The following is a 109,841-nucleotide window of genomic DNA, read 5'->3' as shown; positions in this document are numbered from 1 at the left end:
TGCGAGTTCTTGCCGGTGAGACCGGACGTGCCGCCGCGCAGGACGTGGACGCCGCCCGCGTCGGACTGGGAGCTGACGGTCTCCTGCCAGACGCCGACCGCCAGGTCGGGGTAGCCGTCGCCGTTCGTGTCACCCGCGGACAGGGTGCCGCCGAAGGCGTCGCCCTTGGTCGCGGCCGTCGCCACGCCCGCCGTCGACTGCGAGATGCGGTACTTCGTCGTCGGAGCCGTGCTGCCGCCGCGCCAGACAACCACCGAACCGGCTGAGTTGTTGGAGCGGGTGTCGCTGACCGCCAGGTCGCCGTAGCCGTCCTTGTCGAAGTCGGCCACGACACCGGTCGGGCTGTAGTCGGGCTTCGAACTGTTGACGACCGTCCGCTTGCCCGGCTTGACCGTGGAGCCGCCGCGCAGGAACCAGACGTCCTGGGTCATCTTGTCGTCGTGGTACCCCTGGCCGAGGACGAAGAGGTCCGTGGCCTTGTCCTTGGTGACCTTGCCGGCGACGAGACCGGTGGGTTCGAGCAGCTGGCCGGAGACGTGCTTGGTCACCGCGCCGGTGGTGCCGGACTTGGAGAACCCGCCGCGGTAGATGTAGACGGTGTCGATCCCGTTGGTGACCGCCAGGTCCGTCTTGCCGTCGCCGTTGAAGTCCCCGGCCTCCACCTGGCCGCCGAAGCCGTAGTCGGCGTGGGCGGTGACCTTGAGGCGGACGGCGCCGGTGCCGGACAGGCCGGACTTCGCGCCCCACAGGATGGTGACCGCGCCCGCGCCGACCTTGGAGCCGACCTTCTCCGAGGAGTCGGCGACGGCCAGGTCGGCGTATCCGTCACGGTTGAAGTCGGCGGCGGCCAGGTCGTCGCCGAACGAGTCGCCGTAACCGCCCGCGTCCCCGGCCGTCCCCGGAACCCCCGCGGTGGCCTGCGTGAACGTCTTGCTGACCGTGCCGGGACCGGTGGCCGTCCCGTACGTGACGGTGAACTCGCCGCCGAGGCTCGCCGAGGCGTAGTCGCGGTAGCCGTCGCCGTTGAAGTCGTCGGCGTACTTCGCCGGGGCCGCGCTCGCGGCACTCGCGGCGCTCGCGGCGCTCACGGAGACCGTGAGCAGTCCGCCGGCCGCCAGGGACACGGCCATGGCCGTGGCGAGCGCCGGGCGGAGGGGGGTGCGGGTGAACATGCGTCTCCTGCATGGATCTAGGTCTGGTGGCTGGGAGACTCACGACGAGGGCCGATGGTTGTGGCGGGAGTGGCTCTTGGTGACTCCGGTTCCTTGAGGAGGATTTCGGCCCACACGGTCTTGCCGACACTCCCTTCGCTGACGCCCCACGCCTGTGCGAGCAGCGATACGAGGATGAGGCCGCGGCCGTTGTCGGCGTCCGGGTCGGTGACGTAACGGAGTCGGCGGTCGTGGCGAGCGTCGCTCACCTCGATACGGACCGTGTCCTCGGCCGTGAGACTCAGGCGGAGTTCGAAGTCGCGGCCGGGGACTCTGCCGTGGGTGACGGCGTTGGCGGCGAGCTCGGCGACGACCTGCTGGGCGGTGCGGTTGACCTCGCCGTCGTAGGGGTGGCCCCAGGTGTCCAGCTGATGTGCGGTGAGGCGGCGGGCCAGGCGGGCACCGCGGGGCGTCGCACTGAGGCGGGTGGAGATTTCGGTGTTCACGTGACTGAGCGTGGTGGGTTGTCCTTACGCTGACCAGGTGCGACCCGGCGACGCTGGGTAGTTGTACGGGTGCGGTGGGTTGTGTGTACGGGTTGTCGGGTGGGAGGGGTGAGGTGGGTGAGCGAGAGGCGACCTGAGACGCCCGCGGAGGCGGAGGGGACGGCTGGGCTCTTCGTCGCGCTGGGCAAGATGCTGAAGTTCCTGCGGGAGCGGAAGGGGCTGACACAGAAGGAGTTCGGGGAGGTCGTGGGATACGGCCCGGACGCGATCTCGGCGATGGAGCGGGGGGTGCGGACGCTGCGGCCCGAGGTGCTCGTCAAGGCGGATGAGGTGCTGGATGCCGGGGGGTTGTTGCTGGAGGTGGTTCCGGAGGTCGAGGCTGCGATGACGAAGGCTAGGACGAGGCATCCGGAGTGGTATCGGAACTACGCCGGGTTGGAGGCGGAGGCGGTTGAGCTGCATTTCTACGCCAACCATGGCGTGCCGGGCCTGCTGCAGACCGACGACTACGCACGGGCGGTGTTCACGAGGCGGCGACCGTTCCTGGACGAGGAGACGATCGAGAGGCGTGTTGCGGACCGGCTCTCTCGGCAGCAGGTCTTCGAGCGTCGGCCCGCGCCGATCGTGAGTTACGTCCTCGAAGAGATCGTGCTGGACCGGCCGATCGGTGGGCGGCGTGTGCACGCGGATCAGCTTCGGCGTCTGCTGAGCGTGGGGCGGATGCAGAACCTCGAAATCCAGGTGATGCCGACCCAGGCAGAGGAACACCCCAACATGGACGGCGCGTTCAACCTACTGACACCCCGGGGGTACGGGCAGGTGGCGTACACGGAGGTCCAGGGGTATCCCCGGTTGATCACCGACCCGGAAGAAGTCCGCAGGATCGTGGACCGCTATGGGATCATGCGGGCCATGGCACTCTCCCCCGCAGAGTCCCGGAAGTTGATCGAGCAGAAGCTGGAGGAGCTATGAACAACGAGCAGCTCACTTGGTTCAAGTCCAGCTACAGCGGCGGCGAGGGCGGCGAATGCCTGGAGGTCGCCGTCAGCCCCGGCACCGTCCACCTCCGTGACTCCAAGAACAGCACCGGACCCCGGCTCACCCTCACCCCTGCCGCTTGGTCCGCCTTCCTCTCAGGGGAGCTGATCGGCGAGCGTCGCTAGCGCCTCCGCCGTGGCCGGGTGGGCGGGCCAGCCGAAGGCCAGGGGCTGAAGGGCGGCGATGCGCGGCGGTAAACGCCTAAACGGTCAAAACGCGGACAGATCTCGACGGCCACTGGGCAGCGTCGCTACCCTGCATCCTCATGTCCCTCCCCAGCCTTCTCGGCGTCTTCGCCCACCCCGACGACGAGTCCCTGTCGGCCGGTGGCCTCCTCGCCCAGCATGCCGCCGCCGGCGCACGCACCGCCGTGGTCACCGCGACGTGGGCCGAAGGCACGCCCCGGGAAGGGGAGTTGGCGGAGGCGCTCCGTGTCCTCGGCGCCGGGAAACCGCGCCTGCTGGGGTACGCCGACGCCCACGTACCGGCGTCCGCGCCCGACCGGCCTCGTCTCTGCGACGCGCCTCTCGACGACGTCGTACGGGAACTCGTCGGGCACATACGGGAGTTCCGGCCCGAGGTCGTCGTCACGCACGACGCCCACGGCGGGCTCACCGGGCACCCCGACCACGTCTACACCCACCGCGTGACCGTCCTCGCGGTCCAGGCGGCCAACTGGAAGCACCTCTATCCCGAGGCGGGCGACCCCTGGCAGCCCCGGGATCTCTACCTCGCCACCTACCCCGACTCCGCCGCCCGCGACCTGGGCAGGCAGCTGATGCGGCCGGGGCTGGCCTCCTACAGCGTCCCCGACGAGTGGATCGCCGCCGCCATCGACGTAAGCCCTTTTCTCGAGACGAAGTTGCGCGCCATCGCCGCCCACCACACCGAGGTCGCACGCGGTGCCCTGCCCGGGCGGCTCGCCGCGTACCCGTTCGCCGAGCAGGCCCGGCTGCTGTCCACCGAGTGGTTCATCCGCCACGGCGACACCAGCTCCGCGCCACCCCGATCGGCGTTGTGAACCTCGTCGTCAGCGCTCGTACAACGCCTCGATCTCCCGCGCGAACTCCTGCATCACCGTCTCCCTGCGCAGTTTCATCGACGGCGTCAGGTGACCGTCCGCCTCCGTGAAGTCCCTCGGCAGCACCTCGAAGCGGCGGATGGATTCGGGGCGGGAGACGAGCTTGTTCGCCTCGTCCACCGCGCGTTGGATGATGGCCTGCAACTCGGCGTCGCCCGCGAGGAGTTCGGCGGGTACCGGGTGCTTGCCGTTCATCTGGCGCCAGTGGTTGATGCCGTCCATGTCCAGGGTGATCAGGGCGGCGACGTAGGGGCGGCGGTCGCCCACCACCATGCACTGGGAGATCAGGGGGTGTTGGCGCAGCCAGTTCTCCAGGGGGGCGGGGGCCACCGTCTTGCCGCCCGCCGTGATCAGGAGTTCCTTCTTCCTGCCCGTGATCGTCAGGTAGCCCTCGTCGTCCAGGCTGCCGATGTCCCCCGTCGCGAACCAGCCGTCGACCGACGCCGGGGTCACTCCGCCCGCGTTCGGGTCCCAGTAGCCGCGGAACACCGGGCCGCCGGCCAGCAGGATCTCGCCGTCCGCCGCTATCCGCACCCTCATGCCGGGCAGGGGCCAACCGACCGTGCCCAGGCGGGGCTTGAGCGGCGGGGTCACCGTCGCCGCGCCCGTCGTCTCCGTGAGGCCGTAGCCCTCGTAGATCTCCATGCCCGCCCCGGCGAAGAACGCCGCGATGTTGCGGCCGAGCGGGGAGCCGCCGGAGATGATGTGGCGGACGCGGCCGCCCATGGCGTTGCGGATGCGGCGGTAGACCAGGGGGTCGTAGAAGGTGCGGGCCGCCTTCAGCGCCGTACTCGGGCCGCCGCCCGTGCCCGCCGCCTTCTCCTCCATCGCCTCGCCGTAGCGGATCGCCACGTTCGCCGCGCGGTCGAAGGCCGAGACCCGGCCGCCGGCCTCCGCCTTGGCGCGCGCGTTGTTGAAGACCTTCTCCAGCATGTAGGGGATGGCGAGGAGGAACGTCGGGCGGAAACTCGACAGGTCCGCCAGCAGGTCGTCCGACTTCAGGCTCGGCGCGTGCCCCAGGCGGACCCTTGCGCGGACGCACGCCACCGCCACCATGCGGCCGAAGACATGGGACATGGGCAGGAAGAGGAGGGTCGCCAGCTCCTCGTCCGAGCGGGACTTGAAGACGGGGTGGAGGATCTCGATCGCGTTGTCGACCTCGGCGAGGAAGTTGCCGTGCGAGATCGCGCAGCCCTTGGGGCGGCCGGTGGTGCCGGAGGTGTAGACGACCGTCGCGAGGGTGTCGGGGACCAGCATGCCCCGGCGTACGTCGACTTCGGCGTCGGGGACGTGGCTGCCCAGTTCCGCCAGGCGCTCCACGTGGCCCTTCTCGATGACCCACAGGTGGCGCAGGTCGGGCAGGCGGTTCAACTCCGGGCCCAGGGCGGAGGCTTGGGGGACGGTCTCCGTCACCAGCGCCACCGCGCCCGAGTCCTGGAGGATCCAGCGGGTCTGGAAGACCGAGGACGTGGGGTAGATGGGGACCGTGACCAGACCGGCCGCCCAGGCGGCGAAGTCGAGGAGGGTCCACTCGTAGATCGTGCGGGCCATGACGGCGATGCGGTCGCCGGGGACCAGGCCCTCCGATATCAGGCCCTTCGCCAGCGCCAGCACCTGCGCGGCGAAGTCGGCCGAGGTCACGTCCGACCAACCGCCGTCCGGCGTACGGCGGCTGAGCACCCGGTCCCCCGGGCCCGCCTCCGCGTTCTCGAACGGCAGGTCGGCGAGGGAGCCGTGCGTCACCGGCGACACGACCGGCGGGACGGACACCTCGCGGACCTCGCCGTCCAGCCGACGTATCTCCGGTGCCACCAGCACGGGCGCGCCGTCGTAGTCGGTGGCAGCGGCGTAGGGCAGGGACGACGACATGGGCAGCTCCTGGGGCACGCAGCTCAATACCGCTCTGCTGCATAGGTACGCACCGGGCGTACCCGGACGTTCACCGGCGAGTGCGACTTGTGGGGTTACCGGCAGTCAGGTCTTGGGGACCCGGCGATCTTAGGAGGCCTACGTGGCGAGCTTGTGAGGGTTCGGGGAGGCTCCCGGGCCGGGTCTGTGCAACATCTGGCGCAAAGTGAGCCTTTGTCAGTTACGTGTGAACCAATGTCACGCCGGTGCGGCTGGGACGGCATCTCCGGCACCGCCGTCACCGCCCGCTACGGCCGTTCCAGCACCGCCGTCACCCCCTGCCCACCCGCCGCGCACACCGAGATCAGTCCCCGCCCCGGGCCGCCCTGCTCGGCGAGCAGCTTGGCCAGCGTCGCCACGATCCGGGCGCCGGTCGCCGCGAAGGGGTGGCCGGTGGCGAGGGACGAGCCGGTCACGTTCAGCCGGGCGCGGTCCACCGGGGTCAGCCCCGCCTTCTCCCAGGCGGCCAGCGTCGCCAGCACCTGCGACGCGAACGCCTCGTGGACCTCGATCAGGTCGAAGTCGTCGATGACCAGACCCGCCCGCTCCAGCATGCGCGGCACCGCGTGCGCCGGGGCCATCAGCAGGCCGTCCCCGGCCGGGTCCCCGGCGACGAAGTCCACGGCCGCCGTCTCGTACGCCGTCAGATACGCCAGCGGTTCCAGTCCGCGCTCCGCCGCCCACTCCTCCGAGGCGAGCAGGACGACCGCGGCGCCGTCGGTGAGCGGGGTCGAATTCCCGGCCGTCATGGTCGGGTTGGGGGCGTCGAGACCGAACACCGGTTTCAGGGCCGCGAGTTTCTCGGCCGTCGACCCCGGGCGCAGGTTCTGGTCGCGGTCCAGGCCGCGGAACGGCACCACCAGGTCCGCGAAGAAACCTCGCTCGTACGCCGCCGCCAGCCGCTGGTGACTCGTCGCCGCCAGCTCGTCCTGGGCCTCGCGCGTCACGCCCCACGCGCGTGCGGTGACGGCCGCGTGCTCGCCCATCGACAGGCCGGTGCGGGGCTCGGCGTTGCGCGGGATGTCGGGGATCAGATGCTTCGGGCGGAGCCTCGCCAGCTCCTTCAGCCGGCCGCCCGCCGACTTCGCCCTGCGGGCCGCCAGCAGGATGCGCCGCAGGTCGTCGTTGACGCCGAGCGGGGCGTCGCTCGCGGTGTCCGCGCCGCCCGCGATCGCGGACTCGGTCTGGCCGAGGGCGATCTTGTTGGCGGCGGCGACGACGGCCTGGAGGCCGGTGCCGCAGGCCTGCTGGATGTCGTACGCCGGGGTCGTCGGCGCCAGCTTCGAGCCGAGGACCGTCTCGCGGGCCAGGTTGAAGTCGCGGGCGTGCTTGAGGACGGCCCCGGCGACGAACTCGCCCACCGCGCCCGGTTGTTCGAGCCCGAAACGGTCCACCAGGCCGTCGACCACCGCCGTCAGCATCTCCTGGTTGGAGGCGGTGGCGTAGGGGCCGTCGGAGCGGGCGAAGGGGACGCGGCTGCCGCCGATGATCGCGACCCGGCGCGTCACCGGTGCCTGAAGAAGGCTCATCTCGACCTGCTCCTCCTGCGTGACATAGGCCTGTGTGACATAGGCTTACCTCCGGTAACCTTACTCCAGAGTCAGCAAGAGAGCACCGAGTGGGGGGACGGCCATGGCCGACCGTTATCTGCGCTTCACCGGCACCGCGCCGGGCCGTTTCCTGACCCGGCGTCTCGGGCTCCCGCAGCCCGCGGAACTGCACCGCTGGTCAGCCGAGCGGCCCGCGCTGGACGGCGAGGTCCTCCACCTCACCGCCGGCAAGCCGGCCCCCGACCCCGCCGCGCCCCCGGCCGCCGTCGTCCTCGACGCCACCCACGTCCGGGACGTCGAAGGCCTCGCCGACGTGCACGCGGCCCTGCACCCCGTCGTCCGGTCCGTCGCGGCAAGCGGCCGGATCGTCGTCCTCGGTGCGCCCCTCGACCCGGCCGACCACCACCAGGCGGCCGCCCAGCAGGCCCTGGAAGGCTTCACGCGCTCGCTCGGCAAGGAGATCGGCCGGGGCAGGACGGTCAATCTCGTACGGCTCACCGACCGGGCCGCCGCCGAGTCCACCCTGCGCTTCCTGCTCTCCCCCAAGTCCGCCTATGTCAGCGGGCAGGTGATCGAGGTGGCCGAGGGGACCGGCCCCGCCGACCTCGACTGGGAGCGGCCCCTCGCCGGGCGCACCGCCCTCGTCACCGGTGCCGCGCGCGGGATCGGCGCGGCCGTCGCCGAGACGCTCGCCAGGGACGGCGCGCGGGTCGTCGTCCTCGACGTACCGCAGGCCGAGGCGGACGCCCGGCGGCTCGCCGAGCGCCTCGGCGGCGAGGCCCTCGCCCTCGACATCACGGCCGCCGACGCGGGAGAGCGGATCGCGGCGGCGCTGCCCGACGGCCTTGACGTCCTGGTCCACAACGCGGGAATCACCCGTGACCGGCGCCTGGTCAACATGCCCGCGGAGCGCTGGAGTCCGGTGCTGGAGGTGAACCTGGCGAGCGTGCTGCGCACGACGGACGCGCTGCTGTCGACGGGCACGCTCAGGCCGGGCGGCCGGATCGTCGCCACGGCCTCCATCGCGGGGCTCGCGGGCAACGCCGGGCAGACCAACTACGGGGCGAGCAAGGCGGGCGTGGTCGGCCTGGTGCGCTCCCTCGCGCCGCGCGCGCTCGCCGAGCACGGGGTGACGGTCAACGCCGTGGCCCCCGGGTTCATCGAGACGAGGATGACGGCCGCGGTGCCCCTCTTCATCCGGGAGGCCGGTCGCCGGATGAACTCCCTCGCGCAGGGCGGCCTTCCGGTCGACGTGGCCGAGACGACGGCATGGCTCGCGCATCCGGCGTCGGGTGCGGTGAACGGGCAGGTCGTACGGGTCTGCGGCCAGAGCCTGCTGGGGGCGTGATGACGGACGTCGTCCTGCGCCGCTCCCCCGCCCTCGCGCCCGTCCTGGCCCGGGGCGCGCTGCTGTCCCCCTTCAAGCGGCCCCGCCCCGACGCCGGCTTCCCCCGCACCCGTCTGGTCCTGCCCGACCTGCGCGTCGACCTGGCCCGGCTCGCGGCCTACGAGCGGGTGTGCGGGTTCGCGACCGGCGACGACGCGCTGCCGGTGACGTATCCGCATGTGCTCGGCTTCCCGCTGGCGATGCGGCTGATGAGCGGCCGGGACTTCCCGCTGCCGCTGCTCGGTCTGGTCCACACGTCGATCGGGATCACCCAGCACCGGCCGCTGCCCGCCACCGGTGTGTACGAACTGAGCGTGTACGTCGCCGAGTTGGCTCCGCACCGGCGCGGCACGGAGGCGACGGTCGTCACCGAGGCGCGGGTCGGCCCGGACGTCGTATGGGAGTCGAGCAGCACGTACCTCGCACGGCACCGCACCACGACGGCGCCCGAGCCGGCAGCCGAGCGCCGAGAGCAGGCGCCCCTCCCCCCGCTCGCCGAATGGCGACTGGCCGGGGACATCGGCCGCCGGTACGCCGCCGCGTCCGGCGACCGCAACCCCATCCACCTGCACCCGCTCACCGCCCGCCTCTTCGGATTCCCGCGGGCCATCGCGCACGGCATGTGGACGGTGGCCCGCTGCCTCGCCGCCCACGGCGCCCCTCAAGCAGGCGTGGTGCGGGCGGAGTTCAGGGCGCCGGTGCTGCTGCCGGGCACGGTGACGTACGGCGCGGAGGGCGACCGCTTCGAACTGCGGGGCGGGGAGCGCCTGCATGTGAGCGGCGTGGTGAACAGCCGCGTCAGCGACGGACGTTGACGCCGCCGATGAGTCCCCAGGCGTCGATCCGCACGGTCGGCCCACCGGGAACGCTCGGGCCCTCGTCCCGTACCCCGCCCAGCCGGATTCCCCTGACCTCCACCCGCACCTCCGGCCGCACCCGCAGGCTCACACCGCCGATCAGGCTCAGCTTGGTGATGCGCAGTTCGGCGCCGTCCGGGATGTCGACGTCCGTGAGGTCGATGTCGGCGCCGCCGATGAGGGAGGCGGTGAGGGTGCGCTCGTGGAGCGTGGCACCGTCGAGGCGGTGACCGCCGATGAGGCTCACCTTGATGTCGGTCCTGCCCGGCCGCTGTTCCCCGCTTGTCTTCGTCATGGGACGACCGTACGGCCGGCGGATCCGCCTCCCCCAGTGTCCGTCGTCCGCCTTACCGCATGACAGGTGTCATGTCACCGGCGGCGCCCACGGCCGCCCCTCCATCAGGTCCCCCAGCCCGGCCCAGGCGAAGTTCATGAGCGTGGCCGCCGCCTGCCGTGCCGTGACACCCGGGGTGGCGTTGGCCCACGCGGCGAGCGACTCGGCGGCCCCCACCAGCGCCTCAGCGAGCCCGGCGACCTCCCGCTCGGCCAGATCGGGGTCCCGGTGCGCCTCCCGCGCCGCGACGACGATCAGCTGCGTCACGAACGCGACGATCTCCTCCCGCATCGCCGCGACCTCGGCGGCGAACGCCTCGCCGTGGATCCGTGCCTGGAGATGCAGCACGGACCAGCCGTCGGGATTCTGGGCGGTGTGCGTGAAGAACGCCAGCAGCCCGTCCCAGAGTTGCCGGTCGGCGGGCTGGTCGGTGCGGACGCCGGAGCGCACGGCCTCGGTGAGCGCGTGCGCCTCACGGCGGATGCAGGCCGTGAAGAGGTCGTCCTTCGAGTTCAGGTACAGATACACCAACGGCTTGGAGACACCGGCGAGTTCGGCGATCTCGTCCATGGAGGCGGCCATGTACCCCCGGCGGCCGAAGGTCCGCACGGCGGCGTCCAGCATCTGCTGCTCACGGACCGCGCGCGGCATCCGCTTGGTCTTCACGGCACCCATGGGCCAAGACTAAGACGTCCGCCGGGGTGAGAGGACTTTGTGCGCGACCAGGACGTCAGCTAGGACGTCTGACCCTGCGCCCGGGCCGCGTCGTCCGCGATGTCCTCCTGGTTGCGGTTGGCCTCCAGGTTGGACTTCATCCGGTCGACGCGCTCGGCGACCTGGATGGAGGCGCGGTCGCGCTCCTTGCGCAGGACGACGAAGCTGATCGGGGCCGAGATCACCAGGGAGAGCAGGACGACCCACATGCCGTTGGAGTCGCCGAGGCCGCGCGGGGCGACACCGGCGTAGACGAGGCCCCAGACGACCACGAGGCAGCCCACGAAGATCCCGAGGCGCATCAGTGTGTAGCGGAGCATCTCAATCCACTCTTCCGTTCCGGCTGAAAGTTCCCCTGAAAGTTCCCAAAGGGTGCCTTCCAGTGAAGCACGCCCGCTCCCCGATCTTGCAGGGGGTCCGAGGACGGCGGCGGCCTCAGCTCAGCGGGAGCCACATCATGATGTCGTCGCGGTAGTCGTCCGCCGCCAACCGCAGCCCGTCCGGCACCCGGCCGACCTCCTTGTACCCGGCGGCCGCGTAGAACCGCTCCAGTCCCAGCCCGCCCCGGCAGGTCAGCTTCAGCGCCTCCAGGCCGAGGGCACGTGCGTACTTCTCGGCCTCCGCGAGCAGCGTCCGCCCGTGCCCGCCGCCGTGCAGCTCCGGGTCGATCATGACGGTGCAGAGCCAGGCGTAGTGGCTCTGCGGGCGGTGCGCGTTGAACCCGAAGAAGGCCGTAGCCCGCAGCCGGCCCTCCGGGTCCAGCCCGGCGAGCAGCCGATGCCGCCCCGCCGCGATCGACTCGGCGTAGCCGTCCACGCCCGGCCGTACGTCCTCGTACGACGTCGTCCCGACGAACCCGACCGCCCCACCCGCGTTGTTCACGTCCACCCACAGCCGGGTCAGCCGGTCGAGGAGGCCGGGAGTGAGCTCGGGGTCGAGGCGGTACGTCAGGTCCATGACCCCCGAGTCCAGGCAGGCCCCCCGCTCATCCCAGGGCCCGGGCCGCCACCTTCAGGTCGGAGACGAGGCCCTGGTACGCGGCCTCCCGGTCGTCCGACCTCAGCACGGAGGACGGGTGCACGGTGGGCACCAGCCGCTCCGCCCGGCCGTGGATCTCCTCCTCCAGCACGGTCCCGCGCACCTGCGTCACCCGGAACGACGACCCGAGCAACGCCTTCCCGGCGGTGGCCCCGAGCACCACGATCAACTCCGGCTCGACGACCGCCAGTTCCGCCGCCAGCCAGGGCCCGCACGCGGTCATCTCCCGCAGGCTGGGCGCCTTGTGAATACGCCGCTTGCGGGGCTCGGCCTGCGTGAACTTGAAGTGCTTCACGGCGTTGGTGACGTACGCGTCCGCGGGGTCGATACCGGCTTCGGCGAGCGCCCGGTCGAGCAGCTTCCCGGCGGGACCGACGAAGGGTCTCCCCTGCCGGTCCTCCTGATCCCCGGGTTGCTCGCCGACGAGCATCAGCCGGGCGTGGGCGTCGCCGGCGCCGAAGACGGTCTGAGTGGCGTCCCGATGGAGCGGACAGCCACGACAGTCGGCAGCGGCCCGGCGCAGGGCGGGAAGCCCACCCCGGTCGGGCACAAAGGGCTCTGCGGTGTAGGCATCCTCGGGCGCCTTGCCAGACATGCGGCCCGAGTACCCACCTGAGGGGCGCGGGGAACTGCGCGACCAGCCCCCACGCACCCGCAGACACAAAAAACTGCGAACTCAGACCCTCATCGGCTGCGGCGACTCCCGACGCCCCGCATCAGGCCCCTCGTACTCCCGAATGACCTCGTACCGGGTGTTCCGCTCCACCGGCCGGAATCCCGCATCCCGGATCAGATCCAGCAGATCGTCCCGTGTCAGCTTGTTCGGCGTGCCGAAGTTGTCCGCGTCGTGGGTGATCTTGTACTCGACGACCGACCCGTCCATGTCATCGGCGCCATGCAGCAACGCGAGCTGCGCGGTCTGGACACCGTGCATGACCCAGAAGACCTTGACGTGCGGAACGTTGTCGAAGAGCAGCCGCGACACCGCGAACGTCTTCAGCGCCTCCGCACCCGTCGCCATCTGGGTACGCGCCTGGAGCCGGTTCCGTACCTTCCCGTCCTTCATGTCGACGAAGTCGTGCTGGTAGCGCAGCGGGATGAAGACCTGGAAGCCGCCGGTCTCGTCCTGGAGCTCACGCAGCCGCAGCACGTGGTCCACCCGGTGCCTCGGCTCCTCGATGTGGCCGTACAGCATGGTGCACGGGGTCTTCAGCCCCTTCTCGTGCGCCAGCCGGTGGATGCGGGACCAGTCCTCCCAGTGGGTCCTGTGGTCCACGATGTGCTGCCGGACCTCCCAGTCGAAGATCTCCGCGCCGCCACCGGTGAGGGACTCCAGACCCGCGTCGATCAGCTCGTCGAGGATCTCGCTCGCGCTCAGCCCGCTGATCGTCTCGAAGTGGTGGATCTCCGTCGCCGTGAAGGCCTTCAGGGACACGTCCGGCAGCGCGGCCTTCAGTTCGCGCAGCGAGCGCGGGTAGTAGCGCCACGGCAGGTTCGGGTGCAGGCCGTTGACGATGTGCAGCTCGGTGAGGTTCTCGCCCTCCATCGCCTTCGCGAGCTTCACCGCCTCCTCGATGCGCATCGTGTACGCGTCCTTCTCCCCCGGCTTGCGCTGGAAGGAGCAGTAGGCGCAGGAGGCGGTGCACACGTTGGTCATGTTGAGGTGCCGGTTGACGTTGAAGTGGACCACGTCACCGTTCTTGCGCGTCCGCACCTCGTGCGCGAGACCACCGAGCCAGGCCAGGTCGTCCGACTCGTAGAGCGCGATGCCGTCCTCACGGGTCAGCCGCTCACCGGCCCTGACCTTCTGCTCCAGCTCGCGCTTGAGCCCGACGTCCATGGGGGTCACACCTTTCTCCGACGACTTCGACAACCGTACGTCTACGCCTCTTCGGGCAGCTCTCCGACCCGGTTCTCCCACTTCGTGGAGAGCACGATGGTCGTCCGGGTGCGGGAGACACCCTTCGTCCCGCTGAGCCGCCGGATGATCTTCTCCAGGCCGTCCACGTCGCTGGCCCGCACCTTGAGCATGAACGAGTCGTCGCCCGCGATGAACCAGCAGTCCTCGATCTCCGGCAGATCCTTCATCCGGCGGGCCACGTCCTCGTGGTCGGCGGCGTCGGAGAGGGAGATGCCGATCAGGGCGGTGACACCGAGGCCGAGGGAGGCGGCGTCGACGGTGGCGCGGTAGCCGGTGATGACACCGGCCGCCTCCAGCCGGTTGATGCGGTCCGTGACGCTGGGTCCCGACAGACCGACGAGGCGGCCCAGCTCCGCGTAGGAGGCCCGGCCGTTCTCCCTCAGGGCCTGGATGAGCTGCCTGTCCACCGCGTCCATGCGATCGAAGCCTTCCGCTGAAGAGGATCCCGAGAGTTCCCGAAGTGATGAGAGGTACTGCGACTTGCTCAGATGGCGCCTACGTCGTGCGGGTTCCGGACCCGCCCCCGAGTTCGCCCTTCCACCGCCGGTACAGCCGGTGCTCGACCCCCGCCGCGTCGAGGACCCGTCCGGCGACGAAGTCGACGAGGTCCTGGATGTGGGTGGCGCCGGCGTAGAAGGCGGGCGAGGCGGGCACGACGGTGGCGCCGAGGTCGTCGAGGGTGACGAGGTGCCGCAGCGTCTGGCCGTTCAAGGGGGTCTCCCGTACGGCGACGACGAGCTTGCGGCGCTCCTTGAGGGTCACGCTCGCGGCGCGCTGGAGCAGGTCCTTGGAGAGCCCGAGGGCGACTCCGGCGACGCAGGCGGTGGAGGCGGGCACGATCAGCATGCCCTTGACGGGATACGACCCCGAGGACGGCCCCGCGGCGAGGTCACCGGCGTTCCAGTACCGCACGCGCGCGATGTCGACGTCGAAGCTCTCCGGCTTTCCGTCGGCTCCCCTGGCCAGCCATTCCCGCAGGTCGTCCTGCCAGTGCGCGTCCCGGAAGGCGATCTGGGTCTCGTCGAGCAGCGTCAGCCGCGAGGCCCTGCTGACGACCAGGTCGACGTCCTCCCCCGCCTCCAGCAGCGCCCGCAGCACCGCCGCCGCGTACGGCGTCCCGGATGCTCCGGACACCCCCACGATCCAAGGCACGCGCTGCGTTTCTCCTGCGTTCACCCTCCCGAGCCTACCGGCGGGGCAGGGAGACTTCCGGACCGGTGGGGCGCTTTCGGGGCGGCGGGGAGGCTGGTGCGAGGCCCGGTCCCGGTGCTGACCGGGGTCAGACCGTCAGTCCCCGCACCAGCAGGTCCAGCAGCGCACACACGAACAGGGCGATGCCGATGAACCCGTTGACGCTGAAGAACGCCCTGTTCAGGCGGGACAGGTCGTGCGGGCGGACGATGTTGTGCTCGTACACGAAGGCCGCCGCGACGATCATCAGGCCCACCCAGAAGAACCCGCCGGCGTCGGTGGCGACGGCGTACCAGACCAGCAACCCCATGGTCAGGGCGTGGCAGATCCGCGCCCCCCAGATCGCCGCCGGGATGCCGAAGCGGGCCGGCACCGACATGACGCCGATCTCGCGGTCGGTCTCGACGTCCTGGCAGGCGTAGATCAGGTCGAAGCCGCCGATCCAGATGCCGACCGCGAGACCGAGGAGCACCGCGTCCCAGGACCACTCGCCGGTGATCGCCAGCCAGCCGCCGACCGGGCCCATCGCCTGGGCGAGACCGAGGATGGCCTGCGGGAAGTTCGTGAACCGCTTGCCGTAGGGGTAGACCACCATCGGGATCACGGCGACCGGGGCGAGGGCCAGGCAGAGCGGGTTGAGGAGCGCCGCCGAGCCCAGGAAGATCACGACCGCGACCAGCGCGCCCGTCCACGCGTGCTTGACCGACATCGCGCCGGTCACCAGCTCGCGGTGGGCCGTGCGCGGGTTCCGGGCGTCGATCTCCCGGTCGATGATCCGGTTGACCGCCATGGCGAAGGTGCGCAGGCCGACCATGCAGACGGTGACGAGCAGCAGCCGCCCCCAGTGGATGTTCTTGTCCCACTCGAACATCGCGGTGAGCGCCGCGATGTAGGCGAAGGGCAGCGCGAACACCGAGTGCTCGATCATGACGAGGCGCAGGAACGCCTTCGTCCGTCCCGGCTGGGGGATCGCGGCAGACGCGGAACTCACAGGCCGTACTCCTTCCAGCGGCGGTCGACCTTCGCCGCCGTCTCCGGGTCGGACACCACCATGTCCGGCCAGCCGCCGTCGCGGGTGTAGCCCTCCTCGGGCCACTTCTTCGTCGCGTCGATCCCCGCCTTGCCGCCCCAGAACTGCTGGTAGGAGGCGTGGTCGAGGTGGTCGACCGGTCCTTCGACGACCGACAGGTCACGCGCGTAGTCCGTGTTGCCGAGCGCCCGCCACGCGACCTCGTGGAGGTCGTGGACATCGCAGTCCGAGTCGACGACCACGATCAGCTTGGTCAGGGACATCATGTGGGCGCCCCACACAGCGTGCATCACCTTTTGGGCGTGCTTGGGGTACTTCTTGTCGATCGAGATGATCGCGCAGTTGTGGAACCCGCCCGCTTCGGGCAGGTGGTAGTCCACGATGTCCGGCACGATGATCTTCAGCAGGGGGAGGAAGAAGCGCTCGGTCGCACGACCCAGCGGACCGTCCTCCGTCGGGGGGCGGCCTACGACGATCGACTGAAGCAGCGGCCGCTTGCGCATGGTCACGCAGTCGATCTTCAGCGCCGGGAACGGCTCCTGCGGGGTGTAGAACCCGGTGTGGTCGCCGAAGGGCCCTTCGGGCAGCATCTCGCCCGGCTCCAGCCACCCCTCGATGACGACCTCGGCCTGCGCCGGAACCTGCAACGGCACGGTCTTGCAGTCGACCATCTCGATCCGCTTGCCGGCGATGAACCCGGCGAACAGGTACTCGTCGATGTCCCCGGGGAGCGGCGCGGTGGACGCGTAGGTCACGGCCGGCGGGCAGCCGAAGGCGATCGCGACCGGGAGGCGTTCCCCCCGGCGGGCCGCCACCTGGTAGTGGTTCCGGCTGTCCTTGTGGATCTGCCAGTGCATGCCGATCGTGCGCTTGTCGTGGCGCTGGAGGCGGTACAGACCGAGGTTGCGGATGCCGGTTTCCGGGTCCTTGGTGTGGGTCAGGCCCAGGTTGAAGAAGGAGCCGCCGTCCTGCGGCCAGGTGAACAGCGCCGGAAGCTGGTCGAGGTCGACGTCGTCGCCGGTGAGGACGACCTCCTGGACCGGGGCCTCTTTCACCTTCTTCGGCGGGACGTGCGTCATCGCGCCGAGCTTGCCGAAGGCCTCCCGCACGCCCACGAACCCGTGCGGCAGTTCGGGGCGCAGCAGCCCGCCGATCTTGTCGGAGATGTCCTCGTACGACTTCAGGCCCAGCGACTTCAGCAGCCGCCGGTCGGTTCCGAAGACGTTCATCGCGAGGGGCATCGAGGAGCCCTTCACGTTCTCGAAGAGGAGCGCGGGGCCGCCTGCCTTGTTGACCCGGTCGACGATCTCCCCGACCTCCAGATACGGGTCGACCTCGGCCTTGACGCGCTTGAGGTCGCCCTCGCGTTCCAGGGCCCTGAGCAGCGAGCGAAGATCGTCGTAAGCCATGCGTCCCAGTATCCGGTACGGGCTACCCTGGCCCTGTACCTGGGGGCTGTGATCGCGGCCCCGACGACCGTCCCGTGGGAGGGCCCCATGCTCCGGGTGCTGATGTTCCTCGTGCCGCTGGCGCTGAGCATCTACGCGTTCATCGACTGCATCAGCACGCAGGACGAGGACGTCCGCCACATGCCCAAGCCGCTGTGGGCGATCCTCGTGCTGCTGTTCCCGATCGTGGGCTCGATCTCCTGGATGATCGCGGGCAAGAAGCGCAGCCTGGCCGCCGAGGGCTGGTCCGGCGTCCGGTCCGGCCAGTCGCAGCGCTGGGTCGCGCCCGACGACAACCCCGAGTTCCTGAAGTCCCTCGACCAGGACGACGACCGCGACCGGAAGAAGCGGGACGAGCCCTGACGTGGAGCTGCGGCTGCTGGTCACCTTCGAGAAGGTCGCCGGGGTGCTCAGCTTCACCCGGGCCGCGGCCGAGCTGAACTACGCCCAGTCCAGCGTCACCAGCCAGATCCGCGCCCTGGAGGACTCGCTCGGCGTGGAGCTGTTCGACCGGCTCGGCAGCCGTATCCGGCTCACGGAGGCCGGGGAGCGGCTGCTGCCGTACGCCCGCCAGATCATCGAGCTGAGCGCGGAGGCGCGGGCGGCCGTGACGGATGCCGAGGAGCCCTCCGGCACGCTCGCCGTCGGCACCATGGAGTCGCTGACCTCGTACCGGCTGCCGCCGCTCCTCGAACTCTTCCACCACCGCTATCCGAAGGTACGGCTGTCGCTGCGCACGACCCTCGGTGACGAGACCCGGCAGGCACTGCGGCAGGGCACCTACGACGTGGGCTTCCTGATGGAGGCGGAGACCGTGCACCCGGGCCTGGAGAGCGAGGTGCTGGCGGTGGAGCCGCTGGCGCTGGTGGCGGCGCCGGAACACGCGCTCAAGGGCCGGGAGTTGGCGACCGCCGATCTTCTGGGCCAACCTCTCCTCGCCACCGAACCGGGCTGCGCCTACCGGGACTTGTTCGAGCGGGAGCTCAACTCCCTCGGCGGGCCGGCCGCCTTCATGGAGTTCGGCACGATCGAGGCCACCAAACGCGCGGCGGCGGCCGGTCTCGGCATCGCGCTGCTGCCGGAGATCACGGTCGCCGCCGAACTCGCGGGGGGCTCTCTCGTACGACTGGACTGGGAGCCGCCGTTCACGCTCCGGACGCAGCTCGCGTGGCGGTCGGGGAAGCGGCTGCCGGCGCATGTGCGGCTGTTCGCGGAGCAGGCGCGGAAGCTGGTGTCCGAGCAAGGGTGACCTTGAGGCTCGCGAGGACGATCAGCGGGACGCCGAGCGCCTGGACGAGGCCGATGTGGTGGCCGTACACCGCCCAGTCCATGCCCATCGCGACGGCCGGGTAGACGAAGGCCAGGACGGCGATCTTCGACAGCGGCAGCCGGGCGTAGGCGGCGTACATCAGGACGTACATCAGGCCGGTGTGGATGAAGCCGAGCCCGACCAGCCAGCCCCAGTCGCCCGCGCTCGTGCCGCTCATCGCGCCGAAGTCGGCGAAGGGCAGCAGCAGCGGGATGCCGACGAGGACCTGGACGAGGGCGATGAGGTGCGGGCGGACGCCGGTGATCCGCTTGGTGACGAGGGTGGACAGGCCGTAGAGGAGGGCCGCGAGCAACGCCTGTCCGACGCCCAGGAGATAGGTGCCGCCGCTGGTGAAGTCCCCCGGTGTGACGCCCGAGACCAGGACCAGCCCCGCGAAGGCCAGCCCGATCCAGCCCGCCTTCGCGGCCGTCAGACGCTCACGGAACAGGAGGGCGCCCAGCAGCACGACGTAGAACGGCTGGGTGTGGTAGACGACCGTCGCCACGGAGATCGAGGTGTTCTCGTACGACTCGAAGAGGAACACCCAGTTGAAGACGATGAACACCCCGCCCAGGACGGCGAGTCCGAGGGTGCGCGGGGTGAAGCCGTGGTCGCGGAGCCAGCCGCGGGACAGGACGTAGGTCCCGAGCGCGAGGGCGCCGAAGACCACGCGGAAGAAGACCACGTCGAAGGGGGAGGCACCCGACTCGACGACGAAGACGCCGAGGGTGCCGGAGAGGATCATGGCGGTCGTGAGCTGGGCGATGCCCTTGCGGTCGGAGGTCATGTCCTTGACGGTAGGAGCGGGCATCGGTGCAGGTCCACGCGCCAGTGGGGGGTCCTGCCGATGGGGTCATCGGCGGCGTCGATGCGTGCAGGTTGTACGCCGCCGGGCCCCCCGAAGCGGACAATGCGCCCCTGTGCCCGGACCGGCCGGAACCGGACACTTACCTCGCATGACGACTGCTCCCGCCGACTCCTCCGGCACCCTCGCCCCCGCATACGGTGACAAGGTCATCGCCGTCGAGACGGCGGGCTCGGAGCCCATCCCGGACGCCGAACGGCACGGTTCGCCGCTCCAGCTGCTGTGGACCTGGGCCTCCCCGAACATCGAGTTCGCCACCGTCTTCATCGGTGTGATCTCGGTGCTCTTCTTCGGCCTGAGCTTCTGGGAGGCGACCGCGGCCATCGTCCTCGGCACCGCCGTCGGTGCGATCACCCAGGGCTTCCTCTCCCTGGACGGTCCGCGCTTCGGCGTCCCGCAGATGGTGATCGGCCGGTTCTCCTTCGGCTACTTCGGCAACATCCTGCCGTCCGCGGCCAACGGCCTGATCGCGGGCGTGGGCTGGTTCGCGGTGAACAGCGTGAGCGCGGCCTTCGCCCTGAACACGCTGACCGACCTGCGCCCCCTGCCCTCCCTCCTCCTCGTGGTCGTGGCCGAGATCGTGATCGGCTTCATCGGCCACAACTTCGTGCACACCTTCGAGAAGTACGCGTTCCCCGCGCTCGCCGTGATCTTCCTTCTGGCCGGTGTGTGGACCTTCAAGGACGCGGACCTCGGCGGCGGCGGCACGGGCGGCGGCATCGGCGGGTTCCTGCTCGCGTTCAGCGCGGCCTGGGGCTACGCGGCCGGCTGGAACCCCTACGCCTCGGACTACGCGCGCTATCTGCCGCGCACCGCGAACAAGCTGAAGACCATCGTCTACCCGGCGGTCGGCCTGTTCGTGTCCGTCGCCCTCGTGGCGGTCATCGGCGCGGCCTCGGCGACGATCGTGGCGCCGAAGGACGCCACCCCGACGGCGGCCTTCACCGGCCATCTCCCGGGCTGGCTGGGTGACCTGGTGCTCCTCGCCATCATCCTCGGGGCCATCTCGGCGAACGCCCTCAACATCTACTCGGGCGCGATCTCCATCACCTCCTTCGGCCTGAAGCTCCCGACGTGGCTGAGCCGCAGCGTGCTGGTCGTGGTGTCCGGTGTGGCCGGGACGGCGGCGGCGTGGGCCTCGCTCGACGACGCGGGGTCGGCGTACGAGGCGTTCCTGCTGGTGATCGCGTACTGGGTGGCCCCTTGGCTGGGCGTCGTCCTGGTGGAGCGGTGGTTCCAGTCCCGCACGGCCACGGACGAGGAGCTGTCGGCCCGGCTGACCGACCGTTCCTTCACCAACTGGCCCGGTGTCGCGGCCCTGTTGATCGGCGTCGCGGTGTCCGTGCCGCTCTTCTCCAACCAGGAGGACTTCGTCGGCTACGTCCCGAAGCACTGGCCGTCCTTCGGCGACATCACGCCGGTCGTCGGGTTCGTGGTGAGCGCGGGGCTGTACGCGGTGCTGCGGCGGGCGAAGGCGCCTCAGCCCACGTCCGCGTAGGCCTGGTCGACGTACTCCACCTTGATGTACCGGGGGCCGAACTCCTTCTTGACGAGGGGTTCGGCCTTCTTCGGGTCGTCGACGCCGACATGGACGAACCCCCGCTCGTCGACCCCGACCTCACGCATCTGGAAGGTGCCGTCCCAGCGGGTCATGTCCTCGCTGATCCGCTCGGCGAGGGCGTCGAGGGTCTTGCGGTCGACGTCGGCGGGGTGCAGCCGCAGCTTCACGCCCTTCTCGGCGGCGTCACAGGCGGCCTTGTCGAAAAGGTCGGAGGGGATGCGCCAGACGTCGGCGGCAGCGGCTTCCTCGTCGACGCCCATGCCGGTGTAGACGTCGGCGTACCTGCCCGCGGCGAGCTCGTCGATGCGGGCGAGGGTGCGGTTGAGGGGGGTGTCGTCGGGGGCGTCACCGTCCGCGCGGCCCGACCGGGTGCCGACGCACCAGTCCTCCGCCGGGGGCGACGGGGAGGTTGTCGCGGCGACGTCCACGTCCGCGTGCCCGGTCTCCGACGCGTCCACGTACAGGGCCGCCCCCACCACCACACCGGCGGTGGCCACGGCCGCCAGGATCCAGCTCCGGTTCCTCATGCGACTGTGACGCGGGAGAGGGCGCGGAGGTTCGCTCTCAGTCGCCCCGGAGCACCAGTTCCAGCAGCCCCGGGAAGCGGGCGTCGAACTCCTCCCGCCGCAGCCGGTTGACCCGCCGGGGCCCCTCGTCCCGCTGTTCCACGAGCCCGGCCGCGCGCAGCACCGCGAAGTGGTGGCTCTTGGCCGCCTTGCCGACCGGCACGTCGAAGGTGCCGCAGCTGCGCGACCAGTCCTCGGAGGCGGCCAGCTCCCGCACCAGCTGGGCCCGTACGGGGTCGGCGAGGGCGGCGAGCGCGGTGAGCACCGGGACGTCGTCGGGGTGGGTGTGCTCGGGGGCGGCACGGTGACTCGCCATGGTGTCCTCCCGCTCATGACCACTTGCAGAGTGTTCGATGAAAACCATACAGTGGCGAGTGTTCGCTTCTCATTGAACAGTCTGAACAGTCTGAACGGCCTGAACGGCCTGAACGGTCCCAGCGGTCCAGAACGGGGTGTGCGGCATGCGCGCGATCGAGTTCCAGGAGTACGGCGGTCCCGAGGTCCTCAAGGTTGTCGAGACGGAGGCCCCCGAGCCCGGCCCCGGGCAGGTGAGCGTCGACGTGGCGTACGCCGGGATCAACTTCGCCGACCTCAAGGCGCGGGAGACGGGGTACCGGGTGCCGCGGCTGCCGTTCGTGCCCGGCCTGGAGGTCTCCGGGCGGGTCCGGGCGCTGGGCGAGGGGGTCACCGGCCTGACCGTCGGCCAGGAGGTCACCGCGCTGACCGAGGGCGGCGCCTACGCGGACGTGGCCGTCGCGGACGCGACGACCGTCTTCCCGGTCCCGTCCGGCGTCGGTCTGCGCACGGCGGCGACCTTGCCGACGGTGCTGCCGACGGCATACGCGCTGGTCCACTCCGTGGGCCGGCTCCAGCCCGGCGAGACCGTGCTGGTGCAGGGCGCGGCGGGCGGTGTCGGCACGGTGCTCGGGCAGTTGGCGAAGGCCGCGGGCGGCACGGTGTACGGCGTGGTGTCGAGCGCCGCCAAGGCGGAGTACGCGCGGGAGTACGGGTACGACGAGGTCTTCGTCGGCGACTTCGAGAAGCCGGTGCGGGCGGCGACGGGCGGTCGCGGGGTCGACCTGGTCCTGGACCCGGTGGGCGGCGACACCCTGCGCGCCGGCCTCGCCTCGCTCGCCGTCTTCGGACGCCTGGTCTCCTTCGGCAACGCGAGCGGGGCCCCGGCGTGGAGCGTGGGGCAGCCCGAGCTGTACCCGCGCGGCATCACGGTCGGCGGCTTCTCCATCCTCACCCTGGCCCAGACCGCCCCGGACGAACTCCGGGCACTGGCCGAGCGGGCGTTCACGAAGGCCGTCGACGGGACGGTCACCCTGCCGGTCACCGCCGAGTTCGCCCTGGAGGAGGCGGCGGAGGCCCACCGGCTGATGGGGGCGCGGACGAGCACGGGCAAGCTGCTGCTGAGGGTCGGCGGCTGAGGGGGCGGGAGCACCGGCCGGTCGCGGGGGAGTGACGGGGACCACTCGAGCACGGGGTTTGCATGACCATGCATTGCCATGCATAATCTTCCTATGTCCAAGGTCCTCACCTCCCTCCCCGTCGGCGAGCGCGTCGGCATCGCCTTCTCGGGCGGCCTCGACACCTCCGTCGCGGTCGCGTGGATGCGCGACAAGGGCAGCGTCCCCTGCACCTACACCGCCGACATCGGCCAGTACGACGAGCCCGACATCGCCTCGGTGCCCGGCCGTGCCAAGACCTACGGCGCCGAGATCGCGCGCCTGGTCGACTGCCGCGCGGCGCTGGTCGAGGAGGGCCTGGCCGCGCTGACGTGCGGCGCGTTCCACATCCGATCCGGCGGGCGCGCGTACTTCAACACCACGCCGCTGGGCCGTGCCGTCACCGGCACGCTGCTGGTGCGGGCGATGCTCGAGGACGACGTCCAGATCTGGGGCGACGGCTCGACCTTCAAGGGCAACGACATCGAACGGTTCTACCGCTACGGCCTGCTCGCCAACCCGCACCTGCGCATCTACAAGCCCTGGCTGGACGCGGACTTCGTCACCGAACTCGGCGGCCGCAAGGAGATGTCGGAGTGGCTGGTCGCCCACGGCCTGCCCTACCGGGACTCGACCGAGAAGGCGTACTCCACCGACGCCAACATCTGGGGCGCCACGCACGAGGCGAAGACCCTCGAGCACCTGAACACCGGCCTGGAGACCGTCGACCCGATCATGGGCGTCAAGTTCTGGGACCCGTCGGTCGAGATCGCCACCGAGGACGTGACGATCGGCTTCGAGCAGGGCCGCCCGGTCACCATCAACGGCAAGGAGTTCGCCTCCGCCGTGGACCTGGTCATGGAGGCCAACGCCATCGGCGGCCGGCACGGCCTGGGCATGTCCGACCAGATCGAGAACCGGATCATCGAGGCCAAGAGCCGCGGCATCTACGAGGCCCCGGGCATGGCCCTCCTGCACGCCGCGTACGAGCGTCTCGTCAACGCCGTCCACAACGAGGACACCCTCGCCCAGTACCACATCGAGGGCCGCCGCCTCGGCCGCCTGATGTACGAGGGCCGCTGGCTGGACCCGCAGGCGCTGATGATCCGCGAGTCGCTCCAGCGCTGGGTCGGCGCCGCCATCACCGGCGAGGTCACCCTCCGGCTGCGGCGCGGCGAGGACTACTCGATCCTCGACACGACCGGCCCGGCGTTCTCGTACCACCCGGACAAGCTCTCCATGGAGCGCACCGAGGACTCCGCCTTCGGCCCCGTCGACCGCATCGGCCAGCTGACCATGCGCAACCTCGACATCGCCGACTCCCGCGCCAAGCTGGAGCAGTACGTCGGCCTCGGCCTGATCGGCACCGGCAGCCCCACCATCGGCGCCTCCCAGGCCGCCGCGACCGGCCTCATCGGCACCATGCCGGAGCTCCCCGAGGGCGGCGCCGAGGCCATCGCCTCCCGCGGCGAGGTCTCCGAGGACGAGGCCCTGCTGGACCGCGCGGCGATGGAGTCCGGCACGGACTGACGCAATCGCTTGATGGCCTTGAAGGCCGGTCTCCGAAAGGGGGGCCGGCCTTTTCGGCCTCTGGACATTTCGTGACGAATTTTGACATCGTCCCGTGCCATGCCTGAGACCCAGGAGGCACTCGCCTTCTACGCCACGCAGAGCACGTTCTCCGACCCGGGCGAACTGGGCGCCCTCTACGCGGACTTACCGGCCGACCCCGCCCGACTCGCCCGTACCTCCCGCGACCTGCTGATCCACCGCGGCGAGGACGCCCTGTTCGGCCACCGCCATCCGACCGACCGGCTCCACAACGACGCCGAGACCCGCTATGCCGACGGCATCCTGCGGATCCTCGCCGACCGCGACCCGGCCCCGCTCACCGAACGCCGCGCCCCCGCCGACCGTTTCGTCGGCACCTGCCGGGACTTCGCCCTCCTCCACACCTCCTTCCTGCGCCACCACGGCATCCCGGCCCGCACCCGCTCCGGCTTCGCCGACTACTTCCGCACCGACGGCTTCCGCGTCGACCACGTCGTCACCGAGTACTGGGACGCGGACCGCGGCGCCTGGCTTCTCGCCGACCCCCAACTCGCCGACCCGGCCCACCACCACGTCGACTTCGACCCGGTGGACATCCCGCGCGACCGCTTCCTCGTCGCGGGCGAAGCCTGGCGGGCGATTCGTGAACGGGGCGCCGACGAGCGGCGGTTCGGGCTCCACCCGCCCGCTGAGGGCCCCTTCCACGGCGAGCGTTTCGTCGCCGGGAACATCCGTCTCGACCTCGCCGCCCTCAACAAGGTCGAGACCCTGCTGTGGGACGTGTGGGGAGAGGACGAGGGCGAGCCCGGTACCGCGCTGCCCGAGAAGTCACGGGTGTTCTACGACCGTGTCGCCCCCGTCGTCAGCGGCACCGTCTCCTTCGCCGCCGCCCGTGAGCTGTTCGCCGCGGACGACGTCCTGCGCACCCCGCCGACGGTGACCTGCTACGCGCCCTTCAACGGCCCGAGCGCCGTCACCCTGCGCTGAACCACGGCCATCGGCCGCTCCCCCGCCCTGCCCCGGACCACCCGGTGCGCACAGGCCGCCGCCAGCAACTCCCCCAGCAGATCCGGGTCGCCGACCTCAAGGCCCAGCAACGACTCGATCCGCTCGAGGCGTTGGTAGAGGGACTGCCGGCCGATGTGCAGCAGGGCCGCGGTGCGGGTCGGGGAGCAGCCGTTGCGGAGGTGGACCTCCAGCGTCCGCACCAGGTCGCTGGCATGGACCGCCTCCCACTCCAGGAGCGGGCCCAGGGCGGCCTGGACCATCCCCGCGAGGCGTTCCCGGTTGGCGTCCACCCCGCCCCGGGTCAGCTCCCGCTCCAGGGCCAGGGCCCGCGACGAGGTCACCGACGGGCCCTCGGGGGCGGCCGGTTCGGCGGGCGGCACGGTCAGGGCCAGCTCCAGCGTCGTACGGGCCGCCCGCAGCGTGTCGCTCCAGCGCAGCCAGCCGCCGGCCGCGGCGACCGCGTGCCCCACGGCGACCGTGCACCCGGGGTCGGCGACGGCCCGGAAGGCGTCCTGGACGGCCCGCACCGGGTCGCCGGACCGGGTGCCGGGCAGCGCGAGCAGCGCCAGGACGTCCGCCGGGAACACCGCGCGCAGCACCCCGGCCCCGCCGAGCTGCCGTACCGCCCGGTCCACCACGGCCGTGTCCCGGGCCCCGTGCACGGACACCCCGAGCAGCCGGGCCCCGGGGCCGGGGTGGAAGCCCGCGAGGGCCGCCCGCGCCTCGACCTCGGGCTGGTTCAGCGCCGCCCGGTCGGCGAGGTCGGCGAGCAGGGCGGCCGTGTGGTCGTCGCCCCAGGGCCGGACGACCGTGCGCCCGGACAGTCCCCGGGCCACGATCGCCCGGTTGGCGGCCTCCGTGATCCGTACGAAGGGCACGACCCGGCGCAGGGCGAGCAGCGGCAGGCCGAGGCGGCGGGCCTCGTCGGTGACCTCGGCGGGCATGGCGGGCAGCGACCGTCCGACCTCCACCGCGAGCCCGGCCGCGCCCCGCGCCGCGACCTCGCGGACGTACCGGCGGCGGACCTCCTCGTCGGCGTCCGTGAGCCCGAAGCCGTTGGTGAGCAGCAGCTCGCCGCCGTCGAGGAAGTTGGCGCCCTCGTAGACCTCGCTGGAGTGCACCCAGCGCACGGGCCGGTCGAGCCCTGCGGCGCCCGCGAGCAGCTCCGGCTCGCTGGCGCGGACGGGGTCGAGGGCCAGGATCTCGCGGAGCGTGAGTGCGGGCATACGCGCCTCCCGACAGTGGTCCGGCTGTGGGCCGCCCCGACAGTTCGTCCGGCCGCGGGCTGCCCGGAGAGTACTTTCCGCACGTTGCCCTCGTGTTTCGGCCCCAGCAGAGTGGACGTATGGATCAGGTTCAGGCACACACCTGGCTGGCGACGGCCGTCGCCGAGGCCCGCGCCGGTCTCGCCGAGGGCGGCATCCCGATCGGCGCCGCGCTCTACGGCGCCGACGGCACCCTCCTCGGCCGGGGCCACAACCGGCGCGTCCAGGACGACGACCCGTCGATGCACGCGGAGACGGCGGCGTTCCGGGCGGCGGGCAGACAGCGCACGTACCGGGGCACGACGATGGTCACGACCCTCTCTCCCTGCTGGTACTGCTCCGGCCTGGTCCGGCAGTTCGGCATCTCGCGGGTGGTGGTCGGCGAGGCGGCCACCTTCCACGGCGGACACGACTGGCTGGCCGGGCACGGCGTGGAGATCGTGCTCCTGGACGACCCCGAGTGCATCGCGATGATGCGCGACTTCATCGACAAGAACCCGGCTCTCTGGAACGAGGACATCGGTGTCTGACCCCCGTATCCCCACGATCGACCTCAGGCCCTGGCTCGACGGCGACCCCGAGACCCGCGCCGCGATCGCCCGCACCGTGGACGAGGCCCTCCAGACGGCCGGGTTCCTCCTGGTCACCGGCCACGGCGTCGACCCGGCCCTGCGGACCCGCATCCGTGAGGCCGCGCGCACCTTCTTCCGGCTTCCCGCCGACGTCAAGCAGGCGTACGAGGTGAAGGTCGGCGGCCGCGGCTGGCTCGGCCCCGGAGCGGAGGCCAACGGCTACTCCGAGGGCACCGAGACCCCGCCGGACCTGAAGGAGTCCCTCACCTTCGCGACCCACGAGCCCTTCGAGGACCCGGTGGTCAACGCGGAGTGGTACGCGCCGAACGTCTGGCCCGAGGAGGTGCCGGAGCTGCGGACGCTGTGCGAGGAGTACCTGGGGAAGATGGCCGACCTGGAGAAGGAGCTGCTGTCGCTGCTCGGCGAGGCCCTCGGTCTGGAACCGGACTTCTTCTCCCGGCACATGGACCACCCGACCTACGGCTTCAACATCAACTGGTACCCGGGGACCGACGTCGTCGGCGAGCCGGAACCCGGCCAGTTCCGCATCGGCCCGCACACCGACTTCGGCACGGTGACGATCCTCGACCGGCAGGCGGGCAAGGGCGGGCTTCAGGTCTGGACGGACGCCGGAGGCTGGGAGGACGCGCCCTTCGACCCGGCCGCCTTCACCATCAACATCGGTGACCTGATGGCCCGCTGGACGGGCGACCGCTGGCGCTCCGGCCGGCACCGCGTCCTGCCGCCGCCCGCGGACGCGCCCGCCGAGGAGCTGATGTCCCTGGTCTACTTCGGCGAGTGCACCCCGGGCACCCGGGTGGAGTCGGTCCCGGCGCCGATCGGACGGGTGGCGTACGAGCCGGTGGACTCGCATGTGTACCTGCGGGCGCAGCTGGACTCGATCACGGTCGACTGAGCTCGCGTCACAACGCCCGAGGGCCGGTTCCCATGACCTGAGGTCATGGGAACCGGCCCTCGGCGCGAGCGGGTCAGACGCCGGCGTACGAGTGCTTGCCGGAGACGAAGATGTTCACTCCGTAGTAGTTGAACAGCCAGCAGCCGAAGGCGATCAGGGCCAGGTAGGCGGCCTTGCGGCCCTTCCAGCCGGCCGTGGCGCGGGCGTGCAGGTAGCAGGCGTAGGCGACCCAGGTGATGAAGGCCCAGGTCTCCTTGGGGTCCCAGCCCCAGTAGCGGCCCCACGCGTCGCCGGCCCAGATGGCGCCCGCGATGATCGTGAACGTCCACAGCGGGAAGACGGCCGCGTTGACGCGGTAGGAGAACTTGTCGAGCGAGGCCGAGGCGGGCAGCCGCTCCAGGAAGGACGTGGCGAACTTGCCGGGCTTGCCGCCGCCCGCGAGCTTGCTCTCGTAGGAGTCCTTGAACAGGTACAGGATCGTGGTGACCGCGCCCACGTAGAAGACCGCGCCGCACAGGATCGCGGTGGAGACGTGGATGTACAGCCAGTACGAGTGGAGGGCGGGAACCAACTGGTCGCTGGCGGTGTACAAGACGGTGACGGCGATACCGAGATCGAGGAGGACCGAGGTGATGAGGAACAGGCCCATCCAGCGCACGTTCTTCTTCAGCGCCAGCAGCGTGAGGTACACACCGACGGCCACCGTGGAGAAGGTGATGTTGAACTCGTACATGTTGCCCCAGGGCGCCCGCTCCACCGAGGCCGCGCGGGCGATGACCCCGGCGAGCTCGATGAGGAACGCGAGCACCGTGAGGGACACGGCGATACGCCCGTAGAGGTCACCCTGCTCGTCCCCACCGTGCGCCCCGGGCCCGTCCGGCACGTCCCGCTGCCCGGCGGCCGCCCGGACGACGACCTTCGGCCGTTCCAGTACGGCGGTGGAGCCGCCCTTCTTCACCGTGACCGCCGGCGCCTTGCGCTCCGCCGGGTCGGCCGTCAGCGCGGCGGCCGTGCGGCCGATCTTGCTGCGGCTGCCGAAGATCCATTCGGTGATGTAGGCGAAGAAGGCCAGCGTGTAGACGGCCATCGCGGAGTAGATCAGCGTGTTGCTGAGGTTCGCGAGATGTTCGTTGGTGGCGGCGGCCAGATCCGTCGCGGCGGCGAGAGTCACTTCCCGGGCCTTTCGGCAGGTACGGCTTGGGGGTTGGGGGTTTCGGTGGAGTCTTCGTCCGGTTCGGGGGCGCCGGGGGCCTGGTCGTAGAGGGCGTCGGCGAGCGCCCCGAGTTCCTCGGGCACCTTCGCGGACTCGCTGCGGCCGAGGCCGGCCATCTCCACGACCGTGATGCCGTCGTCGCCCCTGACCGCCCGCACCCACACGCGGCGGCGCTGGATGAACAGCGAGCCGGCGAGGCCGAAGATCGCGGCGATCGCGCCGGCCAGCGCCCAGCCGCTGCCGGGCTGGCGGGTGACCTGGAAGTTGGCCCACTCCTCGGTGGACTCGTAGGTGATCGAGCCGGCGCCGTTGGGGAGCGTCATGGTCTCGCCGGGCCGCAGGTTCTCCCGCTGCTGGCCCTTGCCGTTCTTGAACGGCTTCAGGTGGGTCTTGTCGAGCTGGTAGACGCTCTGCGGGACACCCGCGTCGACGCCGAGGTCGCCGTAGTAGCCGGCCAGGTTCAGCACCGGGTTGCCCAGCGCAGGGAAGGTGGAGGACACCTCGTTGCCCGGGGTGTAGGTGGGCAGGAAGAAGGCCTCGAAGCCCAGCTGCTCCCGCTTGCCCTGGGGGTCGCGGTAGCCGTCCATGACCTTGACGACACCGGAGGAGGTGATGTTGCTGTCGAGAGGCAGCAGCGGGACGGCGTCGTGGTAGACGACATTGCCCTTGCCGTCGCGGACCGTGATGACGGGCGCGTAGCCGTGGGCGGTCAGATAGACCTTCGAGTCGCCGATCTCCAGCGGCTCGTTGACCTTGATGATCGTCTTCTTGCTCTTGCCGTACGCGCCCAGGCTGTAGGTGACGTCGGCCTGGAAGGTGCGCGCGGTGCCGCGGTTGGGGCCGGACTTCTCGTAGGTGCCCTGGAAGTCCTTCAGGTTGAAGCTGAACGGGTCCAGGTCGTCCGCGGTGAAGAGGCTGCCGGACTTGAAGTCGTCGTACTGGGTGAGCGTGTTGGAGAACCCGCCGCCCTCGACGATCAGCTTGTTGCCCTCCATCTTGAACAGCTGGCCCCAGGCGAAGGCGATCAGCATCACGATGAGGGCGATGTGGAAGGCGAGGTTGCCGACCTCGCGCAGATAGCCCTTCTCGGCGGCGACGGCGTCCCCGGCGAGGTGGGCGCGGAAGCGGCGCTTCTTCAGGAGGGCGAGGGCGGCCTCGCGGACCTGCTCGGGCTCGGTCTCGGTGCGCCAGGTGGTGTAGGCGGGCAGCCGCGTCAGGCGCTTGGGCGCGCCCGGCGGGCGGCCGCGGAGCTGGCCGACGAACTGCCAGGTGCGCGGGATGATGCAGCCGATGAGGGAGACGAACAACAGGATGTAGATCGCGGAGAACCACACCGAGCTGTAGACGTGGAAGAGGCCGAGCTTGTCGTAGAGGTCGCCGAGGGTGGGGTTGTTCTTGCGGAAGTCGGCGACCTTCGTCTCGTCGGTCCCGGACTGCGGGATCAGCGAGCCGGGGATCGCGCCGAGCGACAGCAGCAGGAGCAGCAGCAGCGCGACCCGCATGGAGGTCAGCTGCCGCCAGAACCAGCGGACCCAGCCGATGACACCCAGGGAGGGCATGTTCAGGGTGTCCTCGGGCGCGGTGGACAGCTGGGAGCCGGCGGCGCCGAGGTCCTCGTCACCGGCGGGCGGGGTCCCGGTCGCGTCGGGTGTCGTCTTGCTCATCGATCAGATCCCCACAGTGAATCCGTTGGACCAGGCCTGCATCTCCTGCACGATGCTGTCCCACGCGCCGGTCAGCAGCAGGACACCGGTCAGGATCATCATCGTGCCGCCGATGCGCATCACCCAGACGTAGTGCTGCTTGACCCAGGCGAAGGCGCCGAGCGCCTTGCGGAAGGCTACGGCAGCGAGCACGAAGGGGACACCGAGGCCGAGGCAGTAGGCGACGGTCAGTATGGCGCCGCGCAGGGCACTGCCGTCCTGCATGGCGAGCGTCTGCACCGAGGACAGGGTCGGTCCGATGCAGGGCGTCCAGCCGATGCCGAACAGGGCGCCAAGGAGGGGGGCGCCGGCGAGTCCGGTGGCGGGCCTGGTGTGGAAGCGGAACTCGCGCTGGGTGAGCCAGGGCATCATGCCCATGAAGAACACACCCATGAGGATCATGAGGACGCCCAGCACCTTGGACAGGACGTCCCGCTCCTCCTGGAGGGTCTGTCCGAAGTAGCCGAACAGCGCTCCGCCGGAGACGAACACGACGGTGAAGCCGAGGACGAACAGGGAGGCGCCGGCGGCCATCCGCCCGCGCCGGGCCTCGGCGAGATCGGTGCCGCTGACGCCGGTGACGTAGGACAGATAGCCGGGGACGAGCGGCAGGACGCAGGGCGAGAAGAAGGAGACGAGTCCGCCGAGCACGGCGATCGGCAGCGCGAGCAGCAGGGCGCCGCTCATCACGGTGCCGTTCTGCCCCACCCCGGCGGCGAGCGTGGTCACTCCGGTGACGCTGACGGCTGCGCTCACGTCACTTCTCCGCGAGGACGGGCTTGATCATGCCGAGCAGGGTGTCCTCGCTGAGCGCCTGGAGCGCGCGGGCGGCGATCTTGCCGTCGCGGTCGATGACGAGCGTGGAGGGGATCAGCTGCGGGTTGAGCGTGCCCTTCTTGAACCGGAGCATCTGCTTGCCCGTCGGGTCGAAGAGGCTCGGGTAGGTGATCCCGAACTCCTTCTCGAAGGACTTCGCGAGGGTGGTGCTGGCGTCGCGGGTGTTGAGGCCGACGAACTCGACGCCCTGGCCCTTGACCTTCTCGTAGACGCTCTGGAGGTTCTTCGCCTCGGCCCGGCAGGGCGAGCACCAGGAGCCCCACACGTTGACGACGAGGACCTTGCCCTTGTAGTCGGCGGTGGAGAGCGTCTTGCCGTCGATCGTCTTGCCGGACAGCTCGGGTGCCGCGCTCCGCTTGCCCTCGGCGACGGTGTCGACGCCGTTGTTGCCGGTCACGAAGTTGGTGTCGCCGCCACCTCCCGACACTCCGCCGGAGCTGCACGCGGTGACGGTCAGCGCGGCGGCCGCGGCTGTCGCGGTCAGCAGGACGGCGCGACGGCGGGTGCGCTCGGTGCGGTTCGGGCGCTGGAAAGCGCTGCTGGCGGCACTCATGTGAAAAGTTTCGCATGCCCGTTCTGGGGATCTTGCGCACCCCCCTTGCGGGCGGAAACCCGCATATCAGGCGGGGTTTACAGAGCTCTTCTTCATGTAGGACGCCCACCCCCCGGCCGGCGCCTGACCGACGTCGAGGCCGCGCAGCTTCTCCAGCAGCTCGGGCTTCTGCACGTCCATCCAGTCGACGAACTGCCGGAAGGAGACGAGGCGGACGTCCTCGCCCTTCTCCTTCTCCGCGGCGATGTGCTTCAGCGCCTGCTCGACGGCGTCCATGTAGATGCCGCCGTTCCAGTGCTCGAAGTGGTTGCCGATGAAGAACGGGGCGCGGTTCGTCTCGTATGCCCGCCTGAAGCCGGATATGTACGCGTCGGCGGACTGCTTGCGCCAGCGCGGGTAGTTGTAGCTGGGCGCGTTGGTGGAGTTGATCGACTGGTTGGCGAGCATGTTGTAGTCCATCGAGAGGACCTCGAAGCTGCGCCCGGGGAACGGGATCTGCTGGAGCGGCAGATCCCACAGCCCGCCCTTCTTCCGCGGCCACACCTGCCGCCCGCCGGGCGAGGAGGCGTCGTAGCGCCAGCCGAGTTCCTTCGCGGTGGGCAGCAGGTTGTCCTGCCCGAGGAGGCAGGGCGTACGGCCTCCGACCAGCTCCTTCTCGTAATCGAAGGGAAGAGACGGCAGATCGGTCCACCCGGTGTTCGTCCGCCACTCCTTCACGAAGGCCTTGGCCTGGTCGATCTCGCTGCGCCACTGCTTCGGCGTCCAGTTGCCGACGCTGCCGTAGCCGCCGCAGAAGTGGCCGTTGAAGTGGGTGCCGATCTCGTGGCCCTCGAGCCAGGCGCGGCGGACGTTGGTGAGGGTGGCCTTGACGTGCTCGTCGGTGAGGTAGCCGATGTCGGAGGCGCCGACGGGGTTGTTGGGCGGGTCGTAGAGCCGCTTCTTCGACTCGGGCAGGAGGTACAGCCCCGAGAGGAAGAAGGTCATGTGCGCGCCGTGCTCCTTGGCGAGGTCCAGGAAGCGCGGGAAGAGACCGTTGCCGACCTCGCCGGCTCCGTCCCAGGAGAAGACGACGAACTGCGGCGGCGTCTGCCCCGGCTCCAGCGGCTCGGGCCTGGCGGGCTGGCCGGGCTGCCTGCCGGTGTAGGAGGTGGAGCCGTCGCCGATGGGACGGGCTCGGTGGGCCGGCTTGCTGGGTTTGCCGCTCGGGGTGGAACCCGACGCCGGGCTCGGCCCGTCAGACGACGTGAGAGTGCCGCACCCCGCAAGCCCGACAGCGGCGGCACCTCCGACGCCGAGTCCGATGGCTCCCCTGCGGGTGCGAGTGCGCATGCCAGCTCCGTTCGTCACGTCCTGCGAATGGGTCACCCATTCAGAGGACGTGACGAGCGAAGGCGTTCCGTCTGTACTTCCCGATTACGTAACAGAACCCCCCAAGGAGAACTTAAGCCCCGAAAGCCTTGTCCTTGCCCTTCACGGGCTTGGCGCCGGCGCGCAGATGGGCCGGGACGAGATCGATCGCGGGCTCGGAGTACCCCACGGACACGATCTTGTCGCCCTGGTACGTGAAGGTCGTCAGCGAGGCGAGCGTGCACTGCCGCTTGCGCGGGTCGTGCCACAGCCGGCGCCGCTCGACGTACGACCGCACGATCCAGATCGGCAGCTGATGGCTGACCAGCACCGCCTCATGCCCTCGCGCCGCGTCCTTGGCGGCGTCCAGCGCCCCCATCATCCGGACGACCTGGTCGACGTACGGCTCACCCCAGGACGGCTTGAAGGGGTTGACGAGGTGCTTCCAGTTGTCGGGGTTCTTCAGCGCGCCGTCGCCGACGCCGAAGGTCTTGCCCTGGAAGACGTTCTCGGCCTCGATGAGCCGCTCGTCGGTCGCGAGGTCGAGGCCGTGCGCCTTGGCGATCGGCGTCGCGGTCTCCTGCGCCCGCTCCAGCGGGGACGCGCAGACGTACGTCACGTCCCGCGAGGACAGGTGCTCGGCGACCCGGTCGGCCATCTGCCGGCCCAGCTCGGAGAGGTGGTACCCGGCGAGACGGCCGTAGAGGACCCCATCCGGGTTGGCGACCTCGCCGTGCCGCATGAGGTGGACGACGGTGATGTCAGTGCTGCTCGTCATGCTGCCGTGGCCTCCGCTGCCGCACGGGCCGCCGCCGGAAGGGCGTCGGCGATCCTCTGAACCGCCCGCTCGTCGTGAGCGGTCGACACGAACCACGACTCGAAGGAGGAGGGCGGCAGATAGACGCCCTGCGCCAGCATCGCGTGGAAGAACGCGGTGAAGCGGAACGACTCCTGCTTCTTGGCGTCCTCGTAGTCGCGCACCTCACGGTCGGTGAAGAAGACGGAGAACATGTTGGAGGCGGTCTGCAGCCGGTGCGCGACGCCTTCCTTGGCGAGCGCCTCGGTGACGAGCGACTGGATCTGCGTGGACACCGCGTCGACCTTGTCGTACGCCGCCTCGTCGAGCAGCCGCAGCTGGGCGAGACCGGCGGCGGTGGCGACCGGGTTCCCGGAGAGCGTGCCGGCCTGGTAGACGGGCCCGGCGGGGGCGAGGTGGGCCATGACGTCGGCGCGGCCTCCGAAGGCGGCGGCGGGGAAGCCACCGCCCATGACCTTGCCGAAGGTCATGAGGTCGGGGCGGACGCCGTCGATGCCGTACCAGCCGGCGCGGCTGGTACGGAAGCCGGTCATGACCTCGTCGGAGATGTAGAGGGCGCCGTTCTTGGCGCAGGCGTCCTTGAGGCCCTGGTTGAAGCCGGGCCGCGGCGGGACGACGCCCATGTTGCCGGGCGAGGCCTCCGTGATGACGCAGGCGATCTCGCCGGGGTGCCGGTGGAAGGCCTCCTGGACGGCTTCGAGGTCGTTGTACGGCAGCACGATGGTGTCGCCGGCCTGGGCACCGGTGACGCCGGGGGTGTCGGGCAGCGCGAAGGTGGCCACTCCGCTGCCCGCGGCGGCGAGGAGCGAGTCGACGTGGCCGTGGTAGCACCCGGCGAACTTGATGACCTTGGTGCGCCGGGTGAAGCCGCGGGCGAGCCGGATGGCGGACATCGTGGCCTCGGTGCCGCTGGAGACGAGCCGCACCTGCTCCAGGGGCTCGATGCGGTCGATCATCTCCTCGGCGAGCGCGACCTCGCCCTCACCGGGCGTGCCGAACGACGTACCGCGCGACACGGCGTCCTGCACGGCGGCGATCACGTCCGGGTGCGAGTGCCCGAGGATCATCGGCCCCCAGGAGCAGACCAGGTCGACGTACTCGCGTCCGTCTGCGTCGGTCAGCCAGGCGCCCTTGCCGGACACCATGAACCGGGGCGTGCCGCCGACGGCGCGGAAGGCGCGCACCGGGGAGTTCACGCCGCCTGGCGTGACGGCGGCCGCACGGTCGAACAGGGCCTGTGAGGCAGGCGCATCGTATGAATAGGGCGTTTCACTCATGACCTGCGACTTCTCCGACCTCTCGGACTCCGGTTTGCCGACTTTCCTCCTCAGGGTAGGCCAGCGCCGCCCGCCGACCGCGGGCTGAGGTGCGGTGGCATCTGCGAAACTGGGACCTGATACACACAGCTCGTACGGCCCGTGGTGTTCGACAGGCCGCGAAGATCCTTGTGAGGATCCTGCGGACAGGTGTTTCAACGCACGTTTCGGCGGGCGGCCGTGGGGGAGGTCACTGACACGATGATCGGGTTGCGCGGCGGGGGCCACGCGTCCTAGAAAAGCAGTCGGGTGGAGATATGCATCGCGGTGGCGGACTGGGCGAGGGGACTGATGACCTGGGTCCTCGACGTGCCCGGCGGGGAAGGCACCGACGCGACGCGGAGGAAGCCGCGGAAGCGGCACGCGTACCGAGTGAGTCAGAGCAGGACGAGCGACGTATCGAACGTCGGATCGACCGGCTGAGGGCGGGGAGCAGGAATGGTGGTCGGGTGGGGGTGACGTACAAGTACTTCGGTGCGCCCGACGGCGCGACCGCGGCCCGCGTCCCGATCTCGATGCGCCCCGAGGAACTCGGCGGCGACGAGCTCGGGATGAACGGCATGTTCACCAAGATCAAGCCGGAGACGATGGCCGCGATGGTCCTCACCGGCATAGAGGGCGTCCCGCTGCACAAGGTGCCCCCACTGGAACTGGTCGTCCTGCACCCGGACTACGCCGTGGTCAAGCTCCCCATGACGGTCGTCGACCCGCTGCGCGGCATCGGCGAGGAAGCGGTGGGCGCGGCCGCGTTCATCTGGTCGACGGTGCCGGACCGGGGCGGTCCGCGGGACGCGTTCAACGTGTACCAGCTGCTGCACGAGTGGCAGGACTTCAGCCATCGCTTGCATGAGGCGGGGCATCAGCCTTATTGCCTTGTGTGGCCCTGATCGGTCTGAGCTGGGGTTTCTTGCGGGTTGGGCGGGGTCTTCGGGCCTCGCCCTTTTTGGTGCCGGAGAGGCGCCGTCAGCCGGCCAGGGCACATTGAGGGCACATTGGTTTCGCTGGGGGCACTGATGTGCCCTCGGCTTCGCCGGTTTCCTGGGTCTCCGGTTCGGTGAAGGCGTCGTCGATCGCCTTGCGGGTGCGGGTCTCGCTCGGCCAGGCTCCTGGCCGAAGCGGCTGGACGGCGGGAGCTTGCGACCGCGGACTCGGTCACCGACGTGCTGGTGTGGCGGCTGCGCCGCATGGCCAACCTGCCCGCCGACGCCACCGCGATGCCCGAACGCGCCACCACCGCGGTCCCGGGCAACGGCCGCACTGCCCGGCCTTCGACGGGCCGAGGCGATCAACCTCGCAGGGCGCGATGATTCCGCACACACGCCGAGTCCCTCTGCCAAGGCCAAGGCAGGGGGGCAAGCGTTCGGTGGGCGATCACCGGAACCACTGGGCACGAGCGCGTAGCCCGTTCCGAAGGTGAGCTTCTCGTTGGGCAGCCACTTGGTTCGCGAGCTCATCGGGACCAATCGCGCTCAGAGCCCAAAGACTGCTGACACTACGGGCCCACTCCCAGAGCAGGTCATCCACAGGCATGTGGAAGGGCAGCACGGGAATGCCGTGCGCATCGAAGGGATCGGCATCGAGGTACCGCAGACCGCCGGTGCCGCACAGATAGTGGGTGCTGCCAGTGGCTGCCGCGAGATCCGCCAGGCGCTCGGAGCGACCCGGGCGGGTCGGGATCTCACTGCTGTCCCGCACGTCCCCTGACCATCCAAGGACCGTGAGCAGGGCAATCGTCGATGTTCTCGCGAGGTCGGCCACGCGGTCCGAGGTGTCGAGCGTGTCCAAGACCGCGTCGAGAACGTCGAACACGGCCCTCCGGTGGGGGCTTCGGCCGTAGTACTGGCGCACGAGCAGCTGGACCGTCCGGCGCGAGCGCTGGGGGTCGACGAGCCGCGCCTGACTGATCAACGTCGAGCGCCCCTGGGGAAGATGCGTGGGGAGCGTGAGCCACTGCCAGCGTGCGGGCTCGTCCAGGGCGGCGAGGCGGGCGCGGTGCTGGTAGTCGCGCCGGGTGAACTGGACGTCGTCCAGGACGATCCACCGGTCGGCGGCGTAAAGCTTGGCCAGCGTGGACAACCTCGGGAAGAGGTTCGGCTGGTGGATCGCGCACACCCCGCCTTGTGGCGGGTCAGGTGCTGATGAGGCGGCTGTCGAAGCCGGCCCGCAGAAGGCGCTCGTAGGCGTCATGCACATCCCCCGGTACGTCCTGCTCGACGGCGAAGCCGAGCTTGGGGTACTCGATCACCCTCTGCAGGTCGCCGACGAGCATGTCGACGACGAGCCTCTCGTCGCCGATCGACTTGATGTAGTCGTCCAACTCCAGTGGCTCGGAAGCGCAGACGACGTCGGCCTCGGGCCACAGCTTGCGGCAGGTCGCGTAACTGCGGCGCTCCATGTACGGCTTGGAGATCAGCAACAGCGAGTCGACTGCGACGCCGGCCTCGGCCAGCAGCTCCCGCGAGAGCGTGATGTTCTGGCCGGTGTTGGCGGCCTTCGGCTCGACCAGGATCGCCTCGTCCGGCACGCCCAGGCCCAGGGCGTGCTCGCGGTAGTGAACGGCCTCGCCGCGCGGGAAGCGGGCCCGAGTAGTGGGGCTGTTGCCGCCACTGAACACAACGACTGGGAACAGCCCGGCGCGGTAGAGGTCGGCGGCTGCGGTCGCCACGCCCAGGTCGTGGCTGCCCAGGCCGATCGCCGCCGAACAGGGCCGCAGCTCGTGGCCCATCTGGTGGTAGTTCCAGATCAGCGTCGCGTCGTGGAACTGCTCGTCGGTGATCTGGCGCTGCTGGTGCTGCGGCACTGGCACTCCCTGGCTCATCCTTGCTGGCCCTTTCGGATGCCCTCGATGCTGCGCAGCTGGTGGCTCAGCCCGAACTGCTGGGCCACCTGTGCCGCCTGGTCGAGGACGGACAGCCCATCATTGCGGGTCGCCGCATCCGACAGAAGGATGTGTCCGTAGGCGGTGTCCAACCGCACTCGCTGCATCGGGGAGTCGACCGTGCCGGTGGTACGCGCGATATCGATGTAGTGCAGCGCCTGGTCGAGGTGGCCGGCGCCGCGGTGGGCCAGGGCCAGCTTCTGATGCGCCACGGACCAGTCCTCCGGCTCGCCGAGTTCCTCGAACTCGCAGGTTGCCGCCGCCATGACCTCGGTGGCGTAGTCGTTGTCGCCCTCCTTGCTCAGCGCCGTCCCCACCCACAAGCGGGCCCGTGCCCGGTCCCGTCGGCTCAGGCGCTCGTCCCGCGCAAGCTGCTCGTACCGGCGGGCGGAGACCTCCAGCTGACCGGACATCTCCTGCACCACGGCGAGGGACAGTTCGATCTGGGCCACCCGGCGCGGGATGTCGAGCTCGCAGAACATGCCGCGGGCGGTCAGGTAGGACTGGCGAGCGGAGAGCGGGCCGAGGATCGCCCCTTGGTCGCGTTGCACATCGCCCAGCAGCACCAGTGAACGCCCGTACAGGTAGAGGCCCTTGTCGTCGAGATCCCGGGGTTCATGGCGCCCCAGCCACCGGTTGAGCAGGGTCGAGGCGAACGGGAAGTTCTGGCGGCTCACGCAAACCACGGCGCGCTCGATGTCCTCGGTCCACGTCTCGTAGTCCGCCGGCCGCGCGCTCTTCCGCTCGAGGAACAGCAGCGCTTCGAAGCGGGCGTGGGCCGCGGAGTCGGCGCGGGCTAGCGCGGTGTCGAGGATGGCCTGGGTATCGGGCCTGGGCTGCGTTTCGGCACCCAGGCTCTCCCACTTGGCCACCGTGCGCAGGGCCACGCCGAGGTGATCGGCGAAGGTGCGGGTGCTCATGCGCAGCGCGGCACGCAGGGCGCTCGCCTCCCGACCGCTCCAGTGCTGCACGTTGATCACGGCTGACCTCCCTCCGTCACGTATGGAAGCACTCTCCGTGACGATGTGGGGCGGCAAGTGCAACGGAAGTACAACAGCAGGTCATTTCGAGGCCGTTCGCAACAGTCGACGCTCTTGGTCATGGACGACGAACCCATCACCGAACGCCGCCCGGTCACCGGCCCGCTCGTCTTCGGCTACCTGCGCCACACCACCGGCGGCGCGAACCGACTCACCGCGCTCACCGGCTGCCTCGCTGAGTACTGCCGTCGGCACGAGCTGACGTTGTGCGGTGTCTTCACCGACCGCGAGCCGGCCGTCGCCATCCGCTCCCCCGCATTCGTCGGGCTCCTCGACGCCCTCGACCTCCCCGACACCTACGGCACCGTGATCCCGGCGCTTGGCCACCTCGGCCCCAGGCCCGTCGCGGCCGAGCGCAAGCGGCGGATAGCGGCAACCGGCGCCCGCCTGATCACGGTCCGCTCCACCAGGCCGACGGCAAGCGACGCGCCTTCCGTCCGCCTCCAGCACCAGGGAGGCATCTGATGTCCGTGCGCAGCGCGCTGCGCCGCGCCCCCATGCTCGGCGACATTCCCGGACTGCGCCTGCTGCGGGTCGGCGACGACTGGGATCTCGTACGAACGCCCGCGGAGACCGGATTTCTGGCCCTTGCCCATCTTCGCGCCCTTGGCGCCCCGATTGGGCCAGTGCTCTACGACGGTCCCCACGAGCGCCTCTACTACGCCATCCAGACCGGCACCGCCGACACCGGCTGGGACGACCTGCCCGTACGGCATCTCTCCAGCAACTCATGGCTTGTGGCACCCGGCCTGGAGCCGATGGACGACTGGTTCGGCGGCTGGTGCGAGCTCCCCGACGACGACACCCTCACTGACCCCGACGACCTGCGCACCGCGCTCCAGTACTCGTACGTCACGGCCGTCTGCCACGAAGCACCATCCGACGCCCGCCTCTAGACCGCCTTCCGACCCGAGCCCAAGGGGACACCCGTGACGACCCACCCCGTCTCACCCAACACAGTCCTCGCCAACGCCCTCCTGCGCGCGGAAGACGTCCTGACCCCGCGCATCCTGGCCACCCCGCCAGCGCGGATCGTCCTGGTCGTCGGCACCCAGATCAACGGTGCCCCGCACATCGGCACCTCCCTCGTGCAGTCCCTGGCCTTCGCGATGGCCGCTCGCCTGTGCGACCGTTTCGGCATTCGCACTGAGGTCCTCTTCAGCGCCCTCGACAACGCCCCGTACCAGCAGGCCACGGACCCGGTCAGCGGCCACCGCTACCAACGCGCCTACGCCCAGGCCGCCGACGAACAGGCGCTGATCGGCCTCGTCGACGCTCTCTATCAGCCCCTGTTCACCGCCCTCTCCCGACGCCTGGGTATCCCGTACCACGTCGAGACCTACACCCAGCAGCAAGCCGGCGAGCACTTCCGCCGCACCTGGCTGCGGCTCCTGCCCCGCCTCGACGCCGCCCGCTGGTGGCTCGCCCCCTCCACCGGCACCCCGCACCTCCGGGTCCCCTGCCCCCAGCCCGGCTGCGGCTGGGCCGAGAAGCACGCCGAACGCACGCGTGTACACCTCACCGACCGCGACACCGCCACCGTCGCCGCTGTCTGTCTCCACCACGGCCCCTACCAGGCCACCATCACGCCCACCGCCGGCGCCTACCTCGACCTGGCCACTCTGTACCGCAACCTCGTCAAGGAACTCGCCGTGACCAACCCTCGCGAGGGCGGCACCCTGCACGTCATGGTCAAGGGCGGCGACTGGGTCTTCGGCTCGCTCCTCATCGACGAAGCCCTCCAGGCCGTCGGCCTCAGCCGCGCCCAGCTCCCCGCGCGACTGTTCTGCCCCCAGGTCGTCACCGACACCGGCGCGAAACTCTCCAAGTCCCTCATCCGCGAAGGCCGCGCCACCTTGCCGACGGGCGCGGCGGACTGGATGCTCGACACCCGGAAATGGCCCGGCAGCGTCACCGAGTACGCCGACCAGCTGCTGGCCATGACCGAGACGATGCTGTCCGACCCCCGCCACTTCTTCCGCTCGTACTCCGCAGCCGAGATCGGCCGCCTGATCACCGCACCAGCACCCAGGAGCGTTTCCGCCCCATGACCGACACCACCGCCCGCGTTCGCGAACTCAACCTCTACCGCCAGTACTTCGACCTCGTCGCCGCCGGCACCAAGACCATCGAGGTACGGGTGAAATACCCCCACCTCGTCGACCTCGCCGCGGGCGAGACCATCCGCTTCCGCATCAAGGGCACCGACGAGACCTGCGAGGTCAAGGTCGTTCGGGTCACGGAGTACACCGACTTCGAGGCCCTGCTCCACGGTGAGGGACCGGCCAACGTCAACCCGACCGCCACTCACGACCAGCAACTCGCCAACATCCGCGCCATCTACCCACCCGAGAAGGAAGCCCTGGGCGCCCTCGCCATCGAGATCGCTCTGCCCTAGCCCTCGGTTCTTGGGCATCACGCCGAGGACGCGCGCCAGCTCCTCCGGTGACAGCGGCTGTCAACTACCCAGCGCGAGAAGGGCCGCCACGGCCGAGACCAGCGCGAGTACGGCGAACAGACCGGGATATCCGCCGAGCGGCCCGGCCAGCACGGCTCCCGCAAAGGGTGCCAGGGCGGAGGCGATGGTGGCCGGCGCAGCCAGGAGTCCGGAGAGGCGGGCGTAGTGGGTGGTGCCCCATCGGTCGGTGACGGCGGTGGCTTGGAGGAGGGTGAGGTTACCCCGCACCATGCCGGCCCCGATCGCGATGCCCACGAGGAGGGGGACAGGGCCTGAGACGATGGCGAACGCACCGGTCGTGGCCCCTCCGAGAGCGATCAGGGCGACGGTGCGGGTGATGACGCCGGTGCGGCGGGCAAGGCTCACGTAGAGAGTCCGACCGAGGGTCTGTCCCGCGCCGCCCAACCCGAGAACCCAGGCGGCGGTGGTAGGGCTGGCTCCGCGTGCCAGCAGCAGGGGAACGAGGGCGATGACGACGGCGTACATCGCGAAGCTGTTCAGTGTCAGCGCGGCGGCGAGCATCAGCAACGGTCGGCTGCGGGCCGCGGCGCCGGTGTTGGTGTCCCGTTGGGGCGTTGGCGCCGACGCAGATGGCCACGGTCCTCGTAGCGCGAGAGCATGCGCGGGGATGGTCACGAGGGCGAGGATCGCCGCGAGGACGGCGTACGTCTCGCGCCAGCTCAGATGCTCGGCGAGCGTGGCGGTCAGCGGCGCGAAGGCGGTGGAGGCCAAGCCTCCGGCCAGGGTGACGATCGTGAGGGCTCGGACACGCTGTCCGCCCCACCAGCGGGTGAGGGCGGCGAAGGCGGGCTGGTAGAAGGTGGCGGCCATGGCCACCCCGGCAAGCAGCCAACCGGCGGTGAACGCCGCAAGGCATGGCGAGTACGCGATGGCCAGCACCGTGGCGACGCCCAGGACGGAGCCGGTGGTCATTACGGCGCGCGGGCCTCGGCGGTCGAGGATGCGGCCGACGGGGATGCCGACGACGGCGGAGACCAGCAGAGCCGCGGAGAAGGCGGCGGCGGTGGCGGTCGGCGACCAGCCGGTGGCGGCGGTGATCTGCGGGTTGAGGACGGGGAAGGCGTAGTAGACGATTCCCCAGCTGGTGATCTGGGTGGCGCACAGGGCGGGCAGGGCGGCGCGGGGCCGCGACCGGTCCCCCGTGCCGGTCGCGGCCCCGCTGGTGTGGAGGGGGGTCATCTGCGGATCAGCAGCAGCCGCCCGCGACTGTGGGTTCCTTGGTCTCGGCGGCGGTCGTAGCCGTGTCGGTGCAGCAGGTACTGCCCGACTGCTTGGCCCGGGTGTCGGCGTGGGCCTTGACGACATACACCTCCCAGGGCTCCTGGCCGGGGCCGTGGACCCACACCTTGTCCTGGAGGGCGTAACAACAGGTCGTGTTGTTCTCCTCGGTGGTGACCAGGCCGGCCTCGCTCAGACGAGCGGTGGCGGCATGCACGGTCTCTGTCGATTCGACCTCTACACCGAGGTGGTCCAGGCGGGTTGCCTCGTCCGCCGTGCCTTCGATCAGGACGAGCTTGAGCGGGGGCTCGGTGATGGCGAAGTTGGCATAGCCGTCACGGAGTTTGGCGGGCTCGGTGCCGAACAGCTTGCTGTAGAAAGCGATGGAGGCGTTCAGGTCGGAGACACGGAGCGCGAGTTGTACGCGGGACATGGTGAACCTCCTTGTGCGGGTGCGGGGATCAGCAGCCGCCGGTCGTGGTTGCGGGGGCGCCGACACCGATTTGGAGAGTGGCCGGAGCGGCGCAGCAACCGCCGCTGTCACTGGCCTGAGAGGCATCGGGGTCGTCGTACAGGCCGGCGCCGCCGCACACGCCGGTCTCGGGCAGGGTCAGTTCCACGCGTTCGGCAGCGTCCTGGTCGCCGGCGAGGGCGGCGGTGATGGAGCGGACCTGCTCGTAGCCGGTCATCGCCAGGAACGTCGGGGCGCGGCCGTAGGACTTCATGCCGACCAGGTAGACGCCCTGCTCCGGGTGGGAGAGCTCGCCCACGCCGTGCGGGTAGACGGTGCCGCAGGAGTGGACGTTCGGGTCGATGAGCGGGGCGAGCGCGGTCGGCGCCTGGAGGCGCTCATCGAGGCCGAGCCGGACTTCAGAGAGGAAGGACAGGTCGGGGCGGAAGCCGGTCAGCACGATCACCTCGTCGACCGGGTCCAGACGGCGACCGTCCTCGGCGACCAGGACGAGCCGGTCGCCGTCGCGCTCCACAGCCTGTGTACGGAAGCCCGTGACCGCGCTGGCGTGGCCGTCCTCGACGGCGGCCTTGGCACGCAGGCCCAGGGCGCCGCGGGCGGGAAGCTGGTCAGCCTCGCCGCCGCCGAAGGTGCTCGTCCCGATCCCGCGGCGAAGAACCCAGGCCGCGTGCGTGCCCGGCTCCTCCTTTGCCAGGTCGGCGAGGTAGGCGAGGGCGGTGAAGGCGGAGGCGCCGGAGCCGATGACGGCGGTGCGCTTGCCCGCGTAACGGGCGCGTACGGCCGGGTCCTTGAGATCGGGGACGCGGTAGGAGATGCGGTCGGCCGCCGCCTTCTCGCCCAGGGCGGGCAGGCCGTCGGCACCGATCGGGCTCGGGATGGACCAGGTGCCCGAGGCGTCGATGACGGCGCGGGCGCTGATCCGCTCCTCGCGGCCGTCGGCCAGCTCGATGTGCACGGTGAAGGGCTGCTCGTCGCGGTCGGCGTCGACGATGCGGTCGCGGCCGGCGCGGGCGACGCCGGTGACCGTGGCGCCGTAGCGGACCTTGTCGCCGAGGACGTCGGCGAGCGGCTGCAGGTACTGCTCGGCCCAGTCGCCGCCGGTGGGGTAGGTGGCGCCGTCGGGGCGGACCCAGCCGGTGGAGGCGAGGAGCTTCTCGGCGGCCGGGTCGGTGACCTCAGCCCACGGGGAGAAGAGGCGGACGTGCGCCCAGTCGCGTACCGCTGTGCCGGCGGACGGACCGGCTTCCAGGACCAGCGGGTCGAGGCCACGCTCGACCAGGTGGGCAGCGGCAGCCAGACCGATGGGACCGGCACCGATGACTACGACGGGCAGCTGGCCGGTGGTGGGCGCGTTCACGAGATTCCCCTTTGTTTCGACATTTGTCGATGTCCTGAGCCGCCAGGATGGCACCTGTATCGACAAGCGTCAACATAGACATTCATCGAATCTGTGGCGGTCCGGCTTCCTGATTCGACATGTGTCAACATAGATGCATGTCGAACACCAAGGTGCTGCCGCTGATCGAGGCTGAGTCCGACGCCGTGGCGCCGTGCTGCCCGCCGCTCACCGAGCGGCCGTTCTCCGCGGAGGAGGCCGAGACGGCCGCGCGGATGTTCAAGGCGCTCGGTGACCCGGTGCGGCTGCGGCTGTTCACATCGGTCGCCTCGCACGAGGGCGGCGAGGCGTGCGTGTGCGACATCTCCGACGTCGGCGTCTCCCAGCCGACCGTCTCCCACCACCTGAAGAAGCTCAAGGAGGCCGGCCTGCTCACCTCCGAGCGGCGCGGCACCTGGGTCTACTACCGCGTCGAGCCGTCCGTGCTGGCCGCAATGGGCAAGCTGCTGACGATCACGCCGACCGCAGCCTGAAGGCGACCGGCAGCCGAGGGAACCCACCATTGGGGTCGGCCCGATGAGCCCATGGCCGGACTCATCCATCGGGTGCCGCAGTCGCACCACCCGCTGAAGGCCCACGACCGCGTTAGGCGGCTTCGGCGGGCTGCGGGTTCCAGAGCTGGGTGTACCGCTCCACCTCCTCGGGGCTCAGGCCGTTGTCGCCCTCGGTGCGCACCAGGGTGGTGTCCCACGGTCGGCGGCCGTCGGTGCGCGGGGTGAGCAGCACACCGAGGGTGGAGCTCTGTTCGGCCAGGCCGGTCTGCTGGTGCAACTGGTGGTGGCGCAGTAGCACGTACGACTGGAAGGCGGCTTCCACCTCGGGACCGAACCGCGTGGCGCATCCGAAGATGAGCTGGCGGGTGCCGGACGGGTCAATGGAACGGCGCCAGCGCCACTTGGATTCGTGGTCAGGCACCCCGCGCACGTCGGCCAGCATGTCCAGCAGCAGCTGCCCCCACTCGGCGCGCGCTCCGACCGGCAGCTTGTCCAGGTCGGAGAGCAGGAGCTGTCGGTTAGCTTCGCTGATCTGCGAGCGGATGGCGCTGGTGGCGACGTCCTCCATGATGAGGCGCATCACCCGATGGGCGTGGTCCGATCCCACCGGGGCCTGCGGGAGCAGCGGGGTGGAGAAATGGGTACCGCCGAGTGCGGCGACATCGGGGTTGAGGGGGCCCGGGGGTGCATCGGCGTCAGCCGCGGCGAACTCGTAGTAACGCACGGGCTCTTCGCCCAGGGCGACGGGAGGTTCGACGGCGGCGCGAAAGAGGTAATCCAGGACGGCGGTGGTAGAGCGCAGCTGGTCGAAGAGGAAGTCCCAGTCCCGCCGTGTCAGGGCGATCGTGGGGATGCCGATCGGCTCCAGCGAACAGATCGTGCCCTCGGGTACCTGCTCGTGGTCCAGCAGGAACACTCCGATCCACTCGTAGGCGTTGCCGTCGACGGTCAGCGTGCGCTCGCGGCCGTTGGTCATGTCGGCGGGCAGCATGCGCAACTGACGCACGGTGCCCTTGGCCTGGCGTACGGCCTTGGCCGCCACCTTCTTGATCCAGGCCACCTCGCTGTCCGCGTCCTTGGGCTGGATCGTGCGCGCCTTGACCTGGATCACCGCGCCGCGTCCGCCGGCCAGCAGCAGCCGGTCGCCGAGTTCGCGCTGCCCGGAGCCCTTGCTGGCGTAAGCGGACTGGAAGACGAAGTCGGACAGCCCCCAGGTGGCGGCGGCGGTGTGGGCTGCCGCCTCGGCACCCGGGCCGTGCTCCACGTCGGACGGCAGAGGCAGCGCCGGACGTATGCGCCGCACGTACTGCCCGTTCGCGGTTTCGACGATGAGCGTGAACGCGTCGGGGGCGCCGTCCTGGATGAACCGCCACAACGCGGGAGAAGCCTGATTGGTCACGCCCCCTATTAGACGCACCGCCCGGCCACCAACGCCCGCCCTTTTCTGGCGGTAGGTGTCACTCGGCAGTCTCCCGCCCGAACTGGAAGATGAGGGCCACCAACGCCAGCCCGAGCACCGCGCCGACGAGCTGCATGCCGATGAACCCCGCCACCGACCCCGGCGCGATGCCGGCGAAGGTGTCGGTGAAGGCGCGGCCGATGGTCACCGCCGGGTTGGCGAAGGACGTCGATGAGGTGAACCAGTAGGCGGCGCCGATGTAGGAGGCGACGGCCACGGGGGCGAAACGGAGCCGGTCGGTGCGGGCCAGGCCGAAGATCAGCAGGATCAGCCCGGCCGTCGCGACGACCTCGCCGAGCAACAGGTGCCCAGCTGACCGGTCGTGCGTGGACCACTTGACCAGCGGCTCGCCGAACATCGCGTCGGCCAGGACGGCGCCCAGAATCGCGCCGACGATCTGTGCGGGGACGTAGGCGGCCGCTTCCCGCACGGTGACGCCGGCGCCGCTTCTGCGAGCGGTCCACCACTCGGCGAGGGTGACGGCGGGGTTGAAGTGCGCGCCGGAGACCGGCCCGAGCAGGAGGATCAGGACGCCGAGGCCAAAGACGGTTGCCGTGGAGTTGGCCAGGAGTTGGAGGCCGACGTCCTTGGTTAGTTCGGTGGCCTGGATACCGGAGCCGACCACGACCGCGACGAGTACCGCGGTGCCGACCAGTTCGGCGGCGGCCTTGGCGAACAGCGGAGGGGCCTGGGGCGGGGTGGCGCCGGGGGCGGGCTGAGGCTCAGCGGCCGGGGCTATGGAGGGCTGCCCGGTTCCGTCGTGCTCGGTGGCCTCGGTGGCGGTCAAGTGGACTCCTCGGTGCGGGTCGCCGGCAGGCGGGTGATCAGGGGCAGGACCGCTTGACGTTGTTCTCGGCGGTGGCGCGCGCGGTCTCCGCGAGGTCGGCGAACTGGCCGGCGAGCGAGGCGATGACGTCGGGCTTGAGCCGGTAGTAGGTGAACCGGCCGCATGGCTCCGTCTCCACGACCCCCGCCTCGCGCAGCACCTTCAAATGGTTGGAGAGGTTGGTCTGCTTGGCCCCCGTCTCCTCGATCAGGTGCGTGGTGCAGAGCGTCTCCTTGGCCAGCAAGGTGACGATCTGGAGGCGGAGCGGGTCGGAGAGAACCCGCATCAGATCAGTGTCGACTGACGTCAGCATGGACTGATACTTTCACATCACTCCAGGCTGATACCAGCTTGGGCTGATCTCACCGAACGCCGGCCTCCCTGCCGAGAGCTGGAAACCGACTCCCGCACAACCCTCTTGATCCACTCCCGAAGGAAGAGCCGATGTCCTCCAGCCCGCTCGCCTCCGTCCTGTTCGTCTGTGTCCACAACGCCGGGCGTTCGCAGATGGCCGCCGGATTCCTCAACCACCTCGCGGGCGACCGGATCGAGGTCCGCTCCGCCGGCTCGATCCCCGGCGACCAGGTCAACCCCTCCGCAGTCGAGGCCATGAAGGAGGTCGGCATCGACATCGCCGACCAGAAGCCCAAGATCCTCACCACCGAGGCCGTCCAGGCGTCCGACTTCGTCATCACCATGGGCTGCGGCGACGCCTGCCCGATCTTCCCCGGCAAGAAGTACCTCGACTGGGCCCTGGAGGACCCGGCGGGCAAGGGAGTCGAGGCCGTCCGTCCCATCCGCGACGAGATCAAGACGCGCATCGAGGCCCTGATCGCCGAGATCGACGCCAAGCAGGAGGCGTGACCCCGTAACCGACAGACCCGATAGCGACGGCATACGCGAGGTCATCGTCATCGGCTCCTGCCCCGCCGGATACACCGCCGCCCTCTACACCGCCCGCGCCGAGCTCAAGCCTCTCGTGTTCGGCGGCGCGATCTTCGTCGGCGGTGCGCTGACGACGACCACTGAGGTCGAGAACTTCCCCGGCTTCCCGGAGGGCGTCGACGGCCCGGTTCTGATGGAGAACATGCGGGCCCAGGCGATGCGCTTCGGTGCCGAGATGGTCGACGATGACATAGTCGAGGTCGACCTGACCGGCGACATCAAGACCGTCACGGACACGTCGGGCACCGTGCACCGCGCGAGGACGGTGATCGTCGCGACCGGCTCCGGCTACCGCAAGCTCGGCCTGCCGCGCGAGGACGAGCTGTCCGGCCGCGGTCTGTCCTGGAGCGCCACCTGCCACGGCTTCTTCTTCCGCGACCGCGACATCGTGGTCGTCGGCGGCGGCGACACCGCCATGGAGGAAGCCACCTTCCTCACCCGCTTCGCCCGCTCCGTCACCGTCGTCCACCGCCGCTCCACCCTGCGGGCTTCGCAGGTCATGCAGAACCGCGCCTTCGCCGACGACAAGATCTCCTTCGCCTTCGACAGCGAGATCGCGGAGATCAGGGAAGCGGACGGCAAGCTCGCCGGAGTCGTCCTGCGCGACGTCTCCACCGGCACGACCCGCGACCTCGACGTGACCGGCCTGTTCATCGCCATCGGCCACAACCCGCGCACCGAACTCTTCAGGGGCCAGCTGGAGTTGGACAGCACCGACTACCTGAAGGGGCAGTCGCCGTCGACCCGTACGAACATCCCGGGCGTCTTCGGCGTCGGAGACGTCGTCGACCACACCTACCGGCAGGCCATCACCGCTGCGGCGAGCGGCTGCGCGGCCGCGCTTGACGCCGAACGGTACCTCGCAACCGCGGCAGACAACCGGGTGCAACAGTTGGCCCCCATCGCTACCGCCTGAGCTGCAAGAACACATCGGAGGCCGGATCCGCAGCAGTCGATCCGGCCCGCAGTTCAACCAGGAAGCAGCCCAGGGTCGCCACACCCCTGGCCCGCCTCGAATCCCTCGCGGAATATTTCGTGCTACTGTTTCGAGGTCTGATGCGAGGTGGTGTCGTGTGATGGCGATCGGTGAGCTGCAAGCGCAGCCTGGGATGCTCGTGCTCGCGCGCGAGTCCCGCGGGCTGACGCAGACCGAACTCGCCACAGCGATGACCAAGGCGTCACCCGGTGGCTCCACACCGGTATCCCAGGGATACGTGAGCCGCGCGGAAGCTGGCCGTCTCGTGGTCTCCGACGAGCGCCTGGAGCTGTACGCCACCGCCCTGGGATACCCAGCCGAACTGCTATGCCTGGACCCCCAGGTCAACGGCATCGGAGTTGGTCTGGTTCACCACCGCAAGAAGGCGTCTCTGTCCGCTTCCGCACTGCGACGTGTGCACGCGCACCTGGCTCTCGCCCGACTGCAGTTGGACGGCCTGACAGCAGCGGCAGCACTGCCGAAGATCACACGGCACTTCTTCAGAGTCCCGCTGGACGACCTCATCACCCCCAAAGACGCCGCGCGGCGCGTTCGCAGGGAGTGGGGCATCGCCCCCGGCCCGGTGCCCGACATGGTCGGAGTGCTGGAGAACGCCGGCGCCCTGGTGGTCACCATCGACCTGGACAGCGACCTTCTGGACGCCGTGAGCCAGTGGGATGAGGACGGACAGCCGCTACTACTCGCAAACACTCGGGCACCAGGCGATCGACGCCGTTTCAGCATCGCGCACGAGTTGGGCCATCTGGTGATGCACCCCGAGCCGGGAGCCGGGTCCACGCAGGAGAAGCAGGCCGACGCTTTCGCAGCCGAGTTCTTGATGCCGGCCTCCGACATCCGGGAGGCGTTCTCCGGCGGCGTCGATCTGGCCAAGTTGGCAGATCTGAAGCGCATCTGGGGCACATCCATGGGCGCTCTGCTGCGTCGAGCCCAGACCCTGAACGCCCTCAGCGATTGGCAGTACCGCAATCTCGTGATCGAAATGTCGGCGCTCGGCTACCGGACCGCGGAGCCCGTCGAGGTTCCGCCCGAACAACCGCAGCGCATCCCCGCTCTCGTACGCACGTTGCTGACCGATCACCAAATGCCTCTGGAGGATGCGGCAGCCTGCGCGCACCTGCTACCCGAAGACTTCCAGCGCCTGTACGTCGAGGGCGCCGCCTCATCCTCGTCCCCGGCAATTCGAAGGTAACCATGACCGACCGCTCCGCGCCGCTGCCCCGTCCTCGCTCCGACCTGACCGAGCCTCCCGACGCTGTCGGCGCGCGACCGCAGTCGGACAGCATGGAGCGCTTGCGGGATCGCATGCTGATCCAGGTCAGCACAGCCAGGCTCGGCTACGTCCAGGCACAGGTCGACCCGCGACGCAGCGGTCTCGTCCTTTGCGGCACTGACGCCGTGAAGAAGGCCAGTGCGCTGCGGTTCAGGGAGGGCTTCACCGCTCCCCTTCTCATCGACCCGGCCGTGTACGAGGTCAGCCCTGCGACCGAGGAGAACCCTTTCCCCTACGACGTCGAGCCCACGCTGTTCCTCGACGACCCTCTGGAGCTGTCTCTGGCCGAGCAGCGTGACGCCGGAGCAACTCTTCCCATGACCCCGACCGGGTACATCAGGGCCGAGGACTCCGACGCACTCAGGGCCGCTGTGATGCGTGTCCTGGAACTCGACGATCCAGCAGTGATCTTTGCTGCACCCATCGATGTCTCCTGGCTGCGTGACGAGGAATCGACCCGCCAGCTCATCGCCTACCTTCAGATGATCAAGGGCCCGACGGCCATCATGCTGGGCGGGCAGATGGATCCCCTCGGCCGCTACGCCAAGGCCGTGAACCATCTCAGGCAGCTCGTCGCGGAAGTTCCCGAGGCCGCGCTCCTGCGCACCGATCTCGCAGCGTTCGGCGCTCTGGCCTCCGGGGCTTCTTTCACCGCCTTCGGCGCGAGCAGCCGGTACCGGCACATCGTCGCCCCAGGTGAGACGGCCCAGACGAACAAGCGCGTCCCAATCCGATCACCGCACGTCCTCTTCCCCGAGCTGATGGCCTTCTTCCTAGGGGAGACGATCGCCAAACGCTACGGTGGCGCCGATGCACCGGTCTGCTTCTGCGCGTCCTGCGAGGGCAACCTGGCTCTGGACGCCTTCACGAGCAACCGCGACAAACTCCCTGCCGCAGCGGCGGCCCACAACGTTGCGGTCCTCATGGAGTGGCTGCGTACCCTCACCTCCGTCGAGCCTGGCATGGCGCGTCAGCAGTGGTGGTACGACCGATGCCGAAAGGCTCTCGACCAGTACGACGTGATCAACACGTCCATCAGGCAGCCCGGCGCATTCAAGTCTCGGCCACAGCTCGATCGCTGGGCCTTGGCTGCGCCCGACGAAGCCAGTGCGCCCCGCTCAGACAGCCGACGCTGAACGCAGGCGCTGATACAGATCCTCGACGAACCACCAGGCCGCAGCGGTGTGGCGTGGCGGCCTGTACTCCTCCGGCTCCAGCACCAGCTCCACGTCATCTCCCGAGACGAGGAAGACGCCGATGCCGTAGAAGTTGGCTTCCACGAGAGCCTCGTCCAGATGGACTGGATGACGATCCAACAGCATGGCCCGACGACAGAAGGGAGCAAACCGCCCCGCCCGTTCGAGGCCCTGGCGCCAGTTCGATGCACGGACTACAGCGAGATCTACCTGGAGGGGCCGCACGGCGCGTCGGGTGACCGTCTTTCGATCTCGATCCACCGCACCAGCCGGCAAAGCCCTCACTGCACGCCGAACTGTTTGGTCCAGCACCCCCAGCGGAACGGGGATACCGACCGGGAGGGCCAGCAGTCGCTCCAGATCGGCCAAGTGGTCCAACCGAGCGGCCGACGCTTGCTCTCGTCGCGCGTGCTCAGTCTTGTCCAGCCGGTAGAAACACAGCGCCTCGGCCCCCAAGACGGATACAGCCCGGGCCTGTCCATCCGGCTCCAGCAAGCTGCGGGAAGCCGCCTGAACAGAACCACCCATCAGGGAATTCGCCAAGGTCACCATGGCCCCCACCCTGCCTCACCGCGATTCGACCGCCCACAGCGGCCCTGCCGTTCATCCAACCCATATGGGTACGGACCGACCTGCCAAACAGCTCAAGCGGCCTCCCGGACACTGCCCCTCTGGGATCCTTGTCTGCATCACTGCCCCCAGCAAGGGGCGATAGACACGAACTCACGGCTGCCCTGTATGTGCCCCGAGGGCACATCCAGGGCACATGAGCTCGGGAAACGGCGTTGACTACTGAGAACTACGAAGAGGAGTTTCCGCAGGTCAACGCACAATTCAGCGAGAAACCCCAGGTCAGTGCCCTCCCGCCCCCAACCGCTGCACGAGTGGCAGGACTTCAGCCACCGGCTGCACGAGGCCGGGCATCAGCCGTACTGCCTGGTGTGGCCCTGAGCCCGTACTGCCCGGTGTGGCCCTGAGCCCGTACTGCCCGGTGTGGCCCTGAGCCCGTACTGCCCGGTGCGGTCCTGAGCCTTCTCACGCCTCACCGGCCTGCCCCGCCATCGCCGCCGCCCCACCCGTCGTCGCCGGTGCCCGGCACGGGCCGGCCGGGGCGGAGGCCGTGGTCGTGGGGGCCGGGCTGATCGCCTCCCCGGCCCGATCGACCAGGGTCAGACGGGCCGCCGCCGTCTTGAACAGGGGCTGCTTGGAGACCGGGTCCCAGTCGGTGAGCGTCGTCTCGTTCGCCGCTCGGCCGCCGTCCTTGCCGGGCCGGTCGCCCTCCGCCGTGTCCCAGTAGCCGTAGTGGAACGGGACGAACACCATGCCGTCCCGGATGCCCGTGACCCGCAACCGCCCGCGCAGCGAGCCGCGCCGGCTGGTGACCTCGACCAGGTCGCCCTCCGCCACACCGTGCCGCGCTGCCTCCCCGGCGGAGATCTCCACCCACACCTCGGGCGCGGCAGCGTTCAGTTGGGGGACGCGGCCGGTCTTGGTGCGGGTGTGGAAGTGGTAGACGGTACGGCCGGTGTTCAGTTGCAGCGGGTAGGCGGCGTCCGTGGGTTCCTCCGGCGGCTCGTAGTCCGCCGGCCTCAGGACCGCCTTGCCGTCCGGGTTCAGCGCGCGGTAGTCGTCCTCCGTCATCGACTCGCCCGTCATCACGTCCTTGCCGTACGACTCGCAGGTCTCCGGCGCGGCCCAGGTGATCCCGTCGGTGTAGAGGCGTTCCGTGCCATCGGGCGCCGCGCTGGTGCAGGGCCACTGGATGCCGCCCGCGGCGCGCAGGCGGTCGTAGCTCAGGCCGGTGTAGTCGCAGGGGCGGCCGCGACTGCACTCCTGCCAGGCCCGGAACGCCGACTCGGGGTCGTGCCAGGGGATCAGCGGGCCGTCGTCCTTGTCGCGGAAGTCCATCCGGCGGGCGTAGTCCAGCAGGATGTCGAGGTCCGGGCGGGCGTCGCCGGGCGGGTCGACCGCCTTCTCGCAGAGGTGGACCGTGCGGTCGGTGTTGGTGAACGTGCCGGTCTTCTCGCCCCAGGTCGCGGCGGGCAGGACGACGTCCGCGAACCGGGCGGTCTCGGTGAGGTAGAGGTCCTGGACGACCGTGAACAGGCCGTCGCCGCCCAGGATGTCGCGGATGCGGTGCAGCTCCGGCAGGGACACCGCGGGATTCGTGCCGGAGATCCACAGCAGCCGGATGTCGCCCTCCTCGGCCCTGCCGAAGATCTCCATCGCCGGGGTGGGCGGGGCGTTGTGCGGGATGCGGGACGGCTCGACGTTCCAGACCCGGGCGAGGTCGGCGACATGGTCGTCGTTCTGCCAGTTGCGGAAGCCGGGCAGGTCGCCGTCGGCGCCGCACTCCCGGGTGTTCTGGGCGGTGGGCTGGCCGTTCATCTGCAGCACCCCGCAGCCGGGCCGGCCGAGCATGCCCCGGATCAGCTGGAGGTTGTTGACCTGGCAGGCGGCGGCCGTGGCCTGGTGGGACTGGTAGACGCCCTGGAGCACCGTGGACAGCAACCGCTCGGCGCCGCCCAGGAGCTCGGCCGCCTCACTGATCTTCCGCGCCGGTACGTCACAGATCCCGGCGGCCCGCTCCGGGGTGAACCCGGCGACCCGCGCGGCCAGTTCCTCGTAGCCGACGGTGTGGGCCTCGACGTAGGCGTGGTCGACGCGGTCGGTGCGGATGATCTCGTGCAGGAGGGCGTTCAGCAGGGCCACGTTCGTGCCGGAGCGGGGCGCGAGGTGGACGGTGGCATGGCGGGCGACCTGCGTGGGGCGGGGGTCGACGCACAGCAGCCGTGGCGGATCACCGCCCGCCAGCCGGTCCAGGACCCGCATCCACAGCACCGGCTGGGTCTCGGCCATGTTGTGCCCGAACAGGGCGATGACGTCGGCGTGGTCGACGTCCGTGTACGAGGCGGGCTGCCCGTCGCAGCCGAAGGTCTCCTTCAGCGACTCGGCGGCGGTCGCCGTGCACAGCCGGGTGTTGCCGTCGAGGTGGGGGGTGCCCAGGCCGGCACGGGCGATCACGGCGAGGGTGTAGTACTCCTCCAGGAACAGTTGGCCGCTGGTGTAGAAGCCGAGGGCGTCGGGTCCCCGCTCGGCCAGCAGCCGCCGGGTGCGGGCGACGATCCGGTCCATCGCCGTGTCCCAGTCACACGGGACAAGTTGACCGTCCTCCCTGATCAGCGGGGTGGTCAGGCGGTCCGGGGAGTGGTTGGCCTGCCAGCCGAACAGGTCCTTCGGACCCAGCCGGCCGTGGTTGACCCGGTCCCCGGCCCGGCCGCGGACGCCGACGATCCGGCCGTCGGCGACCGCGACGTCCATCGCGTCCCCGTTGGAGTGCAGCAGCGATGCCGTCGGCACCCACCGCCGCACTCCGTCCGCGGTGACACCGGGCGCCAGGTAGGAGTCGACGCGCACCGGCCACGTACCGCCGCGGCCGTAAGGTGTGCGCTCGCCCCAGGGCTGCGCGATCCGGTCCACCTCGGGTTGCACGGGACTCAGCGCCTGATCACAGCGGGGACATGCCCGGGTCCTCGGGGCGGATCCGGCCGCGCCAGCCGCCGCTCTCCGCGCCGCTCTCGACGTAGTCCTTGAAGCGGCGCAGGTCGCCGGAGACCCGGCGGTCGATCAGACCGAGCGCGTCCGCGCCCTTCTCGGCCATGCCGGTGGGCTCGACGTCCATGGTCAGCTCCACCTTGGTGTGCATGTCGTCCACCCGCTCGAAGCGGACCGAGCCGCGCTGCTGGGTGTCGCCACCGACCGTGCGCCAGGTGATCCGGTCGTCGGGCAGCTGGTCGACGATCTCCGTGTCGAACTCGCGCCGGACGCCTCCGATGCTGGTGGTCCAGTGGTTGTGCCGGTCGTCGAGCTGAGTGACCTCGTCGACGCCCTCCATGAACTTCGGGAACTCCTCGAACTGGGTCCACTGGTTGTACGCCCGGTGCAGCGGCACCTCCACCTCGACCGCCTTCTTGACCGTGCTCATGAGTTCCTCCCTGTTCTTCGTTCTTGGTTCCGTACGTGCACGGCGCCGAGTACCCGGGAGGCGTCGCCTCACCCCGACGGGGAACCCGGCCGGTGAGGAAACACGGGTGACGAAAGAGATGCCGATGAACGACCGCAGCGACCCCGACGACGTCGTGCTCTCCCCGCACGAACGCCTCGCCCTGAGCCGGATGGAGGCGGAACTGAGCGCCGACCGGCGCCTCACCCGGCGGATGGGCCACCCTACGAACCGGCGGCCGCGCCGCCCCGTCTCCCGCAGCTGGCTGCCGCTGTCGACGGCCGCACTGCTCAGCGCCTCGGTGTCCCTCGTCGTCCTGGGCGTCCGCACCTCGGACCCCGCCGTCCTGTGGTGCTTCGCCGCGCTGTGGCCCCTCACCCTGCTCCAGGGATTCCGGCTGCTGTGCCGCGCCACCAGGGAAGGGGCCCGCCGGGAAAGGCGCGGCACACCGTGGCAGTGACCTCGGCGTCCGGACCGGGCGGTTCGCGGCGTACGGCACGACTGCGCACCAGCGACCTCCAGGCCCCCGGCATCACCAGGGTCCGCTGCGGACGGGGCTTCCGGTACGTCGATCCCGGTGGCCGCGCCATCACGGACGCCGCCGAGAAGGAGCGCCTGCGCCGGCTCGTCGTCCCGCCCGCCTGGGAGGACGTGTGGATCTGCCCCGCACCCAACGGGCACATCCAGGCCACCGGCACCGATGCCGCCGGACGCCGCCAGTACCTGTACCACCCGCGCTTCCGCGAGCAGCAGGAGGCGGCCAAGCACCGGCACGTCCTGGACGTGGTCCCCGCCCTGCCCCGGCTGCGCGAGCGTCTGGCCGCGGACCTCGCCGCCCGGGGCCTGTGCCGCAAGCGGGTGCTGGCCTGCGCGGCCCGCCTGCTCGACCTGGGGTTCTTCCGGATCGGCAACGACTCCTACCGCCGCGACAACGACACCCACGGGCTCACCACCCTGCTCCGCGAGCACGCCTCGTGCCGAGGCGGCGGGGTGTGCTTCGCCTACCCGGCCAAGCACGGCAAGGACGTGGAACAGTCGCTCGCCGAGGACGCGGTGTGCCGGACGGTACGCGCACTGCTGCGCCGCGGCAGCCGCGGCGGCGACCGCCTCTTCGCCTACTGGCAGGGCGGCGCCTGGCACGACGTGCACGCCGACGACCTCAACACCTACCTGCGCGACCGCGCAGGCACCGACCTCACCGCGAAGGACTTCCGCACCTGGCACGCCACCGTGCTCGCGGCGGTCGCGCTCGCCGTCGCCGAGCCCGTCGCGTCCGAGTCCCGCGCGGCCCGCACCCGCGCCGAGAACCGCGCCGTCCGCGAGGTGGCCGGCTATCTGGGCAACACCCCGGCCGTCTGCCGCGCCTCGTACATCAACCCCCGGGTCGTCGAGCTCTACGAGCAGGGCCGCACCATCGCCCCCTGCCTGGACCGCCTCGGCGCGGACGTCCGCTTCGGCGAACCGGCCACCCAGGGGGCGGTGGAGGAGGCGGTGCTGCGGCTGCTGCGGGACAGCGATCAGCAACGAACACACGACAGGAGGCGGCCATGAACGCCGACGCAGGACTCCGGGGGTCGTACTGGCTCGAGACCGCCCCGCCCGGCGACCCCGCACCCCCGCCCACCGGCGATCTGAGCGTCGACGTCGCCGTGATCGGCGGCGGCATGGCCGGGCTGAGCACGGCCTGGGAACTGGTCCGGGAGGGCCGCGAGGTGGCCGTGCTGGAGGCCGGCCGGCTCGCCGCCGGGGTGACCGGCCGCACCACGGCCAAGCTGAGCGCCCTGCACACCCTCGTCTACGACCGGCTGCGCCGCACGCGCGGACCGGAAGGGGCACGGCTGTACGCCCTCTCGCAGACGGAGGCGATCCGGCACGCCGCGGAGACCGTGGCGGAGCTGGGCGTGGACTGCGACTGGGAGGAGGCGGCCGCGTTCACGTACGCCGAGGACGCGGACGCCGTCGCGGAGCTGCGGGCCGAGGCGGAAGCGGCGCGCGAGGCGGGCCTGGCGGCCTCCTTCGTCACCGACACCGACCTGCCGTTCCCGGTGGCGGGCGCGGTCAAGGTGGTGCGCCAGGCCCAGTTCCACCCCCGCAAGTACCTGCTGGCGCTCGCCGAGGATCTGCGCAGGCGCGGCGGCACGGTGTACGAGGACACGCGGGTCGTCGCCCTTACCGAGGGCGAGCCGTGCGTCCTGACGACCGACGCCGGGGTGACGGTGCGGGCCAACGACGTGGTCGTCGCCACCCACTACCCCGTGTTCGACCGGGCCCTGCTCTTCACCCGCCTCTCCCCCCGCCGCGAGCTGGTCGTGGCCGGGACCATCGACGCGAGCCGCGCCCCGCGCGACATGTACATCACGACGGAGCAGAACACCCGCTCGGTGCGCAGCGCGCCCTACGGCGACGACGAAGGCGTACGGCTGCTGATCGTCACCGGCGAGCACTTCACCCCCGGCACCGCGGACGTCGACAAGCGTTTCGCGCGGCTCTCGGAGTGGGCCGGCGACCGCTTCCCCGGGCTGACCCTGACCCACCGCTGGGCGACCCAGGACAACGACTCCACCGACTCCGTGCCCCTCGTCGGCCCCCTCCACCCCGGCAACGGGCACACCTACGTGGCCACCGGCTTCGGCGGCTGGGGACTGAGCGGCGGCATCATGGCGGGCCGCCTGATCACCGACCTGATGGCCGGCCGGGAGGTCCCGTGGGCGGGCCTGTACGACCCGCGCCGCCTCGGCTCCGTCGTCCGCGAGGGCGTGTCCTTCCTCAAGCACCAGACGCAGGTCGCCCGGCACTTCGTCGGCGACCGGCTGCCGCCCCTGTCGGGTCCGGCGCCGGAGGACCTCGCGCCGGGCGACGGCGCGGTGATGCGGGTGGGCGGCCACCGGTGTGCCGTGCACCGCGACGAGAACGGACGGCTCCGGGCGGTCTCGGCGAACTGCACCCACCTCGGCTGCGTCGTGGCCTTCAACCACGCCGAACAGGCGTGGGAATGCCCCTGTCACGGCTCCCGGTTCGCCCCCGACGGCAGCATCCTCCAGGGGCCCGCGGTACGTCCGCTGGAGCGGCGCGACCTCTGAGGACGACAAGGACGACCGTTTTCCCGCGGCTCAGGAGGGAACTCGGCCGACAGCTCGACGAGACAGAGAGAAGTTGAACCGCCGTGACCGCGCCCACCGTCAAGAACGACACGTCCGACGCCCTACGGGTGGCCAAGACGGGCTGGAGGAAGGCCCGCACGCTCCGCGACAAGGGCGTACGCACCTGCCTCTCCCCCGTCGACGACGGCATCCGCCCGTCCGCCACGGACACCAGCGGCGAGTGGAACATCGTCCGCGGCGACGACTGACCGGCCCCGCCGTCCGCCCCACCGCCCCCACCCCCTCACCCCCCACCAGGACCCCCATGCCCTCCACCACTGTCGGCTGCCCCACTCCCGCCGACCCCCGTCGCTGCTTCGTCCCCCGGGGCGTGTACGCGCCGCAGGCCGACACCCGGCTCCTGGGGCGGGCCCTGCACCGGGAACCGATCACGGACCGGACGCATGTGCTGGACCTCGGCACCGGCAGCGGGGCGCTCGCGGTCGAGGCGGCCCGGCTCGGCGGCCGGGTCACCGCGGTCGACATCTCCTGGCGGGCGGTCGCGGCCACCTGGCTCAACGGCGTGCTGAACGGCCAGCGCCTGCGCGTCCGCCACGGCGACCTCGCCTCGGCGGTCCCCGGCCGCCGCTTCGACCTGGTGCTCGCCAACCCGCCCTACGTCCCCGCCCCCGGCGCGGCCCCGACCCGCGGCCCCGCCCGTGCCTGGGACGCGGGCCCGGACGGCCGCCGGCTGATCGACAGGGTCTGCGACTCCGCACCGGCGGTCCTGAGACCCACGGGGGCCCTGCTTCTCGTCCACTCCCATCTGTGCGGGGTCGACGCCACCCTGACCCGCCTCACCGAGGCGGGTCTGCGCGCGGAGGTCGTCGACCGCACCCGGCTGCCGTTCGGCCCGGTGCTGCGCTCCCGGCTCGACTGGCTGCGCGAGCGAGGCCTGGCGAACGGCGACACGACGGAGGAACTGGTGGTGATCCGTGGCCGCGCCTGCTGACCGCCCCCGCCGCGTCCGCGTCCAGCGCGACGGGCCCCTGCTGATCGAGGGGCCGGTCGAAGTGGTCGACGAACACGGCGAGGTGACCGTCTCCGACCGTTTCGAGGTCGCGGTGTGCACCTGCCGCCGCAGCCGCCTGTACCCGTGGTGCGACACCAGCCACCGCCGCCGCGAGCGCCGGACCGGCACAGCGGCCGACGAAGGGCGCCGGACATGACCGACGCCTCCCGGCACCGGCCCGCGCCGCTCCCCACTCCCCGCGGCCCGCTCTCCGCCGCGGTCCGGGCCGCTCTCCTGGGCGGCCCGGCCCCGACGACCGTCCCGGAGGACGCGCCCGCCTACGGCGACGACCTCCAACTCGCCCTCTACACCCTCTACGAGCTGCACTACCGCGGCTTCCGCGACGTCCCCGACACCCTGGAGTGGGACAGCGCCCTGCTCGCCTGCCGTGCCGCCCTCGAAGACCGCTTCCTGCGGGCTCTGCGTGAGGACGTCCCGACCACCGGCACGACCGCCACCACCGCCCTCGACGAGCTCCAGGTCGAACCGACCGCCGACCCCGACGGCACGAGCGTGTCGTTCTTCCTGCGCGACGAGGGCACCCTCGACCAGCTGCGCGAGTACGCGGCGCTGCGCTCGCTCTACCACCTGAAGGAGGCCGACCCGCACGCCTGGGTCATCCCCCGGCTGCACGGTCGGGCCAAGGCGGGGATGGTCGCGGTGGAGTTCGACGAGTTCGGCGCGGGCCGCCCGGACGAGATCCACGCGGAGCTGTTCGCCGACCTGATGACGGACCTGAAGCTGGAGACGGCGTACGGACACTACGTCGACGCGGCCCCGGCCGAGGCGCTCGCCGTCGTCAACATGATGTCCCTGTTCGGTCTGCACCGGGCGCTGCGCGGCGCGCTGGTCGGCCACTTCGCCGCCGTCGAGGTGACCTCGTCCCCCGGCTCCCGCCGCCTCGCCGAGGCGCTGCGCCGGGTGGGGGCGGGCCCGGCGGCCGTACGGTTCTACGCCGAGCACGTCGAGGCCGACGCCGTGCACGAGCAGGTCGTACGACAGGACGTCGTCGCCGGTCTCCTGGAGAGCGAGCCGGAGCTGGACGCGGATGTGGTGTTCGGCGTCCGCGCGACGACGTACCTGGAGGACCGCCTGGCCGCCAGGCTGCTGGGAGCCTGGCGGCAAGGGGCGACGGCACTGCGCGAGCCGTGACGGGTCAGTCCCGCGCGGGCCCGAACACCGGCGGCCGCAGATGGTCCCCCGCGGGCCCGGCGTCCCCCTCCTCCCAGGCGGGGTCGGGTGAACGACATCCGCTCGTCCCCGTCGTCCCGCCGCACGAACAGGCTCCAGGACGCTAAGCCGCCCCCGGCCCCCGCCGGATGGGCGCGATCACTCGCCCCGCCCTGGGTACGGGTACTCGTCCTCGCCGTCCGCCACCACGGTGAAGTGCCGCTCGCCGCCACCGCCCTCCAGTTCGTCGAGCACGGCGACGGCCAGATCCTCGGCGCTGATCCACGACCGCCCACCCGCATCCGCGAGCAGCGTGTCGGTGCCCCGCCGGTAACGCCCGGTCCGCTCACCCGGCTCCAGCAGGCCGGGCGGGCTCAGATAGACCCAGTCGGCGCCGAAGTGCCCTTCACAGGAACGGAGTTGGGCGACCCCCGCCTCGGCGACGGCCCGCAGCGCGTCCGGCACGTACACGGGGTCATGGGCGACCAGCAGCTCCCCCGCCCCCGGGCTGCGCAGGGCCCCGGCCCCGCCGACCACGAGCACCCGGACACCGAGCCGCGCGGCGGTGTCCAGCACGGTCCGGGTCACCCCCACGAGAAACCCCTCATCGGCCGGATGACTCCGCACGGCGAGAACGAAGGCGTCCGCACCGGACCCGGCTAGCACCTCGGCCAGGGCCGCCGGGTCACCGGCGTCGACCGCGACCCCGGTGACGCCGTCCCCCACCGTCTCCCCCTTCCGCGACAACGCGAGCACCCGATGCCCGCGCGCCCCGGCCTCCGCGCCCACACGACGTCCGACCATCCCGGTGGCACCGAGCACCACAAGATTCATCTCAGTCCTCTCCCGATCCACTTGCCCCACCCCGGGGCATCCAGTTGCGCCGCGAGCATCGCGGCCAGCGCCAGCACGAACCCGAGGGTCTGCGGCAGGTTCAGTGACTCGCCCAGGGCGACGCCCACGACGGCGGCGACCAGCGGGGACAGCAGCACCAGCGGGGCCGACGCGCCCACCGGCAGCCTGCCGATCCCGCGGGACCACAGCATGTGGGCGATGAGCCCGCCCATGCTGCCGAGCCACAGATATCCGGCGGCGGCCCCCGAGTCGATCCGCTCCGGCACTCCCTCACCGAGCAGGACGAGAGGCACCAACACCAGCCCGCCGACCGTCAGTTGCCAACTGGCCAACGCCAGTGGCCCGACCCCTGCCGGCCGCCCCCAGCGCTTCAGCAGCACCACCCCGGCGGCCATGGACGCCGTACCGGCAAGCCCCGCCACCACCCCCACCGCATCCAGTCGCGCCCCCGGCCCGAGCACCACGAGCCCGACCCCGACGACACCGGCCACCCCCCAGCCCCAGCGCCACAGGGTCGGCCGGTCGTGCAGCACGGCGGCGGCGAGCCCGGCGACCAGCAGGGGCTGGGTGGCGCCGAGCGTGGCGGCGACTCCGCCGGGGAGCCGTTCGGCCGCGACGAACAACAGGGGATACAACGCACCGATGTTGAGCACACCGAGCACCGCGGCCTTCCACCACCACGCCCCGCGCGGCAGCACCCGGGTCAGGGCGAGCCCGACCAGCCCGGCGGGCAGGGCACGCATCAGCCCGGAGAACAACGGATGCCCGGGCGGCAGCAGTTCGGTGGTCACGGCGTACGTGGTGCCCCAGGCCGCCGGGGCGAGCGCGGTGAGCGCGACGGTGGCGGCCTGCCGCGCCTGCGAGGTCTCCGGCGGTCGTTCGAGCAAGGCAGTCATGAGGCGAGTGTCAGTGCCAAGACCGATGAATCCAAAGCATCAGTCCGATAGCACCCATGCACAGCACCCATACATAATGCGGCCATGGACCTCCAGCAGATGCGCTACGTCGTGGCCGTCGCCGAAACCCGCAACTTCACCCGCGCCGCCGAGCGCTGCGAGGTCGTCCAGTCCTCCCTCAGCCATCGAATCGCCGGACTGGAACGGGAGTTGGGCGTACGGCTCTTCGCCCGCACCAGCCGCCGTGTCGAACTGACCAGTGCGGGCGAGGCGTTCGTCGCCGCGGCACGCGAGTGCCTGGCCGCGGCCGACCGCGCGGTGGCCGACGCCGCGGCCGCGACGGGGGTGGTACGGGGCCGGCTCGCCGTGGGCGTGATCGTGACGACGGCCGCGGTGGACGTACCGGAACTGCTCCAGCGGTACCGGGCGAGGCACCCGCAGGTCCGGGTCGACCTGCGCTCGGGACGCAGTGACGACCTGGCCGCGGCCGTCCGGGACGGCAAGCTGGACATCGCGTTCCTGGGCCTGCCGGAGAGCCAGCACCCGACAGACGTGGAGGCCATCGCCCTGGACCACGACAGACACGCCCTCCTCGTCCCGGCCGGCCACCCCCTGGCCGACACATCCCAGGTCACCCTGCGCGAGATCGCCGACGAGACGTTCGTGGACTTCGTCTCCGGCACCCCGGCCCGGGCCCAGTCCGACCAGGCGTTCGCCGCCGCGGGCCTGGTCCGTGACGTCGCCTACGAGGCGGGCGTCGTCGAGCTGATCACCCGCCTGGTAGCCCGCGGCCTGGGCGTGGCGCTCCTCCCCTCGGCCTTCATCACCCCACTCGCCCAAGCGGACCCGACCCTGGCCCTGGTCCCGGTGTCCGACGGCCCGAGCCGCATCGAATACCTCATCTGGAGCCGCTTCAACCCGAGCCCGGCGACAAGGGCGATGCTCAAGGTCCTGGGCGTACCGAACTGACCGACCGCGACCCGCAGCGCGCACCCGGCGACGGCGGGAAGGGGACGTGTCGGGGGGTGTCCGCCCGCAGCGGTTGGCGCGTCAACACGGGAGCCCTGTTATAGCTGCCCGATTCCGCGCCGTTCCGAGGACGGACACCCCCCGGCGCGGCCCCGACCCCCACCGAACCGCACCCGCGAACGCGAACCCCCACGAGCCCGCAGGTCAGCCCGAGCCCCCCACGGTGAACCCCATCACCATCCCGCCCCCGTCCCGCCGAACGGCGAACGGCGCACCCCCGTGCGCCAGCGCGACCTCCCGCACGATCGACAGCCCCAGCCCCGACCCCGGCAACGACCGGGCATCCGCAGCCCGATAGAACCGATCGAACACCCGCACAAGATCCTCGTCCCCGACCCCGGGCCCCCGGTCCAGCACCTCCACCCGCACCGCCCCCGCCCGCGCGGGCCCGGCCACCCGGATCTCGACCGGCCCCCGCCCCTCCCGGTCGAACTTCACCGCGTTCTCCACGAGGTTGGACACAGCTCGCGTCAGCATCCCCGGCCGCCCGTCGGTGGACGTGTCCCCGCTCGCCCGCACCAGGATCTCCCGCCCGGTACGCCGCCGAGCCACCCCCGCCACGTCCTCCGCGATGTCGGCGAGATCCACCCGCTGCGGCGGCTCGGTGTCGGACTGTCCCGCGGCCAGCTCGACCAGCTCGTTCACCAGGTCGGTCAGTTCCCGCGCCTCCTGACCGAGGTCGGCGACCAGTTCCTCCCGCGTCTCCGGGGGGAACTCGTCGATCCGCCGCAGCAACGAGATATTGGTCCGCAACGAGGTCAGCGGCGTACGCAACTCATGCCCCGCGTCCTGCACCAGCCGCCGCTGGTCCTCCTCCGACTGCGCGAGCCGCCCGAGCATCCGGTCGAAGGCCCGCCCGAGCCGCCCCACCTCGTCATAGCCGGTGACGGGCACCTGGACACCGAGCCGCCGGGTACGGGCGACGTCCTCCGCGGCGGCCGTGAGGACGACCAGCCGCCGGGTGATCCGCCGGGCCAGCCACCACCCGAACAGCCCGGCCCCGACCACGACGGCCGCCATGAGGATCAGCGTCCGCTGCTGAAGCGCCTGCAACAGGTCTTCGGTGTCACTGAACTCCTGGGCGACCTGCACGGCCCCCCGCCCGCCCCCGAGCGACACGGTCGCCACGCGGTACACGTCGCTGCCGACGTCGACGTCCTTGTGCTCGGTCAGCTCCCCGGCCGCCGAGGCCCGCGCGACAGCCCGGTCCGCATGCCGCACCGGCAGCCCGGGACTGCCGGGATCGACGACGGACCCGTCCGCCCCCAGCACCTGTACGTCCGTACGGGCCGGCCGCACCAGGTCATGCCCCGGCGCCGACGACGAGAAGTCCTCCGGCGACATCCGGTGCTGCCGCACCTCGTCCCGCAGATCCTGCACGACCTCGTCGAACACGGACTGCTGGTCGACCCGCACCAGCCGGGCGGCGGCGCTGTAGGACAGGATGCCGACGAGCACGGTGACGGCGGCGGTGACCGCCGCGAAGGACACGGCGAAGGTGGTCCCGAGAGACACCAGCCCGGGCCGCCGCCGACGCAGCAGCCGCGCGAGGCGTCCCACTCAGTCCTCCCGCAGCACGTACCCCACGCCGCGCACGGTGTGGATCAGCTGCGGCGCCCCCGGCTCATCCAGCTTGCGCCGCAGATAGCCGACGTAGACGGCGAGGTTCTTCGAGCCGGGCCCGAAGTCGTAGCCCCAGATCCGGTCGTAGATGGTCGAGTGGTCGAGCACGATCCCGGCGTTGCGGACGAGCAGCTCCAGCAGCTCGAACTCGGTACGGGTCAGCTCCAGCTCCCGCCCGTCCCGCCAGGCCCGTCGCGCCTGCGGATCCATGCGCAGCCCGGCGGCTTCCAGATACCGCTCGGCCACGACCTTCTGCGCGAGGTCACCGTTCCCCGGAACCCCACCACCGGCCGGGCCCGGACCGGTACCCGTACCACCGCCCGCGCCGGCGCCCACGCTTCCGCCACCGCTTCCGGTCCGCCGCAGCAGCGCCCGCAACCGGGCGAACACCTCTTCGACGTCGAACGGCTTCAGCACGTAGTCGTCGGCGCCCGCGTCCAGCCCGGCGATCCGGTCCTGGGTCTCCACGAGCGCCGTCAGCATCAGGATCGGCGTCCGGTCACCCTCGGCACGCAGCACCCGGCACACCTGGAGCCCGTCGATGCCGGGCATCATCACGTCGAGGACGAGCACGTCCGGCGGGGTGCGGTGGGCCTGCGCGAGTGCCTCGACCCCGTCGGCGACCGCGGTGACCCGGTAGCCCTCCAGGGTCAGGGCACGCTCCAGCGCATGACGGATGGCGCGGTCGTCTTCGGCGAGCAGCACGGTCTGAGGCACGCCTCCATAGTGCCAAGGCATCCGCCGGTTCAGCCGGGCGAGCGAGCCGACGATCAGCCTTTTTACCCGCCTCTCACCGTCACAGGGACAACCGCGCCCCCTACCCCTACCGTCTTCTCACCGCTTGGGCGCCAGCGCGGCCAGCTGCTCGGCGAAGGGCACGACCGTGAAGCCGCCGTCGGCCCCGGACCGCGCGCCCGGCAGCTCCGTCGCCGCCCGAGACGCCGTCGCCGCCTTCCCCGCCGAGAGCCCGGTCATCAGCCCGGCCAGCTCGCCCGCGGCCCGCTCGATCCGCCCTTCCAGCCCCTCCGCGCCCCAGTCCTCGGAGGCGGCGTAGACGGCGGTCGGGACGACCACGGCCCGCAGGTAGGCGAACAGCGGCCGCAGCGCGTGCTCCAGCACGAGCGAGTGCCGCGCGCTGCCCCCGGTCGCGGCGACGAGCACCGGCTTCCCGACCAGCGCGTCCTTGTCGAGGACGTCGAAGAACGACTTGAACAGTCCGCTGTACGAGGCGGAGAACACCGGCGTGACGGCGATCAGCCCGTCGGCCCCGGCCACCGCCTCCTGCGCGGCGGCCAGTGCCTTGCCCGGGAACCCGTTGGTGAAGAAGTGCGCGATCTCCACGGCGAGCTCGCGCAACTCGACGACCTGCACGTCCACCGGCGCCTCCGCCGGCGCCGCCCGCCCCACGGCGGTGGCCAGCCGGTCGGCGAGCAACCGCGTGGAGGAGGGCACGCTCAGTCCCGCCGAGACGACGACAAGCTTCATGACGACACAGTCTCCTTCTTCGCAGCGGCCAGCAGCGACGCGTGGGTGGGCGCCTCCGGCACATCATCCGGGCGTCCCTTCGCGAACTCCTCGCGCAGCACCGGAACGACTTCCTCGCCGAGGATGTCGAGCTGTTCGAGGACGGTCTTCAGCGGCAGTCCGGCGTGGTCCAGCAGGAACAGCTGGCGCTGGTAGTCGCCGGCGTACTCGCGGAAGGTCAGCGTCTTCTCGATGACCTCCTGCGGCGAGCCCACGGTCAGCGGCGTCTGGTCGGTGAAGTCCTCCAGCGACGGCCCGTGCCCGTAGACCGGGGCGTTGTCGAAGTACGGCCGGAACTCCCGCACCGCGTCCTGCGAGTTCTTGCGCATGAACACCTGACCGCCGAGGCCGACGACGGCCTGCTCGGGGGTGCCGTGCCCGTAGTGCGCGTACCGGGTCCGGTACAGCTCGATCATCCGCTTGGTGTGGTCGGCCGGCCAGAAGATGTTGTTGTGGAAGAAGCCGTCGCCGTAGAACGCGGCCTGCTCGGCGATCTCGGGCGAGCGGATGGAGCCGTGCCAGACGAACGGCGGTACGTCGTCCAGCGGCCGCGGGGTGGAGGTGAACCCCTGCAGCGGCGTACGGAACTTGCCCTCCCAGTCGACCACGTCCTCGCGCCACAGCCGGCGCAGCAGGGCGTAGTTCTCGATGGCGAGGTTGATGCCCTGCCGGATGTCCTGCCCGAACCAGGGGTAGACCGGCCCGGTGTTCCCGCGCCCCATCATCAGGTCGACGCGCCCGTCGGCCAGGTGCTGGAGCATCGCGAAGTCCTCGGCGATCTTCACGGGGTCGTTGGTGGTGATGAGGGTCGTGGAGGTGGAGAGGATGAGCCTCTCCGTCTGCGCGGCGATGTAGCCGAGCATGGTGGTCGGCGAGGACGGCACGAACGGCGGGTTGTGGTGCTCGCCGGTCGCGAAGACGTCGAGCCCGACCTCCTCGGCCTTCAGCGCGATGGCGACCATGGCCTTGATGCGCTCGCGCTCGGTCGGCGTCCGGCCCGTGGTGGGGTCCGGAGTGACATCACCGACGCTGAAGATCCCGAACTGCATGGCCGATCATCCTCCAAGTTGTTGACCGTTCAACCATACCCTTGAACGGCCACCACGCCCCGCCTATTCCTCAGCCGCGCTCCCCCTCTCCCCGGGTGGCCGAGGCGGCCGGCGCGGCGAGGAGCAGCAGCGCGAGGGCGGCCAGGAGGCCACCGAGCAGGGACGCGGTGCGGCGGCTCACGGGAGCAGCTCCGGCAGCAGCGAGGGCGAGGCCGCGACACCGACGCAGGGCGTGTCCGCCGAGGAGGACGAGAGCGAGGACGAGGAGGGCGAGGGCGAGAGCGAGAGGGAGGGTGCGGGCGACGGGCTCGCCGAAGCCGGGGCGAGCAGACCGTTCAGCAGGCCGGTCACCGGGTTCACCACGCCGTTCAACAGCGGCCGCACGAGCCGGACTTCACCCTCCTCGCAGCCGCCGGAAGCGCTGGGTGACGGGGTCGGCGCAGGGGAAGGAGATCCACCCCCGCCGGACCCCGCCCCGCCGGACCCCGCCCCGGCACCCGCACCCGCACCAGCGGCGCCCGTCCCGTGATCATGGCCCCCGCCCCCGTCCTCCCCCACGCCGGACGGGACACCGGCCACGGGAATCCCGCCGCCGCTTCCCCCGGCCCAGTAACCGCCCGCCGAACCGTCGCCCGCATTTCCGGCGGAGTTGTCGGACGGGCCGGTCTCGGAGCGGGAAGTGGGCTCGCGGGCGGGGGCTTCCGAGGCCGGCGGTGATGCGGTGTCGAGGGTCGGCGGTGTGGATACGCCGATGCCCGAGGCGTATCCGAGTATGACGACGACGGCCGCGACAAGTGTGCCCGCGACAATGTCGTCCCGATGGTCTCCTGGCCAGGATGCCCTGGCGAAGAAGGACATGGTCCCTCCTGATGACGCTGTGCGTGAACTACGGAGACCAGGAGTGCACTGCCGGGACGATTCCTTTCCGCTACGCGTCAGTTAATCGGTCGTTTCGTTGCCTCATTTCGCCCTGGGGGTGGTCTGTGAGAACGGACCTTGCCACCCCAATGCGCGCATTGCATTCCGTGAAGAAAAAGAAGGGCCCGTGAATTCGAACGGGCACGGCATTTCATTCTTCACCGAATATCCGTGAACGCATATGCCTCAGATCCCGGTTGACACCGACCGGACCACCCTCCATATTTACCTGCGTGACGCAGACACTGTACGACACAGATGACAGGCGGGACGACCTCCCCGCCCGCACCCGCTGGGCGATCCTGGCCGTGATCCTCGCGGCCGACGTCCTCGACCTCCTCGACGCGACGATCACCAACATCGCCGCCCCGACCATCACCGCCGACCTCGGCGGCGGCCCGGCCCTGGTCCAGTGGCTGGGCGCGGCCTACGCACTCGCCCTCGGCGTGCTGCTCGTCCCCGGCGGACGCCTGGGCGACAAGTACGGCCGCCGCAAGCTGTTCCTGATCGGCCTCGCCGGTTTCGTCGCCGCCTCACTGGCCTGCGGCCTGGCCCCCACCCCCGCCACCCTGGTGGCCGCCCGCCTGCTCCAGGGCGCCTTCGGAGCCCTGGTCGTCCCCCAGGGCTTCGGCATCCTCGGCGCCACGTGGCCCCGCGACCAGATCGGCAAGGCCTTCGCCCTGTTCGGCCCGGCGATGGGCCTCTCGGCCGTCGGCGGCCCGGTCCTGGCCGGCTTCCTCGTCGACGCCGACATCGCGGGCCTCGGCTGGCGCCCCATGTTCCTGATCAACCTGCTGCTGGGCGGCGCCGCCCTCCTCGCCGCCACCCGCCTGCTCCCCCGTGACACCGGCGACAGCTCCGTCTCCGTCGACGGCCCCGGCTCCGCCCTTCTCGCCGGCGCGATGCTCGGCGCCCTGGCCGGCCTGATCGACGGCTCGGCCACCGGCTGGACCGCCCGCCCCCTGACCCTCCTGCTCCTCGGCCTCGCCGGGTTCGCCGCCTTCTGCCTCCGCCAGCGCACCGCGGCCCACCCGCTCATCGAGCCGTCACTCCTGCGCAACCGCGGTTTCGCGGCGGGCCTCAGCCTCGGCGTCGCCGCCTTCGCCGCGACGTCCGGCCTCCTCTACGTCATCTCCCTCTTCCTCCAGCGGGACCTGGGCCGCACTCCCGCCGACACCGCGCTGGGCCTGATCCCGCTGACCCTCGGCATAGTGATCGCGTCGATCGCCTGCCACGGCCTGCTCCACACCTACGGCCGCCGCCTCGCCGTGACCGGCCTGCTGATCCTCCTGGCGGGCTGCGCCTGGCTGACCCTCGTCATCCACACCTCGGGGACGCACACCACCGGTTGGACCCTCACCCCGCCCCTCGTGATCCTCGGCATCGGAATGGGCACCTGCTTCGGCACGATCTACGACCTCACGATCGGCGACATCGCCCCGTCGGAGGCGGGAAGCGCGAGCGGCTCCCTGAACGCGGCCCAGCAACTGGCGAACGCGATGGGGGCGGCGATGGTGACGACTGTGTACTTCCACACGAACGACACGATGAGCTTGCTGGTGGTTACAGCGGCGGTGACGGCATGCCTGCCCTTGACGGCCCTACTGCCGTCCAACCCTCAAAAAGAACAGCATCACTGACGCCGTTGAAGGGGCGCGGGGCTGTATCGATTTGCGGCTCCGCCGCGTGGGCGCAACCAGCCACAGTCAACCCGCACCCGCCAACCAACAACGCCCCCCAACCCCCTAGGCACCCGGCACCAGCACAACCCGCCCCCGAACCCCACCCCCCGCCAGCACCGCATGAGCCTTCCCGGCATCCTCCAGCGAGAAGGTCTCGGCAACCCGCAGACTCAGCACCCCGGAATCCACCAGCCCCGCCAACTCCGCAAGCCGCGCCCCATCGGCCTGCACCTCGACAGCCGCGACCCGAACCCCCCGAACCCCGTCAGGCGCAGCCTGCGGAATGACCCCCGCGTACGCCCCTCCGTCCCGCACCCACTCAAGAGCACCGGCCCCGAGAACAGCCGCGTCCAGCACCGCGTCGAACGCCCCCGCCCGCCCCTCCGTGACGAAGTCTGCCGCCCCCAACGACCGCACCAGCTCCTCGTCCCCCGCCCGAGCCAGCCCGGTCACCACAACCCCCCGCGCCGCGGCCAGCTGCACGGCGAACCCTCCAACGGCCCCCGCCGCTCCGGTCACCAGCAACGAGGACCCCGCCGAAAGCGACAGCAGATCCAGCGCCTGCGCGGCCGTCAGCCCGTTCAACGGCAGGGTCGCCGCCTCCACCACGCCCACCGTCCGAGGCGCGAGCGCCACCGCGTCCGTGGGCACGACGACGTACTCCGCGTGCGTCCCGAGCGGCTTCACCATCCCGTAGTCGAGGGCGACCACCTCGTCGCCCACGCTCCAGGCACTGGCCACCCCCACCGCGTCCACGGTCCCGGCGACATCCCAGCCCAGCCCGATCCGCTTGCCCGCACCGCCGAAGACGCCCTGCCGCACCCCGGCGTCGACGGGGTTCACCGTGGCCGCCGCCACCTTGATCCGCACCTCGCGGGCGCCCGGCTCGGGCACCTCCGCCTCGACGACCTCGACGGCCTCGGGCCCACCGAAAGTGTTCACGACCGCAGCACGCATGACTGCCAACTCCCTTGAGTAAGCCGACTGTTGGCGACCGCCGAAGACCTCGGCGACCGCGTTCCATCCGTCCATCTGCCGACAACCCTAGGAAGAGCTACTATCTCCTGGTAAGTAGTTACCTGAGAGTGCGTATGTCCCCCAGAGGTGAGCCATGGCGACCATGACGGCGGCCCAGCGACGCGAGCAGGCCCGCATCGAGTACGACGCGTTCATCAAGGGCTGCCCCACCAACCAGCTCCTGGACCGCCTCAGCGACAAGTGGGTCAGCCTGGTCGTCTCCGCCCTCGCCGGCGGCACCATGCGCTACAGCGACCTCGGCCGGAAGCTCGCCGGAGTGAGCCCCAAGATGCTGACGCAGACCCTGCGTTCACTGGAACGCGACGGCATCCTGGTCCGCACGGTCACCCCGTCCGTCCCGGTCCGCGTCGACTACGAACTCACCCCGCTCGGCCACAGCCTGGCCCTGCTCCTGAGCGCGGTGAAGGACTGGGCGGAGACCCACATCGAAGAGGTCCACGAGGCCCGCGAGCGCTACGACACCCAGGACGAACAGGTCGCCTGACGGTCTCTAGACGTCCCCGTCCCGAAGCCGGGCCACCTGCGCCGCGCTGAACTCCGTCGTCCGCCTCATGTGGTCGACGATCAGCGCGAGTTGCTCGGCGTCGAGGTCGTCGAAGAGCGCGACCCAGCCACCCCCCAGCCGGTCCCACACCCGCCCGAACTCGACGATCTTCTCCGGCACGGTGGTCACCAGCACCCGTCGCCGGTCGACCACGTCCCGCTCCCGCACCACGTACCCGGCCCGCTCCAGCCGGTCCACGAGCCGCGTCGCGGACCCGGTTGTCAGCCCCGTCAGCTCGGCGATCCGTCCCGTCGTCACCGGACCGCCCTCCAGGGTCAGCAGGTTCAGACACTGCAAGTCGGTGGGGTGCAGGCCGAGATGATCGGCGAGGGCCTGGTTGAACAGGGCGTACGAGGCCATGTACCGACGGGAGACGGCCGACAACTCCTCGAGCACCCGCTCCCGAGCCGCTCCGCCCATACCGCCCGCACCTCCGTCCCCTGCGCCGTGCAGCAATCGTACGACGCACAGAACCACCCTCACGGCGGCCCGCATCCGGCGTCAGAAGCAGACGTGTCCCCGGTGTTCAGAAGTAGTACGCGTCCCCGGTCTCCAGCACCAGCACCCGCTGCCGGTCGTTCGCCCGGTTCCGGTCCACCACCCCGCCGCTCCACACCGTGTCCATCTCCAGGAGCACCTCCGGCGGCTCCCCCCGCAACCGCACCCGCAGCTCGACCTGCTCCCCCAGCCCGTCCGCGTCCAGCGCCCCCACCCGGCACAGCACCACCCGCGCACCCGTCCGCGCGCACCCGTCCGGCAGCGTCTGCCGGTCGGCGAGCGGCTCCGACCAGCGCAGCCGTACCGTCGCGTCCGGGACCGCCGAGGGCCCGTGGTTGCGCGGTGTGAACCGCACGTCGACCCGGCCGGCCGCCATGGTCGCGGCACCGTGATAGGCGAGATCGGCCTCGGGAGCATGGACGCCCCACCTGTCGTAGGGCCCGTCCGCGGCCGCCGCCACCGGAGCCACCCCGCAGACCGCCGCCGCCCCGACCGCCACGCACGCACCCAGCACCCGAACCCGCATACCGCCCACTCCTCAGAGGAGACTCCACCGTGGTCGTACGGATGTATCCCACGCGGAGCGGCGGACAGGCGCCGTCCATCAGGTGAAGCCGGTGTGCCACCCTTCCGGCATGCACGTCCTGCGCTCCGCCGTCCTCTTCGTGGTCGCCGCCCTGTTCGAGATCGGCGGCGCCTGGCTGGTGTGGCAGGGCGTGCGCGAGCACCGCGGCTGGCTCTGGATCGGCGGCGGCGTCCTCGCCCTCGGCGCCTACGGCTTCGTCGCCACCCTCCAGCCGGACGCCCACTTCGGCCGGATCCTCGCCGCGTACGGCGGTGTCTTCGTCGCCGGTTCGATCCTGTGGGGCATGGCCGCGGACGGCTACCGTCCCGACCGCTGGGACGTCACGGGCGCGCTGATCTGCCTCGCGGGCATGGCCGTCATCATGTACGCGCCGCGAGGACAGTGAGCCCTCCAGGTCGTCAGGGCGTGTCTTCGGGCAGCAGCCCCAGCTGCCCCAGGAACTCCAGCTCGTCGAAGTAGAGCCGGTACTCGGTGATCCGGCCGTCCTTCACCGTGGCGAGATCCACTCCCCGGATGCCGACCTCCTTGCCCGTGGCGGGCAGGGTGCCGCCGTCCGGCAGATACAGCGGGCCGGTGTTGTGCCCGTGGTAGACACCTTCGTCGATGGCGGTGTCGCCGATCTCGTACGAGTGCAGCGTCTCGAACCTGCCGTCGGGGACCGACTCCGTCATCTGCCGCCAGTACTCGACGATGTTGTCGCGCCCGTGGATCTCCCCCTCGTCGGGGGTGTAGGCGACCGCGTCCTCCGCATACAGCTCGGCGACGACCTTCAGGTCCGGGTGCGCGGTCACCGCGTCGGTGAGCCGGTCCATGACCTCACGCGCTTCTCCCATGATCCACCTCCGTCGTCCAGGGGATCACCCCTCCCATCCTCCCACCGAGCCCGGGCCCCGGCCCGCGATACGGACCGCCCCGAGGAAGCCGCCGCGCCCCGCCTATCCTGAAGACGGCCACCCGATGGCCACCCGACCGCCGACCCGAGGAGCCCCCGCCCATGCCCAGCGCAGCGTCCCGCATCGCCGTCGTGACCGGTGCGAGCAGCGGAATCGGCGCCGCCACGGCCCGCGGGCTGGCCGCCGCCGGCTACCGCGTCGTCCTCACCGCCCGCCGCAAGGACCGTATCGAGGCGCTCGCGGAGGAGATCAACGCGGCGGGCCACCAGGCGACGGCGTACCAGCTGGACGTCACCGACCGGGCCGCGGTCGACGAGTTCGCCACCGCCTTCAAGACGATCGGCGTCCTGGTCAACAACGCGGGCGGCGCGCTCGGCGCCGACCCGGTCGCGACCGGCGACCCGGCCGACTGGCGCACGATGTACGAGACGAACGTCATCGGCACCCTCAACCTCACCCAGGCCCTGCTCCCCAAGCTGATCGCGAGCGGCGACGGCACGGTGGTCGTCGTCTCCTCCACCGCGGGCCACGGCACGTACGAGGGCGGCGGCGGTTACGTGGCCGCCAAGCACGGCGCCCACGTCCTCGCCGAGACCCTCCGCCTGGAGATCGTCGGGCAGCCGGTTCGGGTGATCGAGATCGCGCCCGGCATGGTGAAGACGGACGAGTTCGCGCTCACCCGCTTCGGCGGCGACGAGGAGAAGGCCGCCAAGGTCTACCAGGGCGTCGCCGAGCCCCTGACGGCCGACGACGTGGCGGAGACGATCACCTGGGCGGTCACCCGCCCCGCCCACGTCAACGTCGACCTCCTGGTCCTGCGCCCGCGCGCCCAGGCGTCGAACACGAAGGTGCACAGGGAGCTGTGATGGCCGAGGCCGAGCCCGACGACGCGGAGCAGCGCCGCCTGGCACTGGAGAAGAAGCGCGAACGCATCGTCTGGTACTACCTCGGCTACTTCCTCTTCGGCATCCACATCGTCGCGTTCGTCATGATCTACGCGGTCACGCACGCGAAATAGCCGAGCGCGGCAGGGAATCGGGACCATAGGGTCACCGCCTGTGGACAGACACGTAGCCTTCGACGCCCTGCACAACTTCCGCGACCTGGGCGGATACCGGACGGCGGACGGCCGCCGCATCCGCCCGGGCGTGCTCTACCGCTCCGACTCCCTGGGCAAGCTGACGACGGGCACCCCCGACTGGTCCCGCTTCCTCTCCCTCGGCGTCCGCACGGTCGTCGACCTGCGCTACCCCTGGGAGATCGAACGCCAGGGCCGCGTCCCGGCGGACGACTCCTACGCGTACGTCAACCTCAGCATCGAGCACCAGCCGTACAACCAGGCGGCGTTGGCCCCGGAGACCGACCCCGGCCCGTACCTGGCCGAGCGCTACCTGCAAGTGGCGGAGGACGGCAGGAAGGAGATCCGGACCGCGCTGGAAACGATCGCGACCGCCTCCACCACCGCCCCCCTCGTCTTCCACTGCGCCTCCGGCAAGGACCGCACGGGCGAACTGGCGGCGCTGGTCCTGACGTTGCTGGGCGTGGACGAGCGCACGGTCGTCGAGGACTTCACCCTCACGGAACTGGCGTCCGCGGCCCTCCTGTCCGACTGGCAGGCGCGGCACAACGGCCAGTCCCCCACCTGGCTGGGCTTCGGCAGAGCCCCGGCATCGGTGATGCGGGGCTTCCTGGGCCTCCTGAAGGAGCGATACGGCTCGGTGGAGGGGTACGTGACCCAGGCGCTCGGCATGGACGCGGAGTCCCTCGCGGCGAAGCTGGCGGCCAACCTCCTGGAACCGTTCCCCACCACCCACCCTCCGCTGACCTACCGCAGGGCCGAACCCCAGGACGCCGAACGCCTCGTCCACCTCCGCGACTCGGTGGCCCTGTGGATGCTGGCCCGGGACATCGACCAGTGGAAGCCCGCCGAGAAGGACGCGGCCCACTTCCGCACCCGCATGGCAGAGGGCGAGGTCTGGCTGGCGTACGCCGACGGCCACGTGGCCGGGGCGTACGAACTCTGGTGGACGGACGAGGCGGCCTGGGGCCCCCGCCCCGCCGACGCCGGCTACATCCACCGCCTGATGACGACCCCGCACCTGGCCCCGCCCGGAACCGGCCGGGCCCTCCTGACCCACGCGGAATCCCGCATCGCAGCGGCCGCGCTCCCCTACGCCCGCCTGGACTGCCTGTCCACCAACCCCCGCCTGCGCACGTACTACGAGAAGGCGGGCTACACGGTCACGGGCGAACAGCCCGCGAAGAAGGACGGCTCAGGCAGCCCGTACGCGGTGACCCTGCTGGAGAAGCACCTGCCGTGAACGAGGAAGGAACGAGGAAGGCCCCGGCCGGAACCGGGGCCTTCCCACGTCAGCCCTTCACACACACGACCTGCTTCAGCTTCGCGACGACCTCCACGAGGTCCCGCTGCTGGTCGATGACCTTCTCGATCGGCTTGTAGGCGCCCGGGATCTCGTCCACGACGCCGGAGTCCTTACGGCACTCCACGCCCCGCGTCTGCTCCTCCAGGTCCTTCGTCGAGAAGCGCCGCTTGGCCGCGTTGCGGCTCATGCGCCGACCGGCGCCGTGGGACGCGGAGTTGAAGGACAGCGGGTTGCCGAGGCCCTTCACGATGTACGACCCCGTGCCCATCGAACCCGGGATGATCCCGAACTCGCCGGAGCCGGCCCGGATCGCGCCCTTGCGGGTCACGAGCAGGTCCATCCCGTCGTAGCGCTCCTCGGCCACGTAGTTGTGGTGCGCGCTGATCTCCGGCTCGAAGGTCGGCTTCGCCTTCTTGAACTCCTTGCGGATCACGTCCTTGAGGAGCGCCATCATGATCGTGCGGTTGTACTTCGCGTACTCCTGCGCCCAGAACAGGTCGTTGCGGTACGCCCCCATCTGCGGGGTGTCCGCCACGAAGACGGCGAGGTCGCGGTCGATCAGGCCCTGGTTGTGCGGGAGCTTCTGGGCGATGCCGATGTGGTGCTCGGCCAGTTCCTTGCCGATGTTCCGGGAACCGGAGTGGAGCATCAGCCAGACAGAACCGGTCGTATCGGTGCATACCTCGACGAAGTGATTTCCCGAGCCGAGCGTGCCCATTTGCTTCGTGGCCCGCTCCTCCCGGAACTTCACCGCGTCCGCGACTCCGTCGAACCGCCCCCAGAAGTCGTCCCACCCCGCGGTCGGCAGCGCATGGAAGCGCCCCGGGTCGACGGGATCGTCGTGCATCCCCCGCCCCACCGGAATGGCCTGCTCGATCTTCGACCGCAGCCGCGACAGGTCCCCCGGCAGGTCGTTCGCCGTCAGCGACGTCTTCACCGCCGACATCCCGCAGCCGATGTCGACACCGACCGCGGCCGGGCACACCGCACCCTGCATCGCGATGACCGACCCGACCGTCGCACCCTTCCCGTAATGGACGTCCGGCATGACCGCCAGGCCCTTGATCCAGGGCAGGGTCGCGACGTTGCGAAGCTGCTGGAGCGCGCCCTCCTCCACCGACGCGGGGTCGGTCCACATACGGATGGGAACCTTCGCGCCCTGCATTTCCACGTACGACATATCGTCCTCATTCCCCCGGAAATCAACACAAAGTCTCAAATCGCAAAACCGGCGCCAAGGTCAACGAAAGGGACAACGGACCGGCGTCCACGGCTGTGCGTGCGATACACATGGTGCGCAGGGGGCACCCCCGCCCGGCAAGCGAATAACCAGCAGCGATCCCACAGCTGCCTCGCAGCGATCCAGCAGCATCGAGAGGAGCCGACCGTGCAGCGGAAGGCGTACGTACCCGGCGTCGCGGCCCTCCTCGTGGCGCTGCTCGCCGCCGGCTGCACCAGCGGCTCGGACACGGGCGGCACCGACGACAACTCCAACCCGGGCGACGCCGGCACCGCCTCCCCCGTCGCCGAGCCCGGCCGCTACCGCACCCTCCCCGAGCCCTGCGGCGCGGTCAGCCAGGACACCCTCGACACGCTCCTGCCCGGCATCCAGCAGCTCACGGACGAGGACCAGCGGGAGAAGGCGTACGAGGGCACCCCGACGACCACCTTCGACATCGACCGCAAGGTCGGCTGCCAGTGGAAGGTGGAGTCGTCCGACGCCACCGACCACCTCCTCGTCGACCTGGAGCGGGTCGTGTCGTACGACAACTCCGTCAGCGACGACAACCAGGCGCAGGCGCTGTTCGCGGAAGCGCAGACGGCGGCGCATCTCCCGGCGCCGTCCGAGTCGGCGACGTCGGACGCGGGTTCCTCGGCGACCCCGGGCGACGCGGCATCGGCCTCAGCCACCACCTCCTCATCCTCTTCCCCCTCCTCCTCTTCTTCCTCCTCGCCCTCCGACGGGTCCACGCCCGCCGATCTCCAGCCCCGCGTCCTCGACGATCTGGGCGACGAGGCGTTCCTGAACGACGTGGTGAGCAGTTCGGGTTCGGCGGCCCGGCAGCGCACGGTGACTGTGGCGTTCCGCACGTCCAACGTGATCGTGACGGTCGAGTACGAGGAGCAGCCGACCACCATCGGCACCGCCCCGGACAGCAAGGAAATGCAGGACAGGGCAAGGAATCTGGCCGCCGAGCTGGCGGAGGCGCTGGCGGGCTGATGCCCGTCGGTGACGTTCCGCAATGCCCGGGAAGCAGAACCGCACAGCTGTCCCACCGCGTACCGTGGCCCCTCGGACCCGATCCGACCGCAGGAGCACGAGCAGCGTCATGAGTGAAGGAACCATGCAGCGAGCAGCACAGAGCGACCAGCGTGACCCGCGAACGAAGCGCGCCTACCGGGTGCTTCTCGGCGCAGCCGCCGTCCCCCTGATGCTGGTGGCCACGGCCTGTTCCTCGGACTCCGGCTCGTCGTCGGACGACAACGCGGCCGGCGCCGGCCAGAGCAGCTCCGAGAACTCCGCCTCGGTCAGCCCGTCGCCGACCGTGCAGGCGGCGGCGTACAAGTCGCTTCCGGACGCGTGCGACACCCTGTCGAAGGGCACGCTCGGCGATCTGGTCCCGAAGGCCTCGAAGTCCGGCAAGCAGGGCAAGTCGGACGATGTGGCGACGCGCGGCAGCTGCTCGTGGTCGAGCCTCGACAACAACGGCGTCAAGGGCTCCCAGTTCCGCTGGCTGAACGTCTCCCTGCTCCGCTTCGACTCCGACGTCACGCGCGGCGAGGGCGACAAGCTGGCGCAGGAGTACTACGACAAGCAGGTGCAGGACGCCCAGTCGGCGGAGGGCGCGAAGAACACGAAGGCGGAGCCGGTGCCGGGCACGGGCGACCAGGCGACCCTGGTCCGCTACGACCTGAAGAAGAAGGAAGGCTCCTTCAAGCAGCAGACGCTGGTCACCCGCGTCGAGAACGTCGTCGTCACCCTCGACTACAACGGCGCGGGCCTGGCCGGCGAGAAGACGCCGAGCGCCGACACCCTCGCGAAGCTGGTGAAGTCGGCGGCGAAGGAGACGGTCGCGTCGGTGACGAAGGCGAACACGGGCGGCGGCAGCGGCAGCGGCACCGGTGGGACGAGCCCCTCCCCGACCGCGTCGAAGTCGGCGTCCAAGCCGGCCTCGCCCTCCGCATCTCCGTCCAAGTCGACCGCGAAGAAGAGCTGACAAAGCCCTGACAGAGGGCTGACGAGCCCTACCGGCCACCCGTGCGCCGCACACATGTGCCACTCTGTTGCGCGCAACAACACGCAAGGGGAGGGGAGTACGGGTGGCCGCGCCTATGCAGCTGACTCGGATGCACCGCGTTCTCATCGGCGTGGTCGTGTTCGGCGCAGTGATCATCGCCGGCATCGGCTTCGCGGGTTCGTACGCCGCAGTCCGCGAACTCGCCATCAAAAAGGGCTTCGGGAACTTCAGTTACGTCTTCCCGATCGGCATCGACGCGGGCATCTGTGTCCTGCTGGCCCTGGATCTGCTCCTGACCTGGATCCGCATACCCTTCCCGCTGCTGCGCCAGACGGCGTGGCTGCTGACGGCGGCCACGATCGCCTTCAACGGCGCCGCGGCCTGGCCGGACCCGCTGGGTGTGGGCATGCACGCGGTGATCCCGGTCCTGTTCGTGGTCGCGGTCGAGGCGGCCCGCCACGCGATCGGCCGGATCGCGGACATCACGGCGGACAAGCACATGGAGGGCGTCCGCCTGACGCGCTGGCTCCTCTCCCCGATCCCCACGTTCCTCCTCTGGCGCCGTATGAAGCTGTGGGAGCTGCGCTCCTACGAGCAGGTCATCAAGCTCGAACAGGACCGCCTGGTCTACCAGGCCCGCCTGCACTCCCGCTTCGGCCGCGCCTGGCGCCGCAAGGCCCCGGTGGAGTCCCTGATGCCGCTGCGCCTGGCCCGCTACGGCGTCCCGCTGGCGGAAACGGCCCCGGCGGGCCTGGCGGCGGCGGGCATCGAGCCGGTGCTGCTGCCTCCCGCCCCGCAGGTGGAGATGGAGCGGGCCCCCGCGCCGGCGCCGATGCCCGCGGTGGAGGGTGCGGCGGCGCCCGTACGGGAGCAGCTTCCCGCCCCCGAGGCACCGCAGCCCCCCGCCGAGCCGGCCGAGCAGCAGAGCCCGTGGCTCCAGGCGAGGGACCCGCACACCGTCCAGTACCAGGGCAACTACGACCCGACGTACGACCCGGACGCGGAGTACTGGCAGCAGTACGCGGACGAACAGCAGCAGTTCGAGGACCAGCAGAGGTTCGAGGACCAGCAGCGGTTCCAGGGACAGCCGCGCTTCGACGAACAGCAGCCCTTCGAACAGCAGCAGTTCGAGGAGCCGCCGGCGGCCGTCCAGGAGCCGTCCATGGAGGACACGGGCAGCTTCCCCATCCCGTCCGGTCCGGGCCGTACCCGGGAGATGGGCGCGGGCGGTGGCACGGAGCTGACCGAGGACGACTACTACCTGGTCTTCAAGAAGTCGATAGACGGCAGCTACCCGACCTCGGGCCAGTTCAGGGGCGACGTGGAGGCCACGTACGGCACCACGCTCCCGCAGCGTGAGGCGGAGCGGATGGTCAACCGCTTCACCAACCGCCACACGGCGGAACTCCAGGAAGACCACATCGCGTAGCGAGAACGAAGAAGAAGGGCCCTCTGACGAGGGCCCTTCTTCTTCACTTCACCGCTTACTCGCCGAGCAGGCTCCGCACCCGCTCCTGGCCGACCGCCAGCAGCAGCGTGGGCAGCCGCGGGCCGGTGTCGCGCCCGACCAGCAGGTGGTACAGCAGCGCGAAGAACGTACGCTGGGCCGTCTTGATCTCCGGCGGCAGCTCCTTGGGCGTGGCGTCGGCGGAGAACCCGGCCTGCACCTTCGGCACCCCGTACACCAGGTGCGTCAGCCCGTCCAGCGACCAGTTCGCCGCAAGCCCGTCCAGCAGCAGCCGCAGGGACTCCCGGGACGCCTCGTCGAGGGACTTCAGCAGCTCGGCGTCCGGCTCCTCGCGCACGATGGTCCGCTGGTCGGCGGGGACGTGCGTGTTGATCCAGGCCTCGGCCTTGTCGTACCGCGGACGGGCCTCGTCCAGGGACGTCAGCGGGTCCGTCGGGTCCAGCTCGCTCAGGATCCGCAGCGCCTGGTCCTCGTGCCCGGCGGTGATGTCGGCGACGGAGGCAAGGGTCCGGTACGGCAGCGGACGCGCGGTCCGCGGCAGCTCGCCGCCCGCCGTGCGCACCGCACGCGAGTGCGCGGCGACGTCGGCCGGAAGCGCGGACCCGTCCGCGACCTTGGCGTCCAGCTTGTCCCACTCGTCGTAGAGCCGCTGGATCTCCTGGTCGAAGGCGATCTTGAAGGACTGGTTGGGACGACGGCGGGCGTAGAGCCAGCGCAGGATCTGCGGCTCCATGATCTGGAGCGCGTCGCCGGGGGTCGGGACCCCGCCCCGCGACGACGACATCTTCGCCATCCCGGAGATGCCCACGAACGCGTACATCGGCCCGATGGGCTGCTTGCCGCCGAAGATCCCGACGATCTGCCCGCCGACCTGGAAGCTCGACCCCGGGGACGAGTGGTCGACACCGCTCGGCTCGAAGACGACCCCCTCGTACGCCCACCGCATCGGCCAGTCGACCTTCCAGACCAGCTTGCCGCGGTTGAACTCGTTGAGCCGCACGGTCTCGGCGAAGCCGCACTCGTTGCAGGTGTACGACAGCTCGGTGGTGTCGTCGTCGTACGAGGTGACCGTCGTCAGGTCCTTCTCGCAGTTGCCGCAGAACGGCTTGTACGGGAAGTACCCGGCGGACCCGGAGGACCCGTCGTCCTCACCGGCCGCGCCGGACCCCTCGGCGGCCTCCAGCTCGGCCTCGTCGACCGGCTTCTGCTGCTGCTTCTTGGCCGGGGCCTTCTTCGTCCGGTACTGGGCGAGGATGGCGTCGATGTCGGCGCGGTGCTTCATGGCGTGCAGGATCTGCTCGCGGTAGGCGCCCGCGGTGTACTGGGCGGTCTGGCTGATCCCGTCGAACTCCACGCCCAGCTCGGCGAGCGCCTCGACCATGGCGGCCTTGAAGTGCTCGGCCCAGTTCGGGTACGACGAGCCGGCGGGCGCCGGGACGGAGGTCAGCGGCTTGCCGATGTGCTCGGCCCACGAGTCGTCGACCCCGGCGATGCCCTGGGGCACCTTGCGGTACCGGTCGTAGTCGTCCCAGGAGATCAGGTGCCGCACCTGGTACCCGCGGCGGCGGATCTCGTCGGCGACGAGATGCGGGGTCATGACCTCACGGAGGTTTCCGAGGTGGATCGGTCCCGACGGCGACAGCCCGGACGCGACGACGACCGGTTTGCCCGGGGCCCGACGCTCCGACTCCTCGATGACCTCATCCGCGAAACGGGAGACCCAGTCGGTGGTCTCGGTGCTCTGAGCCACGGGGCACGTCCTTCTTTCTCCTGAAGCAGCCGGTACGGTCTACGGCTGGCGCTGCCATTGTCCCAGCTACGTCGGCAAGCGCGAAAACGCCTTTTCATGGACGCGCCCCGCACCCGGCAACGAGACGGAAAAACCCCTTTGCAGCCCCGTGGGATACTGACCGGGTCTATCAAACCCACGAGGAGAACGGCTCCCACCCCATGGCCCCGGTCACGCCCCTCAGCGCCTCCGTCGAGCAGCAGCTCACGTCCGCCATCTCCGCCACCCTGCCGGAGACCACCGACGTCGACCCCCTGCTCCGACGCAGCGACCGGGCCGACTACCAGGCCAACGGCATCCTCGCCCTCGCCAAGAAGAACAAGGCGAACCCGCGCGAGCTGGCCACCGAGGTCGTCGCGCACCTCACCACCGGCGACGTGATCAAGGATGTCGAGGTCTCCGGCCCCGGCTTCCTCAACATCACGGTCTCCGACAGGGCGATCACGGAGACCCTCGCCGCCCGCGCCGCCGACGGCGACCGTCTCGGCGTCCCCCTCAAGGACCAGCCCGGCATCACGGTCATCGACTACGCCCAGCCGAACGTGGCCAAGGAGATGCACGTAGGCCACCTGCGGTCAGCCGTGATCGGCGACGCCCTGCGCGGCATGCTCGACTTCACCGGCGAGCAGACGATCGGCCGGCACCACATCGGCGACTGGGGCACCCAGTTCGGCATGCTCATCCAGTACCTGATCGAGAACCCGGACGAACTGTCCGCGGAGACCGACACGGACGGCGAGCAGGCCATGTCGAACCTGAACCGGGTCTACAAGGCGTCCCGCGCGGTCTTCGACGCGGACGAGGCCTTCAAGGAGCGGGCCAGGAAGCGGGTCGTCGCCCTGCAGTCCGGCGACAAGGAGACGCTCGACCTGTGGCAGCGGTTCGTGGACGAGTCGAAGGTCTACTTCTACTCCGTCTTCGAGAAGCTCGACATGGAGATCCGGGACGACGAAATCGTCGGCGAGTCGGCGTACAACGACGGCATGCCGGAGACCGCCCGCCTCCTGGAGGAGATGGGCGTGGCCGTCCGCTCCGAGGGCGCGCTCGTCGTGTTCTTCGACGAGATCCGCGGCAAGGACGACAAGCCGGTCCCGCTGATCGTGCAGAAGGCGGACGGCGGCTTCGGCTACGCGGCCTCCGACCTGACCGCGATCCGCAACCGCGTCCAGGACCTGCACGCCACGTCCCTGATCTACGTCGTGGACGTACGTCAGTCGCTGCACTTCAAGATGGTCTTCGAGGCGGCCCGCCGGGCGGGCTGGCTGACCGACGAGGTCACCGCGCACAACATGGGCTACGGCACGGTGCTGGGCGCGGACGGCAAGCCGTTCAAGACGCGTGAGGGCGAGACGGTCAAGCTGGAGGACCTCCTCGACGAGGCCGTCGAGCGGGCCACCGCCGTCGTGCGGGAGAAGGCCGAGAAGGTGGGCCTGACCGAGGAAGAGATCGTCGAGAACGGGCGGTACGTCGGTATCGGCGCCGTGAAGTACGCGGACCTGTCGACGTCGGCGAACCGGGACTACAAGTTCGACCTGGACCAGATGGTCTCGCTGAACGGCGACACGAGCGTGTACCTGCAGTACGCGTACGCCCGTATCAAGTCGATCCTGCGCAAGGCGGAGGGCGCCGACCCGGTCGCCCACCCCGAACTGGAACTTGCCCAGGCGGAGCGGTCGTTGGGCCTGCACCTGGACGCGTTCGGCGACACGGTCTTCGAGGCGGCGGAGGAGTACGCCCCGCACAAGCTGGCCGCGTACCTGTACCAGCTGGCCTCGCTGTTCACGTCGTTCTACGACCAGTGCCCGGTGATCAAGCCGCGCCCGGCGCAGGAGATCGCGGAGAACCGCCTCTTCCTCTGCGACTTGACCGCCCGCACCCTCCACCAGGGCATGGCCCTCCTGGGCATCCGCACCCCCGAGCGCCTCTGACCGCAAGCCGGCGAACAGCGGCCCGTCCTCTCCCAGATGGAGAGGACGGGCCTTTGTCGTGGTGGTGTCCAGGCTGGCGCGCAAGTATGCGATGCTGCGGACACAGGCCCTGACCGCCCACGACTCGAAGGGTCTGCTCGACCGCCTGCTAGGAGAGCAATGAGCACCGAGGCGCTTCAGTGGTTCAAGTCGACCTACAGCGGCAGCGAGGGCGGCCAGTGCCTCGAAGTGGCCACCACCCTCCAGGTCACCCCCTCCGCCTGGGCCGCCTTCGTCGCGACCGCCTGATGGCAAGCCTCCCCAACCCGCTCCCCACCCTGGCCGACCTCGAACTCGGCCTGCCTTCAGGCACATTGCTCGGCACCACGCTGTGGCTCGCGGACGCCCCCGCGCAGCCCGGTGACTGGACGACGTACCAGCAAGCGCCGCGTACCGTCGGCCTCCTCCCCGTCCTCATCGACGTCGGCGCGGGTCACGGCGGGCCGGGGGAATGGGAGTTGGAGCCCGAGGAGATGTCGTATCCCGGGGACCACGACCCCGAGGAGGTGCTGGCCGACTTCTGGGACACGTACCAGGACGACGAATGGCCGGGCCTGGCGGAGCCGACCGCTTCGGACGGCTCCCCGGATGCCGTCGCCGCGGACGTCGTCAGCTCCCTCCTGAACGGCGGAGGCCCCCTGAAGGACCCCCGCCCCGCCCTCGTCCCGGCGCGCCGCAGCGCGGACATCCCGGCGGTGATCGGCTGGATGGGACCGGCGAACCACGAGGGCGACGTGGCCCGGCTCAGCGCGGTGCTCCGCTCCTGGGAGGACCGCTTCGGCATACGCGTCGTGGCCCTCGGCTTCGACCAGCTGATCGTGTCCGTCGCCACCCCGCCCACGACCCTCGACGAAGCCCTGGCCGTGGCCGCCGAGCACTTCGCCTTCTGCCCGGACAACATCTGGCAGGGCGCCCCCGGCACCACCCTCCAGACCTACGCGGAACGCCAGTTGCTCCACCAGCCCGCATGGCACTTCTGGTGGGACTGACGTTCAGCCGCCGAGCGCCCGCCCCAACCGCCGCAGCCCCTCCCCGATCCGCTCCGGCGTCTCCGTGACGAAGCACAGCCGCAGGGTGGCCCGGTCGGGGGCACCGGCGTAGAAGGGCGCCCCCGGCACGTAGGCCACGTCGTGCCGTACGACCTGGCCGAGCAGTGCCGTCGTGTCGTACGCCGAAGGCAGCCGCACCCACAGGAACATCCCGCCCTCGGGCCGCTGCCAACTCGCCCCCTCCGGCAGGACCTCCGCGAGCCCGGCGAGCATCGCGTCCCGCCGCTCGCCGTAGACGGCCGCGACCCGCGCCACGTGGGCGTCGAGATCCCGGTCCGCCAAGTACCGTGCGGCGGCGAGCTGGTTGACGGTCGGGGTGTGCAGGTCGGCGGCCTGCTTGGCGACCACACAGGCCCGCCGCAGCGCCGCGGGCGCGCGCAGCCAGCCGAGCCGCAGGCCCGGCGCCATGACCTTGGAGAAGGACCCGAGCAGCACGGTCCGGTCCGCGGCCTCCGCGTGCGCGGCGATCCACGGCACCCGCTCCCCCTCGAAGCGCAGCTCGCCGTACGGGTCGTCCTCGACGATCCACAGCCCGTGCCGCGCGGCCACGGACGCGAGCGCGGCCCGCCGCTCCGCGGGGACGGTGCGGCCGGTGGGGTTCTGGAAGGTGGGCACGGTGTAGAGCAGCTTCGGCCGTTCCCGTACGACGAGTTCGGCGAGCGCCTCCGGGTCGGGGCCGTCGGCGTCCCCCGGCACGCCCAGCACCCGCGCCCCGGCGAAGCCGAACACCTGAAGTGCCGCCAGATAGCAGGGCTCTTCGACCAGGACCGTGTCGCCGGGCTCGACGAGCGCGGTCGCGAGGAGGGTCAGAGCCTGCTGGGAGCCGGTGGTGATCAAGACGTCGTCGGCGGTCGTGGGCAGCCCGCGCACCGACATCCGCTCGGCGAGCGCGGCCCGCAGCGTCGGCTCGCCCTCCGTCGTGGAGTACTGGAGCGCCTGCCCGGGCACCTCGGCCAGCACAGCCCGGAAGGCGGCCGCGATGCCTTCGGCGTCGAAGAGTTCGGGCGCCGGAAGGCCGCCCGCGAAGTTGATGACCTCGGGCCGTGCGGTGACGGCGAGGATGTCCCGTACCGGAGAACCACCGATCGACCGGGCCCGCGCGGCGAGCGGGGGCACGGGGGCGAAGACGTCTGCGGGCGCGCTCGTAAGGGTCATGCGGAGCACCCTAGACAATTACCTGCCCTCTACAAGTAGCTTTCCACGATCCGGTCCCACGTCCCGGAACGCCCGCCTGGGACGCCCCGAACGCGCAGGTCAGCCGCCGTCCCACCGCGCCCGCGTCCCGAATCGCCAGGCCACCCCTGGCGCCCGCCGATCACCACCGCGCACGCTGGGCCCGCCGAACTCCCCCACCTGAGAGGGCCGTCCCATGCCCAGGTCCGCACCCACCGCCCGCCCCGCCCGGCTGCTTGCCGCGCTGACGGTCGTACTCGCCGTGTTCACCCTCACGGCGTGCGAGGACGGCGAGGGGCTGCGCGACGAGGGCCCGTCCTCCTCGATGTCCCGGTCCTACGACGACGACCCGCCGGCCGCCTCCCAGGCCTCCCCGCCGAGCGGGAACTCGTAAGCCGGTCGCCCGTTGTTGCCACTCGTGCGGAAGGGCCTCCCCTTGTCGTCGATCCGCAGCGTGCCGCTGCGCGACCCGCTCGACCAGTCCAGCTCCAGGAACCAGCTCACGTCGTAGGCGGAGGCGTCGGCCCGGATGTAGTACACCTCGGGGTCCGACTCGCTCACCTTGAACGGGAAGTCCCGGTGCCCCGCCTCGGGCAGCACGGCGGGCCGCGTCGCGTCGAGGGCGACGGTGAAGGACCGGGTCGGCACGTTGCCGCCGCAGCCCACGCCCGGAAACGCCATGGCGTAGTCGTTCCAGGCGAGCGGCGACCGCTTGCCGACCATCTGCACGGTCAGATCCTTGACGACCACCGTCTCCTCACCCGTGCCCTGCACGGTGAGCGTCACATACTGCTCCCCCGACGACACCGCCCCCGTGGCGGCCACCCACGCCGCCGCGCGCTGCTCGATCGGCGGCGGAGGCACCTCACCGGGCGGCTTGTCGACGAGATACCGCTGGGAGCAGGGACTCTCCCAGGAGTACGGGGCGACAGAGACCGTCAGCGGAACGGCGTCGCCGGTGGCGGCGGACGGACCGGACGTGCCCTTCCCGCCGGTGCCCTTCTCCCGTGCTGCCTTGTCCTTCGCGGTGGCCGAGGGCGAGGCGGACGGCGAGCTCTTCGACGGCGAGGGTGACGCCGCCGTGCTCTGCCCCGCCCCGTCGTCACCGGCGACGGACACGGACCCCGCGGGACGCTCGCTCTCGTCGCCGTCCCCACCCGAGGGCAGCCCCAGGGCAAGCCCGACGGCACCGAGGACACCGGCTACGGCGATGGCGGCGATGAGCGCGGTACGACGACGACGGGGAGCGGCCTCCGCACCCGGGGCCGCGGCCTCAGGCACCACCGCATCCGGCTCACCCGGCTCAACCGGCTCAACGGGCTCAACCGGCTCGCCCGACTGAACGGGCTCAACCGGCTCAACCGGCGCCGCGGCCTCCACCGTTGGCGTAGCCGCCCCCTTCTTCCCTCGCCCCGCATCCGCCAGCACCCACCGCCGATGCAGCTCGACGAGCTCCTCCGGCGAGGCCTTGCACAGCCGCGCGAGCCGCTCGACGGGGGCGTAGTCCGCCGGTACGGCATCGCCGTTGCAGTAGCGGTGCAGCGTCGACGTACTCATGTGAAGCCGCTTGGCGAGCACCCCGTAACTGAGCCCGGAGCGGTCCTTCAACTCCCGCAGAAACTCGGCGAACGCATCCGCGCCGGAGCCGTCGGTCACCGTTCTCCACCCCCATGTCGTCCCGTTCCGGCGTTCCAGGAACGGACTGTTCTAGCAGGTCAAAGCCCCTCTGGGCGTTCCAGCGTCCCGTATGGTCCGGCAGCACTGGCGGCCGGGACGAGGCACCCCACAAGCTCTGATCATCCCAACCAGCGCTTCCGAAAGGGAACTTGCCATGCGTACCGTTCGCCACCACCTGCTCGCCGCCGCCGGCCTCACGCTCGCCACCCTCGCACTGACCGCCTGCAATGACGGAACGGGCACGACGGACGAGGGAGCGGCAAAGCCGACCGCGTCCGCGACGGCATCGACGACGGACAAGCCGGCGACGCAGAAGCCGACCGCCACGCCCGCGAGCAACACCACGAAGTCCCCGTCCCAGAAGCCCACGCCGGCCGCCCCCACCGAGGACGACAACCCCGCCGCCTACGCCTTCTGCAACGGCGCGAACACCACGACCACCGCCCAGCCGGTCTCCCGCCCCCTCAACCACATGCTCCTCACGGTCAAGAACACCGGCTCGAAGCCCTGCAACCTCACCTACTACCCGGTGCTGCGCTTCGACGGGATGCAGTGGGCGCCGCGCCCGATCGAGGCCTCGCACCCGCAGGCGGTCGTCACGCTGAACCCCGGCGAGTCCGGTTACGCGGGCGTGCTGCTGTCGGCCGCCGACGGCAGCGGCGACGGAGGGACGACGGGCAAGAAGCTGACGGTGATGTTCCAGGCGGGGACCCCGAACAGCGACGGGGGAGCGTCGGCGATCCCGACGCTCCCCGCGAAGGGCGTGTACTACGACAGCACCCTGACGCCGACGTACTGGCAGACGACGGCGGACGACGCCCTGTCCTACTGACGTCCGTCGTTGAGCATCTGGGCCGCCTCGACGGCCCAGTAGGTGAGGATGTTCTGGGCCCCGGCCCGCTTGATGCCGGTCAGGGTCTCCAGGATCGCCCGCTCCCGGTCGATCCACCCCTTCTCCGCGGCGGCCTCGACCATCGAGTACTCGCCGGAGATCTGGTAGGCGGCGACGGGGACGTCCACGGAGTCGGCGACCCGGGCCAGGATGTCGAGGTAGGGCCCGGCCGGCTTGACCATCACCATGTCGGCCCCCTCCTCCAGGTCGAGGGCCAGCTCCCGCAGCGCCTCCCGGGCGTTGGCGGGGTCCTGCTGGTAGGTCTTGCGGTCGCCCTTGAGCGAGGACCCGACAGCTTCCCGGAACGGCCCGTAGAAGGCGGACGCGTACTTGGCGGTGTAGGCGAGGATGGCGACATCCTCCCGGCCGATCTGATCAAGGGCATCCCGGATCACCCCGATCTGCCCGTCCATCATGCCGCTGGGCCCGACGACATGGGCTCCGGCGTCGGCCTGCACCTGGGCCATCTCGGCGTACCGCTCCAGGGTGGCGTCGTTGTCGACGCGCCCCTCGCTGTCGAGCACCCCGCAATGCCCGTGATCGGTCGTCTCGTCGAGACACACATCGGACATCACCAGCAGGTCGTCACCGACCTCGGCGCGCACATCGCGCAGGGCGACCTGCAAGATCCCGTCAGGATCGGTCCCCGGCGTCCCGAGGGCGTCCTTCTTGCCCTCCTCGGGCACCCCGAACAGCATGATCCCGGACACCCCGGCGGCCACGGCCTCGGCGGCGGCCTTCTTGAGACTGTCCCGGGTGTGCTGCACCACGCCCGGCATGGCGGCGATCGGCACCGGCTCGCTCACGCCCTCCCGCACGAACGCGGGAAGGATGAAGTCAGCAGGATGCAGCCGCGTCTCGGCAACCATCCGCCGCATCACAGGCAAGGTCCGCAACCGCCGCGGCCGGCTACCAGGAAACGATCCGTACTTCGACATACCCCTAAGCTACGCCCGCCCCAGACCCCCCTTTGCCGACGCCTCGTCGGCCCGGAGGCGCACCCCCACGAGCCGGCAGCCGCGTACGGCGGGAAGGGGACGTGTCGGGGGGTGTCCGCCCGCAGCGGTTGGCGCGTCAACCCGGGCGCCTTGTCCGAACGCCCGATTCCGCGCCGTTCCGAGGACGGACACCCCCCGGCGCGGCCCCGACCCACCGCCCGACCGCACGCGCGAACGCCCACGCACGAGAACGGGCCGCCGCAGGCATCTCAGCCCACGACGGCCCGCACAAGCACAGCTGACGAACCCGTCAGGTCGTCGTACGCCTACGCCGCGCCCCCGGCCGCCGCTCGCTCGGCCGCGTCACCGGATCCCCGGCCTCGACCGCCGCCGCCCGCCGCTTCAGCCCGAAGTCGGCCAGCGCCTCCGCGAGCTTGTGCACGGACGGCTCGGGAGCCATCACGTCCACCCGCAGACCATGCTCCTCAGCCGTCTTCGCCGTCGCCGGCCCGATACACGCGATCACGGTCACGTTGTGCGGCTTGCCGGCGATCCCCACCAGGTTCCGCACGGTCGACGAAGAGGTGAAGAGAACGGCGTCGAAGCCACCGCCCTTGATCGCCTCCCGCGTCTCCGCCGGCGGCGGCGAGGCACGCACGGTCCGGTAGGCGGTCACGTCGTCGACCTCCCACCCGAGCTCGATCAGCCCGGCGACCAGCGTCTCCGTGGCGATGTCGGCCCGCGGCAGGAAGACCCGGTCGATCGGATCGAAGACGGGGTCGTACGGCGGCCAGTCCTCCAGCAGCCCGGCCGCGGACTGCTCACCGCTCGGCACCAGGTCGGGCTTCACGCCGAAGGCGATGAGCGCCTTCGCGGTCTGCTCGCCCACCGCGGCCACCTTGATGCCCGCGAAGGCCCGGGCGTCGAGCCCGTACTCCTCGAACTTCTCGCGGACGGCCTTGACCGCGTTGACCGAGGTGAAGGCGATCCACTCGTACCGCCCGGTCACCAGGCCCTTCACGGCCCGCTCCATCTGCTGGGGCGTGCGCGGCGGCTCGACGGCGATCGTCGGCACCTCGTGCGGCACGGCACCGTAGGAACGCAGCTGGTCGGAGAGCGAGGCCGCCTGCTCCTTCGTACGCGGCACGAGGACCCGCCACCCGAAGAGCGGCTTGTTCTCGAACCACGACAGCTGGTCGCGCTGGGCGGCGGCGGAACGCTCACCGACCACGGCTATCACCGGCCGCCCGCCTTCCGGCGAGGGCAGCACCTTGGCCTGCTTCAGCGTCAGGGCGATGGTGCCCAGGGTCGCCGTCCACGTGCGCTGACGAGTGGTCGTACCAGCCACCGTGACCGTCATCGGGGTGTCGGGCTTGCGGCCCGCGGCCACCAGCTCGCCGGCCGCCGCCGCGACCGAGTCGAGGGTCGTCGACACCACGACCGTGCCGTCCGAGGCCCCCACCTCCGTCCAGCACCGGTCGGAGGCGGTCCGGGCGTCCACGAACCGCACGTCCGCGCCCTGGGCGTCGCGCAGCGGCACACCGGCGTAGGCGGGCACGCCGACCGCGGCCGCGACACCGGGAACCACCTCGAAAGGCACCCCGGCGCGGGCGCACGCCAGCATCTCCTCGGCGGCGTACGCGTCGAGCCCGGGGTCCCCGGACACCGCACGCACGACCCGCCTGCCGCCCCGCGCGGCCTCCATGACAAGATGTGCGGCATCCCTCACGGCGGGGACACCCGCGGTTGCTGACGAACCGTCAACAACCGTCAGCTGAGGCGCGCCTGTGCCCGGAAGCGGGTCCGACGAGGACCCCGGTTCCGTGTTCACGACGGCGACGCCCGAACGGGCGTGGACGCGTACGACGTCGAGCACCTCGTGCTCGGCGACGAGAACGTCCGCGCTCGCCAGCGCCTCCACGGCGCGCAGAGTCAGTAGTCCCGGATCCCCGGGTCCGGCACCCAGGAAGGTGACGTGCCCGTGTTCAGGACCGGCGGCAGGAAGGGCGGTGGGGCTCACTGTGCTCGCTCCCCCATCAGACCGGCCGCGCCCTGGGCAAGCATCTCGGCGGCGAGTTCACGGCCGAGCGCCATTGCCTGGTCGTATGTCTCGGGCACGGGACCGGTGGTGGACAGCTGCACCGTACGAGAGCCGTCGGTGGTACCGACCACCCCTCGCAGGCGCATTTCCTTGACAACGTGCCCGTCGGCCAGCAGGTCGGCCAGCGCGCCCACAGGGGCGCTGCAACCGGCCTCCAGGGCGGCGAGCAGCGACCGCTCGGCCGTCACGGCGACCCGCGTGAACGGGTCGTCGAGCTCTCCGAGCGCGGCGATCAGCTCCGCGTTGTCCGCGGCGCATTCGATCGCGAGTGCCCCCTGGCCGGGAGCGGGCAAAACCGTGTCGACCGACAGGAAGTCGGTCACCTCTCCGATGCGCCCGATGCGGTTCAGCCCGGCCGCGGCCAGCACCACCGCATCCAGCTCACCGTCGTGCACGTACCGGATGCGCGTGTCCACGTTCCCGCGGATCGGGACAGTCTCGATGTCGAGACCGTGCGCGCGGGCGTACGCGTTCAGCTGGGCCATGCGCCGCGGCGAGCCGGTACCGATCCGGGCCCCGCGGGGCAGGTCGGTGAACTTCAGCGCGTCCCGGGCGACGATGACGTCCCGCGGGTCCTCGCGCTGCGGGATCGCGGCGAGCGAGAGCTCGTCGGGCTGCCCGGTCGGCAGGTCCTTGAGGGAGTGGACGGCGAAGTCCACCTCACCCTTGAGCAGCGCCTCCCGCAGCGCGGTGACGAACACACCCGTGCCACCGATCTGCGCGAGCTGCTCCCTGCTCACATCTCCATACGTGGTGATCTCGACGAGCTCGACGGGCCGCCCGGTCACCTGGCTCACGGCGTCCGCCACCTGCCCGGACTGGGCCATGGCGAGCTTGCTCCGCCTGGTCCCGAGCCGTAGCGCCTTCTCACTCATGCCGGCCCTCGGTCTTCCTCATTGGTGTTGCTGTGCTCGGCGCGGGACACGGCGGCGACCGTCTCCTGGTCGAGGTCGAACAGAGTCCGCAGCGCGTCCGCGTACCCGGCACCACCGGGCTCGGCCGCGAGCTGCTTGACCCGTACGGTCGGAGCGTGCAGCAGCTTGTCCACCACGCGCTTCACGGTCTGCGTGATCTCACCGCGCTGCTTGTCGTCGAGCCCCGGGAGGCGCCCCTCCAGCCGGGCCATCTCCATGGCCACGACATCGGCGGCCATGGTGCGCAGCGCGACGACGGTGGGCGTGATGTGCGCGGCCCGCAGCGCGGCCCCGAACGCGGCCACCTCGTCGGCGACGATCCGCCGCACCTGGTCCACGTCGGCGGCCATGGGCGCGTCGGCGGAAGCCTCCGCGAGCGACTCGATGTCGACGAGCCGCACCCCGGCGACCCGATGCACGGCGGCGTCGATGTCACGGGGCATGGCGAGGTCGAGCAGGAAGAGCACGGGCTCCGGCCCGGCGGCGAGGGGCTCGGGCCGACGCCGCTCGGGAATCCGCCCGACGGTTCGGGCGGCGGCGGCGAGCGCGGCAATGGCGTCGGCCTCGTCGACGACGGACCCGGTCCCCTGCGGCCGGGGCGCGTTGTCGACCCAGGCGGCATGCTGCTCAAGCTCGGCGGCGGCCATCCCGGCGACGGCGGCTTCGCCGAGCACGGAGAAGCCGGGGGTGGCCTGGACGGCGTTCAGATCAAGCGGACAGCTGTCCTCGGCCGACCCCGTCTGGTCTGCGGGCAGTCGTGCCGCTTGGGCGGCACGGGTGGGCGCAGGCGGCACCCCGATGGCGCCGGGCCGCGCAACGCCCCCGCCCCCAGCGACCGGCACCCGCCCACGAACAGCACCCGAAACGGCGTCCCCGGTGAGCACCAGCCCCGTCGCGCCCGTACAAGACACCACGACATCGGCACGTGTCAGCTCGCCCGACACCGCATCCATCGGTACCGCGCGAGCCACCACGTCCCCGTTACCGGAGTCGGAGGAGGCACCGTCATTGAGGATCTCGACCAACCGCGACGCCCGCTCCGCGGTCCGGTTGGCGATGACCACTTCGGCCACCCCGGCCCGCACCAGCGTCGCCGCGGCCAGCGAGGACATCGACCCGGCCCCGATGACCAGCGCCTTCTTCCCGCGCGCCCAGTCCGCGACCTCACCACCGGAGGTACCCGCGGCGAGCTGCTCGAGCCCGAAGGTCACCAGCGACTGCCCGGCCCGGTCGATCCCGGTCTCGGAGTGCGCCCGCTTGCCGACCCGGAGCGCCTGCTGGAAAAGGTCGTTGAGCAGCCGCCCGGCGGTGTGCAGATCCTGCGCCTTGGCCAGCGAGTCCTTGATCTGCCCGAGGATCTGCCCCTCGCCGACGACCATGGAGTCGAGCCCGCAGGCGACGGAGAACAGGTGGTGAACCGCCCGGTCCTCGTAGTGCACGTACAGATAGGGAGTGAGCTCCTCGAGGCCCACCCCGCTGTGCTGGGCGAGCAGCGTGGACAGCTCGGCGACACCGGCGTGGAACTTGTCGACGTCGGCGTACAGCTCGATGCGGTTGCAGGTGGCGAGCACCGCGGCCTCGGCGGCCGGCTCCGCGGCGACCGTGTCCTGGAGCAGCTTGACCTGGGCGTCGGCGGTCAGCGCCGCCCGCTCCAGCACGCTGACCGGGGCGCTGCGGTGGCTCAGCCCTACGACGAGGAGACTCATGCCGGCATCACGGCGGGTACGTCCCCGTCAGGCCCCTGGTCGGCGGACTCGCTGCGCGCGGCGACGGTCGGAGCGCCCCCGTCGGTCCCGGCGGCGGCCTCCTCACCGGCCTTGCGCTGCTCGTGGAAGGCGAGGATCTGGAGTTCGATGGACAGATCCACCTTGCGCACGTCGACCCCGTCCGGAACGGACAGCACGGTCGGCGCGAAGTTCAGGATGGAGGTGACACCGGCGGCGACGAGCCGGTCGCAGACCTGCTGGGCGGCACCGGCCGGGGTCGCGATGACGCCGATGGAGACGCCGTTGTCCTCGATGATCTTCTCCAGATCATCGGTGTGCTGGACGGGGATGCCCGCGACGGGCTTCCCGGCCATCGCCGGGTCGGCGTCGATGAGGGCGGCCACCCGGAAACCGCGGGAGGCGAAACCGCCGTAATTGGCGAGCGCGGCACCGAGGTTGCCGATACCAACGATCACGACCGGCCAGTCCTGGGTGAGCCCGAGCTCACGGGAGATCTGGTAGACGAGATACTCGACGTCGTACCCGACACCACGCGTTCCGTAAGAACCCAGGTAAGAGAAATCCTTGCGCAGCTTCGCGGAGTTGACCCCCGCCGCGGCCGCGAGCTCCTCGGAGGAGACCGTGGGCACCGAGCGCTCCGACAGTGCGGTCAGCGCGCGGAGGTACAGCGGAAGCCTGGCGACGGTGGCCTCGGGAATCCCTCGGCTACGGGTCGCCGGTCGGTGAGTTCGGCCAGTTGCCACGGTGCTCCTGCGGGTAGAGCGGGGCTGCAGGCGGTCACACGTACCTAGACCGCCCCGTCGAATGCAGGCTATGTCTTTGTGAACGCGTGCACAAAGATGGTGTCCGATTTGCCCGGCCAACGTGACCGGGGTCACGCACTGCAGTCTCGGGGGCAAAACAGGTCACTCTCCTCACGAATCCCACCCCCAAGGCCAAGCCGCCAACGATCCTAAGCGAGTTTGCGGATCGTTTGGACTACTCGGTCAGTGCCCTGCGCAGTCGATCTTCGTTCACCCGCCAGAACGTGTGCTGTTCACCGTCGACGAGTACGACGGGAATCTGTTCCCAGTACTGGTCGTGCAGCGCCTGATCTGTGGAGATGTCCTTCTGCTCCCACGTGGCACCGAGCTCGCCGCACACCTTCTCCACCACGAGCTGTGCGTCATCACACAGATGGCAGCCCGGTTTACGGATGAGAGTGACAAGCCGGTCCTGGGGCGCCGACGCCTTCCGGCGGAAGAGGGGACTCATACCAGCCATTGTCCCGCGCCCCTCCCTCCATCCGCGAGCAGTCCTTTAACGACAGAGTCGCGGAGAGTTCACACCCTCCAAACCTCTCGACTCCGGAACCACCGAACAAACTGGCTATGCTCACGCCATGGCCGCTCTCGGATGGCTCACTCCCCGTAGGCGCTCCGCCACGGCGCGGAGCGTGTTGGCAGGCGAGGCTTCGGCGGAGGCCGCGCGCAAGTCGTCGCAGGAGGTCGAGGACACCTCGGCCCCGGAACCGGAGTTCCCGGTGCTCGGCGACGACAAGGCAGCCGCCTTCTTCGACCTCGACAACACCGTCATGCAGGGTGCGTCGCTGTTCCACTTCGGCCGGGGCCTGTACAAGCGGAAGTTCTTCGAGACCCGCGACCTCGCCAAGTTCGCCTGGCAGCAGGCCTGGTTCAGGCTGGCCGGCATCGAGGACCCCGAGCACATGCAGGAGGCCCGCGACTCGGCCCTCTCCATCGTGCAGGGCCACCGCGTCTCCGAGCTGATGTCCATCGGCGAGGAGATCTACGACGAGTACATGGCCGAGCGCATCTGGCCGGGCACCCGCGCCCTCGCCCAGGCCCACCTGGACGCGGGCCAGAAGGTGTGGCTCGTCACGGCGGCCCCCGTCGAGATCGCCCAGGTGATCGCCCGCCGCCTCGGCCTGACCGGCGCACTCGGCACGGTCGCGGAGTCGGTGGACGGCGTCTACACCGGCAAGCTCGTCGGCGAACCCCTGCACGGCCCCGCGAAGGCGGAGGCGGTACGCGCGCTGGCCGCGGCGGAGGGCCTGGACCTCTCCCGCTGCGCCGCGTACAGCGACAGCCACAACGACATCCCCATGCTCTCCCTGGTCGGCCACCCCTACGCGATCAACCCGGACACGAAGCTGCGCAAGCACGCCCGCCAACTGGACTGGCGTTTGCGTGATTACCGCACCGGAAGGAAGGCCGCGAAGGTGGGCATCCCGGCGGCAGCGGGAGTAGGCGCGGTGGCAGGCGGAACTGCAGCAGCGATCGCATTGCATCGCCGCCGCCGCTAAAGGCTTTTAGGGGCGCGGGGAACTGCGCGACCAGCCACGGACCAGCCGCGCCCAAAACACAACCAATACCCCCCACCCCCTCCCCCCAGTCGTCTTGTCGGCACACGGCCACAACACGCCCTGACCCTGACCGGAACTCGATCTCAAACGATCAACAACCGGTCACTCTGCGGTACTTGAGAGGGCATCAATCGGTTACAGAAGCGACGTAATCGATGAATAGAGCAACTGGGTGTAGCAGTGCCTGCACGAAGCGTTATTCTCCTCAGACGCAATCCGGTACCCCTCCGTCGCTACGACGGGTGAACGGTCCCGCACTGCACGTGATGGAAGCTCTGCCTCTGGGAGTCCCGTGTACTCACACGTCGGGGTTGACGCCTCGGGCCTGGCTACGCTGCGCGCGACGGTCAACAACCTCATGCGCTTCGTCCCCACCGCGTACGCCGTCCCCGCCCTTGCCGTAGCCACCGCACCAACCGGCCCGTGCTACGCACTGGCCGAGAGCAGCGCGGCCGTCGGCAGAAGGGGACGCTCGGCCGGCGCCGCAACGACCACCCGCCGTCCCGCCGCGGACAGCGACAGCGCCCGGATGATGGATCTCGTGGAGCGCGCCCAGGCCGGCGAGGCCGACGCGTTCGGACGGCTCTACGACCAGTACAGCGACACCGTCTACCGGTACATCTACTACCGCGTCGGCGGCAAGGCGACGGCCGAGGACCTCACCAGCGAGACGTTCCTGCGGGCGCTCAGGAGGATCGGCACCTTCACCTGGCAGGGCCGTGACTTCGGCGCCTGGCTCGTGACCATCGCCCGCAACCTCGTCGCCGACCACTTCAAGTCGAGCCGCTTCCGGCTGGAGGTGACCACCGGCGAGATGCTCGACGCCAACGAGGTGGAGCGCTCCCCGGAGGACTCGGTCCTGGAGTCCCTCTCCAACGCCGCGCTCCTGGACGCGGTCCGCCGCCTCAACCCGCAGCAGCAGGAGTGCGTCACGCTCCGTTTCCTGCAGGGCCTGTCCGTCGCCGAGACCGCGCGTGTGATGGGGAAGAACGAGGGCGCGATCAAGACCCTCCAGTACCGGGCCGTCCGCACCCTCGCCCGGCTCCTGCCGGAAGACGCCCGCTGAATCCGGCCCCGCCCGGCCACGCTCCGCCACTATCCGCGACACCCAACTCACGGTCAGTTAAAGTCTGTTGACTTCGCGATCCGATCATCCGCAGTCCGTAACCCAAGTGCCGCGCCGCTCGTTGTGCGGGATGCAGGCTCCCTGTGGTCACTCCCTGGCCGACATCGATCACTCGATCGTGTGCATGTGGTCAGGGCGTGCAACCCTCAGGACCCCCTGGGGAGTCGACCGTCATGACGAGAGGAGGTGCCGCCAGTGATCGCGAACGTATCGGCGCACCGGCGGGCGAACGCCTTCGCCCAGGCCCTGGAGGACCAGTCCGACCGGGGCACGGCGGCCCAAGAGGCCGAAGGACCGGCGCCCGACCCGGCCGCCGTCGAACAGACCGAGCAGGGCCGCATGTTGGCCCTCGCGGAATGTCTCGGCGAGCTGCCGAGGCCGACGCTGGATCCCGAGGTCAAGGTCGTCCAGCGGGCCCAGCTGGTGGCAGCGTTCGAGGCCATGCTCCAAGAGGGCACCGTCGGAGGCGAGGCAGGCGAGGCGTCGGTGCCCGAGCAGCGCTCGCATCGCGCGCGGGGCGCCCACCGGGCGACCGGACTGGGCAAACTGCGACCGCGTTCCCGGCTCACCAAGGGCCTCGCCGCCGGCGGGCTCAGCGTCGGGGTCGCCGCGGGAGCCTTCGGCGGAGTCGCAGCGGCCAGCTCGGACGCCCTCCCGGGCGACTCGCTCTACGGCCTCAAGCGCGGCATCGAGGACTTCAAGCTCAACTACCTGTCCGACGGGGACGACGAGCGCGGCGTGGCCTACCTCGACCAGGCCTCCACCCGGCTCAACGAGGCCCGTCGGCTGATGGACCGCGACCGCGGCGGCCAGCTGGACCACGAGTCGCTGGGCGAGATCCGCCGCGCCCTGTCCGGCATGCAGCACGACGCGACGGAAGGCCACCGCCTGCTGCACGAGGCGTACGAACGCGACCCGGACTCCCTCGGCCCCATCCAGGCCCTCTCCTCCTTCTCGCGCTCGCACCGCGAGGTCTGGGGCGCGCTCCGCGACCGCCTCCCCGTCCAGCTGGGCGATGTCAGTCAGCAGGTGTCGTCGGTGTTCGACGCCATAGACGAAGAGGTCGCCCCGCTCCAGTCCCTGCTCCCCCAGCCCCCGGCTCAGGACGGCGGCGCGAGCAGCAGGCAGAGCGGTTCCGGTACGGCGTCCAAGGGCGCCGCCGGCTCCGACCGCTCGGCCGCCCCGAGCAAGGGCCACGGCACCTCGGACGGCTCGGGCACCGGCTCCGGAAGCCCCAGCCACTCCGCCTCCTCCGGCAGCGACGACGGCCTGCTCGGCGGCAACACCGGCGGCCTCCTGGACCCCCCGGAGACCGGCACCGGCACGTCCACGCCGACGACCACCCCGCCCACCCAACCGGACGTCACCCTCCCGCCCCTCCTCCCGGGCCTCCTGCCCGGCCTGGGCATCGACGGAGAAGACGCGAGCTAGAGCAACGGCGGTACGACGATGGGGGCGCCCTCCTCGGGAAGGGCGCCCCCATCGTCGTACCGCCAACCGCCGGTCAACCGCTAGAAGAACACCGACCGGCGCTGCACCAGCAGCTTGTAGAGCGTGTGCTGGATCTGTTCGCGTACCTGATCCGTCAGGTTGAACATCAGCATCGGGTCCTCCGCCGCCTCCGGCGGATAGCCGTCCGTGTGGATCGGCTCGCCGAACTGGATCGTCCACTTCGTCGGCAGCGGGATCGCACCGAGCGGGCCGAGCCACGGGAAGGTGGGCGTCAGCGGGAAGTACGGGAAGCCGAGCAGGCGCGCCAGGGTCTTGGCGTTGCCGATCATCGGGTAGATCTCCTCCGCGCCCACGATCGAGCACGGGATGATCGGGGCGCCCTGGCGCAGGGCCGTCGAGACGAAACCGCCGCGGCCGAAGCGCTGGAGCTTGTAGCGCTCGCTGAACGGCTTGCCGATGCCCTTGAAGCCCTCCGGCATGACCCCGACCAACTCGCCCTGGCCGAGGAGCCGTTCCGCGTCCTCCGCGCAGGCCAGGGTGTGGCCGAGCTTGCGGGCCAGCTCGTTGACCACCGGCAGCATGAAGACCAGGTCCGCGGCGAGGAGACGCAAGTGCCGGCCCGCCGGGTGGTTGTCGTGGACCGCGACCTGCATCATCAGGCCGTCCAGCGGCAGCGTCCCGGAGTGGTTGGCGACGATCAGCGCACCGCCGTCGGCCGGGATGTTCTCGACGCCCTTCACCTCGACCCGGAAGTACTTCTCGTACACCGGCCGCAGCAGCGACATCAGGACCTGGTCGGTCAGCTCCTCGTCGTAACCGAAGTCGTCGACGTCGTAGTCCCCGGTGAGCCGGCGGCGCAGGAACGACAACCCGCCGGCGATACGCCGCTCGATCCCACCCTCGTCCTGCGGCCCGACCGGCGGCTGTTCCTCACGCGTCACAGGGACATCATCCTGCGCCGACGCCCTGCCGGGCAGGGGTTGGACCTCACCGACCTCACGGACCAGCGACGACTCCTTGCGCCGGCTCCCCGCGCCGCGGCGCCGCGCCGGCCGCTGCACGGCGGCCCCACGGGACCTGTCGTCGTCGAACGGAATGACCTTGGCGTCCGCCATCGTTGATGCGCTCCTCAGTTGGCGCTCTGCGTCGGGGGGTGGCTCGGGAGGTGGCCGCCGCCCAGGGCGGGCAGCGCGGCGATCCGGTCGACGGCCCCCGCGAGGGCCTCCGGCGGCAGCAGCCCGGGGCCGCGGACCCGCGCGAAGTCCGCGAAGGTCTCCGCCGTCGTGTACTTCGGCTGGAAGCCGAGCGTCTCCCGCATCTGGTCCGTCGCCACGACCCGGCCATGGGTGAGCAGCCGGATCTGTTCGGGCGAGAAGTCCGTCATGCCCAGCGTACGGACCAGCGAGCCCGCCCAGGTGACGGCGGGCAGCAGCAGCGGCGCGGTCGGCCGCCCGAGCCGCCGCGAGCACTGCGAGAGCAACAGCACCCCGTCGCCGGCGATGTTGAAGGTGCCACTGTTGAGCGTGCCCCGCTCCGGTTCGTGCGAGGCGATCCGCAGCACCTCGATCACGTCGTCCTCATGGACGAACTGCAGCCGCGGGTCGTACCCGAACACGGTCGGCAGCACCGGCAACGAGAAGTACGAGGCAAGCGGAGTGTCCGCGCTCGGCCCGAGGATGTTCGCGAACCGCAGCACACACACGGCGACATCGGGCCGCCGCCGCGCGAAGCCGCGCACATACCCCTCGACCTCGACGGCGTCCTTGGCGAACCCGCCACTGGGCAGGGACTTGGGCGGGGTGGTCTCGGTGAAGACGGCCGGGTCGCGGGGCGCCGACCCGTACACGTTCGTACTGGACTTCACCACCAGCCGCTTGACCGTCGGCGACTTCTGACAGGCCCCGAGCAACTGCATGGTGCCGATGACGTTGGTCTCCTTGACCGTGGTCCGGCTGCCACTGCCGAGTGCCATCGCCGTCACGTCCAGGTGTACGACCGTGTCGGCGGCCGTCTCGGCCAGCACCCTCGCTATGGTCGGCTGCCGGATGTCGGCCTGGATGAAGTCGGCACCGCCCAGATGGTGCTCGGGCGGCACGGCGTCCACGGCGATCACCCGGTCGACCCGCGGGTCCCGCTGGATGCGTCGGACGAACCGGCCGCCCAGTTGACGGGCCACTCCGGTCACGAGCACGACCTTGCCCAAGATCAGCGCCTTCCTTCCAGCACTCGTCCCCCTGCACACCCTGTCGCGTTCCCCGTGTGCGGCCAACCTAGCGGGTCGATGTTGCGCTGTGATGACCACCCAATGCACGAAGTGACGACATCCACAGTCGTACGACCAGACCAGGCCATGTGGAAGCAGGCATGTGAGGGGGATATGCGTGTGGCCCCCCACCGGGTGTGGTGGGGGGCCACATCACGCTGCTTGCGCGGCGCCGTACTACTTCTTGTTACGACGCTGAACGCGCGTGCGCTTGAGCAGCTTGCGGTGCTTCTTCTTCGCCATCCGCTTGCGCCGCTTCTTGATAACAGAGCCCACGACTACCCTCGCTCACTTCTCATCCACTCGGCGTTTGGGCGCCATGGGCCCACACGACCTACGAGGGGCTAGCCTACCCGCCCGAGCGCTGAGGTCGTAATCGAGGGGGAAAGGGGGGTCCGGAACATGCCCTGAGGGATCCCCCCGCCCCACAGTCATCAGGCGGTTTCCACCCCCACGTAGCTCTCGCGAAGGTACTCGTGAACCGCTTGCTCGGGGACGCGGAAGGACCGCCCCACCCGGATCGCGGGCAGATGACCGCTGTGCACCAACCGGTACACGGTCATCTTCGACACTCGCATCACCGAGGCGACTTCCGCCACGGTAAGGAACTGAACCTCGTTCAGAGGCCTCTCGCCAGCTGCAGCCATGACACACCTGAACCTTCCGCACTCGACGGCCACCGGCTTCCCCTTCCGGTGACTCTTCGTCGTTGCGTGCTCACTCCCCAATGTAGGGGCGGGTGATGCGAGTGGGGAAGAGGTGCACCCATCGGCGGCCTACTGTGACAGACACGCTCGATTGAGTACGTAGCGGGTAAGCGGCCGGTAGTAATCAGACCGCACAGCGTCATCAAGTGGAACGGCTACGGACACGACCCCTTCGGCCTCCCCCACGAACAACGCGGGATCATCCGTGTCGGCCAGCCCAATGGCCTCAAACCCCAGCTGACCTGCCCCGCAGACCCACCCGTGATCGCCGATGACAAGCTCTGGCAGTCCCGTGCCCCGCTCCGCGGCGGCCGCCAGCACGGTCCGAACCGGGAGCGGCGAGTGGCTGTGCACGCCGGTCGCACAACCGGAGCTCAACCCGCCCGGTTCCCGTACCAGCGCGACTCCTCGTACGTAGTCAAGGTTGTACGTGCGTAGGCCGAACCGGGTCGTTATGTCGACACAGTGACCCTGCGCTGGGGTGAGGACGGTACATCCCGCCGCCGACAGCGCGTCCGCCAACGCGGCGTAGAACCCGAGCAGTCGATGGGGGTGGCCGGTCCCGAGCAACACCGCGGCGCCACGCTCCGCTACAGCGGCGAGCCGAGCAGCGAAGGCGTCAAGGGCGGCGAGCGTCCGGTCAGGATCGATCACATCGTGGCCAGTTGTATGCCTGGGATCGCCGGAAACCCCGCACTTATCAGCCATCAACTCAATCAAATCCCGCTGCTTCCACGTCCACTCCGGGTCAAGCCCGATCAACACCCGAGGATCCCGAGCAGCGAAAAGCCGATAACTCCGCAGACTCTCCTCCCTCGAGGTAGCCACGGTCCCGGCCAGCCGAGCGGCCAACAGATGAGCGCGCAGCGCGCCGGTGCTCAACACGGGAGCGATGCTGACGGATCCCCTCACACAACAACACGGGAACAGAAAAACACCGCACAGTTGGCGTAACGAGACCTGAGTGCCTACGGGCAGCCGTGCCGCTGGGCCGACGCCCACCCGAGCTACGGCACCCACATCCCTGCCGTAGCTGCGCACCGCTGGGACGGCGCCCACCCGGCAGCGGCGGCCAGCCGTCCTCTGCCGTAGCTGCGGGCAGTCGTGCCGCTGGGGCGGCACGGGTGGGCGCAGCGGCACCCCGCTAGCGCGGGCGAGCGAAACCCACCCCCGCCCAGCACGGACGCCGAGCCCCCGCAGAGCCCCGCCCAGCAGCCCTACGCCACCACCACACCACACCCCTACGCCAACAACCCCCGCAACGGAAACACCGCCCGCCGAGTAGCCAACACCGCCTGATCCAGCCGGTCAGCGGGGTCGTACCCCGCCTCCCAGTCGGCCCACGCCACCGGCCACCGCCCATCAGTCATCCGCATCGGCCCCAACTGCCGCGTCCGAGCGAACACTTCCTGCCGCCAACTCTCAGGAATCACACTCTCCGGCGCCAACTCCCGCCCCGCCGCGATCCCCACAAGATGCGTCCACGACCGCGGCACGACGTCCACGACCGCATACCCGCCCCCACCCAACGCGACCCACCGCCCACCGGCGTACGAGTGCGCCAGCTCATGACACGCCACCTGCACCGCCCGCTGCGCGTCCAACGACACCGCGAGATGAGCCAACGGATCCTCGAAGTGCGTATCCGCCCCGTGCTGCGTCACCAACACCTGCGGCCGAAAATCGGCAAGCAGCTCAGGCACCACCGCATGGAACGCCCGCAACCACCCCGCATCCCCGGTCCCCGCAGGCAACGCGACATTGACCGCACTCCCCTCCGCCGCCCCGTCCGCCCCGGTCTCCTCAGCCCACCCGGTCTGCGGGAACAACGTCCGAGGATGCTCGTGCAGCGAGATCGTCAGAACCCGCGGGTCCTCCCAGAACGCCGCCTGCACCCCGTCCCCGTGATGCACATCGACATCCACGTACGCGACCCGCTCGGCCCCCAGCTCCAGCAGCCGCGCGATCGCCAGCGAAGCGTCGTTGTAGATACAGAACCCCGACGCACCCCCCGGCATCGCATGATGCAGCCCACCCGCGAAGTTCACCGCGTGCAGCGCGTCCCCGTGCCACACCGCCTCCGCCGCCCCCACCGACTGCCCGGCGATCAACGCGGACACCTCGTGCATCCCGGCGAAGGCGGGATCGTCCAGCGTCCCGATCCCGTACGCCCCGTCCGCCGCCCCGGGATTCTCCGAAGCCGCCTTCACGGCCTCGATGTAGTCCTCCCGGTGCACCAGCCGCAGCGTCGACTCCCCGGCCGGCTTCGCGGCGACGACGTCCACTTCCCGGTCCAGCCCGAAGGCACTCACCAGGCTCCGGGTCAGCGCAAGCCGGACCGGATCCATCGGATGCTCCGGACCGAAGTCATAGCCCGTTACTGCCTCGTCCCACATCAGCTGTGCGCGGCCGCTCATGCCCGCCACCGTATCGGTCCGGTTGAGCGGCGAACGACCGGGCGTACACAAGCGTCACCAGCACCAACACCATCGGCACCAGCATCGCCCCGCGATAACTCCAGGCGTCACCGAGCGCCCCCACCAACGGCGAACCGATCAAAAACCCCACATAGTTGAAGACATTGAGCCGCGCGACAGCCGCATCGGACGCCCCCGGGAACAACCGCCCGGCCGCCGCGAAGGTCTGCGGCACCAGCACACACAGCCCCAGACCCAGCAAGGTGAACCCGAGCATCCCGACCCACGCCCCGGGCGCCACCGCCACCACAGCGAACCCGCCAGCGGCCACCACGGCCCCCGCCCGCACCACCGCCACGGCCCCGAACCGCCGCACCCCGAAGTCCCCGAGCCCCCGCCCGATCAGAGTGGTGACCATGTAGACGTTGTACGGCACGGTCGCCAGTTGCTCACTGCTCCCGAGCACGTCCTCGAGATACTTCGCGCTCCAGTTGGAGACGGTCGAGTCCCCGATGTACGCGAAGGTCATCACCAGACACAGCGGCAGCAGCGCCTTGAAGACCAGACCGCCCCCACCGCCACCGGCCTGCGCGCCCACCGGCTCGGGATCATCGCTGTCGACGTACCACCGACTCCCGACGAACGCGGCCGGCAGCAGCACGGCCACCACCGGCAGATACGACACGAACAACGCCAGATCCCAGTGCGCCCCCACCCACGCCAGCGACGCCCCCACGATCCCGCCGAGGCTGAATACGGCATGGAAGCTGAGCATGATGCTGCGCCCGTACGCCCGCTGCAGACTGACCCCGAGCATGTTCATCGAGGCGTCCAGCGCACCCACCGCCAGCCCGAACGCGGCCAGCGCGAGCGCCAGCTCGACCGTCGCGTCCCCCGCCCCGACCCCGAGCAGCGCCAGCAGCACGACCGGCTGGGCCCACCGCAGCAGCCGGCTCGGCGGTATGCGCTTCACCACCTTCTCGGTGGTCACGCTCCCGACCCCGGCCAGCACCGGCACGGCGGCCAGGAAGGCCGGCAGCACCGCGTCGGAGATCCCGTACCGGTCCTGGATCGCCGGAATCCGCGTCACCAGCAGGGCGAAGGCCACCCCTTGAGCAAAGAAGCTGAACGCCAACGAGGCCCTACCGCGCCGCAGCACATCTGTCATGGCGGCGAGCGTAGGGCCCCGGACTACCCGTGGGTAGATCCAGCCAAAAATGAATTTCCTTCAGCTTCGGCCCGAGCCGGTCCCGGAAGGCCTTGGCTTACGACCGTGAGGTCAGGCGGCGACGGCGACCTGGGCCTTCATGGCCTCCTCGGCCGCCTCGACCTCGGCGGCGATCATCCGCTCCATGGGTCCGGCGGCCAGCGCCCCACTCACCACCATCCCGAGCCCGATCGCGCCGACCAGGACGACCGACCCCAGCCACACCATGGTGTCCACGGGCACGGTGTACGCCCCCACCATCCGCACCACGCACTCCCCGAGCAGCACGACACCCCACACCACCGAGAAGACCCGCTCGGCCCGCAGGAACGCCGCGGACCCGGCCGCGCCACCGCCCAGCAACCGCTCCCAGGCCGCGTGCTTGGCGGCGTCCGCCTTGACCAGGAACGGCTTGAGAGCCGCCGTCATCATCGGCCGTCCCAGCACCACCGACGCCAGGATCCCGATGCCGATCGTGCTGCTGACCGCACTGTCCTTGGCGAGCATCAGCCGCGGATCCCCGGAGACGAAGCTGAGCAGCAGGGACGCCAGGTTCACGGCCAGGATCAGCCCTGCGAGCCCGTTGGCCTTCCGCTCCTTGACGACCGCCCACACGGTCCGCCCGGCCGGCACGACACTGCTCCAGGCGAGCGCCGCGAAGGTGCTCATCCCGCAAGCCTCCCGGAAGAGGTAGTACGACCCGACCGGCACCGCCACGTCCAGGAGCAGGGGGCGGAAGGGGTTCTGCGGCTTGTTCGCACTCGTCGTCGTCATGCCCTCAGCATCTCGTCCACCGGGGGTCCCCCAGTAGAAACGATCGTCCGGAGCTCGGCGTGACAAATGTCAGGCCGCCGGCGCTGCCCACGATCACATCAGCAGGTCGGCCAACTCGCCCATGTCGGAAAAGAGTTGAGTGGCACCGGAAAGCCTCTCGGCAGGCGTCATGGCGGTGAACCCGTACACGTCCATCCCGGCCGCGACCGCCGCCTGTACCCCCAGTGGACTGTCCTCGACGACCACACACCGCCCGGGCGCCGCCCCCATCCGCTCGGCGGCGTACAGAAACAGATCCGGCGCCGGCTTCCCCCGCCCCACATCCTGCGAGCTGAAGACCCGCGCCTCGTCGAACCACCGGTCCAGCCCGGTCGTACGATGCCCGACCCGAATCCGCTCATGACTCCCGGACGAGGCCACGCAGTACGGCACCCCGGCACCGGCCAGCCTCTCCAGCACATCCACCGCGCCGCCCACGGGCTTCAACTCCCGCTCGAACGCGTCGAACACCCGCCGATGAAAGACGTCATCGAACTCGTCCGGCAGCCGCTCCCCCGTACGCTCCAGCACCAGATCATGAATCCGATGCATCGCGGACCCCATGTAGTCCCGGATGGAGTCCTCGTACGAGGTCGGGTGCCCGAGTTCCGTCAGATAGGCGGCCAGCAACCGATTGGAGATCGGCTCACTGTCCACGAGGACGCCGTCATTGTCGAAGATCACCAGGTCGTAGCGCATAAACCAGAGCCTAAACGCAGAAAACCCCGCACCGAACCGGTGCGGGGTTTTCTCAATATTTGTTCGGCGGCGTCCTACTCTCCCACAGGGTCCCCCCTGCAGTACCATCGGCGCTGTAAGGCTTAGCTTCCGGGTTCGGAATGTAACCGGGCGTTTCCCTCACGCTATGACCACCGAAACACTATGAAACTGTCAAACATTGCCGCACCGCATGTGACCTATGCGGGGCCGTTCGTGGTTTCAGAACCAACACAGTGGACGCGAGCAACTGAGGACAAGCCCTCGGCCTATTAGTACCGGTCACCTCCACACGTTACCGTGCTTCCAGATCCGGCCTATCAAC

Annotated in this window: 115 protein-coding genes, 2 rRNA genes and 1 pseudogene (1 of these 118 running past the window's edge); 49 read left to right on the top strand and 69 right to left on the bottom strand. The window is 70.5% G+C overall.

The window, feature by feature from the left end; genetic code table 11:
- Window positions 1-1,172: the 5' portion of an FG-GAP and VCBS repeat-containing protein gene (locus ACFUO4_RS18950; RefSeq protein WP_383486044.1), read on the bottom strand. It extends 220 nt beyond the left edge of the window; 1,172 of the gene's 1,392 nt are visible here — the first part of the coding sequence; it begins with the start codon at window positions 1,170-1,172; the stop codon falls past the left edge of the window.
- Window positions 1,173-1,189: 17 nt separating this feature from the next.
- Window positions 1,190-1,657 carry an ATP-binding protein gene (locus ACFUO4_RS18945; protein ID WP_383486041.1) on the bottom strand — a complete coding sequence of 156 codons (468 nt, stop codon included), beginning with the start codon at window positions 1,655-1,657 and terminating at the stop codon, window positions 1,190-1,192.
- A 117-nt stretch (window positions 1,658-1,774) separates the two neighbouring features.
- Between ACFUO4_RS18945 and ACFUO4_RS18940 the strand changes: the two genes are divergently transcribed.
- The 3 genes from ACFUO4_RS18940 (at window position 1,775) to ACFUO4_RS18930 (ending at window position 3,716) form a co-directional block, all read left to right on the top strand.
- Window positions 1,775-2,629, top strand: a complete 855-nt coding sequence (locus ACFUO4_RS18940) for a helix-turn-helix domain-containing protein (protein WP_383486038.1) — start codon at window positions 1,775-1,777, stop codon at window positions 2,627-2,629.
- Window positions 2,626-2,820, top strand: coding sequence for a DUF397 domain-containing protein (locus ACFUO4_RS18935; RefSeq protein WP_383486035.1), 195 nt, complete (start codon window positions 2,626-2,628; stop codon window positions 2,818-2,820). Before ACFUO4_RS18940 ends, ACFUO4_RS18935 begins: the two co-directional genes overlap by 4 nt.
- A gap of 140 nt (window positions 2,821-2,960) precedes the next feature.
- Window positions 2,961-3,716, top strand: coding sequence for a PIG-L deacetylase family protein (locus ACFUO4_RS18930; protein WP_383486032.1), 756 nt, complete (start codon window positions 2,961-2,963; stop codon window positions 3,714-3,716).
- A 9-nt stretch (window positions 3,717-3,725) separates the two neighbouring features.
- Here the strand turns inward: ACFUO4_RS18930 and ACFUO4_RS18925 are convergent, their stop codons facing one another.
- Window positions 3,726-5,645 carry an AMP-dependent synthetase/ligase gene (locus tag ACFUO4_RS18925; RefSeq protein WP_383486029.1) on the bottom strand — a complete coding sequence of 640 codons (1,920 nt, stop codon included), beginning with the start codon at window positions 5,643-5,645 and terminating at the stop codon, window positions 3,726-3,728.
- A 287-nt stretch (window positions 5,646-5,932) separates the two neighbouring features.
- Window positions 5,933-7,213, bottom strand: coding sequence for an acetyl-CoA C-acetyltransferase (locus ACFUO4_RS18920; RefSeq protein WP_383486026.1), 1,281 nt, complete (start codon window positions 7,211-7,213; stop codon window positions 5,933-5,935).
- 103 nt (window positions 7,214-7,316) lie between these two features.
- Between ACFUO4_RS18920 and ACFUO4_RS18915 the strand changes: the two genes are divergently transcribed.
- Both ACFUO4_RS18915 and ACFUO4_RS18910 read left to right on the top strand, forming a co-directional pair.
- Window positions 7,317-8,582: a 3-oxoacyl-ACP reductase gene (locus tag ACFUO4_RS18915; RefSeq protein ID WP_383486023.1), complete on the top strand. Its 1,266-nt coding sequence runs from the start codon at window positions 7,317-7,319 to the stop codon at window positions 8,580-8,582.
- Window positions 8,582-9,436 carry a MaoC family dehydratase gene (locus tag ACFUO4_RS18910; protein WP_383486020.1) on the top strand — a complete coding sequence of 285 codons (855 nt, stop codon included), beginning with the start codon at window positions 8,582-8,584 and terminating at the stop codon, window positions 9,434-9,436. The genes ACFUO4_RS18915 and ACFUO4_RS18910 overlap by 1 nt, the downstream gene beginning before the upstream one ends.
- On the opposite strand, the gene ACFUO4_RS18905 is transcribed toward ACFUO4_RS18910, so the two are convergent.
- The 10 genes from ACFUO4_RS18905 to ACFUO4_RS18860 all read right to left on the bottom strand — a co-directional run bounded on the left by ACFUO4_RS18905 (window position 9,420) and on the right by ACFUO4_RS18860 (window position 17,115).
- Window positions 9,420-9,773 carry a hypothetical protein gene (locus tag ACFUO4_RS18905; RefSeq protein WP_079306720.1) on the bottom strand — a complete coding sequence of 118 codons (354 nt, stop codon included), beginning with the start codon at window positions 9,771-9,773 and terminating at the stop codon, window positions 9,420-9,422. The genes ACFUO4_RS18910 and ACFUO4_RS18905 overlap by 17 nt on opposite strands.
- A 69-nt stretch (window positions 9,774-9,842) precedes the next feature.
- Window positions 9,843-10,487, bottom strand: a complete 645-nt coding sequence (locus ACFUO4_RS18900; protein WP_079306722.1) for a TetR/AcrR family transcriptional regulator — start codon at window positions 10,485-10,487, stop codon at window positions 9,843-9,845.
- Window positions 10,488-10,546: 59 nt separating this feature from the next.
- On the bottom strand, window positions 10,547-10,846 hold the full coding sequence (locus ACFUO4_RS18895; protein WP_079306724.1) for a DUF4229 domain-containing protein: 300 nt from the start codon (window positions 10,844-10,846) through the stop codon (window positions 10,547-10,549).
- 115 nt (window positions 10,847-10,961) lie between these two features.
- The gene (locus ACFUO4_RS18890) at window positions 10,962-11,483 is read right to left on the bottom strand and encodes a GNAT family N-acetyltransferase (RefSeq protein ID WP_383486015.1); all 522 of its coding nucleotides are present in this window, start codon (window positions 11,481-11,483) and stop codon (window positions 10,962-10,964) included.
- 28 nt (window positions 11,484-11,511) lie between these two features.
- Window positions 11,512-12,159 (bottom strand): UdgX family uracil-DNA binding protein, encoded by a 648-nt coding sequence (locus ACFUO4_RS18885; protein WP_079306726.1) that lies wholly within the window; start codon window positions 12,157-12,159, stop codon window positions 11,512-11,514.
- A gap of 81 nt (window positions 12,160-12,240) precedes the next feature.
- Entirely contained in the window at window positions 12,241-13,404 is a 1,164-nt protein-coding gene (gene mqnE, locus ACFUO4_RS18880; protein WP_079306728.1) for an aminofutalosine synthase MqnE, read from the bottom strand.
- 41 nt (window positions 13,405-13,445) lie between these two features.
- Window positions 13,446-13,901 (bottom strand): Lrp/AsnC family transcriptional regulator, encoded by a 456-nt coding sequence (locus tag ACFUO4_RS18875; protein WP_079306730.1) that lies wholly within the window; start codon window positions 13,899-13,901, stop codon window positions 13,446-13,448.
- Window positions 13,902-13,980: 79 nt separating this feature from the next.
- Window positions 13,981-14,637, bottom strand: coding sequence for a UbiX family flavin prenyltransferase (locus ACFUO4_RS18870; protein WP_383486010.1), 657 nt, complete (start codon window positions 14,635-14,637; stop codon window positions 13,981-13,983).
- Window positions 14,638-14,764: 127 nt separating this feature from the next.
- The gene (mqnP, locus tag ACFUO4_RS18865) at window positions 14,765-15,667 is read right to left on the bottom strand and encodes a menaquinone biosynthesis prenyltransferase MqnP (protein ID WP_079306734.1); all 903 of its coding nucleotides are present in this window, start codon (window positions 15,665-15,667) and stop codon (window positions 14,765-14,767) included.
- Complete coding sequence (locus ACFUO4_RS18860; protein ID WP_059193070.1) at window positions 15,664-17,115, bottom strand: menaquinone biosynthesis decarboxylase; 1,452 nt, start codon at window positions 17,113-17,115, stop codon at window positions 15,664-15,666. Before ACFUO4_RS18860 ends, mqnP begins: the two co-directional genes overlap by 4 nt.
- 87 nt (window positions 17,116-17,202) lie before the next feature.
- Between ACFUO4_RS18860 and ACFUO4_RS18855 the strand changes: the two genes are divergently transcribed.
- Window positions 17,203-17,517, top strand: a complete 315-nt coding sequence (locus ACFUO4_RS18855) for a PLD nuclease N-terminal domain-containing protein (protein WP_079306826.1) — start codon at window positions 17,203-17,205, stop codon at window positions 17,515-17,517.
- A gap of 1 nt (window position 17,518) precedes the next feature.
- Complete coding sequence (locus tag ACFUO4_RS18850) at window positions 17,519-18,403, top strand: LysR family transcriptional regulator (RefSeq protein ID WP_079306736.1); 885 nt, start codon at window positions 17,519-17,521, stop codon at window positions 18,401-18,403.
- Here the strand turns inward: ACFUO4_RS18850 and ACFUO4_RS18845 are convergent.
- On the bottom strand, window positions 18,300-19,250 hold the full coding sequence (locus ACFUO4_RS18845; protein WP_383486004.1) for a DMT family transporter: 951 nt from the start codon (window positions 19,248-19,250) through the stop codon (window positions 18,300-18,302). The genes ACFUO4_RS18850 and ACFUO4_RS18845 overlap by 104 nt on opposite strands.
- Before the next feature lie 169 nt (window positions 19,251-19,419).
- On the opposite strand from ACFUO4_RS18845, the gene ACFUO4_RS18840 reads away from it, so the two are divergent.
- Window positions 19,420-20,826 (top strand): purine-cytosine permease family protein, encoded by a 1,407-nt coding sequence (locus ACFUO4_RS18840; protein ID WP_383486001.1) that lies wholly within the window; start codon window positions 19,420-19,422, stop codon window positions 20,824-20,826.
- Here the strand turns inward: ACFUO4_RS18840 and ACFUO4_RS18835 are convergent.
- A complete protein-coding gene (locus ACFUO4_RS18835; RefSeq protein ID WP_383485998.1) occupies window positions 20,808-21,416 on the bottom strand; it encodes a hypothetical protein in 609 nt (202 codons plus the stop codon). The genes ACFUO4_RS18840 and ACFUO4_RS18835 overlap by 19 nt on opposite strands.
- 37 nt (window positions 21,417-21,453) lie before the next feature.
- Entirely contained in the window at window positions 21,454-21,771 is a 318-nt protein-coding gene (locus tag ACFUO4_RS18830) for a helix-turn-helix transcriptional regulator (protein ID WP_079306742.1), read from the bottom strand.
- Window positions 21,772-21,916: 145 nt separating this feature from the next.
- On the opposite strand from ACFUO4_RS18830, the gene ACFUO4_RS18825 reads away from it, so the two are divergent.
- From ACFUO4_RS18825 to ACFUO4_RS18815, 3 genes are all read left to right on the top strand, one after another.
- Window positions 21,917-22,888, top strand: a complete 972-nt coding sequence (locus ACFUO4_RS18825; protein ID WP_383485995.1) for a zinc-binding alcohol dehydrogenase family protein — start codon at window positions 21,917-21,919, stop codon at window positions 22,886-22,888.
- A 93-nt stretch (window positions 22,889-22,981) separates the two neighbouring features.
- The gene (argG, locus tag ACFUO4_RS18820) at window positions 22,982-24,436 is read left to right on the top strand and encodes an argininosuccinate synthase (protein WP_079306746.1); all 1,455 of its coding nucleotides are present in this window, start codon (window positions 22,982-22,984) and stop codon (window positions 24,434-24,436) included.
- Between the two features lie 99 nt (window positions 24,437-24,535).
- The gene (locus ACFUO4_RS18815; protein ID WP_383485991.1) at window positions 24,536-25,444 is read left to right on the top strand and encodes a transglutaminase-like domain-containing protein; all 909 of its coding nucleotides are present in this window, start codon (window positions 24,536-24,538) and stop codon (window positions 25,442-25,444) included.
- On the opposite strand, the gene ACFUO4_RS18810 is transcribed toward ACFUO4_RS18815, so the two are convergent.
- A complete protein-coding gene (locus ACFUO4_RS18810) occupies window positions 25,402-26,691 on the bottom strand; it encodes a PucR family transcriptional regulator (protein WP_383485988.1) in 1,290 nt (429 codons plus the stop codon). The genes ACFUO4_RS18815 and ACFUO4_RS18810 overlap by 43 nt on opposite strands.
- Before the next feature lie 119 nt (window positions 26,692-26,810).
- On the opposite strand from ACFUO4_RS18810, the gene ACFUO4_RS18805 reads away from it, so the two are divergent.
- Together ACFUO4_RS18805 and ACFUO4_RS18800 are read left to right on the top strand one after the other, a co-directional pair.
- Entirely contained in the window at window positions 26,811-27,260 is a 450-nt protein-coding gene (locus ACFUO4_RS18805) for a nucleoside deaminase (protein ID WP_079306752.1), read from the top strand.
- Window positions 27,253-28,218, top strand: a complete 966-nt coding sequence (locus ACFUO4_RS18800; RefSeq protein WP_383485984.1) for an isopenicillin N synthase family dioxygenase — start codon at window positions 27,253-27,255, stop codon at window positions 28,216-28,218. The genes ACFUO4_RS18805 and ACFUO4_RS18800 overlap by 8 nt, the downstream gene beginning before the upstream one ends.
- 73 nt (window positions 28,219-28,291) lie before the next feature.
- Here the strand turns inward: ACFUO4_RS18800 and ccsB are convergent, their stop codons facing one another.
- The 7 genes from ccsB to hemL all read right to left on the bottom strand — a co-directional run bounded on the left by ccsB (window position 28,292) and on the right by hemL (window position 35,965).
- Window positions 28,292-29,389: a c-type cytochrome biogenesis protein CcsB gene (ccsB, locus tag ACFUO4_RS18795; protein ID WP_383485981.1), complete on the bottom strand. Its 1,098-nt coding sequence runs from the start codon at window positions 29,387-29,389 to the stop codon at window positions 28,292-28,294.
- Window positions 29,386-31,095 carry a cytochrome c biogenesis protein ResB gene (locus ACFUO4_RS18790; protein ID WP_383485978.1) on the bottom strand — a complete coding sequence of 570 codons (1,710 nt, stop codon included), beginning with the start codon at window positions 31,093-31,095 and terminating at the stop codon, window positions 29,386-29,388. The genes ccsB and ACFUO4_RS18790 overlap by 4 nt, the downstream gene beginning before the upstream one ends.
- 3 nt (window positions 31,096-31,098) lie before the next feature.
- Window positions 31,099-31,821: a cytochrome c biogenesis CcdA family protein gene (locus tag ACFUO4_RS18785; protein WP_079306830.1), complete on the bottom strand. Its 723-nt coding sequence runs from the start codon at window positions 31,819-31,821 to the stop codon at window positions 31,099-31,101.
- A gap of 70 nt (window positions 31,822-31,891) precedes the next feature.
- Window positions 31,892-32,524 carry a TlpA disulfide reductase family protein gene (locus ACFUO4_RS18780; RefSeq protein ID WP_079306758.1) on the bottom strand — a complete coding sequence of 211 codons (633 nt, stop codon included), beginning with the start codon at window positions 32,522-32,524 and terminating at the stop codon, window positions 31,892-31,894.
- A gap of 66 nt (window positions 32,525-32,590) precedes the next feature.
- A complete protein-coding gene (locus tag ACFUO4_RS18775; protein WP_383485974.1) occupies window positions 32,591-33,853 on the bottom strand; it encodes a hypothetical protein in 1,263 nt (420 codons plus the stop codon).
- A gap of 112 nt (window positions 33,854-33,965) precedes the next feature.
- Entirely contained in the window at window positions 33,966-34,649 is a 684-nt protein-coding gene (locus ACFUO4_RS18770; RefSeq protein ID WP_079306762.1) for a histidine phosphatase family protein, read from the bottom strand.
- Window positions 34,646-35,965, bottom strand: coding sequence for a glutamate-1-semialdehyde 2,1-aminomutase (gene hemL / locus ACFUO4_RS18765; protein ID WP_383485970.1), 1,320 nt, complete (start codon window positions 35,963-35,965; stop codon window positions 34,646-34,648). Before hemL ends, ACFUO4_RS18770 begins: the two co-directional genes overlap by 4 nt.
- A gap of 488 nt (window positions 35,966-36,453) precedes the next feature.
- Here hemL and ACFUO4_RS18760 point away from each other — a divergent pair, with 488 nt between their 5' ends.
- On the top strand, window positions 36,454-36,891 hold the full coding sequence (locus ACFUO4_RS18760; RefSeq protein WP_003974483.1) for a hypothetical protein: 438 nt from the start codon (window positions 36,454-36,456) through the stop codon (window positions 36,889-36,891).
- Between the two features lie 484 nt (window positions 36,892-37,375).
- Here the strand turns inward: ACFUO4_RS18760 and ACFUO4_RS18755 are convergent, their stop codons facing one another.
- From ACFUO4_RS18755 to ACFUO4_RS18745, 3 genes are read right to left on the bottom strand one after another with little or no spacing between them, the layout of a single operon-like run.
- Complete coding sequence (locus ACFUO4_RS18755) at window positions 37,376-38,116, bottom strand: WbqC family protein (protein ID WP_079306766.1); 741 nt, start codon at window positions 38,114-38,116, stop codon at window positions 37,376-37,378.
- Window positions 38,117-38,132: 16 nt separating this feature from the next.
- On the bottom strand, window positions 38,133-38,822 hold the full coding sequence (locus tag ACFUO4_RS18750) for a YdcF family protein (RefSeq protein ID WP_079306768.1): 690 nt from the start codon (window positions 38,820-38,822) through the stop codon (window positions 38,133-38,135).
- Entirely contained in the window at window positions 38,819-39,862 is a 1,044-nt protein-coding gene (locus ACFUO4_RS18745) for a helix-turn-helix domain-containing protein (protein ID WP_383485966.1), read from the bottom strand. Before ACFUO4_RS18745 ends, ACFUO4_RS18750 begins: the two co-directional genes overlap by 4 nt.
- Window positions 39,863-39,982: 120 nt before the next feature.
- Here ACFUO4_RS18745 and ACFUO4_RS18740 point away from each other — a divergent pair, with 120 nt between their 5' ends.
- The 4 genes from ACFUO4_RS18740 to ACFUO4_RS18725 are packed head-to-tail and all read left to right on the top strand — an operon-like array spanning window position 39,983 to window position 42,320.
- Entirely contained in the window at window positions 39,983-40,387 is a 405-nt protein-coding gene (locus tag ACFUO4_RS18740; protein WP_383485963.1) for a hypothetical protein, read from the top strand.
- Window positions 40,387-40,818: a hypothetical protein gene (locus tag ACFUO4_RS18735; RefSeq protein WP_079306772.1), complete on the top strand. Its 432-nt coding sequence runs from the start codon at window positions 40,387-40,389 to the stop codon at window positions 40,816-40,818. Before ACFUO4_RS18740 ends, ACFUO4_RS18735 begins: the two co-directional genes overlap by 1 nt.
- A 33-nt stretch (window positions 40,819-40,851) precedes the next feature.
- The gene (locus ACFUO4_RS18730) at window positions 40,852-41,973 is read left to right on the top strand and encodes a hypothetical protein (RefSeq protein ID WP_383485959.1); all 1,122 of its coding nucleotides are present in this window, start codon (window positions 40,852-40,854) and stop codon (window positions 41,971-41,973) included.
- Complete coding sequence (locus tag ACFUO4_RS18725) at window positions 41,970-42,320, top strand: ASCH domain-containing protein (protein ID WP_383485956.1); 351 nt, start codon at window positions 41,970-41,972, stop codon at window positions 42,318-42,320. Before ACFUO4_RS18730 ends, ACFUO4_RS18725 begins: the two co-directional genes overlap by 4 nt.
- Before the next feature lie 60 nt (window positions 42,321-42,380).
- Here the strand turns inward: ACFUO4_RS18725 and ACFUO4_RS18720 are convergent, their stop codons facing one another.
- Genes ACFUO4_RS18720 through ACFUO4_RS18710 form a run of 3 tightly spaced genes read right to left on the bottom strand, consistent with a single transcriptional unit; the run spans window position 42,381 to window position 45,448 of the window.
- Window positions 42,381-43,580 carry an MFS transporter gene (locus ACFUO4_RS18720; RefSeq protein WP_383485953.1) on the bottom strand — a complete coding sequence of 400 codons (1,200 nt, stop codon included), beginning with the start codon at window positions 43,578-43,580 and terminating at the stop codon, window positions 42,381-42,383.
- 7 nt (window positions 43,581-43,587) lie between these two features.
- Entirely contained in the window at window positions 43,588-44,052 is a 465-nt protein-coding gene (locus ACFUO4_RS18715; RefSeq protein WP_383485950.1) for an ArsI/CadI family heavy metal resistance metalloenzyme, read from the bottom strand.
- A gap of 28 nt (window positions 44,053-44,080) precedes the next feature.
- Entirely contained in the window at window positions 44,081-45,448 is a 1,368-nt protein-coding gene (locus ACFUO4_RS18710; protein WP_383485947.1) for an FAD-dependent oxidoreductase, read from the bottom strand.
- 137 nt (window positions 45,449-45,585) lie between these two features.
- Here ACFUO4_RS18710 and ACFUO4_RS18705 point away from each other — a divergent pair, with 137 nt between their 5' ends.
- Window positions 45,586-45,960, top strand: coding sequence for an ArsR/SmtB family transcription factor (locus tag ACFUO4_RS18705; protein ID WP_383485944.1), 375 nt, complete (start codon window positions 45,586-45,588; stop codon window positions 45,958-45,960).
- A 112-nt stretch (window positions 45,961-46,072) separates the two neighbouring features.
- On the opposite strand, the gene ACFUO4_RS18700 is transcribed toward ACFUO4_RS18705, so the two are convergent.
- Genes ACFUO4_RS18700 through ACFUO4_RS18690 form a run of 3 tightly spaced genes read right to left on the bottom strand, consistent with a single transcriptional unit; the run spans window position 46,073 to window position 48,579 of the window.
- On the bottom strand, window positions 46,073-47,380 hold the full coding sequence (locus ACFUO4_RS18700) for a hypothetical protein (RefSeq protein WP_383485942.1): 1,308 nt from the start codon (window positions 47,378-47,380) through the stop codon (window positions 46,073-46,075).
- A gap of 58 nt (window positions 47,381-47,438) precedes the next feature.
- Window positions 47,439-48,227, bottom strand: coding sequence for an aquaporin (locus tag ACFUO4_RS18695; protein WP_383485939.1), 789 nt, complete (start codon window positions 48,225-48,227; stop codon window positions 47,439-47,441).
- Window positions 48,228-48,264: 37 nt separating this feature from the next.
- A complete protein-coding gene (locus tag ACFUO4_RS18690) occupies window positions 48,265-48,579 on the bottom strand; it encodes an ArsR/SmtB family transcription factor (RefSeq protein WP_383485936.1) in 315 nt (104 codons plus the stop codon).
- Window positions 48,580-48,710: 131 nt separating this feature from the next.
- Here ACFUO4_RS18690 and ACFUO4_RS18685 point away from each other — a divergent pair, with 131 nt between their 5' ends.
- The 4 genes from ACFUO4_RS18685 to ACFUO4_RS18670 all read left to right on the top strand — a co-directional run bounded on the left by ACFUO4_RS18685 (window position 48,711) and on the right by ACFUO4_RS18670 (window position 52,614).
- On the top strand, window positions 48,711-49,130 hold the full coding sequence (locus ACFUO4_RS18685) for an arsenate reductase ArsC (protein WP_383485933.1): 420 nt from the start codon (window positions 48,711-48,713) through the stop codon (window positions 49,128-49,130).
- A gap of 31 nt (window positions 49,131-49,161) precedes the next feature.
- Window positions 49,162-50,127, top strand: coding sequence for a thioredoxin-disulfide reductase (gene trxB / locus ACFUO4_RS18680; RefSeq protein ID WP_383487835.1), 966 nt, complete (start codon window positions 49,162-49,164; stop codon window positions 50,125-50,127).
- 160 nt (window positions 50,128-50,287) lie between these two features.
- Window positions 50,288-51,397: an ImmA/IrrE family metallo-endopeptidase gene (locus ACFUO4_RS18675; protein ID WP_383485930.1), complete on the top strand. Its 1,110-nt coding sequence runs from the start codon at window positions 50,288-50,290 to the stop codon at window positions 51,395-51,397.
- A 2-nt stretch (window positions 51,398-51,399) separates the two neighbouring features.
- Window positions 51,400-52,614 carry a hypothetical protein gene (locus tag ACFUO4_RS18670; RefSeq protein WP_383485927.1) on the top strand — a complete coding sequence of 405 codons (1,215 nt, stop codon included), beginning with the start codon at window positions 51,400-51,402 and terminating at the stop codon, window positions 52,612-52,614.
- On the opposite strand, the gene ACFUO4_RS18665 is transcribed toward ACFUO4_RS18670, so the two are convergent.
- The 3 genes from ACFUO4_RS18665 to ACFUO4_RS18655 all read right to left on the bottom strand — a co-directional run bounded on the left by ACFUO4_RS18665 (window position 52,597) and on the right by ACFUO4_RS18655 (window position 56,659).
- Complete coding sequence (locus ACFUO4_RS18665; RefSeq protein WP_383485924.1) at window positions 52,597-53,226, bottom strand: hypothetical protein; 630 nt, start codon at window positions 53,224-53,226, stop codon at window positions 52,597-52,599. The two genes, ACFUO4_RS18670 and ACFUO4_RS18665, sit on opposite strands and share 18 nt — an antisense overlap.
- A gap of 483 nt (window positions 53,227-53,709) precedes the next feature.
- Entirely contained in the window at window positions 53,710-56,166 is a 2,457-nt protein-coding gene (locus ACFUO4_RS18660; RefSeq protein WP_383485921.1) for a molybdopterin oxidoreductase family protein, read from the bottom strand.
- 16 nt (window positions 56,167-56,182) lie between these two features.
- On the bottom strand, window positions 56,183-56,659 hold the full coding sequence (locus tag ACFUO4_RS18655; RefSeq protein WP_383485918.1) for an SRPBCC family protein: 477 nt from the start codon (window positions 56,657-56,659) through the stop codon (window positions 56,183-56,185).
- Between the two features lie 124 nt (window positions 56,660-56,783).
- On the opposite strand from ACFUO4_RS18655, the gene ACFUO4_RS18650 reads away from it, so the two are divergent.
- The 7 genes from ACFUO4_RS18650 to ACFUO4_RS18620 all read left to right on the top strand — a co-directional run bounded on the left by ACFUO4_RS18650 (window position 56,784) and on the right by ACFUO4_RS18620 (window position 61,981).
- Entirely contained in the window at window positions 56,784-57,137 is a 354-nt protein-coding gene (locus ACFUO4_RS18650) for a DUF3040 domain-containing protein (RefSeq protein WP_079306834.1), read from the top strand.
- The gene (locus ACFUO4_RS18645; RefSeq protein ID WP_383485914.1) at window positions 57,128-58,228 is read left to right on the top strand and encodes a DNA topoisomerase IB; all 1,101 of its coding nucleotides are present in this window, start codon (window positions 57,128-57,130) and stop codon (window positions 58,226-58,228) included. Before ACFUO4_RS18650 ends, ACFUO4_RS18645 begins: the two co-directional genes overlap by 10 nt.
- Entirely contained in the window at window positions 58,225-59,757 is a 1,533-nt protein-coding gene (locus ACFUO4_RS18640) for an FAD-dependent oxidoreductase (protein WP_383485911.1), read from the top strand. The genes ACFUO4_RS18645 and ACFUO4_RS18640 overlap by 4 nt, the downstream gene beginning before the upstream one ends.
- An 83-nt stretch (window positions 59,758-59,840) precedes the next feature.
- Entirely contained in the window at window positions 59,841-60,026 is a 186-nt protein-coding gene (locus ACFUO4_RS18635; protein ID WP_383485908.1) for a hypothetical protein, read from the top strand.
- Window positions 60,027-60,082: 56 nt separating this feature from the next.
- Window positions 60,083-60,769, top strand: coding sequence for a HemK2/MTQ2 family protein methyltransferase (locus tag ACFUO4_RS18630; RefSeq protein WP_383485905.1), 687 nt, complete (start codon window positions 60,083-60,085; stop codon window positions 60,767-60,769).
- Complete coding sequence (locus ACFUO4_RS18625; protein WP_383485902.1) at window positions 60,753-60,986, top strand: CDGSH iron-sulfur domain-containing protein; 234 nt, start codon at window positions 60,753-60,755, stop codon at window positions 60,984-60,986. Before ACFUO4_RS18630 ends, ACFUO4_RS18625 begins: the two co-directional genes overlap by 17 nt.
- Window positions 60,983-61,981 carry an iron-containing redox enzyme family protein gene (locus ACFUO4_RS18620; RefSeq protein WP_383485899.1) on the top strand — a complete coding sequence of 333 codons (999 nt, stop codon included), beginning with the start codon at window positions 60,983-60,985 and terminating at the stop codon, window positions 61,979-61,981. Before ACFUO4_RS18625 ends, ACFUO4_RS18620 begins: the two co-directional genes overlap by 4 nt.
- Before the next feature lie 177 nt (window positions 61,982-62,158).
- Here ACFUO4_RS18620 and ACFUO4_RS18615 read toward each other — a convergent pair whose 3' ends face one another.
- On the bottom strand, window positions 62,159-62,833 hold the full coding sequence (locus tag ACFUO4_RS18615; protein WP_383485896.1) for an NAD(P)-dependent oxidoreductase: 675 nt from the start codon (window positions 62,831-62,833) through the stop codon (window positions 62,159-62,161).
- The gene (locus tag ACFUO4_RS18610) at window positions 62,830-63,750 is read right to left on the bottom strand and encodes an EamA family transporter (protein ID WP_383485893.1); all 921 of its coding nucleotides are present in this window, start codon (window positions 63,748-63,750) and stop codon (window positions 62,830-62,832) included. The genes ACFUO4_RS18615 and ACFUO4_RS18610 overlap by 4 nt, the downstream gene beginning before the upstream one ends.
- A gap of 84 nt (window positions 63,751-63,834) precedes the next feature.
- Between ACFUO4_RS18610 and ACFUO4_RS18605 the strand changes: the two genes are divergently transcribed.
- On the top strand, window positions 63,835-64,719 hold the full coding sequence (locus ACFUO4_RS18605) for a LysR family transcriptional regulator (protein ID WP_383485890.1): 885 nt from the start codon (window positions 63,835-63,837) through the stop codon (window positions 64,717-64,719).
- Between the two features lie 204 nt (window positions 64,720-64,923).
- On the opposite strand, the gene ACFUO4_RS18600 is transcribed toward ACFUO4_RS18605, so the two are convergent.
- The 5 genes from ACFUO4_RS18600 to ACFUO4_RS18580 form a co-directional block, all read right to left on the bottom strand.
- Entirely contained in the window at window positions 64,924-66,339 is a 1,416-nt protein-coding gene (locus ACFUO4_RS18600; protein ID WP_383485887.1) for an ATP-binding protein, read from the bottom strand.
- Window positions 66,340-67,119 (bottom strand): response regulator transcription factor, encoded by a 780-nt coding sequence (locus tag ACFUO4_RS18595; protein ID WP_383485884.1) that lies wholly within the window; start codon window positions 67,117-67,119, stop codon window positions 66,340-66,342.
- A 117-nt stretch (window positions 67,120-67,236) separates the two neighbouring features.
- The gene (locus ACFUO4_RS18590; protein WP_383485881.1) at window positions 67,237-67,887 is read right to left on the bottom strand and encodes a CE1759 family FMN reductase; all 651 of its coding nucleotides are present in this window, start codon (window positions 67,885-67,887) and stop codon (window positions 67,237-67,239) included.
- Complete coding sequence (locus ACFUO4_RS18585; RefSeq protein WP_079310665.1) at window positions 67,884-68,975, bottom strand: LLM class flavin-dependent oxidoreductase; 1,092 nt, start codon at window positions 68,973-68,975, stop codon at window positions 67,884-67,886. The genes ACFUO4_RS18590 and ACFUO4_RS18585 overlap by 4 nt, the downstream gene beginning before the upstream one ends.
- A 177-nt stretch (window positions 68,976-69,152) precedes the next feature.
- The gene (locus ACFUO4_RS18580) at window positions 69,153-69,359 is read right to left on the bottom strand and encodes a hypothetical protein (protein ID WP_383485878.1); all 207 of its coding nucleotides are present in this window, start codon (window positions 69,357-69,359) and stop codon (window positions 69,153-69,155) included.
- Between the two features lie 767 nt (window positions 69,360-70,126).
- Here ACFUO4_RS18580 and ACFUO4_RS18575 point away from each other — a divergent pair.
- Window positions 70,127-71,533, top strand: coding sequence for an MFS transporter (locus ACFUO4_RS18575; RefSeq protein ID WP_383485875.1), 1,407 nt, complete (start codon window positions 70,127-70,129; stop codon window positions 71,531-71,533).
- A 105-nt stretch (window positions 71,534-71,638) separates the two neighbouring features.
- On the opposite strand, the gene ACFUO4_RS18570 is transcribed toward ACFUO4_RS18575, so the two are convergent.
- The gene (locus tag ACFUO4_RS18570) at window positions 71,639-72,532 is read right to left on the bottom strand and encodes an NADP-dependent oxidoreductase (RefSeq protein WP_383485872.1); all 894 of its coding nucleotides are present in this window, start codon (window positions 72,530-72,532) and stop codon (window positions 71,639-71,641) included.
- A 154-nt stretch (window positions 72,533-72,686) separates the two neighbouring features.
- Between ACFUO4_RS18570 and ACFUO4_RS18565 the strand changes: the two genes are divergently transcribed.
- Window positions 72,687-73,097: a helix-turn-helix domain-containing protein gene (locus tag ACFUO4_RS18565; protein ID WP_079313129.1), complete on the top strand. Its 411-nt coding sequence runs from the start codon at window positions 72,687-72,689 to the stop codon at window positions 73,095-73,097.
- Window positions 73,098-73,103: 6 nt separating this feature from the next.
- Here ACFUO4_RS18565 and ACFUO4_RS18560 read toward each other — a convergent pair whose 3' ends face one another.
- Together ACFUO4_RS18560 and ACFUO4_RS18555 are read right to left on the bottom strand one after the other, a co-directional pair.
- Complete coding sequence (locus ACFUO4_RS18560) at window positions 73,104-73,577, bottom strand: MarR family winged helix-turn-helix transcriptional regulator (RefSeq protein ID WP_079313131.1); 474 nt, start codon at window positions 73,575-73,577, stop codon at window positions 73,104-73,106.
- A 106-nt stretch (window positions 73,578-73,683) separates the two neighbouring features.
- The gene (locus tag ACFUO4_RS18555) at window positions 73,684-74,181 is read right to left on the bottom strand and encodes a hypothetical protein (protein WP_383485868.1); all 498 of its coding nucleotides are present in this window, start codon (window positions 74,179-74,181) and stop codon (window positions 73,684-73,686) included.
- 109 nt (window positions 74,182-74,290) lie between these two features.
- Here ACFUO4_RS18555 and ACFUO4_RS18550 point away from each other — a divergent pair, with 109 nt between their 5' ends.
- Window positions 74,291-74,626, top strand: coding sequence for a YnfA family protein (locus tag ACFUO4_RS18550; protein ID WP_059193106.1), 336 nt, complete (start codon window positions 74,291-74,293; stop codon window positions 74,624-74,626).
- 13 nt (window positions 74,627-74,639) lie between these two features.
- Here the strand turns inward: ACFUO4_RS18550 and ACFUO4_RS18545 are convergent, their stop codons facing one another.
- Window positions 74,640-75,074: an ester cyclase gene (locus ACFUO4_RS18545; protein ID WP_079310667.1), complete on the bottom strand. Its 435-nt coding sequence runs from the start codon at window positions 75,072-75,074 to the stop codon at window positions 74,640-74,642.
- Window positions 75,075-75,235: 161 nt separating this feature from the next.
- Between ACFUO4_RS18545 and ACFUO4_RS18540 the strand changes: the two genes are divergently transcribed.
- Genes ACFUO4_RS18540 through ACFUO4_RS18530 form a run of 3 tightly spaced genes read left to right on the top strand, consistent with a single transcriptional unit; the run spans window position 75,236 to window position 77,455 of the window.
- A complete protein-coding gene (locus ACFUO4_RS18540; RefSeq protein ID WP_383485863.1) occupies window positions 75,236-76,000 on the top strand; it encodes an SDR family NAD(P)-dependent oxidoreductase in 765 nt (254 codons plus the stop codon).
- Complete coding sequence (locus ACFUO4_RS18535; protein ID WP_383485860.1) at window positions 76,000-76,152, top strand: hypothetical protein; 153 nt, start codon at window positions 76,000-76,002, stop codon at window positions 76,150-76,152. The genes ACFUO4_RS18540 and ACFUO4_RS18535 overlap by 1 nt, the downstream gene beginning before the upstream one ends.
- A gap of 40 nt (window positions 76,153-76,192) precedes the next feature.
- Entirely contained in the window at window positions 76,193-77,455 is a 1,263-nt protein-coding gene (locus ACFUO4_RS18530) for a GNAT family N-acetyltransferase (RefSeq protein ID WP_383485857.1), read from the top strand.
- Between the two features lie 49 nt (window positions 77,456-77,504).
- Here ACFUO4_RS18530 and ACFUO4_RS18525 read toward each other — a convergent pair whose 3' ends face one another.
- Entirely contained in the window at window positions 77,505-78,698 is a 1,194-nt protein-coding gene (locus ACFUO4_RS18525; protein WP_383485854.1) for an RtcB family protein, read from the bottom strand.
- A gap of 207 nt (window positions 78,699-78,905) precedes the next feature.
- Between ACFUO4_RS18525 and ACFUO4_RS18520 the strand changes: the two genes are divergently transcribed.
- The 3 genes from ACFUO4_RS18520 (at window position 78,906) to ACFUO4_RS18510 (ending at window position 82,186) form a co-directional block, all read left to right on the top strand.
- Window positions 78,906-79,739, top strand: a complete 834-nt coding sequence (locus ACFUO4_RS18520) for a DUF3558 domain-containing protein (RefSeq protein ID WP_383485851.1) — start codon at window positions 78,906-78,908, stop codon at window positions 79,737-79,739.
- Between the two features lie 124 nt (window positions 79,740-79,863).
- Entirely contained in the window at window positions 79,864-80,736 is an 873-nt protein-coding gene (locus tag ACFUO4_RS18515; protein WP_383485849.1) for a DUF3558 domain-containing protein, read from the top strand.
- A 130-nt stretch (window positions 80,737-80,866) separates the two neighbouring features.
- Entirely contained in the window at window positions 80,867-82,186 is a 1,320-nt protein-coding gene (locus ACFUO4_RS18510) for a DUF2637 domain-containing protein (protein ID WP_383485846.1), read from the top strand.
- Window positions 82,187-82,241: 55 nt separating this feature from the next.
- On the opposite strand, the gene lysS is transcribed toward ACFUO4_RS18510, so the two are convergent.
- Entirely contained in the window at window positions 82,242-83,975 is a 1,734-nt protein-coding gene (lysS, locus tag ACFUO4_RS18505) for a lysine--tRNA ligase (protein WP_383485843.1), read from the bottom strand.
- 200 nt (window positions 83,976-84,175) lie between these two features.
- Between lysS and argS the strand changes: the two genes are divergently transcribed.
- The 4 genes and pseudogenes from argS to ACFUO4_RS18485 all read left to right on the top strand — a co-directional run bounded on the left by argS (window position 84,176) and on the right by ACFUO4_RS18485 (window position 86,970).
- The gene (argS, locus tag ACFUO4_RS18500; RefSeq protein ID WP_383485840.1) at window positions 84,176-85,942 is read left to right on the top strand and encodes an arginine--tRNA ligase; all 1,767 of its coding nucleotides are present in this window, start codon (window positions 84,176-84,178) and stop codon (window positions 85,940-85,942) included.
- A 64-nt stretch (window positions 85,943-86,006) separates the two neighbouring features.
- A pseudogene (locus tag ACFUO4_RS18495) lies at window positions 86,007-86,105 on the top strand (transcriptional regulator); the annotation flags it as partial.
- On the top strand, window positions 86,102-86,230 hold the full coding sequence (locus tag ACFUO4_RS18490) for a DUF397 domain-containing protein (RefSeq protein ID WP_383485837.1): 129 nt from the start codon (window positions 86,102-86,104) through the stop codon (window positions 86,228-86,230). The pseudogene ACFUO4_RS18495 and the gene ACFUO4_RS18490, both read left to right, overlap by 4 nt.
- A complete protein-coding gene (locus ACFUO4_RS18485; protein WP_383485835.1) occupies window positions 86,230-86,970 on the top strand; it encodes a DUF4253 domain-containing protein in 741 nt (246 codons plus the stop codon). The genes ACFUO4_RS18490 and ACFUO4_RS18485 overlap by 1 nt, the downstream gene beginning before the upstream one ends.
- Before the next feature lie 3 nt (window positions 86,971-86,973).
- On the opposite strand, the gene ACFUO4_RS18480 is transcribed toward ACFUO4_RS18485, so the two are convergent.
- Entirely contained in the window at window positions 86,974-88,185 is a 1,212-nt protein-coding gene (locus ACFUO4_RS18480) for a PLP-dependent aminotransferase family protein (RefSeq protein WP_383485832.1), read from the bottom strand.
- 214 nt (window positions 88,186-88,399) lie between these two features.
- On the opposite strand from ACFUO4_RS18480, the gene ACFUO4_RS18475 reads away from it, so the two are divergent.
- Window positions 88,400-88,597, top strand: a complete 198-nt coding sequence (locus ACFUO4_RS18475) for a hypothetical protein (RefSeq protein WP_383485829.1) — start codon at window positions 88,400-88,402, stop codon at window positions 88,595-88,597.
- Here ACFUO4_RS18475 and ACFUO4_RS18470 read toward each other — a convergent pair.
- The gene (locus ACFUO4_RS18470; protein WP_383485826.1) at window positions 88,540-89,859 is read right to left on the bottom strand and encodes a helix-turn-helix domain-containing protein; all 1,320 of its coding nucleotides are present in this window, start codon (window positions 89,857-89,859) and stop codon (window positions 88,540-88,542) included. The two genes, ACFUO4_RS18475 and ACFUO4_RS18470, sit on opposite strands and share 58 nt — an antisense overlap.
- Window positions 89,860-90,034: 175 nt before the next feature.
- On the opposite strand from ACFUO4_RS18470, the gene ACFUO4_RS18465 reads away from it, so the two are divergent.
- A complete protein-coding gene (locus ACFUO4_RS18465; RefSeq protein WP_079310677.1) occupies window positions 90,035-90,712 on the top strand; it encodes a DUF4232 domain-containing protein in 678 nt (225 codons plus the stop codon).
- Here ACFUO4_RS18465 and hemB read toward each other — a convergent pair.
- From hemB to ACFUO4_RS18435, 6 genes are all read right to left on the bottom strand, one after another.
- Window positions 90,706-91,710: a porphobilinogen synthase gene (gene hemB, locus ACFUO4_RS18460; RefSeq protein WP_383485823.1), complete on the bottom strand. Its 1,005-nt coding sequence runs from the start codon at window positions 91,708-91,710 to the stop codon at window positions 90,706-90,708. The genes ACFUO4_RS18465 and hemB overlap by 7 nt on opposite strands.
- Window positions 91,711-92,020: 310 nt before the next feature.
- Entirely contained in the window at window positions 92,021-93,730 is a 1,710-nt protein-coding gene (locus ACFUO4_RS18455) for a uroporphyrinogen-III synthase (protein WP_079310679.1), read from the bottom strand.
- On the bottom strand, window positions 93,727-94,686 hold the full coding sequence (gene hemC / locus ACFUO4_RS18450; RefSeq protein WP_079310680.1) for a hydroxymethylbilane synthase: 960 nt from the start codon (window positions 94,684-94,686) through the stop codon (window positions 93,727-93,729). The genes ACFUO4_RS18455 and hemC overlap by 4 nt, the downstream gene beginning before the upstream one ends.
- Window positions 94,683-96,431 carry a glutamyl-tRNA reductase gene (locus ACFUO4_RS18445; protein WP_383485820.1) on the bottom strand — a complete coding sequence of 583 codons (1,749 nt, stop codon included), beginning with the start codon at window positions 96,429-96,431 and terminating at the stop codon, window positions 94,683-94,685. The genes hemC and ACFUO4_RS18445 overlap by 4 nt, the downstream gene beginning before the upstream one ends.
- Window positions 96,428-97,195, bottom strand: coding sequence for a redox-sensing transcriptional repressor Rex (locus ACFUO4_RS18440; protein WP_383485817.1), 768 nt, complete (start codon window positions 97,193-97,195; stop codon window positions 96,428-96,430). Before ACFUO4_RS18440 ends, ACFUO4_RS18445 begins: the two co-directional genes overlap by 4 nt.
- Before the next feature lie 235 nt (window positions 97,196-97,430).
- Entirely contained in the window at window positions 97,431-97,715 is a 285-nt protein-coding gene (locus tag ACFUO4_RS18435; RefSeq protein ID WP_079310683.1) for a glutaredoxin family protein, read from the bottom strand.
- Between the two features lie 118 nt (window positions 97,716-97,833).
- On the opposite strand from ACFUO4_RS18435, the gene ACFUO4_RS18430 reads away from it, so the two are divergent.
- The 3 genes from ACFUO4_RS18430 to ACFUO4_RS18420 all read left to right on the top strand — a co-directional run bounded on the left by ACFUO4_RS18430 (window position 97,834) and on the right by ACFUO4_RS18420 (window position 101,371).
- On the top strand, window positions 97,834-98,754 hold the full coding sequence (locus ACFUO4_RS18430) for an HAD family hydrolase (protein WP_383485814.1): 921 nt from the start codon (window positions 97,834-97,836) through the stop codon (window positions 98,752-98,754).
- Between the two features lie 352 nt (window positions 98,755-99,106).
- Entirely contained in the window at window positions 99,107-99,880 is a 774-nt protein-coding gene (locus ACFUO4_RS18425; RefSeq protein WP_059193130.1) for an ECF subfamily RNA polymerase sigma factor, BldN family, read from the top strand.
- A gap of 255 nt (window positions 99,881-100,135) precedes the next feature.
- Window positions 100,136-101,371: a DUF5667 domain-containing protein gene (locus ACFUO4_RS18420; protein ID WP_383485810.1), complete on the top strand. Its 1,236-nt coding sequence runs from the start codon at window positions 100,136-100,138 to the stop codon at window positions 101,369-101,371.
- Window positions 101,372-101,451: 80 nt separating this feature from the next.
- Here ACFUO4_RS18420 and ACFUO4_RS18415 read toward each other — a convergent pair whose 3' ends face one another.
- From ACFUO4_RS18415 to ACFUO4_RS18365, 11 genes are all read right to left on the bottom strand, one after another.
- On the bottom strand, window positions 101,452-102,507 hold the full coding sequence (locus tag ACFUO4_RS18415) for a lysophospholipid acyltransferase family protein (RefSeq protein WP_079310685.1): 1,056 nt from the start codon (window positions 102,505-102,507) through the stop codon (window positions 101,452-101,454).
- A 14-nt stretch (window positions 102,508-102,521) separates the two neighbouring features.
- On the bottom strand, window positions 102,522-103,595 hold the full coding sequence (locus ACFUO4_RS18410) for an NAD-dependent epimerase/dehydratase family protein (RefSeq protein ID WP_383485806.1): 1,074 nt from the start codon (window positions 103,593-103,595) through the stop codon (window positions 102,522-102,524).
- Window positions 103,596-103,832: 237 nt separating this feature from the next.
- A complete protein-coding gene (locus tag ACFUO4_RS18405) occupies window positions 103,833-103,931 on the bottom strand; it encodes a 30S ribosomal protein bS22 (protein ID WP_003948845.1) in 99 nt (32 codons plus the stop codon).
- A 158-nt stretch (window positions 103,932-104,089) separates the two neighbouring features.
- Window positions 104,090-104,302, bottom strand: coding sequence for a helix-turn-helix domain-containing protein (locus ACFUO4_RS18400; RefSeq protein ID WP_004984898.1), 213 nt, complete (start codon window positions 104,300-104,302; stop codon window positions 104,090-104,092).
- Window positions 104,303-104,431: 129 nt separating this feature from the next.
- Complete coding sequence (locus tag ACFUO4_RS18395; protein WP_383485803.1) at window positions 104,432-105,247, bottom strand: phosphatase; 816 nt, start codon at window positions 105,245-105,247, stop codon at window positions 104,432-104,434.
- 356 nt (window positions 105,248-105,603) lie between these two features.
- Window positions 105,604-106,779 carry an acetoin utilization protein AcuC gene (locus tag ACFUO4_RS18390; protein ID WP_383485800.1) on the bottom strand — a complete coding sequence of 392 codons (1,176 nt, stop codon included), beginning with the start codon at window positions 106,777-106,779 and terminating at the stop codon, window positions 105,604-105,606.
- Window positions 106,730-107,947 carry an MFS transporter gene (locus ACFUO4_RS18385; RefSeq protein ID WP_383485797.1) on the bottom strand — a complete coding sequence of 406 codons (1,218 nt, stop codon included), beginning with the start codon at window positions 107,945-107,947 and terminating at the stop codon, window positions 106,730-106,732. Before ACFUO4_RS18385 ends, ACFUO4_RS18390 begins: the two co-directional genes overlap by 50 nt.
- A gap of 111 nt (window positions 107,948-108,058) precedes the next feature.
- Window positions 108,059-108,760 carry a VC0807 family protein gene (locus ACFUO4_RS18380; RefSeq protein WP_383485794.1) on the bottom strand — a complete coding sequence of 234 codons (702 nt, stop codon included), beginning with the start codon at window positions 108,758-108,760 and terminating at the stop codon, window positions 108,059-108,061.
- A gap of 93 nt (window positions 108,761-108,853) precedes the next feature.
- Entirely contained in the window at window positions 108,854-109,498 is a 645-nt protein-coding gene (locus ACFUO4_RS18375) for an HAD family hydrolase (RefSeq protein ID WP_383485791.1), read from the bottom strand.
- Window positions 109,499-109,559: 61 nt separating this feature from the next.
- Window positions 109,560-109,676 (bottom strand): 5S ribosomal RNA (gene rrf / locus ACFUO4_RS18370).
- Between the two features lie 92 nt (window positions 109,677-109,768).
- Window positions 109,769-109,841 (bottom strand): 23S ribosomal RNA (locus ACFUO4_RS18365); the annotation flags it as partial.

It is taken from the genome of Streptomyces sp. NPDC057280 (assembly GCF_042668605.1).
GTDB lineage: Bacteria > Actinomycetota > Actinomycetes > Streptomycetales > Streptomycetaceae > Streptomyces.
This window is presented reverse-complemented; position numbering and strand designations above follow the sequence as displayed.

Bases quoted from the DNA above. Each gene is read 5' to 3' on its own strand.
- ACFUO4_RS18935 (WP_383486035.1), top strand. From the start codon at position 2,626: ATGAACAACGAGCAGCTCACTTGGTTCAAGTCCAGCTACAGCGGCGGC.
- ACFUO4_RS18930 (WP_383486032.1), top strand. From the start codon at position 2,961: ATGTCCCTCCCCAGCCTTCTCGGCGTCTTCGCCCACCCCGACGACGAG.
- ACFUO4_RS18925 (WP_383486029.1), bottom strand. From the start codon at position 5,645: ATGTCGTCGTCCCTGCCCTACGCCGCTGCCACCGACTACGACGGCGCG.
- ACFUO4_RS18920 (WP_383486026.1), bottom strand. From the start codon at position 7,213: ATGAGCCTTCTTCAGGCACCGGTGACGCGCCGGGTCGCGATCATCGGC.
- ACFUO4_RS18915 (WP_383486023.1), top strand. From the start codon at position 7,317: ATGGCCGACCGTTATCTGCGCTTCACCGGCACCGCGCCGGGCCGTTTC.
- ACFUO4_RS18910 (WP_383486020.1), top strand. From the start codon at position 8,582: ATGACGGACGTCGTCCTGCGCCGCTCCCCCGCCCTCGCGCCCGTCCTG.
- ACFUO4_RS18905 (WP_079306720.1), bottom strand. From the start codon at position 9,773: ATGACGAAGACAAGCGGGGAACAGCGGCCGGGCAGGACCGACATCAAG.
- ACFUO4_RS18900 (WP_079306722.1), bottom strand. From the start codon at position 10,487: ATGGGTGCCGTGAAGACCAAGCGGATGCCGCGCGCGGTCCGTGAGCAG.
- ACFUO4_RS18895 (WP_079306724.1), bottom strand. From the start codon at position 10,846: ATGCTCCGCTACACACTGATGCGCCTCGGGATCTTCGTGGGCTGCCTC.
- ACFUO4_RS18890 (WP_383486015.1), bottom strand. From the start codon at position 11,483: ATGGACCTGACGTACCGCCTCGACCCCGAGCTCACTCCCGGCCTCCTC.
- ACFUO4_RS18885 (WP_079306726.1), bottom strand. From the start codon at position 12,159: ATGTCTGGCAAGGCGCCCGAGGATGCCTACACCGCAGAGCCCTTTGTG.
- mqnE (WP_079306728.1), bottom strand. From the start codon at position 13,404: ATGGACGTCGGGCTCAAGCGCGAGCTGGAGCAGAAGGTCAGGGCCGGT.
- ACFUO4_RS18875 (WP_079306730.1), bottom strand. From the start codon at position 13,901: ATGGACGCGGTGGACAGGCAGCTCATCCAGGCCCTGAGGGAGAACGGC.
- ACFUO4_RS18860 (WP_059193070.1), bottom strand. From the start codon at position 17,115: ATGGCTTACGACGATCTTCGCTCGCTGCTCAGGGCCCTGGAACGCGAG.
- ACFUO4_RS18855 (WP_079306826.1), top strand. From the start codon at position 17,203: ATGCTCCGGGTGCTGATGTTCCTCGTGCCGCTGGCGCTGAGCATCTAC.
- ACFUO4_RS18845 (WP_383486004.1), bottom strand. From the start codon at position 19,250: ATGACCTCCGACCGCAAGGGCATCGCCCAGCTCACGACCGCCATGATC.
- ACFUO4_RS18840 (WP_383486001.1), top strand. From the start codon at position 19,420: ATGACGACTGCTCCCGCCGACTCCTCCGGCACCCTCGCCCCCGCATAC.
- ACFUO4_RS18835 (WP_383485998.1), bottom strand. From the start codon at position 21,416: ATGAGGAACCGGAGCTGGATCCTGGCGGCCGTGGCCACCGCCGGTGTG.
- ACFUO4_RS18830 (WP_079306742.1), bottom strand. From the start codon at position 21,771: ATGGCGAGTCACCGTGCCGCCCCCGAGCACACCCACCCCGACGACGTC.
- ACFUO4_RS18825 (WP_383485995.1), top strand. From the start codon at position 21,917: ATGCGCGCGATCGAGTTCCAGGAGTACGGCGGTCCCGAGGTCCTCAAG.
- argG (WP_079306746.1), top strand. From the start codon at position 22,982: ATGTCCAAGGTCCTCACCTCCCTCCCCGTCGGCGAGCGCGTCGGCATC.
- ACFUO4_RS18815 (WP_383485991.1), top strand. From the start codon at position 24,536: ATGCCTGAGACCCAGGAGGCACTCGCCTTCTACGCCACGCAGAGCACG.
- ACFUO4_RS18810 (WP_383485988.1), bottom strand. From the start codon at position 26,691: ATGCCCGCACTCACGCTCCGCGAGATCCTGGCCCTCGACCCCGTCCGC.
- ACFUO4_RS18805 (WP_079306752.1), top strand. From the start codon at position 26,811: ATGGATCAGGTTCAGGCACACACCTGGCTGGCGACGGCCGTCGCCGAG.
- ACFUO4_RS18790 (WP_383485978.1), bottom strand. From the start codon at position 31,095: ATGAGCAAGACGACACCCGACGCGACCGGGACCCCGCCCGCCGGTGAC.
- ACFUO4_RS18785 (WP_079306830.1), bottom strand. From the start codon at position 31,821: ATGAGCGGCGCCCTGCTGCTCGCGCTGCCGATCGCCGTGCTCGGCGGA.
- ACFUO4_RS18780 (WP_079306758.1), bottom strand. From the start codon at position 32,524: ATGAGTGCCGCCAGCAGCGCTTTCCAGCGCCCGAACCGCACCGAGCGC.
- ACFUO4_RS18775 (WP_383485974.1), bottom strand. From the start codon at position 33,853: ATGCGCACTCGCACCCGCAGGGGAGCCATCGGACTCGGCGTCGGAGGT.
- ACFUO4_RS18770 (WP_079306762.1), bottom strand. From the start codon at position 34,649: ATGACGAGCAGCACTGACATCACCGTCGTCCACCTCATGCGGCACGGC.
- hemL (WP_383485970.1), bottom strand. From the start codon at position 35,965: ATGAGTGAAACGCCCTATTCATACGATGCGCCTGCCTCACAGGCCCTG.
- ACFUO4_RS18750 (WP_079306768.1), bottom strand. From the start codon at position 38,822: ATGAGCCAGGGAGTGCCAGTGCCGCAGCACCAGCAGCGCCAGATCACC.
- ACFUO4_RS18740 (WP_383485963.1), top strand. From the start codon at position 39,983: ATGGACGACGAACCCATCACCGAACGCCGCCCGGTCACCGGCCCGCTC.
- ACFUO4_RS18735 (WP_079306772.1), top strand. From the start codon at position 40,387: ATGTCCGTGCGCAGCGCGCTGCGCCGCGCCCCCATGCTCGGCGACATT.
- ACFUO4_RS18725 (WP_383485956.1), top strand. From the start codon at position 41,970: ATGACCGACACCACCGCCCGCGTTCGCGAACTCAACCTCTACCGCCAG.
- ACFUO4_RS18720 (WP_383485953.1), bottom strand. From the start codon at position 43,580: ATGACCCCCCTCCACACCAGCGGGGCCGCGACCGGCACGGGGGACCGG.
- ACFUO4_RS18715 (WP_383485950.1), bottom strand. From the start codon at position 44,052: ATGTCCCGCGTACAACTCGCGCTCCGTGTCTCCGACCTGAACGCCTCC.
- ACFUO4_RS18705 (WP_383485944.1), top strand. From the start codon at position 45,586: ATGTCGAACACCAAGGTGCTGCCGCTGATCGAGGCTGAGTCCGACGCC.
- ACFUO4_RS18690 (WP_383485936.1), bottom strand. From the start codon at position 48,579: ATGCTGACGTCAGTCGACACTGATCTGATGCGGGTTCTCTCCGACCCG.
- ACFUO4_RS18685 (WP_383485933.1), top strand. From the start codon at position 48,711: ATGTCCTCCAGCCCGCTCGCCTCCGTCCTGTTCGTCTGTGTCCACAAC.
- ACFUO4_RS18675 (WP_383485930.1), top strand. From the start codon at position 50,288: ATGGCGATCGGTGAGCTGCAAGCGCAGCCTGGGATGCTCGTGCTCGCG.
- ACFUO4_RS18670 (WP_383485927.1), top strand. From the start codon at position 51,400: ATGACCGACCGCTCCGCGCCGCTGCCCCGTCCTCGCTCCGACCTGACC.
- ACFUO4_RS18665 (WP_383485924.1), bottom strand. From the start codon at position 53,226: ATGGTGACCTTGGCGAATTCCCTGATGGGTGGTTCTGTTCAGGCGGCT.
- ACFUO4_RS18655 (WP_383485918.1), bottom strand. From the start codon at position 56,659: ATGAGCACGGTCAAGAAGGCGGTCGAGGTGGAGGTGCCGCTGCACCGG.
- ACFUO4_RS18650 (WP_079306834.1), top strand. From the start codon at position 56,784: ATGAACGACCGCAGCGACCCCGACGACGTCGTGCTCTCCCCGCACGAA.
- ACFUO4_RS18640 (WP_383485911.1), top strand. From the start codon at position 58,225: ATGAACGCCGACGCAGGACTCCGGGGGTCGTACTGGCTCGAGACCGCC.
- ACFUO4_RS18630 (WP_383485905.1), top strand. From the start codon at position 60,083: ATGCCCTCCACCACTGTCGGCTGCCCCACTCCCGCCGACCCCCGTCGC.
- ACFUO4_RS18620 (WP_383485899.1), top strand. From the start codon at position 60,983: ATGACCGACGCCTCCCGGCACCGGCCCGCGCCGCTCCCCACTCCCCGC.
- ACFUO4_RS18615 (WP_383485896.1), bottom strand. From the start codon at position 62,833: ATGAATCTTGTGGTGCTCGGTGCCACCGGGATGGTCGGACGTCGTGTG.
- ACFUO4_RS18610 (WP_383485893.1), bottom strand. From the start codon at position 63,750: ATGACTGCCTTGCTCGAACGACCGCCGGAGACCTCGCAGGCGCGGCAG.
- ACFUO4_RS18605 (WP_383485890.1), top strand. From the start codon at position 63,835: ATGGACCTCCAGCAGATGCGCTACGTCGTGGCCGTCGCCGAAACCCGC.
- ACFUO4_RS18590 (WP_383485881.1), bottom strand. From the start codon at position 67,887: ATGAAGCTTGTCGTCGTCTCGGCGGGACTGAGCGTGCCCTCCTCCACG.
- ACFUO4_RS18585 (WP_079310665.1), bottom strand. From the start codon at position 68,975: ATGCAGTTCGGGATCTTCAGCGTCGGTGATGTCACTCCGGACCCCACC.
- ACFUO4_RS18570 (WP_383485872.1), bottom strand. From the start codon at position 72,532: ATGCGTGCTGCGGTCGTGAACACTTTCGGTGGGCCCGAGGCCGTCGAG.
- ACFUO4_RS18565 (WP_079313129.1), top strand. From the start codon at position 72,687: ATGGCGACCATGACGGCGGCCCAGCGACGCGAGCAGGCCCGCATCGAG.
- ACFUO4_RS18560 (WP_079313131.1), bottom strand. From the start codon at position 73,577: ATGGGCGGAGCGGCTCGGGAGCGGGTGCTCGAGGAGTTGTCGGCCGTC.
- ACFUO4_RS18555 (WP_383485868.1), bottom strand. From the start codon at position 74,181: ATGCGGGTTCGGGTGCTGGGTGCGTGCGTGGCGGTCGGGGCGGCGGCG.
- ACFUO4_RS18550 (WP_059193106.1), top strand. From the start codon at position 74,291: ATGCACGTCCTGCGCTCCGCCGTCCTCTTCGTGGTCGCCGCCCTGTTC.
- ACFUO4_RS18545 (WP_079310667.1), bottom strand. From the start codon at position 75,074: ATGGGAGAAGCGCGTGAGGTCATGGACCGGCTCACCGACGCGGTGACC.
- ACFUO4_RS18540 (WP_383485863.1), top strand. From the start codon at position 75,236: ATGCCCAGCGCAGCGTCCCGCATCGCCGTCGTGACCGGTGCGAGCAGC.
- ACFUO4_RS18535 (WP_383485860.1), top strand. From the start codon at position 76,000: ATGGCCGAGGCCGAGCCCGACGACGCGGAGCAGCGCCGCCTGGCACTG.
- ACFUO4_RS18525 (WP_383485854.1), bottom strand. From the start codon at position 78,698: ATGTCGTACGTGGAAATGCAGGGCGCGAAGGTTCCCATCCGTATGTGG.
- ACFUO4_RS18515 (WP_383485849.1), top strand. From the start codon at position 79,864: ATGCAGCGAGCAGCACAGAGCGACCAGCGTGACCCGCGAACGAAGCGC.
- ACFUO4_RS18510 (WP_383485846.1), top strand. From the start codon at position 80,867: ATGCACCGCGTTCTCATCGGCGTGGTCGTGTTCGGCGCAGTGATCATC.
- argS (WP_383485840.1), top strand. From the start codon at position 84,176: ATGGCCCCGGTCACGCCCCTCAGCGCCTCCGTCGAGCAGCAGCTCACG.
- ACFUO4_RS18490 (WP_383485837.1), top strand. From the start codon at position 86,102: ATGAGCACCGAGGCGCTTCAGTGGTTCAAGTCGACCTACAGCGGCAGC.
- ACFUO4_RS18485 (WP_383485835.1), top strand. From the start codon at position 86,230: ATGGCAAGCCTCCCCAACCCGCTCCCCACCCTGGCCGACCTCGAACTC.
- ACFUO4_RS18480 (WP_383485832.1), bottom strand. From the start codon at position 88,185: ATGACCCTTACGAGCGCGCCCGCAGACGTCTTCGCCCCCGTGCCCCCG.
- ACFUO4_RS18475 (WP_383485829.1), top strand. From the start codon at position 88,400: ATGCCCAGGTCCGCACCCACCGCCCGCCCCGCCCGGCTGCTTGCCGCG.
- ACFUO4_RS18465 (WP_079310677.1), top strand. From the start codon at position 90,035: ATGCGTACCGTTCGCCACCACCTGCTCGCCGCCGCCGGCCTCACGCTC.
- hemB (WP_383485823.1), bottom strand. From the start codon at position 91,710: ATGTCGAAGTACGGATCGTTTCCTGGTAGCCGGCCGCGGCGGTTGCGG.
- hemC (WP_079310680.1), bottom strand. From the start codon at position 94,686: ATGAGTGAGAAGGCGCTACGGCTCGGGACCAGGCGGAGCAAGCTCGCC.
- ACFUO4_RS18445 (WP_383485820.1), bottom strand. From the start codon at position 96,431: ATGAGTCTCCTCGTCGTAGGGCTGAGCCACCGCAGCGCCCCGGTCAGC.
- ACFUO4_RS18435 (WP_079310683.1), bottom strand. From the start codon at position 97,715: ATGGCTGGTATGAGTCCCCTCTTCCGCCGGAAGGCGTCGGCGCCCCAG.
- ACFUO4_RS18430 (WP_383485814.1), top strand. From the start codon at position 97,834: ATGGCCGCTCTCGGATGGCTCACTCCCCGTAGGCGCTCCGCCACGGCG.
- ACFUO4_RS18415 (WP_079310685.1), bottom strand. From the start codon at position 102,507: ATGGCGGACGCCAAGGTCATTCCGTTCGACGACGACAGGTCCCGTGGG.
- ACFUO4_RS18400 (WP_004984898.1), bottom strand. From the start codon at position 104,302: ATGGCTGCAGCTGGCGAGAGGCCTCTGAACGAGGTTCAGTTCCTTACC.
- ACFUO4_RS18390 (WP_383485800.1), bottom strand. From the start codon at position 106,779: ATGAGCGGCCGCGCACAGCTGATGTGGGACGAGGCAGTAACGGGCTAT.
- ACFUO4_RS18385 (WP_383485797.1), bottom strand. From the start codon at position 107,947: ATGACAGATGTGCTGCGGCGCGGTAGGGCCTCGTTGGCGTTCAGCTTC.
- ACFUO4_RS18380 (WP_383485794.1), bottom strand. From the start codon at position 108,760: ATGACGACGACGAGTGCGAACAAGCCGCAGAACCCCTTCCGCCCCCTG.
- ACFUO4_RS18375 (WP_383485791.1), bottom strand. From the start codon at position 109,498: ATGCGCTACGACCTGGTGATCTTCGACAATGACGGCGTCCTCGTGGAC.